Source organism: Lentzea sp. JNUCC 0626, assembly GCF_043632865.1.
Classification (GTDB): domain Bacteria; phylum Actinomycetota; class Actinomycetes; order Mycobacteriales; family Pseudonocardiaceae; genus Lentzea.
On sequence record NZ_CP171635.1, the window covers coordinates 3,944,175 to 4,059,517 of the forward strand.

The 115,343-nt window shown below is 69.6% G+C and carries 96 protein-coding genes and 3 tRNA genes (2 of these 99 cut by a window edge); 55 read left to right on the forward strand and 44 right to left on the reverse strand.

All coding sequences use genetic code 11. From position 1 onward, the window contains the following. On the reverse strand, positions 1-542 hold the beginning of the coding sequence (locus JNUCC0626_RS16735; RefSeq protein ID WP_394620689.1) for an ABC transporter ATP-binding protein. The gene continues 652 nt to the left of window position 1, outside the view; 542 of the gene's 1,194 nt are visible here — the first part of the coding sequence; it begins with the start codon at positions 540-542; its stop codon lies beyond the left edge, outside the window. A 134-nt stretch (positions 543-676) separates the two neighbouring features. Here JNUCC0626_RS16735 and JNUCC0626_RS16740 point away from each other — a divergent pair, with 134 nt between their 5' ends. Beyond that, positions 677-1,360, forward strand: a complete 684-nt coding sequence (locus tag JNUCC0626_RS16740; RefSeq protein ID WP_394620690.1) for a response regulator transcription factor — start codon at positions 677-679, stop codon at positions 1,358-1,360. Further along, the gene (locus JNUCC0626_RS16745) at positions 1,357-2,571 is read left to right on the forward strand and encodes a sensor histidine kinase (protein ID WP_394620691.1); all 1,215 of its coding nucleotides are present in this window, start codon (positions 1,357-1,359) and stop codon (positions 2,569-2,571) included. Before JNUCC0626_RS16740 ends, JNUCC0626_RS16745 begins: the two co-directional genes overlap by 4 nt. Here the strand turns inward: JNUCC0626_RS16745 and JNUCC0626_RS16750 are convergent. Beyond that, positions 2,568-2,864, reverse strand: coding sequence for a YiaA/YiaB family inner membrane protein (locus JNUCC0626_RS16750; RefSeq protein WP_394620692.1), 297 nt, complete (start codon positions 2,862-2,864; stop codon positions 2,568-2,570). The genes JNUCC0626_RS16745 and JNUCC0626_RS16750 overlap by 4 nt on opposite strands. A gap of 396 nt (positions 2,865-3,260) precedes the next feature. Between JNUCC0626_RS16750 and JNUCC0626_RS16755 the strand changes: the two genes are divergently transcribed. Together JNUCC0626_RS16755 and JNUCC0626_RS16760 are read left to right on the forward strand one after the other, a co-directional pair. Beyond that, positions 3,261-4,766: a sigma-70 family RNA polymerase sigma factor gene (locus tag JNUCC0626_RS16755; RefSeq protein ID WP_394620693.1), complete on the forward strand. Its 1,506-nt coding sequence runs from the start codon at positions 3,261-3,263 to the stop codon at positions 4,764-4,766. 49 nt (positions 4,767-4,815) lie between these two features. Then, entirely contained in the window at positions 4,816-5,289 is a 474-nt protein-coding gene (locus tag JNUCC0626_RS16760) for a hypothetical protein (RefSeq protein WP_394620694.1), read from the forward strand. Here JNUCC0626_RS16760 and JNUCC0626_RS16765 read toward each other — a convergent pair. Then, positions 5,275-7,947 carry an AfsR/SARP family transcriptional regulator gene (locus tag JNUCC0626_RS16765; RefSeq protein WP_394620695.1) on the reverse strand — a complete coding sequence of 891 codons (2,673 nt, stop codon included), beginning with the start codon at positions 7,945-7,947 and terminating at the stop codon, positions 5,275-5,277. The genes JNUCC0626_RS16760 and JNUCC0626_RS16765 overlap by 15 nt on opposite strands. A 201-nt stretch (positions 7,948-8,148) precedes the next feature. Here JNUCC0626_RS16765 and JNUCC0626_RS16770 point away from each other — a divergent pair, with 201 nt between their 5' ends. After that, a complete protein-coding gene (locus JNUCC0626_RS16770; protein ID WP_394620696.1) occupies positions 8,149-9,165 on the forward strand; it encodes a LacI family DNA-binding transcriptional regulator in 1,017 nt (338 codons plus the stop codon). Here the strand turns inward: JNUCC0626_RS16770 and JNUCC0626_RS16775 are convergent. Further along, positions 9,146-10,486, reverse strand: coding sequence for a pyridoxal phosphate-dependent decarboxylase family protein (locus tag JNUCC0626_RS16775; protein ID WP_394620697.1), 1,341 nt, complete (start codon positions 10,484-10,486; stop codon positions 9,146-9,148). The two genes, JNUCC0626_RS16770 and JNUCC0626_RS16775, sit on opposite strands and share 20 nt — an antisense overlap. A 330-nt stretch (positions 10,487-10,816) precedes the next feature. Between JNUCC0626_RS16775 and JNUCC0626_RS16780 the strand changes: the two genes are divergently transcribed. Both JNUCC0626_RS16780 and JNUCC0626_RS16785 read left to right on the forward strand, forming a co-directional pair. Then, positions 10,817-11,734 carry a hypothetical protein gene (locus JNUCC0626_RS16780; protein WP_394620698.1) on the forward strand — a complete coding sequence of 306 codons (918 nt, stop codon included), beginning with the start codon at positions 10,817-10,819 and terminating at the stop codon, positions 11,732-11,734. Then, entirely contained in the window at positions 11,731-12,429 is a 699-nt protein-coding gene (locus JNUCC0626_RS16785; RefSeq protein WP_394620699.1) for an aminoglycoside 3'-phosphotransferase, read from the forward strand. Before JNUCC0626_RS16780 ends, JNUCC0626_RS16785 begins: the two co-directional genes overlap by 4 nt. Positions 12,430-12,589: 160 nt before the next feature. Here JNUCC0626_RS16785 and JNUCC0626_RS16790 read toward each other — a convergent pair whose 3' ends face one another. Together JNUCC0626_RS16790 and JNUCC0626_RS16795 are read right to left on the reverse strand one after the other, a co-directional pair. After that, positions 12,590-13,333, reverse strand: coding sequence for a DUF1684 domain-containing protein (locus JNUCC0626_RS16790; RefSeq protein WP_394620700.1), 744 nt, complete (start codon positions 13,331-13,333; stop codon positions 12,590-12,592). 44 nt (positions 13,334-13,377) lie between these two features. Beyond that, positions 13,378-14,304 (reverse strand): ArsR/SmtB family transcription factor, encoded by a 927-nt coding sequence (locus JNUCC0626_RS16795; protein ID WP_394620701.1) that lies wholly within the window; start codon positions 14,302-14,304, stop codon positions 13,378-13,380. Positions 14,305-14,373: 69 nt separating this feature from the next. Here JNUCC0626_RS16795 and JNUCC0626_RS16800 point away from each other — a divergent pair, with 69 nt between their 5' ends. Next, a complete protein-coding gene (locus tag JNUCC0626_RS16800; RefSeq protein WP_394622045.1) occupies positions 14,374-15,099 on the forward strand; it encodes an inositol monophosphatase family protein in 726 nt (241 codons plus the stop codon). On the opposite strand, the gene JNUCC0626_RS16805 is transcribed toward JNUCC0626_RS16800, so the two are convergent. The 3 genes from JNUCC0626_RS16805 to JNUCC0626_RS16815 form a co-directional block, all read right to left on the reverse strand. Continuing rightward, positions 15,056-15,127: transfer RNA gene (locus JNUCC0626_RS16805), tRNA-Ile, on the reverse strand. The two genes, JNUCC0626_RS16800 and JNUCC0626_RS16805, sit on opposite strands and share 44 nt — an antisense overlap. Before the next feature lies 1 nt (position 15,128). Continuing rightward, positions 15,129-15,205: transfer RNA gene (locus JNUCC0626_RS16810), tRNA-His, on the reverse strand. Between the two features lie 2 nt (positions 15,206-15,207). Further along, positions 15,208-15,280: transfer RNA gene (locus JNUCC0626_RS16815), tRNA-Gln, on the reverse strand. 308 nt (positions 15,281-15,588) lie between these two features. Between JNUCC0626_RS16815 and JNUCC0626_RS16820 the strand changes: the two genes are divergently transcribed. The 8 genes from JNUCC0626_RS16820 to JNUCC0626_RS16855 all read left to right on the forward strand — a co-directional run bounded on the left by JNUCC0626_RS16820 (position 15,589) and on the right by JNUCC0626_RS16855 (position 34,293). After that, positions 15,589-17,130, forward strand: a complete 1,542-nt coding sequence (locus JNUCC0626_RS16820; protein ID WP_394622046.1) for a glycoside hydrolase family 13 protein — start codon at positions 15,589-15,591, stop codon at positions 17,128-17,130. Between the two features lie 90 nt (positions 17,131-17,220). Next, on the forward strand, positions 17,221-20,805 hold the full coding sequence (locus tag JNUCC0626_RS16825) for a DUF4132 domain-containing protein (protein ID WP_394620702.1): 3,585 nt from the start codon (positions 17,221-17,223) through the stop codon (positions 20,803-20,805). 86 nt (positions 20,806-20,891) lie between these two features. After that, the gene (locus JNUCC0626_RS16830) at positions 20,892-24,374 is read left to right on the forward strand and encodes a WGR and DUF4132 domain-containing protein (protein ID WP_394620703.1); all 3,483 of its coding nucleotides are present in this window, start codon (positions 20,892-20,894) and stop codon (positions 24,372-24,374) included. Between the two features lie 119 nt (positions 24,375-24,493). Further along, positions 24,494-28,120 (forward strand): DUF4132 domain-containing protein, encoded by a 3,627-nt coding sequence (locus tag JNUCC0626_RS16835; RefSeq protein ID WP_394620704.1) that lies wholly within the window; start codon positions 24,494-24,496, stop codon positions 28,118-28,120. Further along, entirely contained in the window at positions 28,117-29,187 is a 1,071-nt protein-coding gene (locus JNUCC0626_RS16840; RefSeq protein ID WP_394620705.1) for an ATP-binding protein, read from the forward strand. The genes JNUCC0626_RS16835 and JNUCC0626_RS16840 overlap by 4 nt, the downstream gene beginning before the upstream one ends. Continuing rightward, positions 29,145-31,388, forward strand: a complete 2,244-nt coding sequence (locus tag JNUCC0626_RS16845; RefSeq protein WP_394620706.1) for a DUF5682 family protein — start codon at positions 29,145-29,147, stop codon at positions 31,386-31,388. The genes JNUCC0626_RS16840 and JNUCC0626_RS16845 overlap by 43 nt, the downstream gene beginning before the upstream one ends. Further along, positions 31,385-32,491 (forward strand): VWA domain-containing protein, encoded by a 1,107-nt coding sequence (locus JNUCC0626_RS16850; protein ID WP_394620707.1) that lies wholly within the window; start codon positions 31,385-31,387, stop codon positions 32,489-32,491. Before JNUCC0626_RS16845 ends, JNUCC0626_RS16850 begins: the two co-directional genes overlap by 4 nt. After that, positions 32,488-34,293, forward strand: a complete 1,806-nt coding sequence (locus tag JNUCC0626_RS16855; RefSeq protein ID WP_394620708.1) for a hypothetical protein — start codon at positions 32,488-32,490, stop codon at positions 34,291-34,293. The genes JNUCC0626_RS16850 and JNUCC0626_RS16855 overlap by 4 nt, the downstream gene beginning before the upstream one ends. Here JNUCC0626_RS16855 and JNUCC0626_RS16860 read toward each other — a convergent pair. The 3 genes from JNUCC0626_RS16860 to JNUCC0626_RS16870 all read right to left on the reverse strand — a co-directional run bounded on the left by JNUCC0626_RS16860 (position 34,274) and on the right by JNUCC0626_RS16870 (position 37,121). Continuing rightward, entirely contained in the window at positions 34,274-35,536 is a 1,263-nt protein-coding gene (locus JNUCC0626_RS16860) for a hypothetical protein (protein ID WP_394620709.1), read from the reverse strand. The genes JNUCC0626_RS16855 and JNUCC0626_RS16860 overlap by 20 nt on opposite strands. A 12-nt stretch (positions 35,537-35,548) precedes the next feature. After that, complete coding sequence (locus JNUCC0626_RS16865) at positions 35,549-36,469, reverse strand: ArsR/SmtB family transcription factor (RefSeq protein ID WP_394620710.1); 921 nt, start codon at positions 36,467-36,469, stop codon at positions 35,549-35,551. A gap of 97 nt (positions 36,470-36,566) precedes the next feature. After that, complete coding sequence (locus JNUCC0626_RS16870; RefSeq protein WP_394620711.1) at positions 36,567-37,121, reverse strand: TetR/AcrR family transcriptional regulator; 555 nt, start codon at positions 37,119-37,121, stop codon at positions 36,567-36,569. 85 nt (positions 37,122-37,206) lie between these two features. Here JNUCC0626_RS16870 and JNUCC0626_RS16875 point away from each other — a divergent pair, with 85 nt between their 5' ends. Continuing rightward, on the forward strand, positions 37,207-38,574 hold the full coding sequence (locus JNUCC0626_RS16875) for an MFS transporter (protein WP_394620712.1): 1,368 nt from the start codon (positions 37,207-37,209) through the stop codon (positions 38,572-38,574). Here the strand turns inward: JNUCC0626_RS16875 and JNUCC0626_RS16880 are convergent. Beyond that, a complete protein-coding gene (locus tag JNUCC0626_RS16880; RefSeq protein ID WP_394620713.1) occupies positions 38,525-38,683 on the reverse strand; it encodes a hypothetical protein in 159 nt (52 codons plus the stop codon). The two genes, JNUCC0626_RS16875 and JNUCC0626_RS16880, sit on opposite strands and share 50 nt — an antisense overlap. Positions 38,684-38,702: 19 nt before the next feature. Between JNUCC0626_RS16880 and JNUCC0626_RS16885 the strand changes: the two genes are divergently transcribed. The 4 genes from JNUCC0626_RS16885 (at position 38,703) to JNUCC0626_RS16900 (ending at position 46,029) form a co-directional block, all read left to right on the forward strand. After that, positions 38,703-39,317 carry a hypothetical protein gene (locus JNUCC0626_RS16885; RefSeq protein WP_394620714.1) on the forward strand — a complete coding sequence of 205 codons (615 nt, stop codon included), beginning with the start codon at positions 38,703-38,705 and terminating at the stop codon, positions 39,315-39,317. Between the two features lie 99 nt (positions 39,318-39,416). Next, entirely contained in the window at positions 39,417-41,966 is a 2,550-nt protein-coding gene (locus tag JNUCC0626_RS16890) for a glycoside hydrolase family 97 catalytic domain-containing protein (RefSeq protein WP_394620715.1), read from the forward strand. Beyond that, positions 41,960-44,818, forward strand: a complete 2,859-nt coding sequence (locus JNUCC0626_RS16895) for a discoidin domain-containing protein (RefSeq protein ID WP_394620716.1) — start codon at positions 41,960-41,962, stop codon at positions 44,816-44,818. The genes JNUCC0626_RS16890 and JNUCC0626_RS16895 overlap by 7 nt, the downstream gene beginning before the upstream one ends. Positions 44,819-45,054: 236 nt before the next feature. Continuing rightward, positions 45,055-46,029, forward strand: coding sequence for a DUF2185 domain-containing protein (locus tag JNUCC0626_RS16900; RefSeq protein WP_394620717.1), 975 nt, complete (start codon positions 45,055-45,057; stop codon positions 46,027-46,029). Here JNUCC0626_RS16900 and JNUCC0626_RS16905 read toward each other — a convergent pair. Further along, the gene (locus JNUCC0626_RS16905) at positions 46,022-46,513 is read right to left on the reverse strand and encodes a metallophosphoesterase family protein (RefSeq protein WP_394620718.1); all 492 of its coding nucleotides are present in this window, start codon (positions 46,511-46,513) and stop codon (positions 46,022-46,024) included. The genes JNUCC0626_RS16900 and JNUCC0626_RS16905 overlap by 8 nt on opposite strands. A 119-nt stretch (positions 46,514-46,632) precedes the next feature. On the opposite strand from JNUCC0626_RS16905, the gene JNUCC0626_RS16910 reads away from it, so the two are divergent. The 8 genes from JNUCC0626_RS16910 (at position 46,633) to JNUCC0626_RS16945 (ending at position 53,761) form a co-directional block, all read left to right on the forward strand. Further along, positions 46,633-47,301, forward strand: coding sequence for a class II aldolase/adducin family protein (locus JNUCC0626_RS16910; RefSeq protein ID WP_394620719.1), 669 nt, complete (start codon positions 46,633-46,635; stop codon positions 47,299-47,301). Next, positions 47,298-48,179, forward strand: coding sequence for a VOC family protein (locus tag JNUCC0626_RS16915; protein WP_394620720.1), 882 nt, complete (start codon positions 47,298-47,300; stop codon positions 48,177-48,179). The genes JNUCC0626_RS16910 and JNUCC0626_RS16915 overlap by 4 nt, the downstream gene beginning before the upstream one ends. Before the next feature lie 10 nt (positions 48,180-48,189). Further along, on the forward strand, positions 48,190-49,431 hold the full coding sequence (locus JNUCC0626_RS16920) for an MFS transporter (protein WP_394620721.1): 1,242 nt from the start codon (positions 48,190-48,192) through the stop codon (positions 49,429-49,431). Next, positions 49,428-50,192: a 2-keto-4-pentenoate hydratase gene (locus JNUCC0626_RS16925; protein WP_394620722.1), complete on the forward strand. Its 765-nt coding sequence runs from the start codon at positions 49,428-49,430 to the stop codon at positions 50,190-50,192. The genes JNUCC0626_RS16920 and JNUCC0626_RS16925 overlap by 4 nt, the downstream gene beginning before the upstream one ends. Before the next feature lie 2 nt (positions 50,193-50,194). After that, positions 50,195-50,392 (forward strand): tautomerase family protein, encoded by a 198-nt coding sequence (locus tag JNUCC0626_RS16930; protein ID WP_394620723.1) that lies wholly within the window; start codon positions 50,195-50,197, stop codon positions 50,390-50,392. Next, the gene (locus JNUCC0626_RS16935; protein ID WP_394620724.1) at positions 50,389-51,822 is read left to right on the forward strand and encodes an aldehyde dehydrogenase; all 1,434 of its coding nucleotides are present in this window, start codon (positions 50,389-50,391) and stop codon (positions 51,820-51,822) included. Before JNUCC0626_RS16930 ends, JNUCC0626_RS16935 begins: the two co-directional genes overlap by 4 nt. A gap of 21 nt (positions 51,823-51,843) precedes the next feature. Continuing rightward, positions 51,844-52,416, forward strand: coding sequence for a PadR family transcriptional regulator (locus JNUCC0626_RS16940; RefSeq protein WP_394620725.1), 573 nt, complete (start codon positions 51,844-51,846; stop codon positions 52,414-52,416). A 547-nt stretch (positions 52,417-52,963) separates the two neighbouring features. After that, positions 52,964-53,761, forward strand: coding sequence for a Ku protein (locus JNUCC0626_RS16945; protein ID WP_394620726.1), 798 nt, complete (start codon positions 52,964-52,966; stop codon positions 53,759-53,761). Here the strand turns inward: JNUCC0626_RS16945 and JNUCC0626_RS16950 are convergent. Further along, on the reverse strand, positions 53,754-54,398 hold the full coding sequence (locus JNUCC0626_RS16950; RefSeq protein ID WP_394620727.1) for a PP2C family protein-serine/threonine phosphatase: 645 nt from the start codon (positions 54,396-54,398) through the stop codon (positions 53,754-53,756). The two genes, JNUCC0626_RS16945 and JNUCC0626_RS16950, sit on opposite strands and share 8 nt — an antisense overlap. A 70-nt stretch (positions 54,399-54,468) precedes the next feature. Next, entirely contained in the window at positions 54,469-55,407 is a 939-nt protein-coding gene (locus JNUCC0626_RS16955) for a helix-turn-helix transcriptional regulator (protein ID WP_394620728.1), read from the reverse strand. 43 nt (positions 55,408-55,450) lie between these two features. Here JNUCC0626_RS16955 and JNUCC0626_RS16960 point away from each other — a divergent pair, with 43 nt between their 5' ends. Both JNUCC0626_RS16960 and JNUCC0626_RS16965 read left to right on the forward strand, forming a co-directional pair. Continuing rightward, positions 55,451-56,527, forward strand: coding sequence for an epoxide hydrolase family protein (locus JNUCC0626_RS16960; protein ID WP_394620729.1), 1,077 nt, complete (start codon positions 55,451-55,453; stop codon positions 56,525-56,527). Positions 56,528-56,610: 83 nt separating this feature from the next. Beyond that, positions 56,611-59,217, forward strand: a complete 2,607-nt coding sequence (locus JNUCC0626_RS16965; RefSeq protein ID WP_394620730.1) for an AfsR/SARP family transcriptional regulator — start codon at positions 56,611-56,613, stop codon at positions 59,215-59,217. Here JNUCC0626_RS16965 and JNUCC0626_RS16970 read toward each other — a convergent pair. From JNUCC0626_RS16970 to JNUCC0626_RS16985, 4 genes are all read right to left on the reverse strand, one after another. Continuing rightward, positions 59,197-60,744 carry a PQQ-binding-like beta-propeller repeat protein gene (locus JNUCC0626_RS16970; RefSeq protein ID WP_394620731.1) on the reverse strand — a complete coding sequence of 516 codons (1,548 nt, stop codon included), beginning with the start codon at positions 60,742-60,744 and terminating at the stop codon, positions 59,197-59,199. The genes JNUCC0626_RS16965 and JNUCC0626_RS16970 overlap by 21 nt on opposite strands. Positions 60,745-60,819: 75 nt before the next feature. Further along, positions 60,820-61,860: a hypothetical protein gene (locus JNUCC0626_RS16975; RefSeq protein ID WP_394620732.1), complete on the reverse strand. Its 1,041-nt coding sequence runs from the start codon at positions 61,858-61,860 to the stop codon at positions 60,820-60,822. Positions 61,861-61,905: 45 nt separating this feature from the next. Continuing rightward, a complete protein-coding gene (locus JNUCC0626_RS16980) occupies positions 61,906-62,268 on the reverse strand; it encodes a hypothetical protein (RefSeq protein WP_394620733.1) in 363 nt (120 codons plus the stop codon). A gap of 46 nt (positions 62,269-62,314) precedes the next feature. Then, complete coding sequence (locus JNUCC0626_RS16985) at positions 62,315-63,088, reverse strand: TetR/AcrR family transcriptional regulator (RefSeq protein WP_394620734.1); 774 nt, start codon at positions 63,086-63,088, stop codon at positions 62,315-62,317. A gap of 77 nt (positions 63,089-63,165) precedes the next feature. On the opposite strand from JNUCC0626_RS16985, the gene JNUCC0626_RS16990 reads away from it, so the two are divergent. Together JNUCC0626_RS16990 and JNUCC0626_RS16995 are read left to right on the forward strand one after the other, a co-directional pair. Beyond that, positions 63,166-65,424: an ATP-binding cassette domain-containing protein gene (locus JNUCC0626_RS16990; RefSeq protein ID WP_394620735.1), complete on the forward strand. Its 2,259-nt coding sequence runs from the start codon at positions 63,166-63,168 to the stop codon at positions 65,422-65,424. Between the two features lie 2 nt (positions 65,425-65,426). After that, positions 65,427-66,203: a siderophore-interacting protein gene (locus tag JNUCC0626_RS16995; RefSeq protein ID WP_394622047.1), complete on the forward strand. Its 777-nt coding sequence runs from the start codon at positions 65,427-65,429 to the stop codon at positions 66,201-66,203. Here the strand turns inward: JNUCC0626_RS16995 and JNUCC0626_RS17000 are convergent. Then, entirely contained in the window at positions 66,193-67,182 is a 990-nt protein-coding gene (locus tag JNUCC0626_RS17000) for a methyltransferase (protein ID WP_394620736.1), read from the reverse strand. The two genes, JNUCC0626_RS16995 and JNUCC0626_RS17000, sit on opposite strands and share 11 nt — an antisense overlap. A gap of 159 nt (positions 67,183-67,341) precedes the next feature. On the opposite strand from JNUCC0626_RS17000, the gene JNUCC0626_RS17005 reads away from it, so the two are divergent. Genes JNUCC0626_RS17005 through JNUCC0626_RS17025 form a run of 5 tightly spaced genes read left to right on the forward strand, consistent with a single transcriptional unit; the run spans position 67,342 to position 73,646 of the window. After that, positions 67,342-68,256, forward strand: coding sequence for an ABC transporter permease (locus tag JNUCC0626_RS17005; protein ID WP_394620737.1), 915 nt, complete (start codon positions 67,342-67,344; stop codon positions 68,254-68,256). Beyond that, on the forward strand, positions 68,253-69,239 hold the full coding sequence (locus JNUCC0626_RS17010) for an ABC transporter permease (protein WP_394620738.1): 987 nt from the start codon (positions 68,253-68,255) through the stop codon (positions 69,237-69,239). Before JNUCC0626_RS17005 ends, JNUCC0626_RS17010 begins: the two co-directional genes overlap by 4 nt. Positions 69,240-69,253: 14 nt before the next feature. Beyond that, entirely contained in the window at positions 69,254-70,924 is a 1,671-nt protein-coding gene (locus tag JNUCC0626_RS17015) for an ABC transporter substrate-binding protein (RefSeq protein WP_394620739.1), read from the forward strand. Beyond that, a complete protein-coding gene (locus tag JNUCC0626_RS17020) occupies positions 70,921-72,453 on the forward strand; it encodes an ABC transporter ATP-binding protein (protein ID WP_394620740.1) in 1,533 nt (510 codons plus the stop codon). The genes JNUCC0626_RS17015 and JNUCC0626_RS17020 overlap by 4 nt, the downstream gene beginning before the upstream one ends. Continuing rightward, positions 72,450-73,646 (forward strand): FAD-binding protein, encoded by a 1,197-nt coding sequence (locus tag JNUCC0626_RS17025; protein ID WP_394620741.1) that lies wholly within the window; start codon positions 72,450-72,452, stop codon positions 73,644-73,646. The genes JNUCC0626_RS17020 and JNUCC0626_RS17025 overlap by 4 nt, the downstream gene beginning before the upstream one ends. On the opposite strand, the gene JNUCC0626_RS17030 is transcribed toward JNUCC0626_RS17025, so the two are convergent. Together JNUCC0626_RS17030 and JNUCC0626_RS17035 are read right to left on the reverse strand one after the other, a co-directional pair. Next, positions 73,625-74,191 (reverse strand): SRPBCC family protein, encoded by a 567-nt coding sequence (locus JNUCC0626_RS17030; RefSeq protein ID WP_394620742.1) that lies wholly within the window; start codon positions 74,189-74,191, stop codon positions 73,625-73,627. The two genes, JNUCC0626_RS17025 and JNUCC0626_RS17030, sit on opposite strands and share 22 nt — an antisense overlap. Then, positions 74,184-74,681, reverse strand: coding sequence for a helix-turn-helix domain-containing protein (locus tag JNUCC0626_RS17035; protein ID WP_394620743.1), 498 nt, complete (start codon positions 74,679-74,681; stop codon positions 74,184-74,186). Before JNUCC0626_RS17035 ends, JNUCC0626_RS17030 begins: the two co-directional genes overlap by 8 nt. 106 nt (positions 74,682-74,787) lie before the next feature. Here JNUCC0626_RS17035 and JNUCC0626_RS17040 point away from each other — a divergent pair, with 106 nt between their 5' ends. Next, positions 74,788-76,926, forward strand: a complete 2,139-nt coding sequence (locus tag JNUCC0626_RS17040) for an RICIN domain-containing protein (protein WP_394620744.1) — start codon at positions 74,788-74,790, stop codon at positions 76,924-76,926. 430 nt (positions 76,927-77,356) lie between these two features. Here the strand turns inward: JNUCC0626_RS17040 and JNUCC0626_RS17045 are convergent, their stop codons facing one another. After that, entirely contained in the window at positions 77,357-77,683 is a 327-nt protein-coding gene (locus JNUCC0626_RS17045) for a DUF6204 family protein (RefSeq protein ID WP_285642039.1), read from the reverse strand. A gap of 67 nt (positions 77,684-77,750) precedes the next feature. On the opposite strand from JNUCC0626_RS17045, the gene JNUCC0626_RS17050 reads away from it, so the two are divergent. Then, a complete protein-coding gene (locus JNUCC0626_RS17050; RefSeq protein WP_394620745.1) occupies positions 77,751-78,392 on the forward strand; it encodes a transcriptional regulator in 642 nt (213 codons plus the stop codon). 83 nt (positions 78,393-78,475) lie between these two features. Here the strand turns inward: JNUCC0626_RS17050 and JNUCC0626_RS17055 are convergent, their stop codons facing one another. Further along, on the reverse strand, positions 78,476-79,975 hold the full coding sequence (locus tag JNUCC0626_RS17055; RefSeq protein ID WP_394620746.1) for a chitinase: 1,500 nt from the start codon (positions 79,973-79,975) through the stop codon (positions 78,476-78,478). A 97-nt stretch (positions 79,976-80,072) separates the two neighbouring features. Between JNUCC0626_RS17055 and JNUCC0626_RS17060 the strand changes: the two genes are divergently transcribed. Continuing rightward, the gene (locus JNUCC0626_RS17060) at positions 80,073-80,837 is read left to right on the forward strand and encodes an alpha/beta fold hydrolase (protein ID WP_394620747.1); all 765 of its coding nucleotides are present in this window, start codon (positions 80,073-80,075) and stop codon (positions 80,835-80,837) included. On the opposite strand, the gene JNUCC0626_RS17065 is transcribed toward JNUCC0626_RS17060, so the two are convergent. From JNUCC0626_RS17065 to JNUCC0626_RS17080, 4 genes are all read right to left on the reverse strand, one after another. After that, complete coding sequence (locus JNUCC0626_RS17065) at positions 80,834-81,664, reverse strand: oxygenase MpaB family protein (RefSeq protein ID WP_394620748.1); 831 nt, start codon at positions 81,662-81,664, stop codon at positions 80,834-80,836. The two genes, JNUCC0626_RS17060 and JNUCC0626_RS17065, sit on opposite strands and share 4 nt — an antisense overlap. Before the next feature lie 7 nt (positions 81,665-81,671). Then, the gene (locus tag JNUCC0626_RS17070) at positions 81,672-82,601 is read right to left on the reverse strand and encodes an ankyrin repeat domain-containing protein (protein ID WP_394620749.1); all 930 of its coding nucleotides are present in this window, start codon (positions 82,599-82,601) and stop codon (positions 81,672-81,674) included. A gap of 19 nt (positions 82,602-82,620) precedes the next feature. Then, a complete protein-coding gene (locus JNUCC0626_RS17075; protein WP_394620750.1) occupies positions 82,621-85,485 on the reverse strand; it encodes an alpha-L-fucosidase in 2,865 nt (954 codons plus the stop codon). Between the two features lie 504 nt (positions 85,486-85,989). Then, entirely contained in the window at positions 85,990-86,376 is a 387-nt protein-coding gene (locus JNUCC0626_RS17080; RefSeq protein WP_394620751.1) for a hypothetical protein, read from the reverse strand. Positions 86,377-86,406: 30 nt separating this feature from the next. On the opposite strand from JNUCC0626_RS17080, the gene JNUCC0626_RS17085 reads away from it, so the two are divergent. The 11 genes from JNUCC0626_RS17085 to JNUCC0626_RS17135 are packed head-to-tail and all read left to right on the forward strand — an operon-like array spanning position 86,407 to position 96,569. Beyond that, on the forward strand, positions 86,407-86,952 hold the full coding sequence (locus JNUCC0626_RS17085; protein WP_394620752.1) for a helix-turn-helix domain-containing protein: 546 nt from the start codon (positions 86,407-86,409) through the stop codon (positions 86,950-86,952). A 28-nt stretch (positions 86,953-86,980) separates the two neighbouring features. Then, complete coding sequence (locus JNUCC0626_RS17090) at positions 86,981-88,060, forward strand: NAD(P)/FAD-dependent oxidoreductase (RefSeq protein WP_394620753.1); 1,080 nt, start codon at positions 86,981-86,983, stop codon at positions 88,058-88,060. Then, entirely contained in the window at positions 88,057-88,251 is a 195-nt protein-coding gene (locus JNUCC0626_RS17095) for a 2Fe-2S iron-sulfur cluster-binding protein (RefSeq protein WP_394620754.1), read from the forward strand. The genes JNUCC0626_RS17090 and JNUCC0626_RS17095 overlap by 4 nt, the downstream gene beginning before the upstream one ends. Then, a complete protein-coding gene (locus JNUCC0626_RS17100) occupies positions 88,248-89,438 on the forward strand; it encodes an FAD-dependent oxidoreductase (RefSeq protein WP_394620755.1) in 1,191 nt (396 codons plus the stop codon). The genes JNUCC0626_RS17095 and JNUCC0626_RS17100 overlap by 4 nt, the downstream gene beginning before the upstream one ends. Continuing rightward, positions 89,435-90,328 (forward strand): dihydrodipicolinate synthase family protein, encoded by an 894-nt coding sequence (locus tag JNUCC0626_RS17105; protein ID WP_394620756.1) that lies wholly within the window; start codon positions 89,435-89,437, stop codon positions 90,326-90,328. Before JNUCC0626_RS17100 ends, JNUCC0626_RS17105 begins: the two co-directional genes overlap by 4 nt. Continuing rightward, positions 90,325-91,317 (forward strand): proline racemase family protein, encoded by a 993-nt coding sequence (locus JNUCC0626_RS17110; protein ID WP_394620757.1) that lies wholly within the window; start codon positions 90,325-90,327, stop codon positions 91,315-91,317. Before JNUCC0626_RS17105 ends, JNUCC0626_RS17110 begins: the two co-directional genes overlap by 4 nt. A gap of 28 nt (positions 91,318-91,345) precedes the next feature. Further along, on the forward strand, positions 91,346-92,212 hold the full coding sequence (locus tag JNUCC0626_RS17115) for a hypothetical protein (protein ID WP_394620758.1): 867 nt from the start codon (positions 91,346-91,348) through the stop codon (positions 92,210-92,212). Beyond that, positions 92,213-92,893, forward strand: coding sequence for a hypothetical protein (locus tag JNUCC0626_RS17120; protein ID WP_394620759.1), 681 nt, complete (start codon positions 92,213-92,215; stop codon positions 92,891-92,893). It abuts the gene before it with no gap. Positions 92,894-92,914: 21 nt separating this feature from the next. Further along, entirely contained in the window at positions 92,915-95,359 is a 2,445-nt protein-coding gene (locus JNUCC0626_RS17125; RefSeq protein WP_394620760.1) for an ABC transporter permease, read from the forward strand. Then, on the forward strand, positions 95,356-95,955 hold the full coding sequence (locus tag JNUCC0626_RS17130; RefSeq protein ID WP_394620761.1) for an ABC transporter ATP-binding protein: 600 nt from the start codon (positions 95,356-95,358) through the stop codon (positions 95,953-95,955). The genes JNUCC0626_RS17125 and JNUCC0626_RS17130 overlap by 4 nt, the downstream gene beginning before the upstream one ends. Beyond that, on the forward strand, positions 95,952-96,569 hold the full coding sequence (locus JNUCC0626_RS17135) for an ATP-binding cassette domain-containing protein (protein ID WP_394620762.1): 618 nt from the start codon (positions 95,952-95,954) through the stop codon (positions 96,567-96,569). Before JNUCC0626_RS17130 ends, JNUCC0626_RS17135 begins: the two co-directional genes overlap by 4 nt. Here JNUCC0626_RS17135 and JNUCC0626_RS17140 read toward each other — a convergent pair. Then, positions 96,542-96,988, reverse strand: coding sequence for an Lrp/AsnC family transcriptional regulator (locus tag JNUCC0626_RS17140; RefSeq protein WP_089911942.1), 447 nt, complete (start codon positions 96,986-96,988; stop codon positions 96,542-96,544). The genes JNUCC0626_RS17135 and JNUCC0626_RS17140 overlap by 28 nt on opposite strands. Then, entirely contained in the window at positions 96,985-98,106 is a 1,122-nt protein-coding gene (locus JNUCC0626_RS17145; protein ID WP_394620763.1) for a M24 family metallopeptidase, read from the reverse strand. Before JNUCC0626_RS17145 ends, JNUCC0626_RS17140 begins: the two co-directional genes overlap by 4 nt. A gap of 126 nt (positions 98,107-98,232) precedes the next feature. Between JNUCC0626_RS17145 and JNUCC0626_RS17150 the strand changes: the two genes are divergently transcribed. Next, positions 98,233-99,177, forward strand: coding sequence for a 5'-3' exonuclease (locus JNUCC0626_RS17150; protein WP_394620764.1), 945 nt, complete (start codon positions 98,233-98,235; stop codon positions 99,175-99,177). Then, on the forward strand, positions 99,177-99,992 hold the full coding sequence (locus JNUCC0626_RS17155; protein ID WP_394620765.1) for a hypothetical protein: 816 nt from the start codon (positions 99,177-99,179) through the stop codon (positions 99,990-99,992). Before JNUCC0626_RS17150 ends, JNUCC0626_RS17155 begins: the two co-directional genes overlap by 1 nt. Here the strand turns inward: JNUCC0626_RS17155 and JNUCC0626_RS17160 are convergent. From JNUCC0626_RS17160 to JNUCC0626_RS17220, 13 genes are all read right to left on the reverse strand, one after another. Next, complete coding sequence (locus JNUCC0626_RS17160; protein ID WP_394620766.1) at positions 99,989-101,155, reverse strand: GNAT family N-acetyltransferase; 1,167 nt, start codon at positions 101,153-101,155, stop codon at positions 99,989-99,991. The genes JNUCC0626_RS17155 and JNUCC0626_RS17160 overlap by 4 nt on opposite strands. A 37-nt stretch (positions 101,156-101,192) precedes the next feature. Further along, positions 101,193-102,200: a hypothetical protein gene (locus JNUCC0626_RS17165; protein WP_394620767.1), complete on the reverse strand. Its 1,008-nt coding sequence runs from the start codon at positions 102,198-102,200 to the stop codon at positions 101,193-101,195. A gap of 48 nt (positions 102,201-102,248) precedes the next feature. After that, positions 102,249-102,971 (reverse strand): DUF4333 domain-containing protein, encoded by a 723-nt coding sequence (locus JNUCC0626_RS17170; RefSeq protein WP_394620768.1) that lies wholly within the window; start codon positions 102,969-102,971, stop codon positions 102,249-102,251. Positions 102,972-103,067: 96 nt separating this feature from the next. After that, positions 103,068-105,812: a DEAD/DEAH box helicase gene (locus JNUCC0626_RS17175; RefSeq protein WP_394620769.1), complete on the reverse strand. Its 2,745-nt coding sequence runs from the start codon at positions 105,810-105,812 to the stop codon at positions 103,068-103,070. Positions 105,813-105,927: 115 nt separating this feature from the next. Continuing rightward, positions 105,928-107,772: a molecular chaperone HtpG gene (gene htpG / locus JNUCC0626_RS17180; RefSeq protein ID WP_394620770.1), complete on the reverse strand. Its 1,845-nt coding sequence runs from the start codon at positions 107,770-107,772 to the stop codon at positions 105,928-105,930. 44 nt (positions 107,773-107,816) lie between these two features. Then, positions 107,817-108,677 carry a diacylglycerol/lipid kinase family protein gene (locus tag JNUCC0626_RS17185; protein WP_394620771.1) on the reverse strand — a complete coding sequence of 287 codons (861 nt, stop codon included), beginning with the start codon at positions 108,675-108,677 and terminating at the stop codon, positions 107,817-107,819. Next, positions 108,674-109,582, reverse strand: coding sequence for a twin-arginine translocase subunit TatC (gene tatC, locus JNUCC0626_RS17190; protein ID WP_394622048.1), 909 nt, complete (start codon positions 109,580-109,582; stop codon positions 108,674-108,676). Before tatC ends, JNUCC0626_RS17185 begins: the two co-directional genes overlap by 4 nt. 112 nt (positions 109,583-109,694) lie before the next feature. After that, positions 109,695-109,994, reverse strand: a complete 300-nt coding sequence (gene tatA, locus JNUCC0626_RS17195) for a Sec-independent protein translocase subunit TatA (RefSeq protein ID WP_394620772.1) — start codon at positions 109,992-109,994, stop codon at positions 109,695-109,697. Beyond that, positions 109,987-110,259 (reverse strand): bacteriophage holin, encoded by a 273-nt coding sequence (locus JNUCC0626_RS17200; RefSeq protein WP_394620773.1) that lies wholly within the window; start codon positions 110,257-110,259, stop codon positions 109,987-109,989. The genes tatA and JNUCC0626_RS17200 overlap by 8 nt, the downstream gene beginning before the upstream one ends. A gap of 18 nt (positions 110,260-110,277) precedes the next feature. Beyond that, entirely contained in the window at positions 110,278-111,249 is a 972-nt protein-coding gene (locus JNUCC0626_RS17205) for a helix-turn-helix transcriptional regulator (protein WP_394620774.1), read from the reverse strand. Beyond that, positions 111,246-112,211, reverse strand: a complete 966-nt coding sequence (locus JNUCC0626_RS17210) for a helix-turn-helix transcriptional regulator (protein ID WP_394620775.1) — start codon at positions 112,209-112,211, stop codon at positions 111,246-111,248. The genes JNUCC0626_RS17205 and JNUCC0626_RS17210 overlap by 4 nt, the downstream gene beginning before the upstream one ends. Positions 112,212-112,481: 270 nt before the next feature. After that, positions 112,482-112,994 carry an RICIN domain-containing protein gene (locus JNUCC0626_RS17215; protein ID WP_394620776.1) on the reverse strand — a complete coding sequence of 171 codons (513 nt, stop codon included), beginning with the start codon at positions 112,992-112,994 and terminating at the stop codon, positions 112,482-112,484. A gap of 160 nt (positions 112,995-113,154) precedes the next feature. Beyond that, positions 113,155-114,162 carry a WD40/YVTN/BNR-like repeat-containing protein gene (locus JNUCC0626_RS17220; protein WP_394620777.1) on the reverse strand — a complete coding sequence of 336 codons (1,008 nt, stop codon included), beginning with the start codon at positions 114,160-114,162 and terminating at the stop codon, positions 113,155-113,157. 121 nt (positions 114,163-114,283) lie between these two features. Here JNUCC0626_RS17220 and JNUCC0626_RS17225 point away from each other — a divergent pair, with 121 nt between their 5' ends. Continuing rightward, on the forward strand, positions 114,284-115,343 hold the start of the coding sequence (locus JNUCC0626_RS17225) for an HD domain-containing protein (RefSeq protein ID WP_394620778.1). The gene runs 3,071 nt beyond the window's last position; only the first 1,060 of its 4,131 coding nucleotides appear in the window; its start codon is at positions 114,284-114,286; the stop codon falls past the right edge of the window.

Consider the following 115,343-nt stretch of genomic DNA (forward strand, 5'->3'; position numbering starts at 1 on the left):
TGGATGCGGGCGATCTGGGCCCGCATCTGCACGCGCAGCTTGGCGTCCAGGTTGGACAGCGGTTCGTCCATCAGGAACACCTGAGGCGCGCGCACGATCGCCCGGCCCATCGCGACGCGCTGCCGTTGCCCGCCGGAGAGGTTGCGCGGCTTGCGGTCCAGGTGCTCGGTCAGTTCGAGCACGCCCGCGACCTCGCGCACGCGGTGGTCGATCTCGGCTTTCGGGAGCTTGCGCAGCGTGAGGCCGAACGCGATGTTGTCGTAGACGTCGAGGTGCGGGTAGAGCGCGTACGACTGGAACACCATCGCCACGTCGCGGTCACGTGACGGCACGTCGTTGACGACCTGATCGCCGATGTGGATCGTGCCCTCGGTGATCTGCTCCAGCCCGGCGATCATCCGCAGCGCCGTCGTCTTGCCGCAGCCGGACGGGCCCACGAGCACCAGGAACTCCCCGTCGCGGATCTCCAGGTCGAGGTCGCTGACGGCTCTGGTGCCGTCGCCGTAGGCCTTGCCCAGCCCCGTCAGAACGACTTCTGCCACGCCAACTCCCTGCTCCGGTGTGTCCGCAGACCTTAGGCCCGCCCGTCCCGAAGAAGATCCGAGGACGAAACACGATCGCGACAAGCTCGCGCCAAGCCTCCCAAACGACGCGTTCGCTGCTTACCCTGCGTGCTATGTCGAAGGTGCTCGTGGTCGAGGACGACCCGGTGGTCCAAGCAGCGCTCGTGCACGCGCTGACCGACCTCGGGCACGTCGTGCTGGCCGTCAGCACCGCTGTCGCCGCGTTGCGGGAGGCCGATACCTCCGACCTCGACCTGGTGATCCTCGACCTCGGGCTGCCCGATCTCGACGGCGTGGCGGCGCTGCGGATGCTGCGCGGGGTCAGCAACGTGCCGGTCATCGTGGCGACGGCGCGGGGTGCCGAGACGTCGGTCGTCAGCACGCTGAACGCGGGCGCGGACGACTACATCATCAAGCCGTTCTCGGCCGAGCACCTGGCCGCGCGGATGAACGCCCTGCTGCGCCGCACCAACGGCGCCGCGACGGTGTCGGAGGTCGTGGAGCTGGGTGACCTGCGCATCGACCTCGCCCAGCGGACGGCCACGCTCGGCGACGCCGTGCTCGCGCTGAGCAGGCGCGAGTTCGACCTGCTCGCCTACCTCGCGCAACGGCCGGCGCGCGTCATCTCCCGCCGTGAGCTGATCCAGGCGGTGTGGGGCAACGCGTTCGCGGGTGACGACAAGACGATCGACGTGCACGCGTCGTGGTTGCGGCGCAAGCTCGGCGAGACGGCGGCGCATCCCCGTTATCTGCACACGGTCCGCGGCGTCGGGTTCAAGCTGGCGGCGCCGGAATGAGGGCTGTCATCACCCGCGCGCTGCTGCTCGGCGCGGGGTTGGTAGCCGTCGTTTTCGTGCTCACCGCAGGGTTTCTGACCTACTCGCACAGCGTTCAGACCGCCGCCGAGGCCGATCGACGCGACGCGGCCGTGGTCGCCGGGGTGCTGGCGGTGTCGTCCGACGCCGACGCCGTGCGGGGCACGATCGCCCGCACCGCCGCCGGTGCCGAGGGCCGGTTGTCCGTGGTGCTGGCGGACGGCACCCGGCTCGGCGCGGGCGGCGGCGAGCCGGTGAGTTCCGTCGACGGAGCCGTGGTCTCGGTCGTGCCCGCCCCGGTCGCGTTCCCGTTCCTCACGATGTTCCTGGTGATCGTGCTCGCCGGGGTGTCGCTCGCGGGCGCGCTGTGGTTGGGGCACCGGACTTTCACGCCCGTGCTGCACGCGTTGCGAGACCTCAAGTCCTCGGTCGGGCGGCGGGTGCGACTGCGCGGCCCCCGCGAACTCGAGGAGCTCGCGGACTCGATCGACGAGGCGTCGTCGCGGACCTCGCTGCTGCTGGCCAAGGAACGCGAGATGATCGCGGACGTCTCACACCGGCTGCGCACCCCGCTGGCGGCCCTGCGGCTGGACGCCGACGCCGTCGGGTCGGGCGCGGTGGCCGACCGGATCCGCAGCGCGGTCGGCACCCTCGGCCACGACGTCGACCGGATCATCCAGTCGTTGCAGCCGACCGAGGTCGAGGTGGCCGGCAAGTGCGACGTGGCGGCGGTCGTCGAGACCAGGATGGTGTTCTGGTCCGCGCACGCCGCCGACCAGGGCAGGGTGTGCGAGATCGACGTCGGCGAGCCGTGCTGGGTGCCGCTGTCCCCCGACGCCCTGGGCGCGGTGGTCGACACGTTGCTGGAGAACGTCTTCCGGCACACCCCGCCCGCCGCACCGGTCGGCGTGTCGGTGGTGCGACACGCCGGCTGGGTGACGTTGGTGGTGGAGGACGGCGGCACGGGCTTGGCCGACCCGTCCTCGGCGTTGCACCGCGGCAGCAGCGGAGGCGGCTCGACGGGGCTGGGCCTCGACATCGCGCGCGCGGCCGCGGAGGCCACCGGCGGCACGATCCACCTCGAACGCGGACGGCTCGGCGGCGCGCGCGTGCGGCTGCGGTTCGGAGAGGCCAACAGCCACCACGAACCGGAGAGCCCGCGCGCGTGGCGGCTGTGGCAGGGGCACCACTAAGCAACGTCGAGCTTGTACGGATCGTGCTCGGTCAGCAGCTTGTCGAGTCTCGCGCGGTCCACACGGCTCGTGATGTACGTGTCCTCCTGCCGGTCCCGCAGCACCTTGGCCAGGGTGAACGCCGAGGTCACGGTGTAGAGCATGGCGATGCCGAGGAACGCGCGGACCCAGCCGTCCACGGGCAGGAACACGACTCCGATGCCGACGGCGGTCAGCGAGAGCCCGAACGAGAGGACCGCCTGCACGTAGAACGCGGCGGTCGTCGGCGTGTGCGAGGGCGCGGGAGCAGTCATGATCCGAGAGTCCTGGGTCACCACGCCGCTGTCATGAGTACGGCTACTCATGTCGTGGTCACGGGTTGGGCCGTTCACATTCCGGAACGACCACTCGTTCTTTTGACCTAACGCTACCTGCTCCTTTTGCGGCGTTATCAAAAAATGACCTGCGAGCCGATTAGTTTTGCGAACGAAGGTGACGTTCCGCATTGTTGGTGACCAGGCGAGTACACCGCTCCGACGCTGCTGCTTGTGCGTGCAACCACTAGGGCCATCCGGCCTGTGTTCGGCTGAATTTGCCGCTCAGATGAGGCTGCTCCATTGCATCGGGCCCGGATGCGTGGATTGTTCGGGTTGAGACATCTCGATAGGGTCCGCGTATCAGTACAGGGCATCACGTTAAGAGGACTTTCTTTGATCGGGCAGCGTGGACGACCGCCGTCGGATGCCGACCTGATCGACGCCGTGAGAGACGGCCAGGTCGAGGAGTACGGCAAGCTCTACGAACGGCACGTGCGCTCGGCGTCCATCCTGGCGATGCAGCTGTCCTCGTCGTCCTCGGACGCCGACGACCTCGTCGCGGAGGCGTTCGCGAAGGTTCTCGCCGCGTTGCGCGCGGGAGGCGGGCCAGGGGCGTCGTTCCGGCCGTACCTGCTGACGGCGGTGCGGCACGCGGCGTACGACCGCACCCGCAAGGAGAAGCGCGTCGAACTGGCCGGTGACGTCGAGGAGGTTCCCGGCGCCACCAAGGCGACCAGCGTGCCGTTCCGCGACGTGGCCGTCGACGATCTCGACCAGACGCTGGCGGCGACGGCGTTCGCGACGTTGCCGGAGCGGTGGCAGACGGTCCTGTGGCACACGGCGATCGAAGGGCAGTCGCCCGGCGAGATCGCGCCGTTGCTCGGCCTGACCGCCAACGGCGTTTCCGCGATGGCGTTCCGTGCGCGCGAGGGGCTGCGCAAGGCGTTCCTGCAGGCGCACGTCAACCAGGAGCCGGCGGAGAAGTGCCGGGCCACGGTGACGAAGCTCGGCGCGTGGACCCGCGGTGGCATCAAGGGCCGCGATGCCATCTCCATCGACGAGCACATGGACACCTGCTCGGAGTGCCGCAAACTCGCCAGCGAACTGTCCGACGTCAACGGCGCGTTGCGCGGCCTGGTCGCGCCGATCGTGCTCGGCACGGGCACCGCTGGGTATCTCGCCGCCGCAGCAGCTGCGGGCAAGGGTGCGGCCGTGGGCATCAGTCTCACGTCGTGGCTGGGCGTCGCCGCCTCGGCAGCGGCGGTCGTCGTGGTCGCGGCCTCGGGCGTGGTGAGCTCGGACAGCACCACGTCGGAAAGCACCACCACGATCCAGGGCGCGGCACCGGTGGTCGGCGGCACGAGCGCGTCGGACGGCGTTCAGCAGACCGGCCAGCAGGGCCAGCCCGGCACGTCGCAGAGCTCGGGTGCGCCGCCGACCGGCACCTCCGCCGGGTCCGCCGCACCGGGCGCGGGCACGAGCGGGGCCAACGCCCCCGCCACGACGACCACGCAGGGCGGCCCGCTGGTGCAGTCACCGGTGCTGTCGGGGTCCGGCCCCGGCACCATCGCGATGACGACCGACGGCCCGGCGAACGAGATGAACATCGTCATCACCAACAACGGACCGGGCACCGCGACCGTGCCGACGCTGACGCTGAACATGCCGGACAAGATCAAGACGGTCGGGCCGGGCAAGACGTCCGTCGGCGTGGTCGGCTGCCCGGCGGGCAAGGGCAGCGTCACCTGCGAGGGCGGTCAGACGCTCGCGCAGGGCCAGTCGATCACGTTCCGGGCGCGCCTGCAGGCGGGCAACAAGGCGGGCGACGGCTCCATCACGGCGGTGGCGGGCAGCGTGACGGTGAACGTCCAGATCACGATCGCCCAGGCCTCCGCCTGAGAGTCCACTTCGGACAGCGGGATCGGCGCGGCCGTCGCACCATGGACGGGTGGACGAGCTCGTTTCGGCGTTGACGGAGCTGGAAGCGCCGTTCCGCACGCTCGTGGACGACTCGGAGTGGGCGCACGCGAGCGTGGAGGGGCTGGTGCTCGACGCCGGTTCGTGGTGGACCGCCGACGACCGGACGCGCGTGCAGCCGCAGGTGACGTTCAGCGACGCCTTCAGCGAGGCGGGCCGCCACAACGGCGGGGTGTACGTCGAGGGGTTCATCTGGGCCGCCGGTCAGGCGGTCGCGGCGGCGTGGTGCGGCCTCGGCACGTCCGTCGTCTACGGGCCGCGCGCGGAGGCGTACCTCGGGGTGCCGTTGTCACCGCACTTCTGCCGCCGGATCCAGCAGCGCAACGGCACAGCCGCGGTGCTCATGAGCAAGCATCCGCGGCTGTTGCCGTTGCTGCGGGACGGGTTGCCGCGCGGGGCGGTGCTGCCCGGTGGACTCGCCGGGCCGCGCTCAGTCGGTGCCTAGTGCGGCGAACCTCTCGTCGGCTTCCCGTTGGTGTTCCTGGGCTTTCGCCGGATCGGCGACGGCCTGCGCGAGGTGTTTGTGCGCGTTCGCGGCCTCACGCCGGTCGTCGATCCGTTCGGCGAGTTCGAGCGCCTCGTGCAGCCGGGTCACGGCCTCCCCGGCGCGTCCGGCGGCGGTCAGCACCTCGCCGAGGTAGTTGAGCACCACCGTCTCCGTCGTGACGTCACCGATGGCGCGCACGGCGTGCAGTGCGGACTCCAGCGCGTCCAACGCCTCGGCGTGCCGTCCCATCGCGTGCAGGATCATGCCCAGCGCGCTCTGGGTGTCGGCCTCGTCGCGGCGGCTGCCCATCTCGCGCATGAGCGTGAGCGCCGACGTGCACGCCTGCAACGCTTCGTCGTAGCGACCGAGCGCGCTGTAGATGTTGCTGACGTTGCTCATGGCCTGCGACTCGAGGTGCCGGTCGCCGAGTTGCCGCGCCACCGTGATGGCCTGTTCGAGCAGTTCGGCGGCCTCGGTGTGGCGTTGCAGGGTGCGGTAGACCAGCGACAGGTTGTTCAACGTGCCCGCGACGCCCTGCAGGTCGCCGAGGTCGCGGAGCATCTCGATCGCGCGCTCGTTGTAGTGGATCGCCTTCGGGTACTGCGCGGTCTGCCAGAACACCATCGCGTAGTTCTTGGTGGTGATCGCGAGCGCGACCGGTTCGTCCTTCGCCGCTTCCAACGCGAGTTCGTTGATCGTGGCCCAGTCACGCGTGTGGCCGCGCACCATGCAGAAGAACGTCAACGCGCGCGCGAGTTGCCACGTGTGTGTGCGCCAGTCACCGTCGAGTGAGAGCGCTACGGCGGCGACGAGCGTCTGACGTTCGGTCTCCAGCCACTCGACGGCGTGGTCGTAGTCGCGCAGCACCAGCCGTCCCTCGGGCCGGTAGCTGATGTCGACCTCGTACTTGCGCGCGGCGGGCGACATCAGCCTCGTCGCCTGGTTCGCCGTGTCCAGGAAGTGGTCGAGCAGCCTGGTCAGCGGCTCTCTCGTGGCGTGCACCTTGGACTGCGCGTACTGCCGGAGCAGGTCGTGCATCCGGTAGCGGCCGACCGTGGTGGCTTCGAGCAGGTGCACGTCGACGAGGTCCTCGAGCATGCCGTCGCACTCCAGCACGCCGAGGTCGCCGAGCGCCGCGGCCTGGTGGACGTCGAGGTCCGTGCCGTGGTGCAGGCCCAGCAGGCAGAACAGCCGCTGGTGTGCGGCGGGGAGCTGGCCGAACGACAACGCGAAGACCGCGTCCAGTTCGGATAATCGTCCCTCGCGCAGCCGCGTCGCGAGGTGGGCGGTCGTCCACGTGGGACGGCTGCGCAGACGTCCGGCGGCCAGCCGGACGGCGAGCGGCAGGCGTCCGCAGAGCTCCACGACCTGGCGGGCCGCGTCGTCGGTGCCGCGTTCGTCGCCCACGATCGTGGCGAACAGCTGCAGCGCTTCTTCTTCGGACAGCACATCGAGCGTGAGCGTTGAGGTGCCTTCTAGTTCCGTGAGGCGCGCACGGGACGTGACAAGCACCAACGAGCCCGGCACGCCCGGCAGCAGCGGACGCACCTGGTCGGCGCTCACCGCGTTGTCGAGCACGACGAGCAACCGCCGGGTGGACAGCTCGCCCCGCCACATGGCGGCGCGTTCGTCGAGGCCGACCGGGATCTCTTCCAGGCCGAGCGCGCGCAACAGCACGTCGAGCGCGTCTGTCGGTTCCACGGGCGCACGTCCCGCCGTGTGCGCGTGCAGGTCCACGAACAGCTGACCGTCCGGGTACTCCAGCCGGTGTGCCAAGTGGACGGCCAGGGTCGTTTTTCCGACGCCGGGCATGCCGTCGATCGCGGAGATCACGACCGCCGCCTTGCCGGTGACGGCCCTGGTCAGCCGTTCGATCTCGGCGGTGCGGCCGGTGAAGTCGGCGACGTCGCGGGGCAGCGTGTTGAGCGCGGGCCTCGGTTCGTCGCCCCGGAGCAGCTTCGCGTGCAGTGCGCGCAGGTCGCTGCCGGGATCGGTGCCGAGCTGGTCGGCCAGCAGCACGCGGACGTCCTCGAACGTCCGCAACGCCTCGGCCGGCCGGTTCGCGCGGTGCAGCGCGTGCATGAGCTGCAACCACAGCTGTTCGCGCAGCGGGAACTGCTTGGTGAGCCGGCGCAGCTCGGCGATCAGCCGTTCGCCCTGGCCCAGTTCGATCGCGAGCCGCGCGTGCTGCTCGGCGACGGTGAGCCGGCGCTCCTGCAGGAGCGTGAGTTCGGCTTCGAGCCGCGGCCCGACCGTGAGGCCGTCGAGCGCCGGTCCGCGCCACAGTTCCAGCGCCTCGCCGTAGTGACTGACCGCCTGGGCGTGTTCTCCCTGTTTCAGCGCTTCGTCCCCCGCCGCGCACCTGCGTTGGAAGACCTCGACGTCCACCTCGGCGTCCGGCACCTTGAGCCGGTACCCGCCGGGAACGGTGACGAGGTCGTCCAGCACGAGCTTGCGCAGCGCCGCGACGTACGTCCGGATGTTCGATTCGGGAGCGGCCGGTGGGGACTCCCACACCGCCTCGCTCAGATGTTCAAAGCTGACCGTCTCGTTGGCGTGCAGTGCCAACGCTGCCAGCAGAGCCCTTTGCCGGGGCCCGCCCAGCCGCAGTTCCACGCCCCCACGCCAGATCTGCAGCGGCCCAAGAAGCCGATACCGCACTGACCCTCCTCGGGGACGCATGGTGCCAGAACCGGGACGCGCTGTGCGCGATTTGTGCACACGATCTTGCACACTCGGCGCGGCTCGCCGCGAGGAGGGAGAACGCAGATGGCCCTGAACAGATCATGGTCCGGCCAGGCAGCCTAAGATGACCGCATGACCGAGACGGCGAAGCGACGTCCCGGCCCCCGGATCGAAGAGGTCGCGCGGGTCGCCGGGGTGTCGAAGTCGACCGTCTCGCGCGTGATCAACGACGAGCAGTACGTGAGCGCGAAGGCCCGCGAGGCCGTGCACGCCGCCATCGCGGAGCTCGGTTACTCGCCGAACCAGGCCGCGCGCGCGTTGGCCGGCAACCGCGCCAACGCCATCGCCCTGGTCGTCTCCGAACCCACCGGCCGCGTCCTGTCCGACCCGTTCTTCGCGGGCGTCCTGCGCGGCGTCCACGCCGAACTGGCCGGGCGGCACATCCAGCTGTTGCTGATGATGTCGCAGCCCGCCGACGTGGGCGACCTGGTGGCGTACCTGAGCAGCGGGCACGTCGACGGCGCGTTGCTGGTCTCGTTGCACGGCGAGGACCCGCTGGTGCCGATGCTGGCCGGGATCGGGTTGCCCGTGGTGTCCGGCGGACGGCCGCTGGGCACGACCGTCCCGTTCGTGGACGCCGACAACTTCAGCGGCGCCCTGGAGGCCGCCCGGCACCTGGCGTCGTTGGGGCGCAAGCGGATCGCGACCGTCGCCGGGCCCGAGGACATGGCCGTCGGCGCGGACCGGCTGAGCGGCTTCAAGAGGGGCCTGAGCGAGGCGAAGCTCTCCACCGGCCTGGTCGCGCACGGCGACTTCACCCCGGAGAGCGGCGCGCGGGCCATGGAACTGTTGCTGCGCAAGGACCCCGACCTCGACGCCGTCTTCGTGGCCGCGGACATCATGGCGCTCGGGGCGTTGCAGGTGCTGCACGCGCGGGGCAAGCGGGTGCCGGAGGACGTCGCGGTGGTCGGGTTCGACGACTCGGTGTTCGCGACGACCGCGACGCCCCCGCTCACGACGATCCGGCAGGACGTCGAGGAGCTCGGGCGCACGATGACGTGGCGGCTGCTCGCGGAACTGGCGGGAGAGACCGGCCTCCCGCCGTCCCTGCTGCTGCCGACGTCGCTGATCAAGCGCGCCAGCGCCTGACCAGGTCGATCACCTCGTCCACGTGCTCGCGGTGGGTGCGGTGGCTCAGCACGCACATCCGCACGGTGAACTTCCCGTCGAGCCGGGTGCTGGACACGAAGAACCGGCCGGACCCGTTGATGTCCTTGAGCAACCGTTCGCTGTCGGTGCCGCGGAACACCACCACGGTGAGGCCGGACGGGAGCACCTCGATGCCGTCGATCGTCGTCAGTTCGGTGCGGAGGTGGCGGGCCAGATCCAGCTTCTCGTCCAGGGCCTCGCGGAACGCGGCGACGCCGTGCAGGTGCAGCGGGAGCCAGACGCGCAGGCCGCGGTACTCGCGGGTGAGTTCGGGGCCGAGGTCGGCGTAGTCGGGTAACCCGGTGCCGTGGTCGAGGTCCTGGAGATAGTCGCCGTCGGCTACGTGGGCGGCACGCAGCTTCGCCTCGTCGCGGACCAGCAGGACGCCCGTGCCGAAGGGGAGGAAGAGGCTCTTGTGCGGGTCCCAGGCGATCGAGTCGGCCCTGGTGATGCCGTCGAGAGTCGCGCGGCCGCGGTCGGTGAGCTGGAACGCGGCGCCGTACGCGCCGTCGGCGTGGAACCACAGGTCTTCTCGCGCGGCGAGGGTGGCGATGTCGTTCAGCGGGTCGACGATGCCCGTGCTGGTGGCGCCCGCCGTGCCGACGATCAGGAACGGCTTGAGGCCGTTCACGCGGTCCTCTGTGATCATCGCTTGGGCCTGGCCGACGTCCATGCGCAGGTGTGCGTCCATGGGCACGACCCGGATGCGTTCCGGGGCAAACCCGGTGATGTGCGCGGCCTTCGCGACGCAGTGGTGCGTCTGCGCGGTGACGTAGATGGTGCCGTTGGGGTCGTGGGCGCCTAGGCGATCCTGTCTGGCCGTGTGCAGTGCCGAGAGAGTGGCCAGGGATGCGCCCGTGGTGAAGATGCCACCGGAGCCGTCGGGGAGGTCGAACAGGTCGCACATCCAGCGGATCACGCTGTGTTCCAACGCGACCAACGCCGGAGCGGTCGAGGCGACACCGGTGTAGCGGTTGGTGGCCTGCGCGAGGAACTCGGCGAGCACCGAGCTGTACAGGCCGCCGGACGGGAAGTACGCGAGGTAGCGCGGGCCCGCCGTTTCGACCGCCTGGCTCGCCGCCGTGCCGAACGTCGCGAGCAGCTCAGCGAGTTCGCCGGGTGTTTCCGCCGGTGGTGGGGAGAGGAAGGCCGTGCCCGGCGACGAAGCGGGCGCGGCCTCCAGTCCTTCGATGAAATCCTCGACGAAGGCCGTTACGGTCTTCGTCCACTCGACCCTGGTCTCGCGGTCCGGCTGCAACATGAGCACACGGTACGAATTTCGGCCCTTCGTGCGCTCGCGGGTAGTCCTGCTCGCACTACGCCTGCCACGGCGTGTCCAGCGCCATCGGGTTCTCCTGTGGGTGAAGGTGTTGCGCCCTTTGGCCCAACGTAGCGTGGAAGCGCTCTCTCGCAAGTTCCGCGTCTCAGCCCGGGTGGCGTGGAAAGGATTTACATCGGTGATGATCGACCGAACGTGACGACTTCAGTCGATATTCACTCGTCCGGAGCAGCCTTGCGGCACGGTCGGTAACACCTGGAGTGGGCCTTCGATGGTCAGGCCGTACGAACCCACCCCGAGGGAGTTGCGACAGTGATCGAGAACTCGGCTGCCGGCCTGGTGATGGTCCCCGGCGAGGTGACGGTGACCGTCACCGGCGAGCAGCACCACCAGGACGTGCTGTCCCGCTACGCCGTCCCGGACGGCGTGACGCGACACGTCGCCGTGAACCTGACGTGGTGCATGATCGCGGCCGGCAAGTACCGGGGGCAGCGCGGCATCGAGGTGCGCCTCGACGGGTACCGGGTGGGCGAGCTGACTTTCCTGATGTCGCAACGGTATGCGCCCGTGCTGATGCACGTGGAGTCCGGTGGCGGGGCGACGGGCTGCACGGCGTTCGTGCACCGCAACCCCCACGGCCTGCTCCAGATCTCCCTGCGGATGCCGCGCGACGTGCCGCGAGGCGCCGTCGTGCCGGTGCCGGCGGGACGCAGGTCGTGGGTGGCGCCGGTGGCGATCGGCGCGGCCAGCCTGCTCGCGTTCTTCTTCGCGATCGGTGTCGTCGGCGTGATCGCCGAGGGTCCGCGTGACGTGAACAAGGCAGCTGGGCTCTCCACCACCACGGCCGCCCCCACCACCACAACGACAAGCACGACCACAACGCAGCCGACCACCACCACGACGACGACCACGACAACTACGACGACGACCACCACTCCCCCGGCAGCGCCCCAGCCTCAGCCTCAGCCGAACCCCCAGCCGAACCCTCAGCCCCAGCCGAAGCCCAATCCGCAGCCGAACCCCCAGCCGCAGCCCCAACCTCAGCCCCAGCCGCCGGCGCCCAAGCCGTCGTGCGACCCGAACTACAGTGGGTGCGTGCCGATCGCATCGGACGTGGACTGCGCGGGCGGCACCGGGAACGGCCCCGCCTACGTGAGCGGTCCCGTCCGGGTCATCGGCACCGACATCTACGGCCTGGACCACGACAAGGACGGCATCGGCTGCGAATGACCATCCCCGAGCACGTGCTGCACGCCGTCGGTCCCGACGCCGTCTGGTCCGCCGACCACGAGGGCCTCTCCGGCGACGTGTGGCACGTGGGTTCCAGCTACGTGAAGCGCGCGGGCACCGACGAGCACGACCGCCTGCGATGGCTGGGCGAGCACTTCGAGGTGCCGGAGATCAGGGCGTTCGCCGACGGCTGGCTCGTGTTGGCCGACGTGGGCGCCCCTTCGCTGGCGGCAGCGGACCCGCTCCACGCCGCGACCGTCCTGGGCCGCGTGCTGCGCGACCTGCACGCGTTGCCGGTGACCTCGTGCCCGTTCGACGCGACGATTCCCGTGATGCTGGACCAGGCTCGACGCAACGTCGCCGCGGGCTTGGTCGACGCGGACGACTTCGACGACGACAACCTCGGTGCCACGCCGGAAGAACTGTTCGAACGGCTCGTGGCGACCGCCCCGCAGCACGAGGACCTCGTGGTGGCACACGGCGACTTCTGCCCGCCGAACGTGCTGCTGCGCGACGACGGCTCGACGGTGCTGATCGACGTCGCCAGGCTGGGCGTGTCCGACCGGCACCGCGACCTGGCGCTGGCCCATCGGGAGCTGGGCGAAGAGGCCGTAGCCGCGTTCGACCGCGCCTACGGCCTCACCCCCCGCCCCGAGGTGCTGGCCTGGTACCGGTTGCTGGACGAGTTCTTCTAGGCGCTGTCCTGCAAGTTCGTCAGGTGGCAGGTGCGGGCGAGCGACCCGGAGACGGTGCCGCCGCAATGCCCTCATACCGGGCGTATTCGGGCTTTGCGGCGGTGCCGTCTCCGGGTCCCTCGGCCGCCACTGACGCCCGACGAGACTTACAGGACAGCGCCTAGGCCCGTTCGTACGGCGTCTTCTCCCCCGCCTCGACGCCGAACGCCAGGTGGTTGCCCTCGGGCGGCAGCGGGCAGGTGGCGAAGTCGGTGAACGCGCACGGCAGGTTGGTGGCGCGGTTGAAGTCGAGCACGACCTTGCCGTCGTTCGGGGTGGCCGCGAGCTGCCGGTTCGCCGCGTAGGTCGTGACGCCGCTGGTCTCGTCGGTGAACAGGATGCTCAGCCCGCCGTTGCGTCCGTTGAACGCCGTCAGCGTGTGTTCGGTGCCGTTGAACGTGAACCGCACACGGCCCGGTGCCTCGTACACGTGGCTAAGACCCTCAACGACCGCACCAACGGTCGTGGGCACGGGCTCGCCGAACGGCTCGTAAGCGCCCTCGACCACCCACTGCTCGTGTGGTTCGTACGCCGGAACACCCTTGAACTGCTTCAACACGTCAGCCTTGGGGTCGTGCACGCGGATCAGGTAGCCGCCGCGCCGGGCGATCTCGATCTCGACGTCCCCGGCCACCACCCGCGTACCGGCGCCGCTCTGGACGAGGTCGAACCGCTTGGTCTCCCCGCCGTCGCGCCAGTACGCCGCGTCGTCGTCTTGCCACCACTCGCCCGGTAGGCCGTCATAAGCGCGTGGGGCCGCGTCCAGCCAATCCAGCGAGACCAACGCCAACCACCCGTAGGGGTCGGCGAGGGTCCTCTCCCGCTCCGTCTTCCAGGTCTGCCAGTCCTCCGCGAAGGCGCTCATGTCCTTGCGAACGAAGGACTCGGCACCACACTTCCCTGTTCCACTCAGTGGGAAACGAGCGCGTCGCCGAGTTCCGTGCGGGCATACACAACGCTCCGTCCGTGCCGTTGCGAGGCCAACAGCCCGGCGTCGCGCAACGCCCGTAGGTGCTGATTCACCGCGGACACCGTCACGCCCGTGCGTCGTGCGATGTCCGTGGAGGAGGAGGGTTCCGCGAGTTCAGCCAGCAGATCCGCACGTACCTGCCCGAGAACGCCGGCAACTGCCCGTGAGCCACGCACGCGTCCCGTCTCCCACACGACGCCGGCACCCCGGGCCGCGTAGATCAGCAACGGCGGCGCACCGGGGTCGACGGGCACCGCCGTCCGCCGCGCGAACACGCTGGGCACCAAGGTGAGTCCGTGGCCGCCGCCGTCCACCCGCCGGGGCTCGGCGCCCACGATCCGCACGCCGACGACGGGCGGGGTGAACGTGATCCGGTCGGAGATGCCGGACAGCATCGTCGCCAGGCCGTGCTGGGCCATCTCGCGGCCTCGGTGCGCGATGTCGGCTTCGAGCACCGCGCGCATCCGGTCCCACCGCGGTGCCAGCGCGACGTGCCAGTAGGTCTCCAGCGCGGTGAGCATCCGGCGCCGGTCGGTCAGCACAGCGGGCACCTCGCCGAACAACGCGCGGAAGTCACGTCTCAGGGCGCGGGTGGGGAGTTCGCTCAACGCCGCGAACTCGTCCTCGAACCGGGTGAGCGGGGTGCTCGGGCGCGGGCTCAGGAAGTCGGGCGTCCAGCCGCGTTCGGTGCTCAGTGCGAGCAGGACCTCGGTGTCGACGTCCCCGATCCGGCGCAGCCAGGCCAGGTGCAGCGGGTACTTGGCCGGGTCCTTGAGCACGCGCAGGCTGAGCGTCAGTTCGCTGAGCGGCGAGACGGCGAACCGCACGTCGACCAGGTCGGACTCGCCGAGCACGAACTCGATCATGTAGCACAACGCTACATCAGTTCAGCCGCTCCAGTGCCCACGCCAGGCTTGCGCCCCATGTGGAACGACATGCGGCTGGCGTTGCGAATCGCCTACCAGGCGGCACAAGTGGCGGAACGGGCGTTCGGGCGCGAGCACGAGGTGCGGTTCAAGGACGACGGCAGCGTGGTGACGGCGGTCGACCTCGAAGTCGAGGACCTGGTGCGCGCGTTGCTGGCGAAGGCGGTGCCCGACGACGGTGTCGTGGGTGAGGAACGTCCTGAGCGGCCAGGCACTTCCGGACGGCGGTGGCTGGTGGACCCGATCAGCGGCACCGCCGACTTCGTGGCCGGGCGGCCGACGTACTCGGTGGACCTGGCGCTGGAGAACGCTTTGGCAGTCTCGGCGATGCCGTCGCTGGGGCTGACCATGGCGGCCGGACGGGACATGGGTTGCCGGGTCTTTCGCGATAAGACGGAAGAAGTCGCTCGTGTGTCCACACGGGACATGGTTCGTGGCGCGCGTGTGTGCTTGCACGGCAAGAGGAAACCAGTGCTGGAACAGTGCGTCGTAGTGGACAACTCCACGTCGGTGTTGCAGCTGATCACCGGTGAGGTCGACGCGGTGATCGCGGCCGGCGCCGGGCTGGACGAGTTCGACCTGGCGTGCCTGCCGGTGCTCGTCGAGGAGGCGGGCGGCCGGGTGACCGTCGTCGAGGAGGACGTCGTGCTGGCCACCAACGGCCTGGTGCACAACGCCTTCCTCGACCTCGTGGTCGCGCGTCCTGGTGTCGAACCAGGCACCCCAGGCTTATGAGGCCTGGGTGATCGCCGGATCCCGCGCGGTGGGGTGACCGACCGGACTCGCACCGGCTTCGACCAGGACCACAACCTGGCGCCTCGACTGCTTCGGCTTCGGTCACAGCTGCCCGTCGAGGACTCGAACCTCGATCTCCGCGTCCAGAGCGCGGCGTCCGTGCCAATTGGACCAACGGGCATCAAAAAAGCCGCCTCGTCGCTGCGGTGCGACGGGACGGCTCCCCGGGGTGTCATGAGGGTTCAGCTCATGCCGAGGAGCACCAGTCGTGCTGATGGCGCATGTGTTGCTGCATCACGGCTGGCTCCTTCCTCCGGTTCGTCGAGATCCACTCTGACGGATGACACCGGAGCCTCGCAACGCATTAAACGGGGCTGCAAAAGTTTGCAGGAATATTCGATCTGTTCAAGCAATCCTCAAGCCGACTTGCGGAAAACTTTTGCAACGTCTTTCCTGGACCGCTGACACACCCCATCGGAAGGCATGGACATGTCCCAGAACTGGTGGCGACACGCCGTCATCTACCAGGTCTACGTGCGCAGCTTCGCCGACTCCGACGGCGACGGCGTCGGTGACCTGCCCGGCATCCGCTCACGCCTGCCCTACCTGCGCGACCTGGGCGTCGACGCGGTCTGGATCACGCCGTTCTACGCGTCACCGATGGCCGACGGCGGGTACGACGTGGCGGACTATCGCGCCGTTGACCCGCAGTTCGGCGGACTGGACGACGTGCGCGCGTTGGTCGATGACGCACACACGCTCGGTATCAGGGTGATCGTCGACATCGTGCCGAACCACAGTTCCGATCAGCACAAGTGGTTCCAGGAGGCGTTGGCCGGACACGGCCGTGAGCGCTACATGTTCCGTGAGGGCGTCGGCGACCAGCCGCCGAACGACTGGGAGTCGGTGTTCGGCGGACCCGCGTGGACGCGCGTGGCCGACGGGTCCTGGTACCTGCACCTGTTCGCGCCCGAGCAGCCCGACCTGAACTGGGAGCTGCCGGAGGTGCGCGCGGAGTTCCGCGACGTGCTGCGGTTCTGGCTGGACCTGGGCGTCGACGGCTTCCGGGTCGACGTGGCGCACGGGATGATCAAGGCGCCGGGGCTGCCCGACATCGGCCACGCGGACCAGCTCAAGCTGCTGGGCACGGAACCGTTGCCGTTCTTCGACCAGGACGGTGTGCACGAGATCCACCGCGAATGGCGTGAGGTCATCGACTCGTACGAGGGCGACCGTGTGCTCGTGGCGGAGGCATGGACGCCGTCTGCCGAACGCACCGCCATGTACCTGCGTCCCGACGAGATGCACCAGGCGTTCAACTTCCACTATCTGACAGCGGAGTGGACGTCCGAGGCGTTGCGCTCGGTCATCGACTCGTCGCTCGCCGCGGTCGAACCCGTTGGCGCGCCGACGACCTGGGTCCTCTCGAACCACGACGTGCAACGGCACGTGACGCGCTACGGCGGCGGCGAGACGGGCGTGCGCCGAGCCCGCGCCGCACTGGCCCTGATGCTGGCGCTGCCGGGTTCGGTCTACCTGTACCAGGGCGAGGAACTGGGCCTGCCCGAAGTGCTCGACCTGCCGGACGAGGTGCTCCAGGACCCGATGTGGGAGCGCTCCGGCCACACTGAACGAGGCCGTGACGGCTGCCGGGTCCCGCTCCCGTGGTCGGCCACCGGCCCGTCACTGGGCTTCGGCACCGGCGGCTCGTGGCTGCCGCAGCCCGCCGACTGGGCCAAGCTCAGCGTGGAAGCCCAGGCAGGCGACCAGGACTCGATGTTGTCCTTCTACCGCACCGCCTTGCGCGTCCGCCGCGAGAACCCGGCCCTCGGCACGGACCTCCGCTGGGTCGACGGTCCCGCCGACGTCCTGTGGTTCGAACGCGAAGGTGTGGCCTGCGCGGTGAACCTGTCCGAGGCGGTCGTCGAACTCCCCGACCCGGGCTCGGTGCTGCTCGCCTCGTCCTACTACGGCGTCCGCGACGGCCTGCTCCTGCTGCCCCCGGACACCGCCCTGTGGTGGAAGCTCTGACCAGCAACTTCACTTGATCGACGAAAACTGTCAGACCCCCTGGGTACGGTCCTGGACATCGGTTCCAGATCGACCTCAGGGGGTCTTGCGGTGGGCAGGTGGGAGCTCGTCTCCGGTGGCACGGCGAAGTTCTGGGAAGTGACCCAGAGCGCCAACTCGGTGACTGTCCGCTTCGGACGGTTGGGCGCCGCCGGCCAGACCCAGACCAAGGAGCTCGCCTCCGAGTCGGCCGCCACCGCCCACGTGGCGAAACTGGTGGCCGAAAAGGAGAAGAAGGGCTACCAGTCCGTCACCGCCGCAGCCCCCGCACCCGCGGCCCCCACCACCGCACCGGCCGATCCCCCGTCCCTCCCCGACGAGGACACGTGGATCATGCCGGCCGAGTGGCTGGCGAAGGCCCGGCGCCGCCGCGACGTCCGCCCCGTGCCGACCTTCACCGTCGACCAGGCCCAGGCGCAACGGCTGCGCGACCACGTGGCGGCCAACGCCGCGAAGATCGAAGAAGCCCTGACGTCAGGCGATCACGAGTCGGAACTCCTGCGGGCGTTGGAGAAGCACCACGGCGGCACCCCCGACCCGCTGGGCGCCGCAGTACTGCTCAAGCTGATCGGCCAGGAGCACGACCTCTCCCCGGTCCACTGCTGGATCGAGGACCACGGCCTCCCGTTCGCCGCCGCGGCGGCCGTGCACCTCTCCACCGTGAGCAGCCCCCACCGGGGCATGATGATCTACCTCCCCCGCTCCGGCCGCGACGACTCGCTCGACGCCAAGACACTGACCGACGTCCGCACCGCCCTGGCCGCCGCCGACGAAGCGACGTTCACAGAAGCCGTGGCAGCGCTGGAAAGCCTGGACCCGAACTGGTTCGTCCAGGCCGCCCGCGCCTTCCTGGCACCGTCCCGCGCGGACTGGTTCGCCGAGGCCGTGAAGTCGAACGCCCCGGACTGGCTCATCCACGCGTCCGCGACCACCCTCGAGGACTTCAAGGAGTGCACGAACGGCAACCTGCTCTGGCGGGAGGCGAGCGTCTACACGGCGACGTACGTCCTGGGCACCGAGGTGGCGCAACTGCTCGACGCGGAACTACGGGCGAAGAGCGACTGGACGGGCGACAACCGCCAGCGGGCACTGGACGTCCTGGCGGCCCTGCCGACCGACGAAGCGTTCCTGATGCTGTTGAGCCGTCTGCACGAACGAAACGTGCGCCCGGCCCTGGTCTCGGCGATCGAACGCTTCCCGGCCCGAGCCCTGCGCCTGATGGCACCACGAGCAGCCAAAGACGCAGACGTCCGCAACCTCCTCCGCGCCCACGTGCTCACCCGCCCCGGCTTCGAACTCCCCGCAGCCAACCCCACCCTTGCCCAGCCGAGTCCCGAACTCCCCGCCAACACCATCCCCACCCACCCGGGTACCGAACTCCCCACCGACCCGGCCCCCGCCCACGCCGCCGTCGCACTCCCCGCCCACGCCGCCTCCACCCAGCGCGGCCTGGAACTCCTCGCCGAGGTCATCCCCGCGCGGGTCCTGGACGCACCGGCCGAAGCGCTGCCGCAGGTACTCGCCACACCCCCGTGGCTCCACCGCCGCCCGCAGCCGAAACCCTTGGTGCTGCGCGATCTCCCGGTCCCCGCCCCCACCCTGACCTGGCTGCCGGGCGAGCGCGACGAGTGGCTCGCGATGAAGGGCTGGTGGACCGCCCGCCACAGCGACTGGGAACCACTGACCGCGAAGATGCGCGAGGGCCGTTACCCCACCCGCAACGACCACAGTCTGTTCGAGAGCGCCCCGGAAGAGCTGGCGCGCCCGCTGCTGGCCGGCTGGACTCCAGCCGACACGTGGGGCAGCGAAGGCTGGGGCAGGCGCATCACCGCCCGCTTCGAACTCGACGCCCTGCCGCCCATGCTGCGCCTGGCCGCGGGCAACCCGCACGTCTCCGGCGTCGTGCTGCTCCCCTACGCCACGCCGGAGGTGGCGGCTCTGATGGCGGACTGGTTCGTGCGCCTCAAGACCGCCCGCGCGTTCGCCGTCTCGTGGCTCGCCCGGCACCGCGAGCAGGCCGCGCACCTCCTTCTGCCCGCCGCCCTGGGTCCGGCCGGTCCGGCCCGGCGCAACGCCGAGTTCGCCCTGCGCCACCTGCACCTGGAGATCGGCGTCGACGTCGTCGCCCTCGCGCACAGCCCCGAGGCGGGCGCAGCGCTCCAGACGCTGATCGAGGTCGATCCCCTCGACGTCCTCCCCGCGAAGCTGCCGGCGATCGGCGCCTGGGCCGACGTCGCACCGCTGCCGCAGGTGCTGCTGGCCGACGGCTCCGGCGCACTGTCTGCGGCCGCCACCAGGAACCTCCTCACGACGGCGGCGCTGTCCAAACAGGACGCTGTCTACCCCGGTCTGCCGCTCGCCGTCGAGGGATGCGACCGCACGTCGCTCGCGGAGTTCGGCTGGGCGTTGTTCGGCCGCTGGCTCGACGTGAGCGCGCCGGCGAAGGACAGCTGGGTGCTGGCCGCGCTCGGCTGGTTCGGGGACGACGAGACGGTGCGCCGTCTCGCCCCGCTGATCCGCCTCTGGCCGGGCGAGGCCCAGCACGCCCGCGCGGTGGCCGCCCTCGACGTGCTCGCCCAGATCGGCAGCGAGTCGGCGCTGACGGCCCTCAACAGCATCGCGGAACGCGTGAAGTTCAAGGGCCTCAAGACGAAGGCGCAGGAGAAGGTCACGGACATCGCCGCCGCCCTGGGCCTGTCCCGCGACCAGCTCTCCGACCGCCTGGTCCCCCGCTTCGGCCTCGACGACGCGGCGACCCTGGTGATCGACTACGGCCCCCGCCAGTTCACGGTGGGCTTCGACGAACAACTCAAGCCCTACGTCCAGGACCCGGACGGCAAGCGCCGCAAGGACCTCCCCAAACCAGGCGCCAAGGACGACCAGGACCTGGCGCCGCAGGAGCACAAACGGTTCGCGACGTTGAAGAAGGACGTCCGCTCCATCTCCGCGGACCAGATCCACCGCCTCGAACGCTCGATGGTCGACCAGCGCACCTGGACCGCCGAGGAGTTCCACACCGTCCTGGCCGGCCACCCGTTGCTCTCCCACCTGGCCCGCCGCCTGGTGTGGATCACGGACACCGGCAAGTCCTTCCGCCTGGCCGAGGACACCACGCTCGCCGACGAGCACGACGACGAGTACACCCTCCCGCAGACCGCCACCGTCCGCCTGGCCCACCCCGTCCACCTGGCCAGTTCCCTCGAAGCCTGGGGCCAGCTCTTCGCGGACTACGAACTCCTCCAGCCGTTCCCCCAACTGGGCCGCGCCACCCACTCGTTCGCACCGGGCGACGTCATCCCGCAGCTGGACAAGTACCTCAACCGGGACGTCCCCGTCGGCAAGGTCCTGGGCCTCACCAAACGAGGCTGGCAGCGCTGCCAGCCCCAGGACAACGGCACCGAACCGTGGATGACCCGCCCGCTGCCCTCCGGCGGCGCCCTGGTGGCCACGCTCGAACCCGGCATCACGGTCGGCATGATCGACATGGATCCGGAGCAGAAGTTCAGCGAACTCTGGTTCGACGCCACCGGCGAAGGTGCCTGGGGCGCCCCGCGAGAAGGCACTCCGAGCACGTTCGAGGTGAACGAGGTGACCGCCTCCGAACTCCTCGCGGAACTGGAATCACTCCACGCGTGATCGCGGGAACGGTTGATCGGCCTCCAACGTCAGACCGGCTCGGCGCCGCCGAAGCCACACCCCGGACCAGAAGCAAGGAGCAGTCAGTGCGCAGGTGGGAGCTCGTCTCGGGCAACGCGGCGAAGTTCTGGGAGATCGACCAGGCCGGCACGTCGGTCACCGTCCGCTTCGGACGGCTGGACACGAACGGCCAGACCCAGACCAAGGACCTGGCCACCCCCGAGGCAGCCGAGGCGCACGCCGCGAAACTGGTGGCAGAGAAGGAGAAGAAGGGCTACACCCCGGTGGCCTCCCCGACTCAGCCCGCCTCCGAGCCCACCACCGAGCAGCCCTCCCCCACCGAACACACCGCCGTCCCCACCCACGACGAAGACGCCTGGGTCATGCCCAAGGCGTGGCTCCGCGACGTCACCCGCCAACGCGGCTTCCACCCGGCCCCGGAGTTCTCCGTGGACCCGGCACTGGCCGAGGAAGCCCGCCGCCGACAGGTCAAGCAACAAGAGACGACCATCGAGCGGATCCTGACCGAACCGGAGTCCGCCACCGACATCGTCGAGGCCACCCGCGCCCACCTGGCCGGCCCGCCGAACCCCACGGGCGCGGCAGCGGTGGCGGCCATGATCGACTCGGGCGAGCAGTCCGTGCACGCCTGGATCGCCGACCACGGCCTGGTCTTCGCGACGGAAGCCACCGTCGAGTACATGCGGCTGCTGTCCGGCCCGACCTGGCTCTCGCAGCAGAGCGCGTACGGCCCCGAGCGCCTGGCCTGGCGCGGCGGCTACTTCCACATCATCCAGTCCGATGTGGAGGGCAAGATGCTCAGGGCCGTCCGGTACGCGCTCGCCCTCGCCTCCGACGACGAGCGCGACGCCGCCGAGGCCGTTCTGACGAAGCTCGGCGACCTCGACGAACCGAACGCGAAGCTGGTGCGCGGGTTCCTGTTGCCCGGCAGGCCCGACTGGTTCCAGGAGGGCTGCCGGACGCCACACACGGGCACGCGCTGGTGGATGCTCCCGCTGAGCGCGAGCACGTACGAGGAGTTCGAGACGTCCGACTCCTCGCTGACCAACAGCACCGCGATCCTCTACACGGCGCTGTACGTGCTGGGGCCGGCGATCGCGCCGTTGCTCGCCGCCGCTCTCGACGAGGAGTACCAGCGCGCGGACAACCGCAAGCAGGTGCTGAAGGTGCTCGCCGCGCTGCCGACCGACGAGGCGTTCAAGATCGTGCTCGACCGGCTCGACGGCAAGTACGTGCGGCCGGCGCTGCTCACCATGATGGCGGCCTTCCCGGCCCGTGCCGCAAGGCTTCTGGGCGACCGCGCGACCAACGCCGACCTGCGCCGGCTCCTCAGCGTGCACCTGAAGACGTTCCCGCATCTCGAAGCGCCCGAGGGCTTCGTCGCGGTCGAGATCGTCACCTTGCCGGACGCGCCGCGAGACGCACTGCCGCCAGTCCTGGCCTCACCGCCGTGGGTGGACCGCAAGCCGCAACCCAAGCCGGTGGTGGTGCCGGACGTTCCTGTGCCCGCCCCGTCGATCACGTGGCTGCCGGGCGAGCGCGAGGAGTGGCTGAAGGACGGCCACTGGGACACGCACCCCTACAAGACGTGGCAGCACTGGCTGGCGGAGTTCAAGGTCGGCCGGATCGGCTACCGCATGGCGGACCTGCTCATCGGCGCGCCCGAGGAGGAGGTGCGGCACCTGCTCGCGGACTGGACGCCCAACCTGGGCTGGAGCGCCGAGACCGTGGGCAGGCGCCTGTCGTCGAAGTTCGGCTTCGACGCGCTGCCGCCTCTGCTCAAGATCGTGGAACGCAACTCGGCCGTCGCCGCCGTGGTGGCGCCGTACGCGACGCCCGAGGTGGCCGCGCTGATGGCCGACTGGCTGGTGCGCCTCAAGCAGGTCCGCAAGGTCGCGATCGGCTGGCTCACCCGCCATCGCGAGCAGGCGGCGCGCTTCCTCATCCCCGCCGCGGTGGGGAAGCCGGGTGCCGCCCGCCGCAACGCCGAGACCGCGCTCCGCCACCTGCACGCCCTCGGCGTCGACGTGGTCGCGGCAGCCCCGAACGAGGCCGCCGCGGACGCCGTGCGCGCGTTCCTGGCCATCGACCCGGTGGACGTGCTGCCCGCCAAGATGCCGGTGCTCGGCGAGTGGACGGACCCCCGCCACCTGCCCCAGGTCCTGCTCCGCGACCGCAAGCAGGCGCTGCCCGCCGAGGCCGCCCACAGCCTCGTCATGACGGCCGCGCTGTCCAAGCCCGGCGACGTCTACGCAGGCCTGACCATCGCCCGCGAAGCCCTGGACCCCGACTCCCTCGCCGAGTTCGCGTGGGCGTTGTTCCAGCGCTGGCAGGAAGTCGGCGCCCCGTCGAAGGAAGGCTGGGCGCTCACCGCGCTCGGCTGGTTCGGTGACGACGAGACCGTGCGCAGGCTCTCCCCGCTGATCCGCGCCTGGCCGGGCGAGAGCCAGCACACCAGGGCGGTGACGGGCCTCGACGTCCTGGCCGACATCGGCACCGAGGTCGCGCTCGCGCACCTGAACAGCATCGCGGAGAAGGTGAAGTTCAAGGGCCTCAAGACGAAGGCCCAGGAGAAGGTCACCCAGATCGCCGACGAACTGGGCCTCTCCCGGGACCAGCTCGCCGACCGCCTGGTCCCCCGTCTCGGCCTCGACGACGCCGCCACCCTGGTGATCGACTACGGCTCCCGCCAGTTCACCGTCGGCTTCGACGAACAGCTCAAGCCCTACGTCCAGGACCCGGACGGCAAGCGCCGCAAGGACCTCCCCAAACCAGGCGCCAAGGACGACCAGGACCAGGCCCCGCTGGAGCACAAGCGCTTCACCGCGCTGAAGAAGGACGTCCGGGCCGTGGCGGCGGACCAGATCCACCGCCTGGAACGCGCCATGGTCGACCAGCGCACCTGGACCGCCGAGGAGTTCCACACCGTCCTGGCCGGACACCCGCTGCTCTGGCACATCGTCCGCCGCCTGGTCTGGATCACCGCCGAGGGCAACACCTTCCGCCTGGCCGAAGACCGCACCCTCGCCGACGCGAACGACGACGAGTACACCCTCCCCACCGACACCACGGTCCGCGTGGCCCACCCGGTCGACCTCCGGGCAGACCTCGAAGCCTGGGGCGAGGTGTTCGCCGACTACGAGATCCTCCAGCCGTTCCCGCAACTGGGCCGCCCGCTGCACCTGGTCCCCCAGGACGAGGACCTCCTGACGCACCTGAAGAAGTACTGCGACGTCGACCACCCGATCGGCAAGATCCTCAGCCTCACCAAGAAGGGCTGGATCCGCGGCGAACCGCAGGACGGCGGCGTCGAGTGCTGGATCACCCGTCCCCTGCCGACGGGAGGCGCCCTGGTCGCCTCCCTCGACCCCGGCATCGCGGTGGGCGCGATCGACGTCTTCCCGGAGGTCAAGTTCACCGAACTCTGGTTCTCCAGCACGGGCCACGGCTACTGGAACTCCCGCCAGGGCGACAAGCCCGACGCCGTCACCGCCGACGCCATCACGGCCTCGGAGATCCTGTCCGAACTGGAGTCACTCCAGCAGTAGCGAGGCGACTCAGGGGGTCTGAACAGCTCTTTAACCTGACCCTAAAGAATTGTCAGACCCCCTGAGTAACGTCCCGTGCACAACACCAACTCCCTTGTGTGGCCCCAGGAGGTACAGCAGTGCGCAGGTGGGAACTCGTCGCGGACGGCTCCGCGAAGTTCTGGGAGATCGAGCAGGACGGCACGACGGTGACAGTCCGGTTCGGACGGCTGGGCACCTCCGGCCAGACCCAGACGAAAGAGCTGACCTCGGCCGAGGCGGCCACCGCTCACGTGGCCAAACTGGTGGCAGAAAAGGAGAAGAAGGGCTACAGACCGCAAACAGGCGCACCCGCGACGCCCGCAGGCACCGCGCCCGCCACAGCCGCCGCCTCGACCGGCCCGGCCTCCGCCGTCACGCCCGCAAGCACCACGACCGCCGCCACCGCTGACCTCGCCTCAGCCGTCAAGCCCGCGGGCACCGCTGCCTCCCTCGGCACCGCCGTCTCCCCCACTCCCGAAGCCCCCGCCGCAGATCCGGTCCTCGACGAGGACTCCTGGTCCTTCCCGAAGGCCTGGCTGCGCGACGTCATCCGCCAGCGCGGCTTCACGCCGGCCCCCGAGTTCGAAGTCGACCCCGCCAAGGCCGCCCAGGCCCGCCAGCAGATCGTCGACCAGGCCGAGGCCGTCGAGCGCGCCCTCACCGTCAAGGGCTCCAAGCCGGAACTGGTCGCCGCCGCCCGCGAGCACCTCGCCGCCAAGCCCAACCCGCTGGGCGCCGCCGCCATCGCCGCCGTCATCAAGCCCGGCGCTCCGGCGGTGCACGCCTGGATCGCCGACCACGGCCTCGCGTTCGCGGCGACCGCGGCGGTGCAGCTCATGGGTGTCACGTTCTCCGAGCAGTGGAACCAGAAGCGCGGCAAGTGGACCAACATCTGCCTCCAGTACGAGAAGGACGGCTTCCGCACCTCGCTGTCCGATCCGGAGGGCCAGCTGCTGACGGCAGTCCGGTACGCGATCGCCACGGCGGACGAGACCGAGCGCAAGGCCGCCGAGGCCGCGCTGGAGAAGCTCGACGAGTCGAAGCAGGAGAAGGAACTGCGGGCGTACCTGATGCCCGAGCGGGCGGACTGGTTCAAGCAGTACCGCAAGCAGAACTACTCGCCCAGCCGGTGGTGGATGCTGCCGAGCAGCGCGCGCACGGTGAAGGACTTCGAGAAGGCCGACGAGTCCATCCTGATGTCGGCGGGCCTGCTCTACACAGCCGTCTACGTGCTGGGCCCGGCCGTCGCGCCGATGCTCGCCGCGGAGATCGACGGCGACGGCTACTACCAGCGCGCGGACGGCCGCAAGCAGGCGTTGAAGGTGCTGGCGGCGCTGCCGACCGACGAGGCCTTCACGATCCTGCTCGACCGGTTGGACGGGAAGTTCGTGCGGCCCGCGGTCATCCAGGCGATGGCGGCGTTCCCCCGGCGGGCCGCGCGCCTGATGGCGGCACGAGTGCAGGACAAGGAAGTCCGCACGTTGTTCCAGGCCCACCTCATGTCGAACCCGCACCTCGAGGTGCCCGAAGACGTGGCCGAGCTGATCGCCTCGTCCGGCCCTGCGGTCCTGCCGGAGGCATCCCACGAGCAGATCCCGGCCCTGCTCGTCGCGCCGCCGTGGCTGCACCGCAAGAAGCCGGTGAAGCCCGTGGTGCTGCCGGACGTCCCGATGCCGCAGGACGAGGTCTCGTGGCGCGAGGGTGAGCGCGAGGAGTGGCTCACGGCCGGCGCGGAGTGGCTGCAGGACCACCACGACTGGCGCAAGCTCCTCAAGGAGTACGAGGCCGGCACGATCGGCTACTACGACAACGACCTGTTCCTGCTCGCGCCGGACGACGCGGTGCGGCACCTGGTGCGGGACTGGACGCCCAACTACAGCTACGGCGTCGAGGACTGGGGCAAGAACATCGCCGCCCGGTTCGGGGTCGACGCCGCTCCGGCGCTCGTCAGGCACACCCAGAGCGCGCCCGCGGGGACCGGCGGCGTGCTGATGCCGTTCGCCACGGCCGAGGTCGCCACGCAGATGGCCGACTGGTTCGCCCGCACCAAGCAGGCACGCCGGTGGGGTGTCGAGTGGCTCGCCCGGCACCGCGAGCAGGCCACGCGGCTGCTGATCCCGGCGGCGTCGGGCAAGGCGGGCGTTCCGCGCCGCAACGCCGAGGCGGCGTTGCGGCACCTGCACAACAACGTCGGTGTCGACGTGGCGGCCGTCGCGAAGGAGTGCGGGGCCGAGGCGGCGATCGACGTGGTCCTGTCGGTCGACCCGATCGACCTGCTGCCCGCGAGGCTGCCGGTGATCGGCGAGTGGGCGGACACCCGGCTGCTGCCGCAGGTCCTGCTGGCGGACCGCAAGCACGCGCTGCCGGTGGAGGCGACGAGCCACCTGCTGATGACGGCCGCGTTGTCCAAGCCCGGCGAGCTGTACGCCGGACTGCCGATCGTCCGCGAGGCGCTCGATCCCGCGAGTCTCGCCGAGTTCGCGTGGGCCGTCTTCAAGGCGTGGGAACAGGGTGGCGCGCCGTCGAAGGAGAACTGGGCGCTCGCCGCGCTCGGCTGGTTCGGCGACGACGAGACCGTCCGCAGGCTCTCGCCGCTGATCCGCAACTGGCCCGGCGAGAGCCAGCACGCGCGGGCCGTCACGGGTCTCGACGTGCTCGCCGAGATCGGCACCGAGGTGGCGCTGTCCCACCTCAACAGCATCGCCGAGAAGGTGCCGTTCAAGGGCCTCAAGACCAAGGCGCAGGAGAAGGTCGCGCAGATCGCGGCCGAACTCGGCCTGTCGCGCGACCAGCTCTCCGACCGGCTCGTCCCGCGCCTCGGCCTCGACGACGCGGCGACGCTGGTGATCGACTACGGCCCCCGCCAGTTCACCGTCGGGTTCGACGAGCAACTCAAGCCGTTCGTGCTGGACCCGGACGGCAAGCGCCGCAAGGACCTCCCGAAGCCGGGCGTGAAGGACGACGAGGACCAGGCGCCGCTGGAGCACAAGCGCTTCGCCGCGCTGAAGAAGGACGTCCGCACGGTCGCGGCCGACCAGATCCAGCGCCTCGAACGGGCCATGGTCGACCAGCGCACGTGGTCGGCGGAGGAGTTCCAGACGGTCCTCGCCGCGCACCCGCTGCTGTGGCACCTGGTGCGCCGGCTGGTGTGGATCACCGAGGAGGGCGCCACCTTCCGCCTGGCCGAGGACCGCACCCTGGCCGACGCGAACGACGACGAGTTCACGCTCCCGGAGACCGCGACGGTCCGCGTCGCGCACGCGGTCGACCTGCACGGCGACGACACCGCCGCGGCGTGGGGTGAGGTGTTCGCGGACTACGAGATCCTGCAACCGTTCCCGCAGCTGGGCCGCCCGGTCCACCTGGTGCCCGAGGCTGAGGCGCTCCTGCCGCTGCTCAAGAAGTTCTGCACCACCCCGTACCCGATCGGCAAGCTCCTCGGTCTCACCAAGCGGGGCTGGGTGCGCGGCGCCCCGCAGGACGCGGGCGTCGAGTGCTGGATGACCCGGCCGTTCCCCGGCGGTAGCGCGCTCGTCGCGTCGCTGGAGCCCGGCATCGCGGTGGGCGCCATGGACGTGTTCCCCGAGGTCGGGTTCAGCGACATGTGGTTCTCCCCCAACGGTCACGGCACGTGGTCGGCGCCCAAGGACGCGCCGGACTCGCTCCCGGTCGACCCGATCACCCTCTCCGAACTCCTCTCCGAACTGGAGTCCTTGCAGTCATGACCAGCACGCAGACGATGCAGCGCCCTCCCGCCGAGGTCCGCTACGCCGACGAGCTCGCGCGGCTGCGCGACGGTGACACCGCGCCCAAGCCGCCCGGCTGGGCGTTGAGCCTCGAAGCCGCGCGCAAGTTCGTGGTGGGCGACGACAAGGCCAAGATCAGCAAGAAGTTCGTGGGCGATCCGTCCCTCGTGGACCGGGCGCTGGTGACGCTCGCGACCAGCCGCGGCCTGATGCTGGTCGGCGAGCCGGGCACGGCGAAGTCGTTGCTGTCCGAGCTGATCGCGGCGGCGGTGTGCGGTGAGTCGACGCTGACGATCCAGGGCGGCGCGGCCACGACCGAGGACCAGATCAAGTACTCGTGGAACTACGCGTTGCTGGTGGCCGAGGGGCCGTCGCCGCGCTCGCTCGTGCCGGCGCCGATGCTGCGCGGGATGGCCGAGGGCAAGATCGTGCGGTTCGAGGAGATCACCCGCTGCCCGCTCGAGGTCCAGGACTGCATGCTGTCGATGCTGTCGGACCGGGTGATGGCGATCGGTGAGCTCAACGGCCCGGACGGCATGGTGTTCGCGCAGGACGGGTTCAACGTGATCGCCACGGCGAACACGCGGGACCGGGGCGTGAACGAGATGAGCGCCGCGCTCAAGCGGCGGTTCAACTTCGAGACGGTGTTCCCGATCGCCGACTTCGACACCGAGCTGGCGCTGGTCGAGCAGGAGGCGGCGAAGCTGCTGGCGAAGTCCGGGGTGGAGCTCGCGCCGAAGCGGGACGTGCTGGAGGTGCTCGTGCGCACGTTCCGCGACCTGCGCGAGGGCGGCGACCGGCTGACCACGGTGATGAGCACGGCCGAGGCGGTGTCGGTGGCGCACGCGGTCGGGTTGCGCGGCTGGTTCCTGCGCGGTGAGGTCGGTTCGGCGGCGGACGTCGTCGAGTGCCTCGCGGGCACGGCGGCGAAGGACAACGCGGAGGACCTGGCGCGGTTGCGCCGTTATCTGGAGCAGCACGCGTCGCGGCGCAAGGGCAAGCAGTGGCAGGAGCTGCACCGCGCCCGGCACCTGCTGCCCGGCTGATGGGGGCCGTGTTCGTCGGCGTCCGGCACCACAGTCCCGCCTGTGCCCGGCTGGTCGCCGCCACGATCGACGAGCAGCAGCCGGCGTACGTGCTCATCGAAGGTCCCGCGGACTTCAACGAGCGCATCGACGAGCTGCTGCTCGGGCACGAGTTGCCCGTCGCGTTGTTCAGCTATTCCGACCAGCACGCGTCGTGGTCGCCGTTCTGCGACTACTCGCCGGAGTGGGTGGCGATCACCGAGGCACGCCGGGTCGGCGCCGAGGTGAGGTTCATCGACCTGCCCGCGTGGCACGAGGCGTTCCGCGGCGTGAGCAACAGGTACGCGGACGCCGAGCTGCGCTACACCGAGGTCGTCGACCGGCTGTGCAAGGAGTTCGCGGTCGACAACGTGGACGTGTTGTGGGACCACCTCTTCGAGTGCGAGACCGCCCCGTTGGGTATGGCCGAGTACTTCGACCTGCTGCGCGGCACGGCGCAGGCGGACGAGGGCGACTCGGCGCGCGAGGAGTACATGGCGCGCTGGGTGCGGGCGGCGGTCGCGGACGCGGGCGACTGGCCCGTCGTCGTGATCACCGGTGGCTTCCACACCGCCGCGCTCAAGGCCCAGCTCGACGGCGGCACCGAGTGGCCAGAGGTGCCGGAACGCGAACGGGGCGCGAGCTATCTCGTGCCGTACTCGCACGCGCGGCTGGACGCCTTCACCGGCTACCAGTCGGGCATGCCGTCTCCCGGCTACTACCAGCAGGTCTGGGAGAACGGGGCGCAGCGCGCGGCGGACTGGCTGGTCGAGTCGGTCGCGACGAGGCTGCGCCGGCTCCGGCAACCGGTGTCGACGGCGGACCTGATCGCCGCGCACACCCAGGCCGGTGCGCTGGCGCGGTTGCGCGGGCACGAGAACCTGGCACGCACGGACGTCCTCGACGGGCTGACCAGCGCGTTGATCTCCGAGGACCTGACGCAACCGCCGCCGTGGACGCGGCGCGGCACGCTCCAGCCGGGCGCGCATCCGGCGTTGCTCGAGATGATCGGGGCGCTGCGGGGCGACAAGGTCGGGCGGCTGCACGCGAGCACTCCCGCACCGCCGCTGGTCAACGCCGTGCAGGAGTTGCTGCGCACGCACGGCCTCGACCAGGAGGGCAAGGTCGCGCTCGACCTCACCGACGCCGGCCAGCTGGAGCGCAGCCGGATCCTGCACCGCCTGCGGGTGCTGGGGATTCCGGGTTTCGAACGCACGAGCGGGCCGTCCGAGGGCGCGAAGCCGCGGTTCGACGAGCAGTGGACGTTGCGCCCGGTGGAGGAACGACTCGCGGCGTTGATCGAGGCCGCCGAGAACGGTGCCACGCTGGAGGAAGCGGCCGGGGCGGTGCTGGAACGGCGGTCGCGCGACGCCCAGCTGGAACAGCTCGCCACGATCCTGTTCGACGCGGTGCTGTGCGGGATCTCGGCGTTGTCCGGCGAGGTCCAGCAGTCGCTCAACGAGGGCGTCCGCGAGACCGGTGACCTGGCGGCGCTGGGTCACGTGCTGAGCGGTGTGCTCGGGTTGTGGCGGCACGACAGGCTGTTCGGCACGAGGCGGGATCCGTTGCTGGGCTCGGTGATCGACGCGGGCACGGCACGCGTGCTGTGGCTGATCGAGGGCCTGCACGGCGGTCCGGCACCGGCCGATCCGCACCGGCTCAAGGCGATGGCCGCGACCAGGGACGCCGTGCTGCACGCGAAATCGGCGCTGTCGCTGGACGTCGTGGACGTCACGGGTGTCGCGACGAGGGTGAGCAACGACGCGCAGGCACCACCGGATCTGCGGGGCGCGGCGCTCGGGCTGGCCTGGGCGCTCGGCAGTCAGCCGGACGTGCGCAAGGTGCGGGCGATCGACGCGCTCGGCGACTGGCTCGCCGGGTTGTTCGCGGTGGCACGCGAGGAGGTGCTGGCGAGCCCCGAACTGGTCGGGGTGCTGGACGAACTCGTCAGCGCGATGAACGAGGACGAGTTCCTGGTGGCACTGCCCGCGTTGCGGCTCGCGTTCAGCTACTTCCCGCCCAGGGAAAGGGAAACGATCGCGTCGACCGTCCTCGCCCACCGCGGCGTGGAGGGCAGCGCGCGGGGCGTCACCCGGCTGAACGTCGACCCGATGGTCGTGGCGGAGGCGATGGCGATCGAGAAGCGCGTGGACGCGTTGCTGGTGAAGGGCGGCCTGGCATGACGGACCTGGAACGCTGGCGGCTGATCCTCGGCGAACCCGCGTCGCGCTGCACCGGCGGCCTGCAGGGCGAGGCCGCCCGGCGGGACACCGCGCTGGAGTGGCTCTACGGGCGTGATCCCGAACTGGCCGAACGCGGTGTGCGCCGGAGCGGCGGCAACGAGGACTCGGTGCTCCAGACCGTCGACTGGCTCGACGAGGTGCACCAGCTCTTCCCGCGCGAGACCATCGAACGCCTGGAGCGCGACGCCGTCGAACGCTACGAGATCACCGACGTCGTCACCGATCCCGAAGTGCTGCAACGGATCGAGCCGAACCCGGCGTTGCTGCGCGCAGTGCTGCGGACCAAGCACCTGATGAACCCGGCCGTGCTCGCACTGGCGCGCAAGATCGTCGAAGCGGTCGTGAAGCAGTTGATGGAGAAGCTGAAGACGGAGGTGCGCACGGCGTTCAGCGGCACGAAGTCGCGGCGCCCGAGCATCCACAAGAACTCCCGCAACTTCGACTTCCGCTCCACGATCAAGGCGAACCTCCAGCGCTACCAACCAGAAGAGCGCAAGCTCGCGATCGAGCACCCGAAGTTCGTCTCGCGCACCAAGCGGCACCTGGAGCAGTGGCAGGTGATCCTGCTGGTGGACCAGTCGGGCTCGATGACCAGCTCGGTGATCCACTCGGCGGTCACGGCGGCCTGTCTCTGGGGCCTGCCGGGCCTCAGGACGCACCTGGTCGCGTTCGACACCAACGTGGTCGACCTGACCTCGGACGTGACGGACCCGGTGGAGCTGCTGATGAAGGTGCAGCTGGGCGGCGGCACGGACATCGCGAAGGCCGTCGCGTACGGCGCGAATCTCGTGGACAGCCCGCGTCGTTCGATCGTCGTGCTCATCAGCGACTTCTACGAGGGCGGCAGCGAGGCGAACCTGGTGCGCACCGTGAAGAACCTGTGCGAACAGGGCACCCACGTGCTGTGCCTCGCGGCACTGGACGACGAGGCGAACCCGGACTACGACAGGGCTTTGGGCCAGCGGCTCGCGAACGTCGGCGCCCACGTGGGCGCGATGACCCCGGGCCAGCTGGCGGAATTCGTTGCGGAGAAGCTCAGGTGACCAGACCCGATCTGCTGGCACTCACCCCGGACGCACTGGCCGCGCTGGCCAACCGGGGTCTGGTGAAACGTGCCGTCAAGGAACTGGACGCGGGCGTCGTCCCGGCCCTCGACACCGACCCGTCCGGTGCCGTCCAGGGCAAGTTCCCCGACGGCACCACCACGACCCTGCCACCAGGCACGGCGCTGGACGCGGCCCCGTGCAGTTGCGGCGCGACAGGCGTCTGCCGCCACCGCATCGCCGTGGTCCTCGCCTACCAGCGCACCCAGGAGTCGAGCGCCCCCACCGAACTCTGGTCGCCAGGGGCGGTGACGGACGCGGAGCTCGCGGCGTTGATGGGCGAACGCACCCTGCGCCGCGCCCGCCGTGCCTTCCAGGCGGGCTACCGGGCCAAACTCCGCCGCCCGACCCAGGAAGACCAGACGGCACAGGCGGAACTGCCGACCTGCACCGTCACGTTCCTGGTACCCGGCGACCTCTCCTACGTCCACACCGACGCGGTCAACAAGGACGAGGCGACGGCGCTGGCCGTCTGGGCGTTCCAGGAGGCGGACGCGCAGGGCACCGATACGGTCGACGTCGGCGGTTCACCCACCACCGCGTCGGACCTGGCCGCGGTGACCGACCTGCTGGACCAGCTCCTGCTGGACGGCGCCACGAACGCGAGCGAGGTGCTCGACGTGGCGTGGCAACGCCTGCACCGCGACCTCACCGCGCAACGCCTGCACTGGCCGGCCGCGGTGATCACCGACCTGCTGGCCCAACTCGCCGCCTACCGCACCAGAAGCGCCGACTACGAGGCCGAGCAGTTCGCCGCGCTGCTGACCGAACTGCACGCCCGCACCACGGCGACGGGTCCCCGGGCCGAGATCCTGGGCCCGGACGAACCGGCGGAGACCCCGCTGAAACGAGTCCGCCTCACCGCGCTGGGCGCCCGCCTGCGCACCGAGAACACAGCCGACGTCTACTTCGCCTCAGGCGATGTCGTGCTGGTCCAACGCGACACTCCCCTGCGCACCGGCCAGAAACTGGCGGCGGCCAACGTCGTGTCCGAGTCCGCCACCCGCAACGCGAGCCGGGCGGTGACGCTGAAGACCAGCCGGGTCGCCAAGACGTCGATCACCCCGGTCGGCACGGCCTGGGACCACCTCCCGCAGGGCCTGGTGATCGACGACTACGACAAAGCCGCCGCCCACCTCGCGGAGCTGCCACCACGCCAGGTCCGTGCACGGGTGGAGGCGGAACTGGTCCGCGCGATCCGCGTGACCGAGGTGACCGACCTGGCCTACGACCCGGCCGCCCAGCGCCTGACCGCCACGCTGCACTCCCCCACAGGCACGACGTGCGCACTGGTGGCGACCCACCGGGCCATCGCCCCGAACGCACTGGACGCCCTGGCCACGGCCCTGCGCGCCGGCCCGGCCACGGTCACCGGCAGCGTCCGGCGTCATCGGGGCACGCTCGTCGTGGATCCGCTGGCCGTCCAGACCGAGACGGGCGTGGTCGTGCTGGACCTGGCGAAAGACACGGCACCCCAGCCGCTGGCGCCGGGCATCACCACGTCGGACCCGTTGAGCGCCGCGGTGGACAGCGCGCTGACGGTGCTGGCCGAGGCCGCGCACCGAGGTCTCGACCACCTGACGGACAGTCTGCTCACCCGCGTCCGGGAGGTGGCCGCTCACCTGCAGCGGGCGGGCCTCAAGACCTCGGCGGCGCACGTGACGGCGTTCGCCGACGGCCCGGCCGCAGCCACCTGGCTGCGGGCTCACCTTCGATTACTCGTCACGGCCGACGCGCGCTGACGAGACCGCGCCCGACCCCTTCCGGTGCGATCGGCCCCGCCACGACGGACGAGGTGGGGTCGATCCGCTGGGAGAGCACGTAGTCCTCGGCGGCCTCGGCCACGCGCCCGAGCCGTTCCAGCACGAACCCGCGCAGGTACGCGGCACGGGCGGCACCCCAGCCGCCGAGGGTGATGCCGCGGCCGTAGGCGTCCAGGGCGGCTTCGAGCTGTCCGCACGCGGCCAGGGCGTCCCCGCGCAGGGCCCACGTCCTGTCGTCGCCGGGGCTGAGCGCGAGGAGTTCGTCGGTGTAACCGAGGGCTCGCTGGCTCAGGCCGACGGTGAGGTGGGTGCGCGCGAGGAACGAGTGCAAGGCGTAGGCCTCATCGGCCCACGCCAGCCGGTCCAGCTCGGCGGAGTGTGCCGGGTCGGCGGCGGGCTTGATCGCGGTCAGCGACTCCACCGCCCGGCCCAGCAGGCGATGGGTCTCGGCGATGTCGCGGCGCACGAACGGCACCGCGGCCAGTGCGCGGTGCAGGCGGGCTCGGTGCAGCGCGGCGGCGAAGCCGTGCTGCGGGAGTTCGGAGGAGGCTTTGGTCGCCAGGGCGGCGGCCGCTTGCAACGACGTCGAGTCGGCGCCGCGGGCGACGTTGCGGAAGACGACGAACAGGGCGAGGTCGCGGCGGATCTCGGCCGGCAGGCCGGATCGTGCGCCGCGCAACGCCATCGCCTCGACGGCGGAGGAGGGGAGGTGACAACGCAGGACGGCCAGCTGTTCGAGGGCGAGGTCGGGTGAGAGGACCTGCTTGCGCGGGTCGATCACGGTCAGGCCGATCACCGCGGCCGCCGAGTGCGGATATCCCAGGCGCAGCAACAGATCGCACGCCACCCGCTGGTCGGCGGGGCGCAACGTGCCCTGGATCCGGGCGTGCACGCGCCACCAGAGTTCGGACGCCAGGTCGACCGGGAACGTGGTCATGTCCGGGCCGACGGCGTCCAGGCGACCCCAGCTCGCGGCCGTGAGCAGCCGCAACTGGGCCGAGGGCGGAGCTTCGAAGCGGGGCACCTCCGCCGCCCGGCCCGTCACGAACGCCTGCGCCACCGCGTGCGTGATGCGGGCGTGCAGGGCCGAGGTGGCGACGGGAGCGGAGAGTCCGGCGTGCACGCCGCACGCCACCGGGACGTTCGCCTTGCGCAGTGCGCGCAGGCGGGTCGCCAGCGCTTGGGGACTCGGGTCGGTGCGGTACCGCGGCATCGCGGTCATGCCGGTCTCCCTTCAGTTCAGCAGTTCCCAGCCTCGGCGGGTCAGGCGGTGGCGGACCGATCTGCCGTTGCGGTGGGTGGAGACGAAGCCCGCGGTGCGCAGGGCGGTCGCGTGCTGCGACGCGGTGGGCAGGCTGATGCCCACGTGCTTGGCGAGTTCGGTGGTGGTGCGTTCGGAGGTGAGGGCGCGCAGGACGAGCGTGCGGGTGCGGCCCAGCGCGAGTTCGAGGCTGGCGCCGCTCGGCTGCGGTGTGGTGACCGGGTAGAAGAGCAGCGGCTGCGGTTCGGCGAACATCGACACGGCCGGGCGGGTGAGCCCGTTGAGCACCGGCACGAGCAGCATTCCGGTGCCGCGCAACGAGATCTCGGTGTCCCAGCCGAGTTCGACGTGCAGCGCGGGCGAGGTCCAGGAGATCGACGGGTGCAGGTGCCCGAGCAGGTCGCCCAGCCCGCGCGACACGGCCTGCGAGGACCGCAACCGGACCTCGGCGTCGAACGCCTGACGGGTCTGCGACCAGTTCGGGCCGAGCAGGTCGCGGAAACCGACCGAGAACGCGGAACGCAGGTCCTGGCGCGAGGTCGGCGTGCCGGCCGCGAACGAGCGCAGCCACGGCGACGTCGTGCCGAGCATGCTCGCGATCTGGTCGCGCACCCGCGTCGACGGCACGTCCAGCACCTGGCGCACGGCCTCGTCGAAGTCGGGCTTCGCGGAGTTGAAGAAGTCCGGGATGAACCGGCCGGGCCTGACGAGTTCGGCGAGCGGGCGGATGTGCGGCAGCAGCAGGCGGTCCCAGTTGCCGCTGTGCACCGAGAACACCAGCTCGTACATCGGCAGTGGCGCGGACGCGAACCGCGTGCGCGCGAGGTCTTCGAGTTCGAACAGAATCGTCAGCCCGCGCCCCTTGGGCACGGCTTCGGACATCACGATTGGCATGTGCTTCCCCCCGGAGTGCCACCCACTTCCGAAGGTACGCAGAATTCGTTGTCCGGTGTCAGCGCTGTTCCACTTGACAACGTTCGGTGGACAAACTTCAGACGAGCGGACCGGTCTGCTCGGTGAGCTTGAGCAGCAGGTCACGGGTGTGGGCGCGCTCTTCGTCGGACTCCTGCCCACGCCACAGCAGATCGGCCAGCGTCACCCCATCGAGTGCACGGGAAATGAGGTCCGCTCGCTGTGGGTGCAGGCCGTCCGAATCGGTCTGCTGCCGCCACCGGGTCGCCGCGACGTCCATGCGCTGCTGGAGTTCCGGAACGCCGAGCAGCGCCGTTACGACGGACGGGTGAGACCACAGGTCTTCCGGTTCGAACGTCGCCCGGATGTGCGCGCGGGTCCACCGGCCCGGGGTGTCCTCGGGTTCGAGCAGGCGTTCGACGGTCGTGTCGTAGTGGTCGAACCACTCCTGGATCAGCCCGACGATCAACGCCTGCTTGGTGCGGAAGTGGTGCAGCAGGCCGCCTTTCGACACGCCCGCTTCCTTGGCCACGGCGTCGAGGCTGACGTTCGGGCCTTGCTCGATCAACGCGCGCGCGGCGGCGGCGAGCACCTCACTGCGGGTGCGGGGCGCGTTGCGCTGCTCTCCGGGCATGGTGATCAACCTATCGTTTGCTTAACCGACCGTCCAGACGGTACGTTAAAGTAACAGACCAGATGGTCGGCTAAGGGGGCTGAAAATGCGGAAGTGGGCAGCACTGGGCGTGCTCGCGCTCGCGTTGTTGTTGATCGCCGTCGACGGCACGGTGCTGGCGCTCGCCATCCCGGCGCTCCAGCAGGACCTGGCGCCGTCGACCGCCCAGATCCTGTGGATCGGCGACATCTACTCGTTCGTACTCGGCGGCCTGCTCGTCACGATGGGCACGCTGGGCGACCGGATCGGCCGCAAGAAGCTGCTGCTCACGGGCGCGTTCGGCTTCGGCCTGGCCTCACTGCTGGCCGCGTTCGCGCCGTCGGCGGGCTGGCTGATCGTGGCCCGCGCCCTGCTCGGCGTGGCGGGCGCGACGATCATGCCGTCGACGTTGTCGATCATCCGCAACCTGTTCACCGACCCCGCGGAACGCACGAAGGCGGTGGCCGTGTGGGCGGCGACGGCCACGGGAGGCGCGGCGCTCGGCCCGCTCATCGGCGGCGCGCTGCTGGAACACTTCTGGTGGGGCTCGGTGTTCATCATCAACCTGCCGGTGATGGCGGCGCTGCTGGTCTTCGGCGCGTGGTGGCTGCCGGAGTCGCGCGACCCGAACCCCGGCCCGTTCGACCTCGTCTCGGCCGGACTCTCCGCAGTGGGGGTGGTGCCGCTCGTCTACGCGATCAAGGAGATCGCGCTGGTCGGCCTCACCTGGACGGCGGTGCTCGCCGCGCTGGTCGGCGTCGCGGGCCTGTGGTTGTTCGTGCGGCGCCAGCAGGCGTCAGCGAACCCGATGATCGACGTGGCGTTGTTCCGCAAGCCGGCGTTCAGCGGCGCGGTGGGTGCCAGCATGATCGCGATCTTCGCGCTGACCGGGCTGGTGTTCTTCCTGTCGCAGTACTTCCAGAACGTCCTGGGCTACTCGCCGCTCGAAGCGGGGCTGCGCGAACTGCCGCTGGGCCTCGCGGGCGTGCTCGTCGTCGCCGCGATCGGACCGGTCGTGCGCCTCGTCGGCCGCGGCCGGGCCATCGCACTCGGGCTGCTGGTGAGCGCGGGCGGGCTGACGATCGTCAGCGTCTGGGCGCACTACGGCGCGATCGCGGTCGCGTTGGTGATCATCGGCGCGGGCGTGGGCCTCGCGCTCACGCTCACCACCGACGCGGTGGTGTCGGCGGTCCCGGCGGACAAGGCGGGCGCGGCGTCGGCGGTGTCGGAGACGGCCTACGAACTCGGGGCGGCGCTGGGCATCGCGGTGCTCGGCACCGTGCTCTCGGCGTGGGCGGCGACCGGCACGTTCACCGAAGCCATGCAGGGCACGGCGCTGGTGGCGGCGGCACTCGTGGCGCTGGCGGCCTTCGTGGCCTACCGGCTCATTCCGAACGAGAAGCCTCAGCCAGCCGTTCGTGCAGGCGCTCCCTGATCTGGTCCGGGGTGTAGGCGGCGCGGCGGCGCTGGTTGCGGGCCACGACCACGCCGCTCGCCGCGACACCCGCCAGTCCGGCGATGCCGAGCAGCTTCCAGAGCTTCATGTGCATAGGGTACGGGGCTATGCCGACAACCCTGGACAAAGCCGTCGAGATGACCCGCACCGGTGACGTGTGGGTGTTCCGCGGGCGCAGCCCGGCGGACCGGGCGATCCAGGCCATGACCAACAGCCCGGTCAACCACGTGGGCATGGCGATCGTGCTCGACGACCTGCCGCCGTTGATGTGGCACGCCGAGCTCGGCAAGTCGCTCAAGGACATGTGGTCCGGCACGCACCAGCGCGGCGCCCAGCTGCACGACCTGCGCGACGCCGTGGTGACGTGGCACGACAAGTACGGGCAACGGGCGTGGCTGCGGCAGCTCGACGTCGAGGTGACGCGCGAGATGGAGGACGCGGCGCTGCGCACGGTGGCACGGCTCGACGGCACGCCGTTCCCGTCGACGGCGAAGCTCGCGTCGCGGTGGCTGCGCGGCCGGGTTCCGCGGGGGCCCAAGGCGGACGCGACGATCGAGAGCGCGTTCTGCGCGGAGATCGTGGCCGTCACGTACGAGGAGATGGGGCTGCTGCCCAAGCGCCGCCCCAACTGGTACGACCCGGGCCGCTTCTGGAGCGGGGACGACCTGGACCTGCTCGGCGGCGCGAAGCTCGGCCGGGAGATCGAGATCGTCGTCATGTGAAAAGCCTGTCCGCAAGAGGACTGATAACTATCAGCCACTTGACCGGGAAGAGATCCGGTCCCAACGATGGGAGCGGTCTCACCCCGGGAGCTGACAACGATGTCACGACTGCTCGTACTCGTGCTCGCCCTGCTGTTGCCCGCCGCACCCGCCGTCGCCGCACCGTCCGGCTGGACCGTCACCGGTCCGGGCCGGGTCACCGCGCAGGTCGCTCTGACCAGCGGAAACCTGACGTTCTCGATCCGCAACCTGGGCAGAACCGTGGTGCAGCCGGCGTCCGTCGGGCTCACCACGACGACCGCGGATCTCACGAAGGACCTGACGTTCACCGGACGGTCTGACCGCGTTGTCACCGAGCGGTACTCGATGCCGACCGGCAAGCGCGTGCAGCGCACCGCCCGCATGACCGAGACCCGGCTGGGTTTCCGCAACGGCGCAGGCAGCTTCTCCCTGGTCGTCCGCGTGTCGGCGGACGGCGTCGCCTACCGGTACGTGCTGCCCGGCGCCGCGACGATCACGTCCGAGGCGTCGAGCTTCGCCCTGCCCGCCGACGCGAAGGCGTGGCTGCTGCCCTACAACGCCTGGTACGAGGCCAATCGCGTGCGCACGACCGCGGGCGAGGCCACCGGCGACTTCGGCTACCCGTCGCTCTTCCAGACCGGCCAGGACTTCGCTCTGCTCACCGAGTCCGATGTGGACGGCCGGTACGCGGGCAGCAGGCTTCGCAAGGCGGGCAACGCCTTCCAGGTCGTGCTGGCCGACCCGCAGGTGGCCTCGACCGGCACGACCCCGTGGCGCACCGCGATCGTCGGCGACCTGGCCACCGTCAGCACCTCCACCCTCGTGGACGACCTGGCGAGCCCCGCGAAGTACACCGACACCAGCTGGATCAAGCCGGGCAAGGTCGCGTGGTCGTGGCTGAGCGAGCACTCCAGCCCCAGCGACTTCGCGCGGCAGAAGCAGTACGTGGACTTCGCCGCCCGCAACGGCTGGGAGTACGCGCTGGTCGACGAGGGCTGGAGCGCTGCGTGGGTGCCGGAGCTCATCCGGTACGCCCGCGCGCGGGGCGTCGAGATCCTGCTGTGGCTGCGCTGGAGCGACCTCGACACCGAGCAGGAACGCGACACCGTGCTGCCGCGGATCAGGCAGTGGGGCGCGAAGGGCGTGAAGCTCGACTTCATGGAGTCCGACTCGCAGGACCGCTACCGCTGGTACGACGCGGTGCTGCAGAAGACGGCCGACCTGAAGCTGATGGTCAACTTCCACGGCTCCACCATCCCGCACGGCCTCGCCCGCACCTGGCCGCACGTGCTCACGATGGAGGCCGTGCGCGGCGCCGAGAACTACCCGCCCGCCGCCAACAACCCCGTGCAGTTCTTCACCCGCAACGTCGCCGGGTCGATGGACTACACGCCGGTGTCGCTGGAGGTCGGCACGAAGGAGGCGTCGATCGGGCACGAGGTGGCGCTGCCGGTGGTCTACGAGTCGGGCTGGACGCACTTCGCCGACAAACCCGAGGCGTACGAACGGCATCCGCAGGCGTTGCGCTACCTCAACCAGCTCCCGACGACGTGGACCGAGACCCGGCTGCTCGACGGCGACCCCGACTCGCACGCCGTGGTCGCGCGCCGCAACGGCGACCGGTGGTTCGTCGGCGGCATCGCCACCCAGGACCGGGTTCTCCAGGCACCGCTGGGATTCCTCGGCGGCGGCCAGTGGCTGGTCGAGACCGTCCGCGACCCGGAGATCCGGGCCGACGTCGTGCGCGACAGCCGAATCATGCGCGGCACCGACGTCCTGACCATGCCCACCAAGCGCAACGGCGGATTCGCCGCTGTCATCTGCCGTTACCGCCCCGGTCTCCAGACGTGCGACCAGCCGATCCGGCAGGTCCCGAAGACCACGCTCACCGTCACGCCGACCGGCCAGACCGACGTCCCGGCGGGCTCGTCGATCGAGGTCACCGGCACGTTCACCAACGGCGACGAGGAGATCCGCGACGTCAGGCTCACCGCGACCGCACCGACAGGCTGGACGGTCACCGGTCCCGTGATCGAACGGCGCAGGCTAGCGCCGGGCGAGTCGATCACCGGCCGCTGGCAGCTCAGGGCGGGCGGCCAGACCGGGATGATCGACGTGCCGGTCGTCGCCACCTTCGGCGACGTCCACGTCGAGCAGGCGGTCAAGGCGTTCGTGCCACCACCGGTGCCGGGCAACGGTTCCCAGGTCAGCGACCTGCAATTCATGAGCGAGACCAACGGCTGGGGCCCGGTCGAGCGCGACAGGTCGAACGGCGAGAACACCGGTGGTGACGGCACCGCGCTGTCCATCGGCGGCGTCACCTACGCCAAGGGACTCGGCACGCACGCCCCGTCCGAGGTCTCGGTCTACCTCGGCCGCGGCTGCACCCGCCTCACCGCCCTGATCGGCCTCGACGACGAGACCACCGAGACGGGTTCGGTCGCGTTCCAGGTGTTCGGCGACGACAAGCCCCTGTACGACAGCGGAATCATCCGGACCAAGGGCACGGCGACCCCGATCGACGTCGACGTCACCGACGTCCGGATGCTCAGCCTCCGCGTCACCGACGGCGGCGACGGCCGCAACTTCGACCACGCCGACTGGGCGGAGGCAGCCCTGACATGCTGATCAACCGCAGAACGTTCCTCTACGGCACCGGCGTGCTCGCGATGGCGCCCAAAGTCTCGCTCCCCCAACTGAAAGACACCTACTACGAGGTGCTGCTGAGGCACACGAGGTGGGCCGAGACGCAGTACGACGCGACGGCCGGACGCTACCGGCGCACCGACTTCGGGTTCGCGGTCGTGCTCGGCAACGCCGTCCTGCTCACCAGGGGCACCTACGACGCCACTCTCGCCGGCGTGGAGAAGGACGTCCTGCGCGAGCACACCCTGGCCACGATCAAGCACTTCGCGGCGAGCAACGTGCTGGCGGGCGGCACCGAGTGGGGCAAGACCCTGTTCTGGGACACCACGTTCCAGTCGTACTTCGTGCTGGCCGCCCGCCTGCTCTGGCCCGACCTCGACGCGCAGACCCGCACGAACGTCGAGACCATCGCGCGCGGCCAGGCCGACTACACGACGTCGCTCGGCACCGCGAACGACCCGCGCTCCGGCAGCTGGACGCCGAACGGCCTGACCGGCGGCCACCGGGGCGACACCAAGCTGGAGGAGATGGGCGTCTACGCCCAAGCGCTTGCGCCCGGTCTGGCCTGGCACGGCGACGGACCGGGCTGGCGCGAGGCGTTCGGCCGCTGGAGCCGCAACGAGGCGGGGCTGCCCGCCGCCGACCTCGCCAATCCGTCCGTTGTGGACGGAACGCCGATCAGCGCCAACACCGCGACGAACCTGCACGACACGTTCATCGTCGAGAACCACGGCTCGTTCGGCCCGCACTACCAGGAAGAGCTCTGGCGCACGTCCGGGCGCAACGCCGTGCACTTCCTGCTCGCCGGACGCCCGCTGCCCGAGGTGCTGACCAGGCAACCGAACGGCGAGTTGTTGTGGCGCACCATCCTCGCCACGATGAGCGACGCGGGCGAACCGTTGATGCCGATGGTCAACGACCGCGAGCACCTCTACGGCCGTGACGTCATCCCGCTCGCCTTCCGCTCCACCGTGCTGCGCGACCCGATGGCGGCCCGCGCCGAAGCCGCGCTCGCGTCCAAGCTCCTCGCCTACCAGGCACATCCGCCGGTGTACCGGCTGGCGAAGTTCTCCGGCGAGGCCAAGTACGAGCCAGAGGCCCGCGCGGAACTCGCGATCAGCTACCTGCTGCACGAACTCCGCCCGCCCGCGACACCAGTGCCGGAGCACGAGTTCTTCTCGCGCGCGGCGATCACCATCGACCACGGCGCCGACCCCGGCCTGCTCACCCACCAGTCGGCGGCGGCGTGGGCGGGCACGGTGACGAAGCCGGGCTTCACGAAGCTCGCCTGGCAGCCGTCGCACGACGACTGGCTGTTCAAGATCAGCGGCGCGACCCCGATGCTGCTGCCGCCCCGGGCCGTGACCCGGCGCAACACCGTGGCGTACCGGCAGGTGCGGGACGGGTTCGACGCGACCGCGAGTCTGCTGCGATTCGCGGACGGGTTCGCCGGTACCGCCACCCTGCCGACCGGCACGATCGTGTGCGCGCTCCCCCGCCCCGGCCGCGTCGACGTGCACAACCTCGCGCTGGCCGGAATCCTCACCGGCTCCCGCACCTACACCGGTTCGGCGGGCCGCGTCACGGTGGCCGCGCGCGAGGGCTTCCGGGTCGACGAGCTGACGTTCGCCCCGACCACGGCCCGGCACGTCCGGATGGTCGGCGTGACGCCCTACCCGACCTACGGCTACTCGCTCTTCGACTTCGAGGCGGGGCAAGCGATTGCGACCACCGCGTCGTCGTTCGACCCCGGCTACGAACCGGGCAAGGCGACCGACGGCAACCCGGCCACGCGGTGGGCGGTCGCCCGGGCCGAACGCACCCGCGCCGACAGCTGGCTCGCGGTCGACCTCGGCGCTCCCACGACCGTGCAGAAGGTCCGGCTCCGCTGGGAAACGGCCGCCGCCGTCGCATACCGGATCGAGACCTCCCTGAACGGCAGCGACTGGACGACGGTCGCGGAGTACCCGCGCCCCGACCTCAGCACGCCGGGCTGGCTCGACGTCGACGGCAGGGCGGGGTTCGTCGCGCGGTCCGCAGAACCGTTCGTCGTGAACGGCGACAGCATCACCGTTCCTGCCGGACTGGTCGAGGGGTACGTCCGCGGCGACCTGCGCAAGATCGCCGCGGAACCGGCACCGGTCTGCCCCGCCGGGATCGTGGCGAGCACCGCCGACGGGTTCCTGAGCCTGTTCAACCTGACGGACGCAGACGTCACCGGAACCGTGCGGCTGCGCGGCACCCGCCTCTACCGCGGCACGCAGGTCACCACCCGCGACGGCACCGAGTACGCGCTCACCCTGCCCGCCGCGACCGCACGGGTCGAGGCGCCGTGGTTCACCGCCCGCAAGCTCCCCGCCGGCATCACCGCGACCGTGCACGACGGCCGGCGCGTGACGTTCCGGGGCGGCCCGGCCATGTTCGTGCTGACCCACCGCGACGGCCGGTCGCTCCCGGTCGTGCTGGGCCGGTCCGAACGCACGGTGATCATGCCTGGCGCGCAAGCGTTTCCGTTCAACGACCGGGCGCTCGGCCGCGTGACGTTCCCGAACTCGGTGCTACCGAACGGGATGAGCGATCCGGCGGCCGCGGTCGACGGCAACGACAGGACCGCCTGGACGCCGGGACGCGACGGCCGCATGGTGGTCGATCTCGGGGCGGTGCACGACGTCACCGTCAGTCTGGAGTGGACACCCGGACGACCGCCGCCGCACATCGTCACTTACAGCGTGGACGGCAAGACCTACGGCACCACTCCATCCGCTCGGTACGTGGCCGTGTCGACGAGCTGGCGGCCGGGCCACGCGTCGTTGCGGAGCATCGTGGTGAAATGACGGCATGCCGGAACTGCTGGGGACCGCGTCCTTCCCGTCGGGCGACCTGCTGCTGATCGACTTCGGCCTGCTCAGGATCTGGTCGGGCGACCGGCCGCCGTTGCTGCAGGAGGGGGACGCGCCCGAGCACGTCCTCGACCGCGCGAACGCCTCCGGGGACTTCGAGATCGTGGGCCCGCAGGCGGCAGAGGCCGTGCAGGCGCTGAACTTCGGTTCGCTCAAGGGCCGCTACGCGCGTGCGGACGTTGCTCGCCGACCAGCCGGACGGCGTCGAGGTGCAGTTCCACGGCATCTGGGCGGTGGCGGTGCGCGGCCTGCCGGCGGGATCGTTGCGCGTGCTGGGCGAACGCCTGGAAGGCGAGTACGACGGCAACTGGCGTTCGGTGTGGGTGGAGTGCGCCGAGGGTGAGGTGGCGTCGTCCGTCGAGTGCGGGCACGTGCTGGTGGACAAGGCGCGCCTGCTGTTCGCCGACGCCACCGCGCTCAGCGCCTGGAACAACGACGAGCCGTCCGACGGCCTGTTCGATCTCGCGTTCTGGGGCCGCAACGCCGCTGAGGTGGCCACCCGCGTCTCGGTGCCCCCGGTCGTCGTGGGCGACGAACACGGCTGGCAGGACCTCACCCTGGAGCAGCTGCGAACCCTGCACGACGAACTCGAGGCGCTGCGGTCCGGCGGCCTGAGGTTCGTGTTCGACCTCCGCCCGCACGACGACCACTTCCGGATCCTGCGCGGGATGCGCTCCACCGCCACCGAGTCCGGCACGATCGAGGTCGGCGGCGCCCCGATGACCGGCTGGTTCACGTCGTGGGGCGACGGCGCGTTCCCGGTGTACCGCGACCTCGCCGCCGACGGCACGCTGCTGCGGGTGCGCGTCGAACTCGGCGCACCGGAGATCGTGGAACGGCAGCGGAGGTTCGACCGGCTGTGGTCCGGCGACCTCGCGAAGGCGGCGGTCGTCTCGGCCAGGATCGTGCACGACGGCATGCCGGTCGGGTGGCTCTACCGCGAAGAGCCGGCGAACGACGGCGACAGCGGCTGGCGGGTGTTCGCGAGCGACGAGACCCCGGAGTACGCCGACGACACGAGCAAGGCCGCGCTGATTCCGGTGCGGGAGCTGATCTTCGCGGACGGCGTGCTGGAGCCGTTGTTCGACGAGCAGGTGGGCGCCGCGTTCGAACGGGTGGAGGACGGCTTCGCCCGCGTCAGGTGACCGGCACGATCCTGGCGTCGAGCAGCTCGCCGTCCTCGATCTCCAGCAGGCCGAGCGTGCCGTGCGGCTGCCGCCGTTTCTCCGTGGGTGAGCCGGGGTTGAACACGCGCACGCCCGCTTCCTGTTCGTCCCACGGGATGTGCGAGTGCCCGAACACGATCAGCCGGGCCTCGGGGAACATCCGGCGCATCCGCGTCATCCGGCCGGTCTTCTGACCGCTGTCGTGGATCATCGCGAACGGCAGCCCGGCGATCTCGCCCTCGACCACGTCCGGCGCGCCCCACGCCGCCACGTCCTCGCCGTCGTTGTTGCCGCGCACCACTGTGACGGGCGCGTACTGCGCGAGTTCGTCCAGCACGGGCGCCACGCAGACGTCGCCGCCGTGCAGGATCAGGTCGGCGGACCTCAGGTGGTCCGCGACGGCCGCCGGGCAGCGCTTCCAGAACCGCGGCCCGTGGGTGTCGGACAGCACGACGACTCGCACGCCCGCGACCGTAGCAAGGTCGGGCGTCCACCGTCGCACATCCCGAACCATATCTGTATCGATAGAAATATCGGAAGCGTCTAGCGATAGGTATCTCTATACCTATATGGTCCGGCACCATGAAGTCACGAGAGGTCGAGGACGACCTGCTGGACGGGGCGCTGACCACCGCTCACGCCGGGCTCGTCACGGCGTTCGGGCACGTGTCGGCGCTCGTCGGCGAGCGGGTCCTCATCACGCCGCCGCGTCCGCTGGGCACGCTCACCCTCGCCGACCGCGCCGTCACGCTCGACCGCAACGCCGACGAGTTGCCGGAGGGCACGCCCAGGGAGGCGTGGATCCACCTCGCGATCTACCGCGCCCGGCCGGACGTGCGGGCCATCTGCCGCGCCCAGCCCGAGACGGCCACCGCGCTCGCCTCGGCGGACGTGCCGATCCGGCCGTTGCACGGGCAGGGCGCGTTCCTCGGGCCCGAGGTGCCGGTGTTCGACGACCCGAGACTCGTGCGCGACGAACACCGCGCCCGCGACCTCGCCGACGCGCTCGGCACCGCGCCCGCTCTGGTGATGCGGGGCAACGGCGCGGTGACCGTCGGCGCCGACGTCGGGCAGGCCGTGGCGCGGATGTGGCTTCTCGAGACCTCGGCGCGGATCAACGCCCAGGCCGTCGCCGCCGGGCGGCCCAGGGCGTTGTCCGCGGACGAACAGGCGGCCTGGCGCGCCGCCGAGACCGAGCTGCTCGCCCGGCTCTGGGCACACCTGCGCACTGACCTGAAAGGACAGTCATGATCACGTTGCACGACATCGCGTACGTGCGGTCCGGCACGGCGGACGCGGCCGCGGCGACGGACTTCGCCGTCGACGTCGTCGGCATGGAGCTGGTCGCCGAGGAGGACGGCGTCAGCTACCTGCGCGCCGACCACCGGCACCACTGCCTCGCGTTCGAGCAGGGCGAGGCCGGGGTGCTCGCGTCCGGGTTCAGCCTCACCGGCCCGGATGCCTTGGAGGCGGCCGAAAAGGAGCTCGAAGCAGCCGGCGTGAAGGTCGCCCGGGGCACGCCGAAGCAGGCCCGGTCGCGGCGCGTCGAGGAGTTCATCGCGTTCGACGACCCGTTCGGCAACCGGATCGAGCTCGTGCACGGCCAGGTGCAGCTCGCCCGGCCGGTCCACTTCGGACGGACGGCGGGCATCACCGAGTTCGGGCACATCTGCTTCGACGCGCCGGACGTCAAGCAGGCCTACGAGTTCTGGTCGGGCCTGTTCAACGTCAAGGTGTCGGACTGGATCGGCGACTGGGCGTGCCTGATGCGGTTCGACCCGGTGCACCACAAGCTCGCGGTGTTCCGCGGCAGCGAACCCGGCCTGTGCCACATCAACTTCCAGGTCGACTCGCTCGACGACGTCATGCGCAACTGGCGGTTCCTGCAGTCGCGCGGCGTCGAGATCGAGATGGGGCCGGGCAGGCACCCGCAGTCGACCGCGATCTTCGTCTATTTCAAGGGGCCGGAGGGCCTCACCTACGAGTACTCCTACGGCGTCCGGAACCTCGACGACGACTGGGTTCCGCGGGTCTTCGACCCCACCGAGCCGGACGCGATCGACATGTGGCACGGCCCGACCCAGCGCGTGCAGACCCAGCCCCAGATCCGCCGCCCCCTCGACGCCTAAGGAAGCCGTCATGCGTTTGCTGATCATCGTCTTGTGCGGTCTGGCTCTAGCTTTCGACGGCTACGACCTCGTGGTCTACGGCACGACCATCAAGGCCCTGCGCGAGGAGTGGGGCATCAGCGCGGCGCAGGCCGGCACGATCGGCAGTGCCGCCCTGGTCGGGATGCTGGTCGGCGCGTTGCTCGTCGGCACGCTCACCGACCGGTGGGGCCGGCGCCGGACGTTCCTGTTCAGCGTCGCCTGGTTCTCGGTGCTGATGGCGGCCTGCGCGCTGGCCCAGGACCCCGACACGTTCCTGGTGCTGCGGTTCCTCGCGGGCATCGGCCTCGGTGGTCTCATGCCGACGGCGGCCACGCTGACGATCGAGTACGCGGCGGAGAAGCACCGCGCTTTCACTTACGCCGCAATGCAGTCCGGGTACGCGATCGGCGGCATCATGGCCGCGGCGCTCGCGATCCCGTTGCTGCCGACGGCCGGGTGGCGGGTGATGTACCTGATCGGTGCGGCGCCGTTGATCATCGTGCTGCCTTTGGCGTGGCAGTACCTGCCGGAGTCGTTGGAGTACCTGGTTTCGCGCGGCCGTCAGGACGAGGCCCGTGCGCTGGCCGCCCGCATCGGCGTCCCGGTGCCCGCGCCGTCCGACCACGCGCACAGCGGTGTGCGCACGTTGGTCCAGCGCCCGTACCTGCGCCGCACGATCCTGTTCTGGGTGGCGTCGTTCTGCGGTCTGCTGCTGGTCTACGGCCTGAACACGTGGCTGCCCGAGATCATGCGCGCCTCCGGTTACCCGCTGGGTTCCGCGCTGAGCTTCCTGCTGGTGTTCAACCTCGGCTCGGTCGTCGGCGCCCTGCTCGGCGGTCGCCTGTCCGACCGGCACGGCGCGAAGCCGATCATCCTGGGCTCGTTCGCGCTCGCCGCGATCTGCGCGGCGGCCCTGAGCACGAACCCCGGCCAGGTCGCGATCTACGTCCTGATCGCCGTCGCGGGCTACGGCACGATCGGCACGATGCATCTGATCAACGCGCACGTGACCAGGTCGTACCCGGCCGGTGTGCGCGCGACGGGCATCGGCTGGGCGCTGGGCGTCGGCCGGCTCGGCGCGATCCTCGGCCCGACGGTGGGCGGCCTGATCATCGACTCCAGCCTCGGCGCCGGCTGGAACTTCTACTTCTTCGCCGTGGTCGCCGTGCTCGGCGCGGCCGCCGTGGCCGCCTTCCCCCGCACCCGTGCACTGGCTGGAGCCCCCGCGTGAACCTGAGCGTCGAAACCGCCGCCGCCGAACTGCTGCGCCGCGAGGACGACCGCGTCGACGGCGACCCGTTGACCGACACCTGGCCCGACCTCGACCTGGACACCGCCTACGCCATCCAGGACGAGACCCTGCGGCTGCGGCTCTCGCGGGGCGAGACGCTGATCGGCGTGAAGCTGGGCCTGACCTCCCGCGCGAAGCAGCAACGCATGAACGTCGACTCGCCTTTGGTGGCGTGGCTGACCGACGCGATGGTGCTGCCGCAGGGAGTTCCGGCACCGCCCCTGATCCACCCTCGCGTCGAGCCGGAGATCGCGTTCGTCATGGGCCGCAAGCTCTCCGGCCCCGGCATCACGGCCGCGACGGCGCTCGGCGCGGTGGAGGGGGTGTTCGCGGGCCTGGAGATCATCGACAGCCGTTACCGCGACTTCCGCTTCACCCTCCCGGACGTGGTGGCGGACAACGCGTCCTCCGGCGCGTTCGTGACCGGCAGCGTCTGCCTCTCCCCCGGCGACCTCAACCTGGCTCTGGAGGGCTGCGTTCTCTCTTCCGGTTCGTCCATTGTGCACACCGCGACCGGAGCGGCCGTCCAGGGCCACCCCGCCGAAGCACTGGCGTTGGCCGCGAACACGTTGGCACGCCGGGGAAAGCGCATCGAGGCGGGCTGGCTCGTGCTGACCGGCGGCGTGACCGACGCCGTTCCGCTCGAGACCTCCGTGTCCGTCGAATTCACCAACCTGGGCCGTCTCACGGTGGGGAGCTGACCATGCCGATCGTACGCATCGAAGTGGCCTCGGGCCGCGACCCGGAAACCCTGCGCAAGACGTTGCAGGCCGTCCACGAGGCGGCCCGCGACAGCCTGGGCGTCCGCGACGAGCAGGTCCGGGTGCTGCTGACCGAAGTCCCGCCCCAGCACTGGAGCACGGGCGGAAAGACGTTGCTGGAACGGGAGTTGAACCGATGAAGAGCATCAAGCACGTGATCGGCGGCGCCGAGACCGACTCGGCCGACGGCGCCACGTTCGACGACGTGGACCCCTACACCCAAAAACCCTACGCAACCGTCGCCCTGGGCGGCTCTGCCGAGGCCGACCGGGCCGTGCTCGCCGCCCGCAAGGCGTTCGACGAGGGCCCGTGGCCGCGCATGTCGTTCGACGAACGCGGCACACTCCTGCACCGCCTGGCGGACCTGATGGACGCCCACACCGACGACCTGGCCCTGGCCGACACCCAGGACATGGGCAAGCCGATCAGCGCGGCCAAGTCGAAGGACGTCCCGCGCTCGGCCCTGAACTTCCGCTTCTTCGCCGATCACGCCCGACTCTCCGAGTCGCAACACCTCCCCTCCGCCACCGGCCACCACACGTTCGTCCAGCACGCGCCGGCGGGCGTGGTCGCCGCGATCGCGCCGTGGAACTTCCCGCTGATGCTGGAAACCTGGAAGATCGCGCCCGCCCTGGCCTGGGGCAACACCGTCGTCCTCAAACCGGCCGAGGACACCCCGCACTCCGCCTACCTCCTGGCCCGCCTGGCACTCGAAGCAGGCATCCCGGACGGCGTCTTCAACGTGGTCCACGGCTACGGCCCCGGCTCCGCGGGCGAAGCCCTCACCACCAACCCGGCCGTGGACCGCATCACGTTCACCGGCGAATCCGGTACAGGCAAGGCAATCGCGCGGGCGGCAGCCGCTCATCTCACCCCGGTCAGCTTCGAACTGGGCGGCAAGGGCTGCAACATCGTCTTCGACGACGCCGACCTCGACAACGCCATCACGTGGTCCCTGGAAGCCGCCTTCGGCAACGCGGGCCAGGTCTGCCTGGCGGGTTCACGCCTCTACGTCCACCAGAACATCTTCGACGAGTTCGCCGAACGCTTCTCCACGGCCGCGGCCGCCCTGCCCCTGGGCGACCCGAAGGACCCCGCGACCCGCCTGGGCCCGTTGGCGAGCGAGGAGCACTACCGCAAGGTCACCGGCTACCTCGACCCCGAGGCCCACGGCCACGCGAAGGTCCTGGGCGGGGGCGCCGCACCGGGTTGGTTCGTCCGCCCCACCATCGTCCTCGACCCACCGTCGAGCTCCCCCGTCCTGCGCGAGGAGATCTTCGGCCCGATCGTCACCCTCACCCCGTTCACCACCGAGGACGAGGCCGTCAAACTCGCCAACGACACCCCGTACGGCCTCTCCGCGATGCTGTTCACCGAGAACCTCCACCGAGCCCACCGCGTCGCTTCGAGTTTGAACAGCGGCAACGTGTGGGTGAACTGCTTCTTCGTGCGCGACCTCCGAGCCCCGTTCGGCGGCTTCGGCGACTCGGGCGTAGGCCGAGAGGGCGGCGCCTACAGCAAGGAGTTCTTCACCGAGGCGAGGACCATCACCATGCGCATCTCTCCTTGATCCGAACGTTAACATCGATACATGTCTCTTCCTCACGTCCTGCTGGGCGTCCTCGAAGCGAGGCCGATGAGCGGCTACGAGCTCACGCAACTCTTCGGGGCCTCGACGAGGTGGGTGTGGTCGGCCCCGCAAAGCCAGATCTACCCGGCCCTCAAGAAGATGGAGGAGAACGGCCTCATCGAGGGCGAGGAACAACAACGCGGCACGCGCATGACCCGCACCGTCTACACCCTCACCGCCGCGGGCCTGTCCGAACTGAAGGAGTGGATCGGTACCCCGCTGCCGATCCCTCCGTCCCGCGACGCCCTCGAAGTCCAGGCCCTCTACTTCGACCTGGTACCGGCCGAATCGGCGAAGCGCGTGCTCAAGGAGTTCATCAGCGAACAGGAAGAAGCCCTCGACCACGCCGAGGCCCACCAGGCCCGCCTGCTGGCCAAGGACACGGAACTCCTGCGCGAACGCATGACCAAGCGCCCACCGGACCAGCACGACCGGATGGCCCGCCTGAAGGCGCACGTGTTCGCGGGGCATGCGGCGGTGGCGAGGACGCGGATCGCTTGGGCGCAGGAGGGGCTGCGGCTGCTGGACGAGTAGTCGGCGCGCGAGGCGGTGGAGCGCAGGGGTGCGGAACGCAGGGCCGTGGAGCGCGCGGTAGCCCAGCGCCAGGTAGCCAAGCGGTATGCGACCAATGGCTTGAGGGGAACGAAGCCGAAGGCCAGGCCGACCGAGCGCAAGCATCGCGACGGCGCAGCCGAGCCACCCAAGACACAAGCGCAATGCCGAAGGCGAGGCGTCCTTGAGTTTCTTGGCTCAACGCGCACCCGAGCTACGCAATGCCGAAGGCGAGCCGTCCCTCTCAGGCCACACGTGAAGCGGGTGAGGCGACGTGCCCGCCCAACTCAGCCACGCTGCAACGGGATTGGGGCTTGACTTTGGGTGCGAGGTGCTACCACTAGTGGCTCGGCCGGGCGCTTTTCAGCCCGGCCTTTCCGGTCCGACCAGCGCCTCGCAAGGGCCCCGAAGTCAAGCCCCAATCCCTATCGACGCGAAGCGGCGATGAAATGACCCGGCTCGTCAAGGTCTGCACGACCACCGCATTGGTGACGTTAAACGAAGCCCAAGCCGGGGTACCCGCCCAAACATGGCGAGGGCGATCTGGAGCGGATCCATCAGCTTCGGCCTGGTGAGCATCCCGGTGGAGCTGTACAGCGCCACCGAAGACCACACCGTGCACTTCAACCAGTTCCAACGCGGCACCTCAGACCGCATCCGCTACAAACGGGTCAACGAGCGAACCGGCAAAGAAGTCCCCTACGACAAAATCGTCAAGGGCCACGAAACCAAGTCCGGCGACTACGTGATCATCGAACCCGAAGAACTGGACGAGATCGCCCCGGGCCGCAGCCGAACCCTCGACATCGAGGCCTTCGTCGACATCGACGAGATCGACCCCGTCCACTTCCAGAAGACCTACTGGCTGGGCCCGGCAAAGCAGGACTTCGCCCGCCCGTACAAACTCCTGGCCCAGGCCATGAAGAAGACCAACCGAGCCGGCATCGCCATGTTCGTCATGCGCGGCAAGCAGTACCTGACCGCCCTCAAGGAGGACAAGGGCATCCTGGCCGTCCACACCCTGTTCTTCGCCGACGAGATCCGCGACCCGAAATCAGTCCTGGACGTGACCCCGCCCAAACAGGCCCCACGCGGCAAAGAGCTCGACATGGCGGTCAGCCTCGTGGAGTCCATGGCCGACGACTGGCGCCCGAAGGACTACCGCGACACCTACACCGAGAAGGTCAACAAGCTGATCAAGGCGAAGCAGAAGGGCCGCAAGGTCAAGCCCGCGCCCGAACCGACGGAGTCCACCGACGTCGTCGACCTCATGGACGCCCTGCAACGCAGCGTGGAAGCGAGCAAGAAGCGCCGGAAGGTCAGCTGACGACCAACGCCGTGGCGTTGTCCGTGCCACGCGCGTACAACGCCGCACGCACCAACCGCTCAGCAGACGCGTGCCCCGACATGATCGCCCCAATCCCGTTGTGCCCCAACGGCCCGTAAACCCCGTCAGAAACCAATGCAAGCCGAGGCGCGCGAGTGAACGCACGCCCGATGTTCTCCGAAGTAGCGTGCCGCACCGTGTTGGTCACGACATGCTCCATCCGAGCCTCGGCAACGATCCCGCGCGCACGGAAGTACTCGGCGACGGTGTGGTCGGAGGTCAGCTGCACGAGCTCAGCCCCGTCCGACCCGTAGGCCCGCGCATCGCCGGCCCACGCAACGTCGAACCCACCCTCAACCCGAGCCACCGCAACGACGATCACCGCGTCGCCGGTATGAACCTGCAACGCATCGCGGGCAGCCAGCACCGCCGCGACGGGATCAACCAGAAGTGCCGCGGCACGAGCAGCCGCCCACGCCGCCTCGGCAGCGGCGGCGGAATCCCCCACCCCGTCGGCCACGACGAACGTGCGGCGACCCACGGCGAAGGCGTCGGCGTTGAACGCGCGCGGCCCCCGCTCCGACGCATGGGTCACGGTGAGCGCGGAGCCCAGTGGCATGGTGCGATCGATCAGCATGGCGGACCTCCCTGACCTCCACTAAGCCTCGTGCGCCTAGGAGTCTGCTGTCAGGACCCTGAGAAAATCTCTAGAACTTCGCCGCCCGGCGAAACCGGGCCGCGGCCTGCACCAGCGCCTCGGACAGCTCCGGCGGCGACACGACCGAGAACTCGACCGTGATGCTCGCAAGCATGAACACCACGTCGTCCATCGTCTCGCCTCCGACACGAACGTGGCACGACGTTTCGTCCACAGCCAAAACCTCGCCGTAGCTGCGCCACTCGGAAGCCTCGGCAGCGGGCACGCTCAGTCGCACCACGCCTTGCACGGGCCACCGATCGGCCACGCGCGCCGCCACGAACGCCCCCGCGTCGCCGCCCGGAATCTCACGCGGCGTGAAACGGGCCCCGAACGGAGTGCGCACGCTCATCCGATCGAGCCGAAATGTCCGCCAGTCCGCCCGAGAACCGTCCCAGGCGACCAGATACCACCGCCGGCCCCACGTCACGAGCCGGTGCGGTTCGACCTCCCGGTCGGACTCCTCCCCGGAGTGCCCGACATAGGAGAACCGCAACAGCTGCCGGTCGCGGCAGGCCGTCCCCACCGCCATCAACGAAGACGCGTCCACCACAGGCGCAGAACCCACAAACGGCACGGTCGAGATCTCCAACGCCGCAACACGGTGTCGCAGTGCGGAAGGCAGCACCTGCTCGACCTTCAGCAACGCGCGCACGGCGGTCTCACCGATGTTCTCGATGCCACTGGCCGTGCGCAGCCCAACGGCCACAGCGACGGCCTCGTCGTCGTCGAGCAGCAACGGCGGCAACTGCGCACCGGACCCAAGCCGGTACCCACCACCAGACGTGCCCATCGACGCGTGCACCGGATAGTCGAGAGAGCGCAACCGATCCACGTCACGGCGCACGGTGCGCGTGGTGACGCCCAGCCGGTCCGCGAGCTCCGCACCGGACCACTCACGACGGGCCTGCAACAGGCCGAGCAACTTCAACAACCGAGCAGACGACACTGTAGGACCATAACTGTCCTACAGGCCCAATAGCGTCAAAGGCATGAAGCCGTTCGAGATCAACATCCCGCAGGAAGACGTCGACGACCTGCACCGCCGCCTCGACCAGACCCGCTGGCCGGTCGACCCGGAAGGCGCGGGCTGGGCCCAGGGCACCCCGCAACCCAGGTTGAAGGCCCTCGTCGAGCAGTGGCGGAACTTCGACTGGCGCGCCAAGGAGCGCGAGCTCAACGAGATCCCGCAGTTCGTCACGACCATCGACGGCACGCCGCTGCACTTCCTGCACGTCAAGAGCCCCAACCCGAACGCACGCCCGTTGGTGCTCACGCACGGCTGGCCCACGACGTGCTTCGCGTTCCAGGACATGATCAAGCCGCTGACGAACGACTTCCACCTCGTGATCCCGTCGGTCCCCGGCTTCGGCTTCCCCGGCCCCACCACGAGCCTCGGCTGGACCATCCCGAGGGTCGCGAAGATGGTCGCCGAGCTCATGCAACGCCTGAACTACGACAAGTACCTCGCCCACGGCTACGACTTCGGCGCCATGCTCACGAGGCACCTCGGCATGAATGAGAACGTCGAGGCCATCCACGTCAACCAGATCTTCTCCGCCGGCGTCACCCAGGAGACGGCGGACATGACCGTCGAGGCCGAGCGACTGTCCGTGGAGAAGGCTTTCCGTTACGAGTACGAGCAGTTCGGGTACGTGTCGATGCAGAGCACGCGGCCGCAGTCGGTGGCCCACGCGCTCACCGACTCGCCGGTCGCCCAACTGGAGTGGATCGAGTGGGCGTTCCACACGTGGAGCGACCCGGAGATCGGAGTGCCGGTCGACCAGCTGCTGACGACCGCCTCGATCTACTGGTTCACCCGGACGGCGGGGTCGTCGGCGCGCTACTACCAGGAGGGTGACGAGACGTGGGGCGAGCTGGAGCCGATGTCGGACACGCCGACGTCGGTCGCGGTGTTCCCGCACGACGTCGGGGTGGCGATCCGGCGGATGGCCGAGCGCAACCACAAGATCGTGCGGTGGACCGAGATGCCGCGGGGTGGCCACTTCGCCGCGTTGGAGGTGCCGGAGCTGATGGCCGAGGAACTGCGAGAGGCTTTTCTGTTGTGAGGATAGTGTGATCACGTGAGGTTCACGGCGGGCGAAGGCGGACACCCCGAACACGGCGTTCCGGAGCGGCTACGGTGATCACCGTGCGGTTCACGGTGCTCGGCGGTGTCACGGCTCGGGTGGACGGTCACGTCACCGAGTTCGGCCCGACGCGCCCCGGCGCCCTGCTCGGCGTGCTGCTCGCCGGGGCGGGCCAGGTGGTGAGCGCCGAAGACCTGGTGGAACGGGTGCTGGGCGCCGCTCCCCCGCCGCGGGCCCGCGCGTTGATGCAGACGTGGCTGACGCGGCTGCGGCAGATGTTGCCCGGCCTGATCGAACGCGAGGGGGCCGGGTACGTCGTGCGGGTCGATCCGCTGGAGATCGACCTGCACCTGTTCCGGCACTTGGTGCGCGCGGGCCGGACGGCGGACGCGCTGGCGCTGGCCCAGGCCGAGCCGCTGTCCACTCTGGACACTCCGTGGGCGGTGCAGCTGCGGGCGGACTTCGCGGCCGAGCTGCTCGCCGCCCGGCTCGCCCACGTCGACGCACGGCTGGAGGAAGGCCGGCACGCGTCGCTCGTGCCCGAACTCCAGGCTCTCGCCGCCGAACGCCCGTTGGACGAACGGATCGCCGCGCAGCTGATCGAGGCGTTGCACGGCAGCGGCCGCGCCCCGGAGGCGTTGCGGCACTTCGAGGTCGTGCGCGAGAACCTGAGAACCGAACTGGGCGCCGAGCCGTCTCGGCACCTCACGACGCTGCACCGGCGGCTCCAAACCGCCTCGGCACCGCGGCAACTGCCGGCCGCGCCCAAGCCGTTCACCGGCAGGGCGACGGAACTCGCGGAACTCGACAACGTGCCGACGGGCGTCGTGGTGATCACCGGCACCGGCGGGGTCGGGAAGACTTCCCTGGCCGTGCACTGGGCGCACCGGGCGGCGGAACGGTTCCCCGACGGCCAGCTGTACGTGAACCTGCACGGCTTCGGCCCGAGCGGCGCCGCGGTGAGTCCTGGCGACGCGGTGCTGCGGTTCCTCTCCGCGCTCGACGTGCCGCGCGCGCAGGTGCCGCACGACCTCGCCGGGCAGTCGGCGTTGCTGCGGGACGCCCTCGCGGACAAGCGGGTGCTCATGCTGCTGGACAACGCGACGGACGCCGACCAGGTCGAACCGCTGCTGCCGCGCACCCCGCACGCGCACGTGGTGATCACCAGCCGCACGGCACTGAAACCCAAGCACGCCAAGGAGTTGCCGCTCGGCCTGCTGTCACCGGACGACGCCCGCGCGTTGCTGACGGCCCGGATCGGGCTCGACCGCGCGCGGGCCGAACCGGACGCCGTCGACACCGTGGTCCGCCGCTGCGCCCGCCTGCCGCTGGCGCTCGCCGTCGCCGGGGCGCGGGCGGCGACGCAGCCGGAGTTCCCGCTGGCCGCGCTCGCCGACGAGCTCGCGGACCTCGACGCGTTCGCCGACGACGATGACGTCACGGCGGACCTGCGGTCGGTGTTCTCCCACTCCTGCAAGGCGTTGAGCCCGCCCGCGCTGCGGCTGTTCGGGTTGTTCGGCCTGATGCCGGGCTCCGACATCAGCCACGCCGGTGCCGCGTCGCTCGCGGGCACCGCGCCGGCCGAGACCGGCGACCTGCTCGCGGAACTGGCGCGCGCCAACCTGATCGACGAACCGGAGCCCGGCCGGTTCACCTGCCACGACCTGCTGCGCGACTACGCCGCCGAACTCGCCCCCGACAGCGAACGGGACGCCGCGCTGCACCGGCTGCTCGACCACCTCGCGCTCACCGCCGTGGAGGCGGGTGTGGCGTACACGCCGAGCAGGCACCGCCCGGCCACACCCGACTCTGCGCCGGGGGTGATCGTGCAACGGTTCGGCACGCACGAGGACGCGCTGGCCTGGCTCATGGCCGAGCACCCGACGTTGATGGCCGCGATGCCGCACGGCACGACGGAGCAGACGTGGCTGATGGGCTGGTCTCTCGCCGACGCGCTCGACCGGCAGGCCCGCTACCGCGATCTCCTGACGTCACAACAACTCGCGGTCGCCGCCGTGGAGAAGCTCGGCGACACCGACGGCCTGGGCCGGTCGCTGATCAACCTCGGCCGCAGCCTGAGCCGCGTCGACCGGCCGCAGGAGGCCGTCGCCGCGTTGCACCGGGCGCTCGACGTCTACGAGGGCAACCCGGCGGGCCAGGCGGGGGTGCTGCTCAACATCGCCATGCTGTGCCCGGATGACCGGATCGAGGAGGCGCTGGAGCACACCCGGCGCGGGCTCGCGTTGTTCGAGGAGGTCGGCGACGCCTACGGGCAGGCGAACGCGCTGACCGGGCTCGCGTGGGGCCACGGCAAGCTCGGCGAGTACGCGCTGACGGTCGAGTACGCCGAGCGCGCGATGCGGATGTGGCAGGAGATGGACCACCTGATCGGCCAGGCCGAGGCGTGGGACAACCTGGGCACCGGCTACCTGGGGCTGGGCGAGCACGCGCAGGCGGTCCGGGCGTACACGCGGTCCTCGGAGCTGTTCCGGCTCGGCGGGGACATCCCGCTGGAAGCCGGGTCGTACGAACAGCTCGGCGACACCCACGCGGCCGCGGGTGACGCCGAGCTGGCCAGGCAGGCCTGGCAGCGGTCGGCCGAACTCCGCACCAGAGCGGGACTTTCGGCCGACCAGGTGCGCGCGAAGCTACAGGCCGAAGGCCAGTAGCACGTGCCCGTTCGGGTTCGTGTAGCCCGAGCCGTAGCCCGACTGCACGTAGACCATGCCGTCCGAGATCACCGCACCCGCCCCGGGTCCGGCGAGAGTGCCGCCGCGCCCGATCAGCCCGTTGACACCGCGAACGTCCTGGATGGTGTCGTAGGACCAGATGATCCTGCCGGTCCTGCTGTCGTACGCGCGGAACTTGCCGTCGAGCGCACCCAGCCACACCACGCCGGGTGAGCTGGACACGGGCACGCCGTGTGCTTGGGCGCACCCAGGCTGTCCGGCCGCGCCGCCCGTGGTGCAGCCGTCGGCGGGTGCCGGCGTCTCCCACAGGACGTTGCCGGTGGCCGGGTCCACCGCGAACAGCTTGCCGGGATCGGCGTAGTAGGTCGCGATGTAGAGCCGCTTGCCGTCGTAGCTCGATCCCCACTGGATGCCCGAGATGCCACCGCTGGGCAGCGGTACGCCGAGCTGACGGCGCCACACGACCTGCCCCGTCGTGGCGTCGAACACGTGGTACACGCCCGACTTCTGGCCGACACCGACGAGCTGACGGCCGTTGACGGTGAAGAGGTTGGGCGTGGCTCCGATGTCGTAGTCGAGGTTCGTGCCGTCCTTCAGGCCAGGGCAGTAGCCTTCGGCGTCGGGCTGGTTGCACGCGTCACGCCACGTGTCGGCGTCGGTGACCTGGTTGGTCCACCTCACCGCGCCGGTGCGGGCGTTCAGGGCGAGCAGCGAGTCGAACTCGCCGCCCTTGCCCGTGTAGTTCTGGCCGGTGCCGACGTAGAGCGTGCCTGTCCTGCGGTCGATCACCGGCGAGCTCCACACCCCGACGCCGGACGGTTCGAACCGCTTGGCGCCGTTGGGCCACGTGCCGACCTGCACCGGCTCCGGCACCGTGTGGTGACGCCAGACCAACGCGCCCGTGTCGATGTCGAACGCATCGATGTGGCCGCGGAACGTGCAGCAGTCGTGCGTGTTCGGCAGGGTGTTCTCGCCGCTGGACGTGCCGACGTACACCAGTCCGTTGTGGACGATCGGCGAGCTGGTGGTGATCGAGGCGATGCCGGTGTCCAGCTGCACCTGCCACTTCAACCGGCCGGTGCGCTGGTCGAGCGCGAAGAGCCGGCTGGCGCTGTCGCCGAAGAACACCTTGCCGTCGGCCACGGTCGGGCCGTCGGAGTTGAACGCGTACCGATTGCCCTGCGGGAGCGTGAACTCCCACCGGGCACGGCCGTTGCGCGCGTCCCGTGCGTAGAACTTCCCGTCGGGGCTGCCGAAGTAGATGGTGTCCCCCACGACGGCGGGCTGGCTGCGGACGACCCTGGCGCCCTCTGTGCTGTAGGCGAACGCCCACTTCAGCTTGAGCTTCGAGGCGTTGCCCGCGTTGATGCGCCATTCCGCGGCGGCGTGGCGCGATCCGTTGAGGTCCTTCTGCCAACCGGACCAGTCGCCGTTGCCGTGGGCGGTGGCGGGTGACGCGGTCAGCACCACCAGCGCTGCCGTCAGCAGCGCAGTTGTTCTGAGCATGGAATTTTCCCCCTTCCGCCCTCCACACTGGCAGTGGCGGAAGGGGGAAACGTCCCCCGAAGGTCTCGACGAGGCTTAACCGATCGGTTGATGCGTCACGGCGTCGACGCCCGGGAAGCCGTTGCCGACGATCGGGTTCTTCCGGCCGTTGAGGTACTGCTGGAAGAACGCCGGGATGTAGGTCGTGGCGATCCTGCGCTGCTGCTCAGGGGTCAACGCCCGGTCGGCGCACGTGCTGTCGTTGTCGTAGGACCATTCGGTGTTGAAGTAGTTGTGGTTGGCGTTCTTCGGCGTGACGGCGTGGATCGGCACGACGTTGCGGCCCTTGGCGTTCTCGATGAACGTCGTGCCGCTGACCGCGCCGTCGCAGCTGCCGGTCATGGCCGCGAACGGGATCTTGGTGATCCGGTAGTCGAGGTTCTCCGGCGCCTCCGGGTCCGGCGCGTAGTAGTCGGCGGGCGCGAGCGGCAGCACGGCCTTGATCCGCACGCCCCGCGGCAGTTCGCCGATGTGCTTGTCCGACGCCTGGTAGACCGCGCCCCTACCACCGCGCGAATGGCCGAGCGTGCCGACGTTCGTCAGATCGACGTGTCCCTGGAAGCCCTGCAGCTTCCCGGCGAGCGCGCCCTTGCCGTCGTTGAGATCGCGCCACAGCTCCAGGTGCTTGCTCATCACGGCCGCCCGCGCGACGTCGGCGATCTCACCCATCTCGCCGGCGTTGACGCCGTTGACGCTCACCGACACGACCACGAAACCCTGCCGCGCCAGCTCTTCTGCGAGGTAGTCGTAGCCCCGGTAGCTCGGGAACGCGTCGCCCGAGGGGCACGGCCAGACCCACTGGTCGTCGCGGCACGGCTGCCAGTACCCGTGCGCGAGCAGCACCAGCGGGCGCTTGCCGACGAGCGTGCGCGGCGCGTGCACGACCGCGGTGAGTTCGAGGTCCGCGACCGGACCTCCTGGGGTGCTGTGAAAGCCGGGCACCTGAAATGCCCGGTCACCGAGCGAGTACTCGACCTTTCTGATGCCGGAGCCGTACTGGTCAGAAGCAGCAGCGGTCGTCGGGGCGGCCAGCACCATCGCCATCGCGACGGCGGCCGCGGCTTTTCCGATTGCCATGTGCCGATCCCATCGGGAACTTGTGGTCGTCCTGTGAGGACGTTGTCACGGTTCTGCCACAACGACGTGGCGCGCGAAGCCGGCGAACCGTTCCGCCAGCGGTCCGGTGCCGGAACCCAGTTCACGCCACAGCTCGCGATGCCGTGGCAGCGCGGAACGATCGTGCACGAACACGACGACGGCGCCCTGCCGCACGAGCCGCTGCGCCGAGATGTCGCTGGTGAGAATCAAAGGCCGCGCACCGACGAGAGTGCGTGGCGCGTGCACCACCGCCGCGAGGTCCCCGACCTCGTACGTCATGGTCATCGTCGCGGGGCGGTGTTCTTCCTGCACAGGGGCGGCCGCCGTGTTCGGTGCCGTCAGCACCAAGGCGCACGCGACCGCAACTACAACTCTTCCGATCGCCATGGGCACGATCTCATCGAGCCCATGTGCCGGGGACGTCCGGGGTTTGTCACGGTTTTGCCACAGCGCCCTCGACGCCGTCGAGAAGCACTTTCAATCCGCCGCGAAAGTTCTCCAGAGCGTCGTTCTCCAGATAGGGCAACGATGGATCGATCGGATCGCGATCGCTCTCCAGGACGTGCAGCATCGGGAACTTCTTGTCCAGGTCGGGCTCGATCTCCATCAGCACCGCCGACCGCGCGTACCACCACTCCTCGTCGCCCTCCCCCGTCTCGCCGCCCGCCGCACGGGCCTCGGCGACGGTCTGGGCCGCCCCGCGCACGAAGTAGTTGAGGGCACCGGTGATGCCGCGCAGCTGACGGCCGGGCAGCCCGGTGGTCACCAGGATCGCGGCCAGCGCCTCGATCGACGCGAACTCGTGCGGGCCGAGCACCGGACGGGCCTGCGACACCTGCAACACCCACGGGTGGCGGGCGTAGCACTCCCACAGGTCCTGCGCCCACTCCGTGACGGCCGCGCGCCAGCCGTCGTCAAGGCGGTACGAGGTGGGCAGCTCGGCCATCGCGCGGTCGTACATCAGGTCGACCAGCTCGTTCTTGCCCGGCACGTAGGTGTAGAGGGCCATCGCGGTGCGGCCGAGCCGTTCGCCGACGGCCCGCATCGAGAACGCCATGCCCTGCTCGTCGGCGACCTCGATGGCCGCGTCGACGATCAGGTCCACGCTCAGGCCGGGCTTGCGGCCGGGTCGTCGCTCCGCCGCACTCGCGCGCCAGAGCAGCTCGATGGACCGGCGCGGGTCACCCTGACCTGCGTAGACGACCACGGTTGCGACTCCTTACAACGTAAAGTAACCTCGACGGCCGCATACTTTACGGCATAAAGAATCAAACCGGGGGAACTGTGAACGCTGTCGCGGACAGCCATGACCTGATCCAGGTGCGCGGGGCGAGGGAGAACAACCTCGCGGACGTGTCGCTCGACGTCCCCAAGCGCCGCCTGACCGTCTTCACCGGCGTGTCCGGTTCCGGCAAGTCCTCGCTGGTCCTCGGCACGATCGCGGCCGAGTCGCAGCGGATGATCAACGAGACCTACACCGCGTTCCTCCAGTCGTTCATGCCGTCGATCGGACGGCCGGACGTGGACGCGCTGCACAACCTGAGCGCGGCGATCATCGTCGACCAGGAACGCATGGGCGCGAACTCGCGCTCCACCGTGGGCACCGCGACCGACGCGCACACGATGCTGCGGATCGTCTTCAGCCGCCTCGGCGAACCGCACGTCGGCACGTCCGGCGCGTTCAGCTTCAACCTGCCCGAGGGCATGTGCCCCGAGTGCGAGGGCCTCGGCAAGGTCACCACCATCGACGTGGACGCGATCGTCGACCGGTCGAAGTCGTTGAACGACGGCGCGATCGACGCCCCGAACTACGGCGTCGGCACCTGGTACTGGCAGGTGCTGGCCAACTCCGGCCTCTACCCCGCCGACCAGCCGATCTCGACGTTCACCGAGCAGCAGCTGCACGACTTCCTCCACAAGCCCACGACGAAGCTGAACATCAACGGCACCAACGTCACCTACGACGGCCTGATCGCCAAGCTCCAGCGCACGGTCCTGTCGAAGGACCGCGAGTCGATGCAGCCGCACATCCGCGCGTTCGTCGACAAGGCCGTCACGTTCGCCACCTGCGGCGTCTGCCGGGGCGCACGACTGAACGAGGCCGCGCTCAACTCGAAGATCCGCGGCGCGAACATCGCCGACTGCTGCGCGATGCAGATCAGCGACCTCGCGCAGTTCGTGCACGCCATCGACGACCCGTCCGTCGCACCGCTGCTGGCGACGTTGCGCAACACCCTCGACTCACTGGTCGAGATCGGCCTCGGCTACCTCTCGCTCGACCGCGAGTCGGCGACGCTGTCCGGCGGCGAGTCGCAGCGCGTGAAGATGGTGCGGCACCTGGGTTCCTCGCTCACCGACATCACCTACGTCTTCGACGAACCGACCGTCGGCCTGCACCCGCACGACATTCAGCGGATGAACAACCTGCTGCTGCGGTTGCGGGACAAGGGCAACACCGTCCTGGTCGTCGAGCACAAGCCCGAGACCATCGAGATCGCCGACCACGTCGTCGACCTCGGCCCCGGCGCGGGCGTCAACGGCGGCCACGTCTGCTACACCGGCGACGTCCCTGGCCTGCGCACGTCCGGCACGCTCACCGGCCGCCACCTCGACCACCGCGCCAAGCTGCGGTCGGAGTTCCGCTCCCCCAAGGGTTTCCTGCCGATCAGCGGCGCCCGCACCAACAACCTCAAGGACGTCTCGGTCGACCTGCCGCTCGGCGTGCTGACCGTCGTCACCGGCGTCGCGGGCTCCGGCAAGTCGTCGCTCATCCACGGCTCGTTGCGCGGACGCCCGGACGTCGTGACGGTCGACCAGTCCCCCATCCGCGGCTCGCGCCGGTCGAACCCCGCCACCTACACCGGCCTGCTCGACTCGGTGCGCACGGCGTTCGCCAAGGCCAACGGCGTGAAGGCCGCGTTGTTCAGCGCCAACTCCGATGGCGCCTGCGAGAACTGCAAGGGCATCGGCCTCGTCTACACCGACCTCGCGATGATGGCGGGCGTCGCCACCGTCTGCGAGAAGTGCGAGGGCAAGCGCTTCACCCCCGAGGTGCTGCGCTACACGTTGCGGGGCAAGAACATCAGCGAGGTGCTCGGCATGTCCGTCGCCGACGCCCGCGACTTCTTCCCGTCCGGCCAGGCGAACGCCGTGCTGAGCCGCCTGCACGACGTCGGCCTCTCGTACCTCTCGCTCGGCCAGCCGCTCACCACGCTGTCCGGCGGCGAACGGCAACGACTCAAGCTCGCCATCCACATGGCCGAGAAGGCCTCCACCTACGTGCTCGACGAACCCACGTCCGGCCTGCACCTCGCCGACGTCGACCAGCTCCTCGGCCTGCTGGACCGGCTGATCGACGCCGGCAACACCGTCATCGTGATCGAGCACCACCTCGCCGTCATGGCGCACGCCGACTGGATCGTCGACCTGGGCCCCGGCGCCGGGCACGACGGCGGCCAGGTCGTCTTCTCCGGCACACCGGGAGACCTCGTGTCCACTTCGGACACCCTCACCGCCCAGCACCTGAAGGAGTACTTGTCGTGAGCATGCTGACCGTGGCCTCGGTCGTCCCGCTCACCCCGCGGATGACCCGCCTGACGTTCACCGGCCCCGGCCTGGGCGAGGTCGGCACGTGGCCGGACCAGCAGCTCAAGCTGCTCTTCCCCAAGCCGGGGCGGTCGGCGCACGTCTCGGACGCGCCGGACGTCGGCACCTGGTACCAGGCGTACATGGCCATGCCCGAGGACGAACGGCCGTGGATGCGCAGCTTCACCGTCCGCTCGTTGGCCGACGGCGTGCTGACGATCGACTTCGTGCTGCACGGCGACAACGGCCCGGCCTCGCGGTGGGCGTCGCAGGCGAAGATCGGGGACGTGATCGGCCGCTTCGGCCCGTCCCCCGACTACGCCCGGCCGTTGGGAGAGGCCGACCTGCTGGTGTTCGCGGGCGACGAGACGGCGTTGCCCGCCATCGCCTCGCTGCTCGAACTCTTGCCCGACACCCAACAACGGCAGGTGTTCGTCGAGGTCGCCGATCCCTCGGAGCAACAGCACGTCCCCGGCGTGCGGTGGATTCACCGCAGCGCCGGGGAGGACCTGGTCTCGGTGGTCAAGTCCGCAGACGTACCTGCCGACTCCTGGGTGTGGCTCGGCGGCGAGGCGTCCGCGGTTCGGGCGCTGCGCAGGCACTTCGTCGGCCGCGGAGTGTCCAAGAAGGACATCGAGTTCGCCGGCTACTGGCGTCGCGCGCTGACCCAGGACGACGCGCCGACCGCCGACGACCTCGCCGAGGCGCAGGAACGGATCGCCGCGCTCAGCGAGTGAACTCCAGCAGGCTGCGCCCGTTCACCGCGGTCACGGACTCCAACGCGAGTCCGTGACGCGCGGCCATCCGCTCGAGGTCGTGGAGCCCTCGGTCCCGCCCGCCGAAGTGCACGAGCATGACGAGGTCGAACTCCGTGCTCTCGCCGAGGGACTCCACGACGAGAACCCTGCTGCCCAGGGCACAACGCGCCAGGATCTCGTGCGCCTTCTCGTCGTCCCAGTTGTGCAGGATGTCGACCAGCAGGTAGGTGTCCCCGGCAGGCAGCGGGTCGAAGAAGCTGCCCCCGGTCACCTCGGCGTCGAGCCCCCGTTCGCGGAACATCTCCGCCGCGCCCTCGACCGTCTCCGCGAGATCGACCAGGTGGCCGCGCATCCCGGGGTTCGCCTGCAGGATCGCGGCGAGCGTCCGGCCGTTCCCGCCGCCGACGTCGACGAGCGTGCCGAACCGCGACCAGTCGACCGCCGCCACCAACCGCGGGATCCACGTGGTCATGCGGTGGTTCATCTGCCGGTCGAACGCGCCGCGCAGGTCCGGCCGTTCGGCCAGGTCGGCCCAGAAGCCCTGGCCGTACCTGGTTTCGTAGGCCGAGCTACCGGTGCGGACGCTGTGCAGCAGGTCCACGAACGCCAGGTCGGCGCGGCCTGCCGGGGAGTCCTGGTGCAGGAAGCCGTGCAGGCCGTTGCCCGCGTCGGCGCACAGCAAGGCGCCGAAGTCGGTGGTGCGGTACCCGGCGGCTGTTCTCTCGGTCACGCCGAGAGCGGTGAGATGGGCCAGGAGGAGGTCCAGAGCCTGCGCGTCGACGCCCAGTTCGGCGGCGAGCGCGGCCACCGTGGCGGCACCCCCGGCCGCGTCCTCCCCGGCAGCCCCGTCGTCCCTCAGCCAGTCCGGCAAACCCAAGGTCACGGCCACTCTGAGCACCATCGGCGTGACCAACCCGGACATCCATCGAAGCGCCTGTACGTCGTTCTCGGTCCCCATGCGAGTCAACCCTGCCACCACCGGCAATCTGTTTTCGGTCAACACTGAAGCAATAGTGTTAACACGATCTCAGCCAGTGGACGTGGACGACTCCGCCACCTGATCGGCCTACTGTCTCGCCGCGTCAGATCAACACGGCAGAAGAAGCAGGTCACGCAGTTGTCCACTCCCGTCGCGCGGTCGGTGCCCGCCGCGATCGCCTCGGTGCTCGCCCGCGATCGGTGGGCGCTCGCCGGCACGGTCACCGTCGTGGTGATCGGCCTGGTCGCGATCTTCGCGGACGTCCTCACCGCCATCGAGGGCCACGACCCGTACACCTACGACGCGACCGCGCTCGACCCCGCGACCGGCCTGCCCGCGGGCTCGTTCGGCGGTGTCAGCGCCGAGCACTGGTTCGGCGTCGAACCGCTGACCGGCCGCGACCTGTTCGCGATCGTCGTGCACGGCGCGCGGACGTCGTTCCTGATCGGTCTCGCGGCGACGGTGGTGTCGATCGCGCTCGGGCTGCTGATCGGCGCGGCGGCGGGGTACCTCGGCGGCTGGGCGGACCGGGTGATCACCTGGACCGCCGACGTGTTCCTGGGCTTCCCGTACCTGGTGTTCATGATCGCCCTGGGCGCCGTGGTGCCGGCCGAGTTCCCGCGGGCGCTGCTGCTGATCGTGGTGATCGGGTTCTTCGGCTGGCCGTCGACCGCGCGGATCGTGCGGGCGCAGGTGCTCACGTTGAAGGACCGCAACTTCGTGAAGGCCGCGCGGGTGCTCGGCGCGTCCCCGTGGCAGATCTTCCGCACCGAGCTGCTGCCGAACCTCTGGGGTCCCGTGCTGGTCATGGCAACGTTGTCAGTGCCCGGCAAGATCGGGCTGGAGGCCGCGCTGTCGTTCCTCGGCGTCGGGGTGCTGCCGCCGACGCCGAGCTGGGGCCGGTCGATCAGCGCCGCCATCGACTGGGTGCGGGTCGACCCGACGTACCTGCTGATCCCCGGGCTCGCGTTGTTCGCGGTCACGTGGGGGTTCAACGCGCTGGGCGACGGGCTGCGCGACGCGCTCGACCCGAAGTCGGTGACGAAGCGATGAAGTACGCGCTCACCCGGCTCGGCGGCATGGTGCTCGTGCTGCTGATCGTCGCCTTCTGCACGTTCGTCGTGTTCTACCTCGTGCCCTCGGATCCGGCTCTGCTGGCGTGCGGCAAGCCGTGCACGCCGGAGAACCTCGCGCTGGCGCGGGAGTTCATGGGCTTCGACGAACCGTGGTGGCAGCAGTTCCTGACGTTCCTCGGCGGCATCTTCACCGGGCGAACGTTCGGCACCGGCGTGACCGCGATCCACTGCGCCGCACCGTGCTTCGGGTACTCGTTCCGGCAGAACACCGACGTGCTGGAGCTGATCGGCGACCGGCTGCCGGTGACGTTCTCGCTCGCGATCGGGGCCGCGGTCCTGTGGGTCGTGGCGGGGGTCGCGATCGGGGTGTTCGCCGCGCTGCGCAAGGACACCTGGTTCGACCGGGTCGCGCTGGCCGGGTCGGTGATCGGTGTGTCCGCGCCGGTGTACCTGGTGGGGCTGCTCGGGATCCTCGTGCTCGGATTCCAGCTCAACGTCGTGCCGGTGGGCAACTACACCGCGTTCGCCGACGACCCGGTGCGGTGGGCGTGGGGGCTGGTGCTGCCGTGGTGCGTGCTGGCGTTCGCGCACGGCGCCCACTACGTGAAGCTCACCCGCTCGCAGATGCTCGAAACGATGTCCGAGGACTTCATCCGCACCGCGCGAGCCAAAGGCGTGCCGGAGCGGACCGTCGTCGGGAAACACGCGCTGCGCAACGTGTTGCTGCCCGTCGTGACGCTGACCGGCATCGAGTTCGGCTCGTTGCTGGGTGGCGCGGTGATCACCGAACGGGTGTTCAGCCTGCCGGGCCTGGGCGGCCTGCTGATCGAGGCCGTGCACAACCGCGACCTGCCGACGTTGCTCGGCTGCACCCTGTTCGCCGGTTTTCTCGTAGTCGTCGCCAACGCCGTCGTCGACCTGTCCTACGGCGTGCTCGATCCGCGAGCACGACTCACCTGAGGGAGGAAAGTCCGTTGTCCAGCAAGAAACTCCTTGCGGTCGTACTCGTCGGTGCCCTGGGGGCCACCGCCTGTGACGCGAACGACCCGCAGCCCTCCGGTGACGCGGCGGCCAAGCCCGAGAAGGGCGGCACGCTGCGCGTGCTGTCCGAGTCGCGCACGCTCAACTTCGACCCGGCCAAGTCGCAGAGCCTCGCGATCACGACCCTGGGCCTCGTGCACCGCAGACTGACCGGCTGGCAGAACGCCGTCGGGCAGCCCGCGAAGGTCGTGCCCGACCTCGGCGACACCGGCAAGACCACCGACGGCGGCAGGACCTGGACGTTCGTGCTCCAGGACGGCCTGAAGTTCAGCGACGGCACGCCGATCACGTCCGCGGACGTGAAGTGGGGCGTCGAGCGATCGTTCGCGCCGGCGTTCGGTGGCGGCCTCGGCTACCACAAGGACCTGCTCGGCGGCGCGGACTACAAGGGTCCCTTCGAGGGCAAGGAACTCGACTCGATCGAGACGCCCGACCCGAAGACGATCACGTTCAAGCTGACCCGCCCGTACGGCGACTGGCCGTGGATCGCCTCGACGCCCGCGTTCGCGCCGGTGCCGAAGGGCAAGGGCGCCGAGCCCGACTACCAGGAACACGCGATCGCGTCGGGCCCGTACCAGATCCAGACCTACACCAAGGGCGTCGAGGTCAAGCTCTCGCGCAACCCGAACTGGGACGGCGCCAAGGACCAGGTCCGCGCGGGCCTGCCCGACGAGGTCGTGTTCCAGCTCGGCCAGGACGCCTCGGTCGTCTCGCAGCGCCTCGCGGCGGACTCGGGTGACGACAAGTTCGCGTTCGGCGCGTCGTTCGCCTCGCCGGCCCAGCTCGCGCAGCTGCAGGCCAACGCCTCGGCCAAGTCCCGGGTCGTGACGTCGAAGTCGGGTGCGGTCGCCTACCTCGCGCTGAACACGCAGAAGGCGCCGCTGAACAACGTCAAGGTGCGCCAGGCGTTCCAGTACGCGGTGAACAAGTCCGCCTACCAGATCGCCTCCGCCGGCACGGCCGCGCTGGCCGGTGACGCCGCCACGACGTTGATCACGCAGGGCATCGAGGGCCGCGAGCAGTTCGACCTCTACCCGTCCAAGCCCGACGGCGACCCGGACAAGGCCAAGGCGCTGCTCGCCGAGGCGGGCTTCCCGAACGGCCTGGAGAACCTCTCGCTGGTGCTGAACAAGTCCAACAACCAGGCCGAGAAGGCCGAGGCGATCCAGGCGGCGCTGGCGCGGGCGAACATCAAGGTCACGCTGCGCACGCTGGAGGCCGACGCGTTCGAGACCGAGACGAACCTCTCGGAGAACCCGGCCTACGACCTGACGCTCTCGTCGTGGCAGCCGGACTTCCCCAGCGCCAACGCGAACATCCAGCCGTTGTTCGCCACCTCGGAGATCGGCAAGGGCGGCTACAACATCTCGCGGTACACCAACCCCGAGGTGGACAAGCTGATCGAGGAGGCGCAGTCCACTGTGGACCCTGCTGAGGCCGGGAAGAAGTGGGCGGCCATCGACAAGCGGATCCTGCAGGACTCGCCGGTCGTGCCGTTGATCTACACCCGCAACTCGTTCATCCACGGCTCGAAGGTCGGCAACTTCTTCATCGCCGACTTCCCCGCCTACCCGAACTACCTCCAGGTGGGTATCTCGAAGTGAGTGCGCTGCTGTCCGTCGAGAACGTCTCGGTGGACTTCGGCACGGGCTCCCCGGCGGTCAGCGACGTCTCGTTCGCGCTGACCGCCGGGGAGGTCCTCGCCGTGGTCGGCGAGTCGGGCTCGGGCAAGACCGTCACCGCGATGTCGTTGCTGGGGCTGCTGCCCGCGACGGCCTCGGTGACGGGGCGGGCCGTGCTGAACGGCCGCGACCTGTACTCGTTGAGCGCCGAGGAACTGCGTTCCGTGCGCGGCAACGAGGCGGGCATGGTGTTCCAGGAACCCATGAGCGCGCTGAACCCCGTGTTCACCGTCGGCAGCCAGATCGTCGAGGCCGTGCGGGTGCACCGCGCGGTCTCGCGGTCCGCCGCCCGTGCGCGAGCGGTGGAGTTGCTGGAACTGGTCGGGCTGCCTGCTGAACGGTTCGGGGCCTACCCGCACGAGATGTCCGGCGGGCAGCTGCAACGCGTGGTGATCGCGATGGCGGTGGCGAACGAGCCGTCGTTGCTGATCGCCGACGAACCGACGACCGCGCTGGACGTGACGGTGCAGGCCGAGATTCTCGGGCTGCTGCGGGACCTGCGCGACCGGCTCGGGGTGGCGATCCTGCTGATCACGCACGACATGGGTGTGGTCGCGGACCTGGCGGACCGGGTCGTGGTGATGAACGCCGGGCGGGTCGTGGAGACCGGGCCGGTGCGGGAGGTGTTCCGCGCGCCGCGCGAGGAGTACACCCGGACGTTGCTCGACTCGGTCCTGCGTCTCGACGCACGCTCGGTGCCTGTTCGTGAGGTCGAAGCACCCGTTCTCGAACTCTCCGGCGTCTCCGTCACGTACGGCAAGTTCCGCGCGGTGTCCGACGTGTCGTTGGTGATCGGGCGCGGCGAGACCCTCGGCCTGGTCGGCGAGTCCGGCTCGGGCAAGTCCTCCCTGGCGGGCGCCGTCACCGGCCTCACCCGCTACACCGGCCGGATCACCGTCGCCGGCACCGAGGTCGCCACCCTGCGCAAGGCCGACCGCGGCCGCATCGGGCTCGTCTTCCAGGACCCGCTGTCATCGCTGAACCCCCGCGCCACCATCGCCCGTTCGATCGCGCAGCCGCTCGTGCTGCACACCCGCACGCGTGGCCGGGAGCTGGCCGCGAAGGTCGACGAGCTGCTCGACGCCGTGCAGTTGTCGAGGGAGTTGCGCGACCGCTACCCGCACGAGCTGTCCGGCGGGCAACGCCAGCGCGTCGGCATCGCCAGGGCCATCGCGCTCGGCCCCGACCTGCTGATCGCCGACGAACCGACGTCCGCGCTGGACGTGACCGTGCAGGCCAGGGTCTTGGAGCTGTTCCAATCGTTGCAGCGCGAACTGCGGTTCGCGTGCCTGTTCATCAGCCACGACCTGGCCGTCGTGCAGCACCTCGCCAACCGGGTCGCGGTGTTGCACCGGGGCGTTGTCGTCGAGGAGGGCACGGAGGTGTTCGCCGCGCCGCAGGACCCGTACACGCAACGATTGCTGGCGTCGGCGCTTACCGTGTCTGTATGAGCACCAACTGGGCTGGCAACGTCACGTTCTCCTCGGCCCAGGTCGTCAGTCCGGCGACGGCCGACGACCTGCGTGCGATCGTGCGTGGTTCATCGGCCGTGCACGTGGTCGGGTCGGGGCACTCGTTCAGCCCCGTTGCCGACACGACCGGTGTGCTGGTGTCGCTCGCGGCGATGCCGGAGGTCTTCGAGGTGTCCGGCCGCACGGTCCGGGTGAGCGCCGGAATGACGCTCGCGTCGCTGGCGGTGAAGCTGGAGGCGGAAGGGCTCGCCCTGCACACCATGCCGTCGTTGCCGCACATCACGGTGGCCGGTGCGATCGCCACGGCCACGCACGGTTCGGGGTCGCGGTCGCTCGCGGGTGCGGTGCGGTCGGTCGAGGTGCTGCGCGGGGACGGGTCGGTCGTCGAGCTCACGTCCGCGGGTGCGCCGGTGTCGATGGGCGGGCTGGGTGTCGTCCTGACCGTGACGCTCGACGTGGAGCCGTCGTTCCAGGTCGCGCAGACGGTGTACGAGGACGTCGCGTGGACGACGTTGCTGGTGCAGATGGAGCAGATCTTCGGCGGCGCGTACAGCGTGAGCGCGTTCGTCGACTGGCAGGGCGGCGCGACGATCTTCGCGAAGCACCGGGTGGGCGAGCCGGAGTTCCTCTTCCCCGGCCGTCCCGCGACCGAACCGGTGCACCCGGTGCCCGGCCAGCCTGGTTCGCGCTGCACGGTGCAGGGCGGCGTGCCCGGCCCGTGGCACGAGCGGCTGCCGCACTTCCGGGCCGAGTTCACGCCGTCGGTCGGCGAGGAGCTCCAGACCGAGTACTTCGTGCCCCGCACACGCGCGGTGACGGCGTTGCGGGCGTTGGCGGAGATGTCCACGGTGATCTCACCGCTGGTGCAGGCGTGCGAGATCCGCACGGTCGACGAGGAACCGCAGTGGCTCTCCCCCGCCTACGACCGGGACAGCATCGCGATCCACTTCACCTGGGTGCCGAACACCCGTGAGGTGCTGCGGCTGCTGCCCCGCCTCGAGGAGGCCATCGCGCCGCGGCCGCACTGGGGCAAGCTCTTCACCGTGCCGTCGGCGCTGCTGGCCGCGCGCTACCCGCAGTGGGACGCCTTCCGGTCGTTGCTGCGCGAGCACGATCCGAAAGGCGTCTTCCGCAACGAGTTCCTGACCCGCTACTTCGGTTCCACTGCCTGAGCGCGCACCGCCTCCAGCTGCTCGTCGGAGAACCCGTAGGTGGTCACGACGGTCAGCTGCGGGCTGGTGATCACGAGCCCCGGCCCGAACTCCTCGACCACGACGCCGTGCTGGTGCGTGGACTCGAAGAACGGCTTGCCGCTCACGCCGAGGTCGACCGGGTGCGGCCAGAACAGCGTTCGGCGCGTCCGGCCGGGCTGGTACTCGTGCGCGAACTTCAGCTGGTGCAGGAACGTGATCCAGCCTTCGGTGATCTCGCCGTAGTAGTCGTCCCACTCGGGTGAGGTGCCCTTGGGCGCGCGGGTCAGCACGATCCGCGTGCCCTCGGGAACGGGCGTCAGCTCGAACGTGTCGTGGCCGTGGACGACCAGCGTGGTGCCGTCCTCCTCGGCGTTCTGGAAGAAGATGTGGTCGATCTCGGCTTCGAGCTCCGGCGCGTCCCAGCCGTGCCAGTGGCGCACCTTCTCCTTGTCCCGGAACGACTCCCACACCAGTTCGACCGGCGCGGCCACGGTGATCTCGATCCGGACGCCTTCGTCACTCATCTGCAACTCCGGGATGGCCCATCGCGACCACCCGGTACGGGCGGCCTGTCTCGGTGTCGTACTTCAACGCGATCTGCCGCACCGCTTCGGCCAGGTCGCTGGTGAACTCGTGGACGTCGCCGGGCGCGCCGAAGCGGACCGTCGTCTCCACCGTGAACGTGAGCAAGCGCTTTCCCACGTCGGCCGCGGCCCCCGACATCCGCTCGACCTCACGAGCGGTGTCCTCCGCGACCGACACCAGATGCGTTGCGGCGAACTGGTCCTGGACGTCCGCGGCGATCTCCCGGCCGGGCCGCGCGCGCAACACGCGCTCGACGCACCCCCGCCGTTGCCGCTCCTCCACGAGCTCCACGAGCCCGGCCTGTTCCAGGGCTCTGACGTGGTAGTTCACCCGTTGCCGGGGCAGCTGCAACGCCACCGCGAGCTGCGTCGCCGAGGCGGGCGACTTCAGCAACTCCAGCAACGATCGACGCAACGGCGACAGCTCCACGCCTAGCACAGTCTCATTTGACAAAATTATTTGTCAATACCGGAACGGGACCGGAAACAGTTAGGTTCGTTGACGGTTGCAACAAATCACCCCCACCCTGTGACCCGTGAGAACCCCCCTGCTGGTGGCAGCGTTGGCAGCAGCGGCGATCGTTCCTGTGTGGACGGTCGCGGCGCAGGCCGACGTGGTGCCCGGAACCGCTTATCAAGTGACGAACGTCGGCAGCGGAAAGTGCGTGGAGTCGCTGGGAACGGCCAACGGCGCACAGCTCCGCCAACAAGGATGCACGGGACAGACCTGGACCTTCACGGCCACGAGCGACGGTTACTACACCGTCGGTCAGGGCCAGGTCTGGGACGTCTCGAACGTCTCGACCGCGGACAACGCGGCTGTCCACATGTGGCAGTCCTTCAACGCGAACAACCAGCAATGGCGTCCTGAACAGGTCGGCACGGACACCTACCGGTTCGTGAACCGCAACAGCGCCAAGTGCCTCGACGTGCCCGGCGCGTCGACCCAGGACGTCCAGTTGGTCCAGTACACCTGCAACGGGACCAACGCCCAGCTCTTCCGCCTGTCCGGCGGCGGCCCGCAGCAGCCGGGCAACCCGGACTTCGGCCCGAACGTGCTGATCTTCGACCCGTCGATGCCGGCGGCGACGATCCAGGCACGCCTGAACGACGTGTTCCGGCAGCAGGAAGAGGGCCAGTACGACGCCCGCCGGTACGCGATCATGTTCAAGCCGGGCAACTACAACGTCGACGTCAACATCGGCTTCTTCACCCAGGTCCTCGGCCTGGGCATGCTGCCCGACGGTGTGACGATCAACGGCCAGGTCCACGTCGAGGCCGACTGGTTCGAGGGCAACGCGACGCACAACTTCTGGCGCGGCGCCGAGAACCTGGCGATCCGCCCGCCGTCGGGCACCAACACCTGGGCCGTCTCGCAGGCGTCGGCCATGCGCCGCACCAAGACCTACGGCAACATGCAGCTCGACGACAACGGCTGGTCCAGCGGCGGTTTCCTCGCCGACTCGGTCGTCACCGGCCAGGTCCGCTCGGGCTCGCAGCAGCAGTGGCTGTCCCGCAACACCGAGTGGGGCTCCTGGACGGGCGAGAACTGGAACATGGTCTTCGTAGGTGCCCGCAACGCACCGCAGACCTCGTTCCCGGAACCCCCGTACACCACCGTCGCGCAGACCCCTGTCGTGCGTGAGAAGCCGTTCCTGAACGTGGACGGCAGCGGCGCCTACAACGTGTTCGTCCCGGCACTCCGCTCGAACTCGAGCGGCACCACCTGGGCGTCCGGCACCCAGCAGGGCACGAACATCCCTCTGTCGAACTTCTTCATCGCGAAGCCGGGCACCTCGGCCGCCACGATGAACGCCCAGCTCGCCGCCGGCAAGCACCTGCTCCTCACCCCGGGCATCCACCAGGTGTCCGAGCCGATCCGAGTGACCCGCCCCGACACCGTCGTGATGGGCCTCGGCCTCGCCACCGTCATGCCCACCAACGGCAACATGGCACTCGACGTGGCCGATGTGGACGGTGTGAAGATCGCGGGCCTGCTCATCGACGCAGCCCCGACCAACTCACCTCTCCTCGCCCAGATCGGTGCACCGGGCAGCAACGCCAACCACTCCGCCAACCCGACGTCGCTGCACGACTTCTACGTCCGCATCGGCGGCTCGGCGGTGGGCCGCGCCACGAACTCACTGATCATCAACAGCCACAACGTGATCGGCGACCACCTCTGGCTGTGGCGAGGCGACCACTCGATCGGCGTCGGCTGGGACCTCAACACGGCCGACACGGGCCTGATCGTCAACGGCAACAACGTGACGATGTACGGCCTCTTCGTGGAGCACTACCAGAAGTACCAGACCATCTGGAACGGCCAAGGCGGCCGAACGTACTTCTACCAGAACGAAATGCCCTACGAAGCCCCCAACCAGCAAGCCTGGATGAACGGCTCGACCCGCGGCTACGCGGCCTACAAGGTGGCGAACAACGTCACCTCCCACGAGGCGTGGGGTCTGGGCAGCTACATCTTCATGCGCTTCAACGCCTCCGTAACGGCCGACCGCGCGTTCGAAATCCCGAACACGCCCGGCGTGAAGCTGCACAGCATGGTGACCGTCTCCCTCGGAGGCAACGGCACCATCCAGCGGATCGTGAACAACGCGGGCGGCACAGCCACGGCAGGCTCGACCGAGGCCTACCTGGCGCACTACCCGAACCCGTAAGTCCTTCCGCCTGACAGCACCACCCGTCCCCTGCCCCGGCCCAAGCAGCCGGGGCAGGGGATTCTCTTTGCCACCAGCCGCCACGCACGAGCACCAACGCAACCGCAGTCGCCAAGGCAAGGTGACCACCGTCTTGGCCCGGCGCGCGCACGCAACCGGCAGCCACCAACGCACGCCAACCACCTACGAATCCTGGCGTGGCGAAGCGAAGCGAGGCCGAACGGGCTGCTACCTGGTTGGGAACCGGTTACGCCGCTCATGGCGATTGGGGCTTGACCTTGAGGGGCTGGATGACAACCTGTCTCGGTCCGGCCGGGGCGACCCGCGCGACCACCCTCGCAACCGCAGCCCAACCAACAGAACGCAACCAACCCCGCTGGAACAGGAACCGGCCAACGCAAGCCGACCCGCGTCAGCCCGTCAGCCAGGATCAGCCCAACCGCCGAGGCCGGTTGATCTTCATCTCGTCCATGTCCGTCACCTTGGCCTTCAACCCCTTGAAGTCCACCCCGAGCGCATCCAACGCCCCCGCAGCCCGCCTCAACCCAGCCTCATCCGGCTTCTCCTCAGCCACCAAAATCACCCGGTAACTGAAAAAGTCGAGCTTCTCGTCATAGGTCAACGCACCCTCCTCGCTGAACCCCGCATCCCGAAGGAAGTCGAACCCGCCCAGCCGCTCCTTCAACGCGACGCGCTGCGAATCGGTCAACTCAGCGAAGCGCCCGCGCACGAGCACCCGATAGGTGTGTTCAGCCACGACCGGGATGCTCCCCGATGACCAGCCACTCTGGCGAACGATTTCCAACCTGCGGAAGAATCACGGCATGAACGCAAAAGAGCTGGTCACGCGCATCCGGACCGAGCTGCACCCCGGTGAGCACGACAACCTGGTGGTGAAGCTGATCGAAACGGGCAAAGCGCCGCGTTCGGTCATCGCGACCTTCGCCGCCGAGGAAAGCCACATCGTGTCGTCGGACTGGCGAACATTCCTCTCCCTGGCCGCGAAGGCCGAGGAGCCGAACGCACGGGCGTTCTTCACCCTCCTCGCCGGCGGCGAGGAGCTGGTCCTCCCCATGCTCCAGCCGCTCGCCGAAGCAGCAGGCATGAAGGCGAAGGACTTCCAGTCCTACGAACCGTTCCCCGGCTGCCAGGCCTACCCGGCCTACCAGGCGTGGATGGCGCTGAACGGCGAACCGACCGACGTGATCCTGGCGATCCTCGCGAACTTCACCGCGTGGGGCGGCTACTGCGCCCGCATGGCCAAGGGCCTGAAAGAACACTACGGCTTCTCCGAAGAGGCGACCGCGTTCGTCGACTTCTTCGCCACCCCCGCGCCCCAACTCGAGGACCGGGCGATCGCCGCCGTCCAGGCCGCCCTGGACGCGGGCTGGCAACCGAAGCACGCCTGGCGCTACGGCCGCCTCCTGCAGGCCTACGAACTCCAGTTCTGGTCGACTCTCGCCTAGAAGTCCGCGGCAACACGAACTCCTGCAACACAGAACTGGGGGCGACCGAACCCGGCCGCCCCCAGCACACCATCCCCGCGCACCTACCGGGGCAGATAAGCCCTGTGCGCCTTGGAGAACTCGTAGTTGTTGTACTTGTCCCAGTTGATCGACCAGGTCATCAGCCCACGCAGGTTCGGGTACACCCCGCGAGGCTTGTAGCTGCCGCACCGCGTCCCCTTGGTGAGGCAGTCGAGCGCGGTCTGCACGTCCGCGACCGACGTGAACCCGTTGCCCGCGTACTGGGCCGCCGGCAGCCCGATCGCCACCTGCTCCTGCCGCAACGGCGCGAAGAACTTCGACGCGTCGCCACGGACGTTGAACCCGGCCAGCACCATGTCGGTCATCGCGACGTGGAAGTCCGCGCCGCCCATGTTGTGGTACTGGTTGTCCAGGCCCATCACGGGTCCGGAGTTGTAGTCCTGCACGTGCAGCAGCGTCAGGTCGTTGCGCATCGCCTCGATCACCGGCAGGTACGCGCCCGTGCGCGCGTCGCCGGTGCCCGTGCCGCCGTAGAACTGGTAACCGACCTGCACGAAGAACGTCTCGGGCGCCATCGTCAGCACGAAGTTGGTGCCGTAGCGGGCCTTCAGCGAGCGCAACGCCGAGATCAGGTTCACGACCACGGGCGTGGTCGGGTTCTTGAAGTCGAGGTCGCCGGGGTTCAGCGACAGCGAGTGGCCCTCGAAGTCGACGTCGAGACCGTTCAGGCCGTACTTGTCGATGATCGCCGACGCCGAGCGCACGAACGCGTCGCGCGCGGCCGTCGTCTCCAGCCGGACCTGGCCGTTCTGGCCGCCGATGGAGATGTTGACCTTCTTGCCCTTCTGCTGCTGGGCGCGGATGCCCGCGATGAACTCGGCCTCGGACTCGACGTTCGGGCACTCCGCGACCGGGCACTGCGCGAACCGGAGCTCGCCGGAGGTCGCGCTGGTGGGCTCGGCGAACGAGAGGTTGATGACGTCCCACTCGTCCGGAACGTCCTTCATCCGGATGTACCCGGAGCCGTTGGCGAAGCTGGCGTGCAGGTACCCGACGAGCACCTTCTTCGGCAACTGCCCCGTAGGCGGCTGACCGGTCGTGGTCGTCGTCGTAGTGGTCGTGGTGGTGGTCGTAGTAGTCGTCGTGGAAGTGGTCGACGACGTCGTGGGTCCGGTCCCACCGGTACAGGCGGCACCGTTCACCGTGCAGTTCGCGGGATCGGCGGTACCGGCCGCGTTGAACCCGAACGTCACGCTCGCGCCGGGTGCGACGTTCCCGTTGTACTCGCGGTTGACGAACGTGTTGCGGTTGCCGCTCTTGGTGAGCAGCGAGTCCCAGTAGGCCCCGACGGAGGTCGAGGCCGGGTAGTCGAACTCGACCTTCCAGGACGTGATGGCCGCGCTGGTCTCGTTCTTGATCGTCACCGTGGCGGTGTACCCGGTGCTCCAGCCGTTCTTCGAGAACGTCGCCGTGACTCCGGCGGCGCTGGCAGGGGCGAGGCTGACGATCACGGTGCCGAGCACCAGGGCGGCCACCGCGGATATTCGAGCGAACAGCAGCATGGGTAGCTCCATCCCTCACACGTGGCGGCCGGCAGGGGGTCCACCCCGAATTGGACTAGACCATCTACCGCGAAGTCAAGGTTCTAGACTTCTCTCCGTGCCCCACGCTCGTGCCGCAGACGGAACCAGGCTCTTCTACGACGTCGAGGGCTCGGGACCCCCACTGCTGCTCATCGCGGGCCAGGCGAACTCGTCCCGCTGGTGGTCACAGGTCCGCGCGGGCTTCTCCGAGCACTTCACGACGCTCGTCACCGACCACCGCGGCACCGGTTCCAGCGACAAGCCGGACGTCCCGTACAGCACCCGGATGTTCGCGCAGGACTGCGTGGCGATCCTGGCCGACGCGGGCATCGACAGGGCACACGTCTACGGCACGTCGATGGGCGGCCGCATCGCGCAGTGGATCGCCGCCGACCACGGCACCCACGTCGACAGGCTCGTGCTCGGCTGCACCTCCCCCGGCGGCGCTCACGGCATCGAGCGCAGCGCCGAGGTGCGCAAGTCGCTGGCGCAGATCGAGCCCATGAAGGCGCGCCGGGCGTTGGAGGAGCTCATGTACACCCCGGCGTACAAGGGTCCGTACAACACGCTGGGCGACCCGAACATGCCTCCCCACGCGCGCAAGCGGCACCTCTTCGCGAGCGCCGAGCACGACGCGTGGGACGTCCTGCCGTCCATCAGCGCGCAAACGCTCGTAGTGCACGGCACCGACGACATCTTCAACCCGACGGCCAACGCCCCGCTGATCACCGCGCGCATCCCCGGCGCCCGCATGCACCTCGTCGAAGGCGCCCGGCACGGCTACTTCGAGGAGTTCGCGAGCGTGGCCACCCCGCTCGTGGTCGACTTCCTGAAGCCCTAACCGGTCACCCACCGCAGGCCGCGCATCAACGCGTGTCCCGCGAACCGCACCCCGGTGGCCTCGGCGATCGGCAGGTACGGCAGCCGCAGCGGCATCCGCGCCCACACCGGCAACGACGCCACCGCCGTCGCCGCCAGGATCGCGTACGGGGCACGTGCCAGCAGCGGCACCGGCGCCTTGAACAGCAGGAACCGCGCCGCCTCCCGCGCCTCGGCGGTGCCCTTCAGCTCGGCCCGGTACGAGTCGATCCGCGCCTCCAGTTCGGCGACCGTGCGCGGCGGATCGGGAATCCCCATCTCGCCGGCGAGCACGGCCATGTCGGCGACGTACCCGTCGTAGTCGTCCAGCGGCTTCTCCCCGTACCGCTGATGGCACCGCAGGAAGCTGTCGACCTCGGCGACGTGCACCCACGCCAGCAGGTGCGGGTCGTCGGCCCGGTACGACCGCCCGTCGGACGCGACGCCGTGGATGTGCGTGTGGATGCGCGCCAGCCGTGCCACCGCAGCGCGCGCGTCCACGACCGTGCCGTAGGTCGTCATGCCGACGAATAGGCTCGTGCGCTGCAACCGTCCCCACGGGTCCGTCTTGTAGTCGGAGTGCTGCGCCACCGCCGCCATCGCCAAGGGGTGCAACGACTGCAACAGCAACGCCCGCAGCCCGCCGACGAACATGGCGTTGTCGGCGTGCACGTGCCGGATGGGCCGGTCGTCGGCGAACAGCCGCGGCCCGGGCGAACCGTGGATGCGTTGCGCGTGCTTCGCCCCCTCGGGACCCACGACCATCCCGAAGAGCCCCCGGCTCAGCTGCCTGCGCACCGCCTCCAGCATCACCCCATCATGCGCTCCAGTAGTCCCGATCGGGAAGGACGATCCACTGGTCCGGCTCGGTGAACGCCTTCGCGTTCGTCGGCCGCACCCCGGCGTACGCGCAGCAGAACGCCACCGCGCGCCCCTTGTAGAGATGCTTCATCAGCACCTCCGCGGTGTCACCGTCCTCGTCAGGCCCACCGCCGGGATGCAGGTCCCACCCGATGATCTCGCCGTCGCGGTGGCTGTTGCCCTGGTTGCCGCTCTTGGGGTTCGCGTACATGCCGTACCCGACCGTGCCCGCCGTCAACGTCTTCATCACCACGGGAGTCGAGGCAAGGAAGTACTCGGGCTGCATCAGGATGCTCCCACCGGGCACGTCGGTGACGGCCGCGACGAACTCCGACCGGTCCTCGACCATCTGCTCCGCCTCGTCCGCCGACACGATCTCGGCGTCCAGCAGCCGAATCACGTCAGCGGCACCGACCCCCGCCACGCACGCGAGGCTGTAGCCGTCGAAGAACGGGATGTCCTTCAGTGCGGCGACCAGCCTGCCGCACTCCGCCGCCGCCTCCCACTCGGCCTGCGTCAGCACCTCGTCCGACGGGATCACGTGCGCGGTGGTGAGGCTGAGCCGCGCCGGCGACCACCCGGACATCATGGGCCGCAACGGATCCGCCCCCGCCGCGAGCAACACCCGCGCACTCTCGCGATCCCCGGCGTGCACCGCCGCCCACAACGCCGTGTGCCCCCGCACGACCTGGTCCACGTCACGGACCCGGCCGGCGAGCTCGGCGACCACCTCGACGGTGCCGAACTCGACGGCCGTGTGCAACGGCGCACCCCAGCGCAGCCCGCCGTCCGGGTCCGCACCCGCCTCGAGCCGCGCCCGCACGGCCGCGAGGTCCTTCCAGTGGTAGTAGGAAAAACCCTGCCATCCTTGGTCTTCTGCCCCCATGGGGCGGCACCCTACTAGGTCACGCCAACGCGATCTGGTCCAGATCAGGCGCACCGGCGGAGTCGTTGCCGAACCTGATCGTGTTGGCCCCGGCGTTCAACGTCACCGGAATCTCGGCCACGTAAGGCGTGTTGTTGCCGATCCCGTTCAACTTCACCTCGACCGGCGCACCCCCGTTGACCGCGACGAAGTACGACCGCGGCCCGTTCACCGTGAACTGGACGAACAACCGATACGACCGTGTCTGAGGCACCACGACGTTCGGGAACGTCACCGCAGCGTCCGCCCCGCCACCGATGTTGCGCACCTTCTCCGCCCCGGAACACGCCCCGCACCCGGTGAGCCCGGTGCTGCCGAACTGGTTGGCCGAGTCCTCGGCCTCCCGCACGAACACCCGATCCGCAGGCCTGCCCCGCACCGGCACGACCCCGGAAACCTTGCGTTCACTGGACAGAACCCGAAACGCCGCACCAACCGGAACACTCACCGACCCGACGTCCTGACCCGCCGGCGAGGTAACGGTCCACGCCCCTTCCAGCACCCCGCCCAACCGCATCGACGCCCGAGCGGCCGACGGCCCGGTCACCGCCCACCCGGCAGGCACCACCGGCGCCAGCACCACGTCGTCGATCTGGTCGTCGGCGTCGAGCCGCAGCCGGGCCGTGATCTTCACCGCCTGCTGCCCACCACCAACCCATTGCACGCCATGGGGTTCCACCGTCAACGTGGTCTTCGGCGCGTACCCGGACGGCGGCAGCCCACCCACCGAAACCCGATCCAGCCCAAGTCCGTCACCCCCGAACACCTTCACCGTGTTGCGACCGGCGTTCAACGGCACCGCGACCGCAGTGGGCGCGGGCACGTCCGACCGCCCCTTGAGCACCACCACCGACACCGGCGCACCCCCGTTGACCGCAACCGACACCGCACTGTCCCGCCCAGCAGTCAAGTCGAGCTGAAGCCGATAACTCCCAGACGCAGCAACAGAAACGTCGCGGAACACAACAGCACCGAGCCCGGTGACCTGCCGCGAACCACTACAAGCCGCACAGAACTCTCCGCGCGCTCCCCCAGCCCGTTCGGCGTCCTCAGCCTCCAACGCACCCCCGCCACCCCTACGCGGATAGCTGTGCCCAACCCGAATCTCGTCGATCTTCACCTGCTTGAAGTACACCGGCGCCTGCGCCCCACCCCAGGTGCTCACCACGGTCAACTTGAGATACCGAGCCTGCTGCGCTCCAACGTCGATGAACTGCACACCCCGAGCAGACGGCAACACCCCGGACCGAACGTGCCACCACCGTCGCCCGTCATCCGAGGCCGTGACCTGATAGTCCTTGACCCGACTGGAATCCTCGGGCCGCCCGAACGACACCCGCGCGTGTGTGGGCGACACCTCCCGCTGATTGACCGCCAAGAACGCCACGTCCTTGCGCCGCCCGAGATCCAACGAGACCGACACGGGCTGCGCACCCCCAGCATCCCAGTAGGTCTCATAGCTGCCGTCAGTCAGATTCGACGCGGGAAACCCTGGGGCAGACGACGTGGCCGAAGCCTTCACCCCGCTGTAAAACCCTTGCTGCCCAACCGTCTCCACCGCGAAGACCGTGTCGTACTCATCCCACTTCGTGATGCCCTGAATCGTGAGATACCCACCCGACTGCGCGAACCGCATCCGTTCCCCAGTGCGCAAGTCCCGCACCTTGGACACCCGATACCCGTTGTCCCGCAACCGAACGAAGTCGGCCCGAGGCCGGGTCACCACGTGCACGTACTGCCGACCGCTCTTGGGCTCGATGGTGATCACCCCGTGCGCCCCGTCGTTCCAGAACCCGGGCTGCATCCCGCCGTACATGTACCCGGCCCCCTCAACCCCCTGGACCGACTCGCGAATGGGCGCCACCCACGAGGCCATGAAGTTGTTGTAAGCCTCCTGCTGCACCGGCATCTTCCCGTTGACCATGGGTGTCTCCGCCATCAACGACTTGATGGAAGACCCGGCGTTGGTCACGTACCGCCCGGTGTTCAACCGCGTGTCAACAGCATGATCCCCGCCGTCGTACCACCAGTCCCCGGTGTTGGGCAGCTTGTAACAGGCCTCCGACAACCGGGGCATGGGCGTGAAAGTCGCCGCCGGATAGTCGTACGACGGCACCATGCCGGTCTTCTGCTCGTTCGACACGGTGTCCATGATCGGCGTGTCCTCGTTGTTGTTGCTCAACAACCAGGACGGCCGCAACCCCCGAATCTGCTCGTAGAGCCGATTCCGCTCCCAGTACTCGTTGTCGTTGTCGATCCAGAACCCGGCCAGATCGTCATACCGCCGCATGACCTCGAAGAACAGGTCGTAGCTGTACTTCCCGAACCCCTCACGAGTGGTGAGATCAACCTGCTCACCCTTGTAAGCCGAGTAGGCCGCCGAGTCGAGCATCTGCACACCCTGCTCGCTGTGCCACTGCGGGTCGTCCGTCATGTACAGAACAACCCGAACCCCCTTGGCCTTGCCCGCCCGAACAAGCTCCCCGAGCAGATCCCGCCGCGTGGCACAACTCCCGGGCACCGCCGAAGGCCAAGGCCGCGCATACCCGAGCCGACTGTGAAACGTAGCCAGCACCACGTACGAGGCCCCGAGCTTCCGGGCCTCGTCAATCCAGTAGTCAGGCGTCCACCCACCCCCGGTGACGTCCCGCTCCCACTCGGCACAATCGAGATGCCTAGGCGCCGTGAACATCCCCCAGTGCAGGAACAACCCGGCCGTCGACTGCCGCAACCACTCCTGCCGCGGATGCCGAACCTCAGCCTGAGCCACCCCTTGCCCGACCGGCACGAGCAGCCCGGCCAACAAGGCAACCACCACCATCAGCCACACACGACGCAGTCCCATGCCATCGCCTTCTCGTCCGGGGCGGCGGCGAGAAGATCCGATGATTGCAACCCGACGAGGCCCGGTCAAGCCCGCCGATCGCGCAGAACGCGACCACTCATCGGAGCACTGGAGCAGTGGATGGCGGTAGAGCGCCGGGCTGCGGAGCACCAGGTCGCCGAGCGCGAGCATCGCGATGGCGCAACCGAGCCCCAACTGCAATGCCGAAGGCGAGGCGTCCTTCCAAGGCCACACGTGAAGCGGGTGAGGTGACGTGCCCACCCAACTCAGCCACGCTGCAACGAGATTGGGGCTTGACTTTGGGTGCGAGGTGCTACCACTCGTGGCTCGGCCGGGCGCTTTTCAGCCCGGCCTTTCCGGTCCGACCAGCGCCTCGCAAGGGCCCCGAAGTCAAGCCCCAATCCCTATCGACGCGAAGCGGCGATGAAATGACCCGTCCGTCGAAAGTCTTTGCACCCCACCGAAACCACCGCACTGGTGACGTGACAGGCGACCCCAGGAGCGTCAGCGAAGTGCCTCAACCACCTTCGCCACCATCTCCCGCTCAGCCAAAGCCACATCCCCATCAGCCCCAGCCACAGACCGGCACATCTCCGCAACCGCAGCCCGGAAAATCGCCACATCCCGAGCCTCACGCCCAGAAATGATCACCACGGACTCCCGCAAAGCCGCCAACACCCCAGCCTCGACATCCGAAGCCGACCCGGACGGCAACGAAGGCGGCGCAGCAGACACGATCGCCCGCAGGTCGTCCGACAGCAGCGTGATCGCCCGAACCCCGGCCTGGCTCTCGACGTCCACCTCCCCGGGGTCCGCAGTGGACACCAGCACCATGGCACCGAAAACGGCCGTGCGAAGGATCTGCCCCTCCGCCTCCGTGTACGCAGTCATACCCGCAAGCCTATGCAACGATCAGCAACCATGAGTGCGGGTCAGGTGCTAGGCGCCAACATCAGGGCGTTCCGCGAGCAACGCGGACTGTCCCTGTCCGAACTGGCCAGGCGGTCCTCCATCGCCAAGGGCACCCTCTCCCAGCTGGAGAGCGGCACAGGCAACCCGACCATCGAGACAGTGTTCAGTTTGTCGAACGCTCTGGACGTTCCCGTCTCGGAACTGGTCACCGAACGAACGCCCCCGGACGTGGTCCTCGTCAGGGCAAGAGACGTCGAAACGCTCAGCAGCAACGCCGTGGACCTCCGCCTGATGCGCCGGATGGACATCGGCGACACCGTCCTGGAGATCTACGACCAGCGAGTGAGGCCAGGTCAGACCCAGACCACCGAGGGCCACCCCGGCAAGGAACACGTGCTGGTCACGAGCGGGAAGCTCAAGGTGGGGCCGGTCGAGAAGCCCTACGAGCTGGGCCCTGGCGACTACGTCTGCTTCCCCGGCTCGACCCCGCACCTCTACGAGACCGTCGACGGCGAAGTCAGTTCGGTACTGGTGCTGGAGTACCCGAAGCACTAACGTTCATTCTATTGAACGGAGGTGGGCGATGCACCCGGACGTCGTGGTCATGGGCGCGGGCATCATCGGGGCCGCGTGCGCCCAGGCGTTGCACAGCCGCGGCCTGACCGTTCTCGTCGTCGACCGGCACGGACCGGCGTCCGGCACCAGCGCGGCCGGCGAGGGGAACGTCCTCGTCAGCGACAAGGAACCCGGCCCGGAACTCACGCTCGCCCGGGCGAGTCGCGCGCTGTGGCCACAGCTGGCAGAAGACGCCGAATGGGAGGAAAAGGGCGGACTGGTCGTAGCGACCACCGGCGACGCCGTCACGCCCCTCCAGAAGTTCGCCGCCGCTCAAAGAGCCGCAGGCATCGACGCGTGCGAGATCAGCGCCGAAGACGCCCTGCAGCACGAACCCCACCTCAACCCGGAGATCACCGCCGCCGTCCACTACCTGGAGGACGCGCAGCTGAACCCGGTGAAGGCCACCCGAACTCTCCTGCGCGGCATAGCCTTCCAACGGCAAGAAGTGTCCGCAACGGACGGCCGCAGCGTCACCACGAAGCAGGGCGTGATCAGCTGCGGCGCCGTCGTCAACGCCACCGGGCCGTGGGCGAGGAGCTTCGGCGTCAACGTCCTCCCCAGAAGAGGCGTAGTGCTCGTCACGACCCCGATCCCGGGCCGGATCCGGCACAAGGTCTACGACGCCGACTACGTGGGTGCGGTGGCGAGCGGTGACGCCGACCTCCAGACGTCCGGCGTGGTCGAGTCCACGCAGGCCGGCACGGTGCTGATCGGGTCGAGCCGCCAGCGCAAGGGCTTCGACGACACGATCGAGAGCAAAGTCCTGAAAGCGTTGGCGCAAAAGGCCATCGCGATGTTCCCGATGCTCAGACAAGTCCCGGTCATGCGCGCGTACGGCGGCTTCCGCCCCTACGCCCCGGACCACCTGCCGATCATCGGCGAAGACCCGCGAACCCCAGGACTGTGGCACGCCACCGGACACGAGGGCGCGGGCGTCGGACTGGCCCCGGCGACCGGCCACCTGCTCGCGGACCTGCTCACCGGCGCCACCCCGCTCACGGACCCCGCGCCGTTCCGCGTCGACCGGCCGGAGGTGATGGTGTGAAGGTGACGTTCAACGGCCTGCAAAAAGACGTCGCGCACGTCGCGGAGTTGTTGCCCGGCAGGTTCTTCTGCGGCATCGGCGTGTGCTTCGGCTGCGTCGCGGAGATCAACGGCGTGCCCGAGGTGCGCGCGTGCCGCCACCCGCTGCGCGATGGCGACGTGATCACCACCGACGACAGGCACCGGCCATGAGAGTCGTAGTAGTAGGCGCCGGCCCGGCAGGAATGGCCGCGGCAAGAACAGCCGCCGACGCGGGCGCAGAAGTCACCATGGTCGACTCCGAACCCGAGGCCGGTGGCCAGTACCTGCGCGGCAGAGCCAAGTTCAGCCACGACAAGGTCACCCACCTCAAGAACACCGAGGCCTGGCTGGTCGAGAACCAGACGCTGCACCTGCGCGGCCACTCACCGCTCACCTTCGACGCGCTCGTACTAGCGACCGGCGCCTACGACCGCCCCCTGCCGTTCCCAGGCTGGGACGGCCCCGGCGTCATCACCGCGGGCGCCGCCCAGGCCCTCGCCAAGCAGGGCGTCACCTTGGCCGAACGCGTCATCGTCAGCGGCTCGGGCCCGTTCCTGCTGCCGGTCGCCACGGCCCTGCAGGACCTCGGCGCCACGATCGTCGGCGTCTACGAGGCCTCCTCCCCCATGAGATGGCTGCGCGAAACAAGAGCGATCGCCGCCAACCGCCACAAGATCGGTGAGCTCGCGAGTTACCGGAAAGTCCTGCGCCACCTGGAGACCCGCACGGCCGTGATCGCCAAGCACGGCAGCAAGGTCACCGTCGCGAAGCTCGACGGCCAGTGGCGCCCGACCAGTCACCGCACCGAGCACGCCGATCTCGTCTGCGTCGGCTACGGCTTCCTCCCGCGCACCGACCTCGTCCCCGAGGCCGCCCGCACCAACGACTTCCTGGACGTCGACGAACGCCAGCGAACGTCCGTCCCGAACGTCTACGCGGCCGGCGAGGTCACCGGCATCGGCGGCGCCGACTTGTCGGAGGCAGAAGGCATCGTCGCCGGCGCAGCAGCGGCAGGCCACCAGCCACCACCACAAGCCCTCAAGGCGGTCAGGAACGGCCGCCTCTTCGCCGAAGCCCTCACCAGGGCACACGCGATCCACCCCGGCTGGCAGACGTGGCCCAACGAAGACACCACCGTCTGCCGCTGCGAAAAAGTCCAGCTCAAAGACCTCGCACCCGCAGTCACCATGCGCGAACTCAAGCTCACCAGCCGCGTCGCCTTGGGCAGGTGCCAGGGCCGCATCTGCGCCCGCAACGCCGCCGACCTCACCGGCGTCCCGTTCGACGGACAACGCCGCGTCATCGCGATCCCCATCCCCCTCGGCGAACTAGCAGAACTCCCGGAGGAACAGTCATGACCGAACGCCTCGACGGCGTCATCGTCGCCACGGCACTCCCCTACGCCGAGGACTCGAAAGCTCCAGCCGGGCTACGCCCCGATCTGGACAAGTTCGCCGAGCACTGCCGCTGGGTCGTCAAGAACGGCTGCCGCGGCGTCGGCCCGAACGGGTCGCTGGGCGAGTACTCCTCCCTCACCGACCAGGAACGGCGGGAAGTCGCGCAGACGGCGATCGCGGCCGTCAAGGACAACGGCATCGCGGTCATCGGCGTGCACGGCGTGGGCGCCCACCAGGCACGGCACTGGGCGGAGCTCGCGGCCGAGGACGGCGCGGACGGCGTGCTGTGCCTGCCGCCCACGATGTACCGAGCGAACCGCGGCGAGGTCGTGCACCACTTCCGCGAGGTCGCGAAGGCCGGGCTGCCGATCATGGTCTACAACAACCCGATCGACACCAAGGTCGACCTCACACCGGACCTGCTCGCCGAACTGGGGCAGATCGAGAACGTCGTAGCGGTCAAGGAGTTCTCCGGCGACGTGCGCCGGGTGCTGGAGATCAAGGCCGCCGCGCCGCACCTCACGATCGTGGCGGGCGCGGACGACGTCGTGCTGGAGAGCCTGCTGATGGGCGCCACGGGCTGGTTCGCGGGCTACCCCAACGTGTTCCCGGCCGAGAGCGTCGAACTCTTCACCCTCGCCCGGGAAGGCAAGCTCGACGAAGCCCGCCGGCTGTACGAGAAGCTCGTGCCGGCGTTCCGCTGGGACTCGCGCACCGAGTTCGTGCAGGCCATCAAGCGGTCGATGGACTACGTCGGCCGGTTCGGCGGCCCGTGCCGTCCCCCGCGCGGCCCGCTGAGCGCCGAGCAGCTCGCCCAGGTCGACGCCGACATGAAGCTGGCGACGTCATGAGGTTCAAGAAGTACTTCAGCGCCGTCGACTCGCACACCGAGGGCATGCCGACGCGCGTCATCACGGGCGGCGTCGGCGTGATCCCCGGCGAGACGATGGCCGAGAAGCGGCTGAACTTCATCAAGAACCACGACCACATCCGCAAGTTGCTGGTCAACGAACCGCGTGGGCACGCCGCGATGAGCGGCGCGATCCTGCAACCGCCGACCCGCCAGGACGCGGACTGGGGCGTGCTGTTCATCGAGGTCTCCGGCCTGCTGCCGATGTGCGGGCACGGCACGATCGGCGTCGCCACGGTGCTGGTCGAGACCGGCATGGTCGAGGTGACCGAGCCCGTCACGACCGTCCGCCTCGACACGCCGGCCGGGCTGGTGCTGGCCGACTACGACACGCGCACCAAGCTCGTGACTATCCGCAACGTCCCGGCGTACGCGCACGAGCTGGACGCGAAGGTCACCGTCCCCGGACTCGGCGAGATCACCTACGACATGGCGTACGGCGGCAACTTCTACGCCATCCTGCCGCTCGAGCGGCTCGGCATCCCGTTCGACAGGGCCGAGAAGGACAGGATCCTCGTGGCAGGTCTGTCCATCATGGATGAAATCAACGCCACCAACCGCCCGGTGCACCCGGCCGATCCGGCGATCAGCGGGTGCAAGCACGTGCAGTTCACCGCGCCGGGAGAACAAGGGGCCGACTCGCGCAACGCGATGGCGATCCACCCCGGCTGGTTCGACCGCTCCCCTTGCGGCACAGGAACTTGCGCCCGAATGGCCCAGCAGCATGCCCGCGGCCTGCTCCACATAGGTCAGGACTACGTCAACGAGTCGTTCATCGGCACCAGGTTCATCGGCCGTCTGGTCGAGGAAGTCTCACTTGGTGACCGCACGGCCGTTGTGCCCACAGTGGCCGGTCGTGCCTGGATAACGGGCATGGGTCAGTATTTCCTGGACGAGACGGATCCGTTTCCGGAGGGATTTGCGCTCTAGTCACCGGGCAGTCACTACAGTCAAGTCCGTGACAACGACGCCCAGTCTGGAAGCGCTGCTGCGCATCGGACCGTTCCACTCGGCACTGCGCGCGGCCATCCGCCGCCGCGGGCTCACGCTGGAACGGCTCCGGCTACGCCTCGCGCAGCAGGACGTGGCGGTCGCGCTGTCGACGCTCAGCGACTGGCAGCAGGGCAGGGTGCGGCCGGTGTCCCCGAAGTCGCTCAAGGCCGTGGCGGTGCTGGAGGAACTCCTCGAGCTGCCGCCGCGGTCGTTGCTCGCGCTGCTGGAGAACACCGGCCCGAGCGGCTGGCCCGCCGTCGTGCCCGGCATGATGCCCGGCTTCAACGCCAACGACCTGGAGATCCTCTCCCGGCACGACAGGGTGTTCGTCGACGCCGACCGGCACGCGTCCCGCGTCGAGGCGAAGGTGGTGGTCCGCGCGCGCACCGACGGCGTCGACCGCTTCCACGCGCACTACTTCTGCGACGACTCGGTGGAGACCGCCGAGCTGCACCAGGAACCCGTGCGCAACTGCCGTCCCGGCCGGTCCACCCGCGACGAGTCCGAACGCCTCGTCGTGGACGAGTTGCTGTTCGACCGGGCGTTGCGGGAGGGCGAGACCTGGGTCTTCGAGTACACCGCGCACGACCCGACGAAGCTCGACAGCATCGAGTACGCGCACGGCGTGCGGTGCTTCCTCGCCCAGAGCCTGATCGAGGTGCACTTCGACCCGGCCGCCATGCCCGTCGACCCGCACGTGTACCTGCAGGACTGGGAGGAGCAGGAACCGCACCGCACGATCGACCTGAGCCCCGACCACACCCACTCCGTGCACCACTTCGAGACTGACGTGTCGGTGAACTGGGTAGGTATCCGCTGGAGGTGGGCATAGTTGATCACTACTGAGTTCGTCCCCGGCGCCCCCGCGTGGCTCGAGCTGGGCTCGTCCGACGAGGCGGCCGCGGCGGAGTTCTACGGCGCGGTGCTGGGCTGGGGCTACCACCCGGTCGACTCGCCGGGCGGTGGTGTGTTCACGTGCGGCGGGCTGGCGGTGGCGGGGCACGTGAGCGCGCAGGCGGCCTCGTGGACCGTCCACTTCGCCGCGTCCGGGCCGGGTGCGGCCCCACGGCTGACGGACCCGCACGGCGCGGATGTCGGCGTGTGGATGGCGGAGGCGGGCACGCCGAGCGGTGCCGGACTCGGCGCGGTGTCCAGCCCCGGCTCGCTCACCTGGCTGGAACTCCACTCCCCCGCGCCCAGCGCGTCGGCGGCGTTCTACCGCGCGCTCTTCGGCTGGGAGATCGAACTGATCCCCGGCGCGCCCGGCCAGTTCCTGCGGCCCGCCGGCACCGGTCCCGGCCGCATGTTCGGGGCGATCGTCGCGGACACCCAGGCGTTCTGGCTGCCGTACTTCGAGGTGGCCGACGTGGATCAGGCGGCGGCCTCGGCGCCGGTCCTGCTCGCACCCCACGACCTGGACGACGTCGGCCGGATCGCGGTGCTCGTGGACCCGTTCGGAGCCAGGTTCGGGGTCATGCGTTCTGTTACCACCGAAAGCCTCCCCAAATCCTGAGTCGCCGGTTAGCGTGCGCAGGTGCAGTTGCCGTGGAGAGCCGCGCCCAGGGCAGCGCTGTCGAGCCCGCTCACGTTGCTGGTGAGCATCGCGACGACGTTGCTGCTGGGCTTCGTGGTGGCCGCGGCCGCCCTGCACACCTCCGCCGCCGGCAGTGCCGCGCTCGCCTACCAGCAGAGCCGCATGTGCCCGCATTCCGTGCATCCGGCGCTCGACGGGGACGGCCTGCCGCTGTCCACGGCCGTGTCGATGGCGGCGCGCAGCGATCTCGGCGGTGCCTACTCGCGCATCGGCAGGCCTGACTTCAACGGTCTCGCGACCTACGGCAGGTTCGGCTACCGGCCGGACGCGCGGGCGCACCTGGCGGTCGTGCAGGGCGGCGGCAGCGGGTTGTGGGTGCCGCAGTCGATCGCCACGGCCGCTCGGGTGAAGGTCGGCGACCGGCTGACCGGATCACCGCTGGTCGTGAGCGCGATCTACGCCGACCTCGCGCAGCCCGTGGACGGCTGGTGGTGCTCCGAGGCGCAGACCGTCGTGCCGAACCCGCTGGGCGGTGACGGCGCCAGCACGTCGGTGATCTGGGTGTCCTCGGTGGACGACCTGGCGAAGCTGCCGGAGGAGTTCGCCGGGAACGCGACGGTGACGCTGCGCTTCGCCGCCGACCCGCCCGCGACGATCGCCGAGGCGGAAGCGTTGCGGGACAGCGGGAACGCGCTGCTGTCCGCGTTGGGACTGCCGTTGACGCGCACGGACCTGCTGTCCGGGGCGATCACGGCCGCGCGGACCTCCGAACGCAACGTGTCGTCGGCCCTGCTGCCGTTGGTGATCATCAGCGTGCTGGTCGGGCTCGCCGGTGTCGGGACCGTGACGGTGCAGTGGGCGCAGCGCAGGCATTCCGAGCTGCGGCTGCTGTGGGTGCGCGGGGCGAGCCCGCTGGCCTTGGGCCTGCGCGGGGTGCTGGAGCTCGGGCTGCCGCTGGTCGTCGGCGGCGTGCTGGGGCTGCTGGCCGCACGGCTGTTGCTGCCGCTGTATGCGCCAGGTGTGGTGCTGGCGCCGGGAACCTTGTGGCTGGCCTTGGGGTTCGTGCTGGCCGTGGTGGTGCTGAGCCTCGCGGTGACAGTGCTGGTGGCCTCCTGGCGGGCGCACCGGACGTTCCAGCGGCAGGCGCGGTCGCGGCGGCTCGGGCTGGTGCCGTGGGAGCTGGTCGTCGCCGGACTCGCGGTGCTCGCGTGGTTCCGCCTGTCCGCCAACGGGTTGGGCACCTCGCCGAAGCTGGGGACGTTGCCGCGCATCGACGTGGCGGCGCTCGCGTTCCCGTTGCTCGTGGTGCTGGCGGCGGCGTTGCTCGCGACGCGGCTGCTGCGCTGGTCGCTCGGGTGGTCGCACCGCGTGCAGTGGTGGCGGGTGCCGGCCGCGCAACTCGCCCTGCGTCGGCTGGCCGCTGCCGTCGGTCCGGTGACCGGGGTGCTGCTGGTCGGTGTGCTCGCGGTCGGCACTATCGCCGTCGGCAGTGCGGTCGCCGGGGCACAGCAGTCGGCACTGGACTCGAAGTCGGGCGTGTTCGTCGGCGCCAACAGCACGGTGCAGGTGTCACAGGACGTCGCACTGGGCCGGGTGGCGCTGCCGTCGGAGTTGCAGGGCACCACAACCCTCGTCGGCGTGAGCACGGGCGCGTTGGTGGTCGACCCCGGGACGTTCACGGACGCGGCCGTGCTGGACGACGCTCCGGCGGTCCGCTCGCTTCTCTCGGGGTTGAAGCGCGAGGGTGAGGTCGCGCCGGCGTTGCGGATCGGGCGGTCGGCGAACCAGGAGATCCAGATCGCCGGGCTGCCGTTGCTCAAGCCGGTGGCGCAGCTGCCGTCGTTCCCGAAGCTCGGCACGCGCGGGTACGTGGTCGTGAAGGACTCGGTGCCCGCCGTCGAGCAGGTCGGCTCGTGGCACCTGTGGTCGTCGCTTCCGTTGCCCGCCTTGACTTCCACGTTGCAGGAAGCGGGCATCCACTACACCAACGTCGCCGACCGCGCGCGGGTGCTCGACGGGCTGCCGTTCCTGACCGTCGAGTGGACGTTCGGGTTCGTGGCGGCGATCGGGGTCGTGCTGGCCGTCGTCGCGGCTGTGGCGTTGCTGCTGGCCGTGGAGGTGCGGCGACGCCAGAACGCGGTGTCCGGCGCGTTGTCGACCCGCATGGGCATGCGCCCGGCCGTGCTGTGGTCGAGTCATCTGCTCGAGGTGGGCGCGTTGGCGTTGCTGGCGATGGGGATCGGCGTGGTCGCGTCGTTCGCGAGCGCCGGGGCGGCCGTGCCCCGGCTGGATCCCGCGCCGTGGATGAACCCGGCGCCGATGCTGCCGGATCTGGTGCCGTTGCTGGGATCCATGCTGGCGGGTGGCGCGCTGGTGGTCGTCGTGGCGGCCTGGCTCGCGTTGCGCGGGGTGCGCAACGCTCGGATGGGAGAGTTGCTCAGGTGATCCGCGCTTGTGGCATCGGGGTGTCCTACGGTCCGGTGCGGGCCGTGTCGGACGTGTCGCTGTCGATCGCACCCGGCCTGACCGTCCTCTCCGGACCGTCGGGGTCCGGGAAGTCGACGCTGCTGCGGGTGCTGTCCCTGGTCGAACGTCCGTCGCTGGGCGAGGTGTTCGTGCGGGACGTGCCGACGTCGGCGATGTCGTGGGCGGACCTGAGGGCGTTGCGGCGCAAGGAGATCGCCGTGGTGTTCCAGAACCCCGCCGACAACCTGATCGCACATCTGACCGTCGGGGAGAACCTGCGCGCCGCCGGGGCGGACGACCACTCGTTGCTCGACCGGCTGGGGCTGGGCGGGTCCGCGACGTGGCGGATCGGCGCGCTTTCCGGTGGGCAGCAACAACGTCTGGCGTTCGGGTGTGCGCTGGCCCGGGGCGCTTCCGTGGTGGTGGCGGACGAACCGACGTCACAGCTCGACGTCCGGTCGGCCGATCTGGTGCTGGAGATCCTGGAGTCGTTGCCGGTGCCCGCCGTCGTGGCGTCGCACGACCCGCGGCTGGTGTCGCTGGCGGACCTGTGCATCCCGCTGGCCGCGTCATGATCCGCGCGGACGGCGTGCACCGCGCGTTCGGCGGGGTGTCCGTGCTGCGCGGGGTGGACCTGGCCGTGGCGGCCGGTGAGCTGGTGACGCTGAGCGGGCCGTCGGGTTCGGGCAAGACCGCGTTGCTGTCGTTGTTGTGCGGCTTCGACTTCCCGGACACCGGGTCGGTGCTGCCGGGGCTCGCGTCGTGGTCGGCGTGCGCCGTGCTGCCGCAGTCGCTGGGGCTCGCGTCCGAGCTGACGCTGGAGGAGAACGTCGCGCTGCCGTTGCGCCTCGCCGGACGTGAGGTCGCCGGAGTGGCGGAACTGTTGGCGGAGCTGGGAATCTCCGGGCTGGGCGCCCGGTATCCGGGGCAGGTGTCGTTCGGTCAGCAGCAACGGGCCGCGCTGGCACGTGCCGTGGTGGCGCGGCCTTCGGCGTTGCTCGCGGACGAACCCACCGCGCACCTCGACGCCGTCAGCGCTGTCGCCGCCGTCGGGTTGCTGCGACGCGTGGCCGACGAGGGCGCCGCGGTGCTGATCGCCACGCACCACGACGCCGTGCACGCCATCGCCGACCGGGTTCTCGTCCTGGCCGACGGACGGGTTCAGACCGCCGGAGGCCTGTCCTCGTAAGGCGTCGACAGGACCACCGTCGTCCGCGTCGACACGTTGGCCGACTCGCGGATCTTCTGCAGCAGTTCCTCCAGCGCCACCGGCGAGGACACCCGCACGCGCAGCACGTACGAGGCGTCGCCCGCCACCGAGTAGCAGGCCTCGATCTCCGGCAGGTGCTCGAGGCGCTTCGGGTAGTCGTCGGGCTCGGAGGGGTTGATCGGGAAGAGCGAGATGAACGCGGACATCGGCAGGCCGATCTCCGCGCCGTCCAGGCGGGCCGCGTAGCCCTTGACGATGCCGCGCTGTTCGAGGCGCTTCACGCGCTGGTGCACGGCCGACACGGACAGACCCACGCGCTCGGCGAGGTCGGTGAAGCTGCACCGGCCGTCCGAGGCGAGTTCCTTCAGGATCGCTCTGTCGATCTGTTCGAGGGTCAAAGCACCACCAGTTCGTGAGGTCGGTTGTTGAAGGACTCGACGCCGTCCTGCGTGGCGACCACGATGTCCTCGATGCGCGCGCCCCAGCGGCCGGGCAGGTAGATGCCGGGCTCCACGCTGAAGGCCATGCCCGCTTCGAGCGGCAGGGAGTTGCCGCTGACGATGTAGGGCTCCTCGTGCACGTCCAGGCCGATGCCGTGGCCGGTGCGGTGCACGAAGTACTCGCCGAAACCCGCGTCGGTGATGACCTTGCGCGCGACGGCGTCGATCTCCTCGCACGTCACACCGGGCCGGACGGCCTCCACGGCGGCCTTCTGCGCTGCTTCGAGGACGGCGTAGGTCTCCCAGACGTCGTCGTAGGCCGGCTCGCCCATCACGTACGTGCGGGTCGAGTCGGAGTTGTACCCCTCGGCGACGGGGCCGCCGATGTCGATGACCACGACCTCGCCCGCCTGCACGACGCGGTCGGAGTCGCGGTGGTGCGGCGAGGCCCCGTTGGGCCCGGACCCGACGATCACGAAGTCCGCCACGGTGTGGCCTTCCTCGACGATCGCGGCCGCGATGTCCTTGGCGACGTCCCGCTCCGTGCGTCCCACCCGCAGGAACTCGCCCATGCGCGCGTGCACCCGGTCGATCGCCTGCCCGGCCTTGCGCAGGGCGTCGATCTCGGCGGAGTCCTTGCGCATCCGCAGCTCGCGGATGATCGGCCCGGCCAACGCCTGCGTGCCGCCGATCGCGTTGTTCAACTTGATCGTGTGCAGCGCGGGCATCATGTCGGCCACAGCGGTGTTCTTGCCCTTGAGCGCGGCCTTGACCAGCGCGTACGGGTCCTCGCCGTCCACCCACGTGACGACCTCGACGCCGAGTTCGTCGGTCGGGATGGCGGCGTAGCCCGGCTGCTCCAGCTTCGGCACGACGAGGCGCGGGGTGCCCCCGACCGGCAGCGCGAGGCAGGTGAGGCGTTCGAAGGAGTCGCCACCGGCACCGATCAGGTACCGCAGGTCCGAGCCGGGCGAGATGAGGAGGGCGTCGACGCCCGCCTGCTCGGCGGCCGCGGTCGCACGGTCAAGCCGCGCACGCAGCGCGGACACGTCGATGGGTCCGGTGATCGTTGCCATGGCCGAAATCCTAGTGCGTGGACCCTTCCGCCCGCCGCGCGCGTTCACGTGGGTGACCGCGACACCACGACTCGTCCACGCGTCCGAGCGGCGCCGACGGCCCGGGCACTAGTAACTTGTCCCTTCGTGGCCCCTCCCCTCGTGCTCCTCGACTCCGCGAGCCTCTACTTCCGGTCGTACTACGCGCTGCCGGACTCGATGACCGCGCCCGACGGCACGCCGGTGAACGCCGTCCGCGGGTTCGTCGACACGATCGCCCGCGTCATCACCGAACGCGGCGCCGCCCGCCTGGTCGCCTGCCTCGACGCCGACTGGCGGCCGGAGTTCCGCGTGAAGGCGCTGCCGTCCTACAAGGCGCACCGGGTGGCCTCGGACGCCACCGACGGCTCCGAAGAGGTCCCGGACACGCTGACGCCGCAGATCCCGATCATCCTCGACGTGCTCGACGCGGCCGGCATCTGCACCGGCGAGGCGGCAGGCCACGAGGCGGACGACGTGATCGGAGCCCTCGCCCACCGCGAGACCACCTCCCCCGTCGAGGTCGTGACGGGCGACCGGGACATGTTCCAGGTCGTGCGCTTCGAGCCCACGCCCGTGCACGTCGTCTACGTCGGCCGGGGCTGGAACAAGGCCGAGGTGCTCGGCCCGGAGGAGCTCGCGGCCAAGTACTCGCTGCCCGTCGAGAACGCGGGTTCCGCCTACGCCGACATGTCCGTGCTGCGCGGCGACCCGTCCGACGGCCTGCCGGGCGTGGCGGGCATCGGCGAGAAGACGGCGGCGAAGCTCATCACCGAGTTCGGCTCGCTCGACGCCGTGCTGAAGGCCGTGACCGACCCGATGGACCGCAAGCTCACCACCAAGGCCCGCAACGCGCTCATCGCCGCCGAGGACTACCTGGCCGTCGCGCCCGTGGTCGTCCGCACGGCGCTGGACGCCCCCGTGGTGCTCGACCGGGGCGACGAGGTGCCGCGGGTGCCCGCCGACCCCGAGCGGTTGCGCGAGCTCACGCAGCGCTGGGGTCTCGGCAGTTCGGTGCCGCGCCTGGTGAACGCGATGGAGCGACGCGCCTAGTGGCCGTCCTGAACGCACGTCCCGCCGACATCAGCGCACCCGAGCCCGGTCCCTCCGTCGAGGTCACCCCGGCCGAGGTGGTGTTCCGCGAGAGCGACGGCGCCGTCCGGTGGCGGCACGCGTTCGCCCCTCCCACGACGACGTCGATCGCCCGCGGCAGCGCCGTGGTCCGCGGCGACCACGTCTGGGTGTTCCGCCCCGACGAGATGCTCGGCCGCGGCGAGGGTGACGCCTGGCTCGTGCTCGGCGCGGCCGACGGACAGGTCGTCGCGGAGGCGCCGTTGCCGACCGTCGGCCAGGGCGCGGGCCACGTGCTTCACCCGGACGGCGTGCACGTGCTGCTCGACGTCGGCGAGGGACAGGACGGCACCTGCGTGTTCCTCGGCCACCTCGACGGCACGGAGTTGAAGGTCCACCCCTACCCGTGGCCGGACCGCGTCCTGATCGGACTCTCACCGGACGGCAGCGCGTTCATGACGGTGGACCACGAGCAGAACGACGCGGCGTTCCACGTCTTCCCGTCCGGCGAGCGCACGCACACCGTCGAGCTGGACGACCTGCCCCGGCCCGACGACGAGGAGATCGGCGTCGTGGTCGGCTGGGGCGGCGGCTACCTCGACGCGACGAGGGCGGTCGTCATCGCCGAGCACCACACCGACGAGGACGAGACACGTGCCTTCCACGTCCTCGACCTCACGACCGGCGCCGTCCTCGGAGAGCTCGGCGTCCCCGAGGACGTGTACGACGTCGAACTCCCCGGCGACGGCACGTGGATCGTGCGGGACGACACTCCGTCCCGCTGGACCCTCGCCTAGAAGAACGTCGAGCAGAGCGGCGAGACGGGGCTCGCGAACACCACGTCCGCCTCGTCGAACCGCGACCCCTCGATCCTCCGCGCGGCGGCGAGATCCGAGAACTTCGTGTCGCCCAGGTACACCGCGCCCAGCAGGTCGACGGGAATGGTGATGTCGGCCTGGGTTTCCACGCGTTCGACGCCGTCGGCCGACACCCGGAAGCGGCCGTCGTTGGCGGGCAACACCTTGTCGTGCACCTCGAGCACCACCGAGCCCGCGCCGTACGTGCGGGCGGCGAGCATGCGCGGCACGTCCACCAGGCGCAGCCAGATCTGGTCGAAGACGTCCTTCGTCACCACGACGCGCGGATCCTCGAAGAGCCAGGTGATCGGGTCGTCGAGCGCCACGTCGACGGTGATGTCGTCCACCAGGTCGAGGCGGGTCAGGTAGATCCAGAGGTCGCGCCACGCGTCGGCGTTGGCCCACGCGAAGTCCTCGACCTCCATGTGGTGCTTGAAGTCCTTGTCCTCACTCACCTTGTACGACACGTAGCCGTCGTCACCGTCCGGTCCACTGTGGACAACGGTAACGAGGTTGCCGGAGTCGCCCTTGCGGTCGAACGCGCGCGCCCACCAGCCGTGCCAGCGCGAGATCTGGCCGGGGCGGCCGAGACCGACGGCGGTGTGCAGGTCCGGCAGGAGCTTCTCGGCCGTGTCGAGGTCCACCATGCGCACGCTGCCGACCGGGGAGCCGGGGATGACGGCCTGGCGGGCGTCGATCCGCAAGAACCGCACGCGCCCGGCGAGGCCGTAGCCGAAACGCCCGTAGATGCGTCCCTCCGACGCACGCAACGTCGCCACCGGATCAGGCAACGTGGAGAGTTGCTCGCGCATCAGGCCACTGAGCACCCCTCGGCGCGTGTAGTCCGCACGCACGCCCACGCGTGACACAGCTGCGTGCGGCACCACGGCACCGCCGGGAACGACCATCGTGCTCGCGAACGTCTGGGTCGTGCCGACCATGGTGTCGCCGTCGAACGCGGCCAGCACGCGGCCTGGCTCGTAGGACGGCTGGGTGACCGCCCACTGCTCGTCGGTGGGCGGGCCCCAGTGCATCGCACGGCGGAAGAGCGTGTTGTGGGCGCGGTACTGCGCGTCGTCGGCGAGAACTCGGATGTCCGTCACGCCCGCGATCGTCGCTCAGGGCGCGGCCGAACGCACCTTAGTTTCCGAGCCGTCTGTAGACCCGTGCCGACAGCGCGTCCCACTCGGTGTGCAACCGGACGTACTCGTCGGCCTCGGCCTTCGTGATCGGCAGCTCCGCGTCGTACCACTCTCGCGCGTCCATCCTGTGACGCACCCAGAAGTTGCCGCGCCATCCCCGGGACAGCGTCCACTCCTGCGGGGTTTCCGGATCCCCGTCCGGGAGTCGCACCAGGTTCCTGGCGAGCATCAGGTCACCCACCTGCTCGAAGTCCTCGAACAGCACGGAGTAGTCGTAGCCGTCCTCACGCGGCGGGACCGGCCGTGTCCGTTCCAGGATCCTCAGGTGCAGGATCATCGCATCTCTTGCGCTGCCGACGTCCTCCCGTTTCCCGTGCCACTCGAACGGCTCCCAGCAGAGGTCCTCGGTCAGGACCTCCATCCGGCCGTCGGCGTACTCCCGCGCGCTGCGCCAAGTGTTCGTGTCGTCGGCCGGCACGACGAAGGGAGTCGGAGTCCAGGCGATGCCACGCGACGCCAGCCGGTCCGCCTCCTCGGCACTGATCGCCACTCGCACCGTGGATCGCGGATTCCTCCACTGCCGCACCATGTAGTAGTAGCTTTCGGGGACACCGACTGGCCCCCAGACAGTCGACCAGACCCCTGGCGGGAGAAACCGCTCCCGCTTGCCGTTGCCGTGATCGCGATACATGGCGCAGGCCTTGTCCAGGTCGAGGACGTCTGACGGTCGTGCGAACCACACGTAGATGTTCGTTCCTTCGCCGTACGGCACCTCGTACCGTTCGGCGCGCACGCCCACGATGATGTCCACGACCAACTGCTCGACGTCGTCGGCCGCGATCTCGATGACCGTCGGTTCACCGTTCAGCTGCGCCAGCAAGTTCGACGGACCCCACTCCAGGGCGTGGGTGAACGCCTCCTCGGTGCCGTCCGGCGACACCCGCACCACCGCGATTGGGTAGCGCTGCGATTCCTCTGCCCGGACGACGAAATACCGCAAAGACACGAAACCTCCCCCAAGGTCACTTGAGGGAGGTTATCGCGAAGACGTAGATCAGCCGGTCGGCTGGCCGACCTCGTACTCGCCGTCCTCGGTCTTGACGACGATCTTGACCTTCTTGTCCTTGCCGCCGACCTGCACCTTGCACTCGAACGAGGTGTTGGGCTTGACCTCGTTCTCACCGGAGCAGGACGCCGCGCCGACGTCGGAGATCTTGTACTCGTCCTTCAGGATCTGGACGATGCCGGTCTGCACGGCCGTGTTGTCGAAGATCTTCTTCTTGAAGAACGCCGGCGCCACGAACCCGGTGAACAGCACCGCGCCCACGAGCAGGACGACGACCACCGCGGCCACCCAGATGCCCGCGCTGGACTTCTTCTTCGGCGGCATCGGCGGGCCGTAGCCCGGCTGCTGGCCGTACGGGTTGGGCTGCTGCTGGCCGTACGGGTCCTGCTGCTGGCCCGGCACGCCGTACTGCTGCGTCTGCTGGCCGTACGGGTCCTGCGCGGGCGTGCCGTACGGGTTCGACTGCGGCTGACCGTACTGCTGGGTCTGCTGCTGCTGCGACGGGTCGAAGCCCGGGTACGGCTGCTGCTGGCCCGGCTGCTGGGGTTGCGGCGGTCCGTAGGGGTTCTGGCCCGGCTGCTGGGCCGGGAACCCGCCGGACGGGGTGCCGGGAGGGAAACCGCCTCCATAGGGCTGCTGCGGCGGTTGCGGCTGCTGGCCCCAGGGCTGCTGCGGATCGTTCCCTCCGGACGGTCCGTACGGGCTGCTCATCTGTCGACCTCCGTGTGTACGACGTTGCGGCGAAATCCAATCACACCGTGCAGGTCAGTCTTTACTCCGACTCGCAAAACCTTCGTCAGGCTCATGTCACATCATCGCCACAACTCCGCGCCGCAGCGCGTCGACGGCCTTGGCCGCGGCCGCGCCGACCGGGTCCTGGCGGCCGACCACCTCACGGATCTGGTCCAAAAGGTCGATCACCTGACGGCACCAGCGCACGAAGTCGCCCGCGCCGAGCTCGTTGCCGCCCGCCTCGGCCGCGCTCAGCACCTTCTCCAGCGACTCGCCGCGCGCCCAGCGGTAGACGGGCCACGCGAAGCCGGGGTCGGGCTGGCGGGTGATGCGCTCGAGCTTGTGGCGGCGCTCGTCGTCCTCGATCTCCGCCCACAGCCGCACGGTCTTCAGCATCGCGTCCGCGACCGGGCCCTGCGGCAGCCGCGCCTCGACGGGACCGTCCCGGCGTGCCTCGTAGACCAGCGACGACACGACCGCCGCCAGCTCCTCGGGCTTGAGGCCCTTCCACACGCCGTTGCGGATGCACTCGGCCGCGAGCAGGTCCGACTCGCTGTAGAGCCTGGTCAGGCGCTTGCCGTCGGCGGTGACCTCCTCGGCCTCGCTCAGGTAGCCGCGTTCGCGCAGCAACGCGCGGATGCGGTCGAACTGACGCGCGAGCGAGTGCGTCGTCGCCGCGACCTTGCGCTCCAGCTGTTCGGTCTCGGCCAGCAGCCGGTGGTAGCGCTCTCCCCAGCGGGCGTGGTCCTCGCGCTGGTCGCAGCCGTGGCACGGGTGCGCGCGCAACGCCCGGCGCAGCGTCGCGAGTTCGGGGTCGTCGTCCGCCGTGGTCTGCCGGCGCCCGCGCGACGGCACGGTGATGCCGGTGTTGCGGATCGTGGACGCGAGGTCGCGCCGCGACTTGGGCGAGCGGACGTCGACCTGCCGGGGCAGCCGGACGTGCCCGAGCACCTCGACCGGTGCAGGGAAGTCCGCCGACGTGAGACGGCCCGACCAGCGGTCCTCGGTGACGACCAGCGGCCGCGCCTCGCCCAGCGGCTCGAGGCCGGGGTCGATGACGACGGCGAGACCGCTGCGCCGCCCGGACGGCACCGCGATCACGTCGCCCTTGCGCAGCCGTTCGAGCGACTTGGCCGTCTCGATGCGGCGCGCGTTGGTGTTCTGCTTCGCGAGCTGCTTCTCCCGGTCGCCGATGCGGCGGCGCAGCGACGCGTACTCCCTGAAGTCGCCCAGGTGGCACGTCATCGACTCGGAGTAGCCCTCCAGGGCCTCCTTGTTGCGGTCGATGCGGCGCGAGAGCCCGACGACCGAACGGTCAGCCTGGAACTGCGCGAACGACTGCTCCAGGATCACGCGCGCGGACTCGGCGCCGAGCTGGTGCACGAGGTTGACGGCCATGTTGTAGCCCGGCCGGAACGACGAGCGCAGCGGGTACGTGCGGGTGGACGCGAGGCCGCCGACCGACTTGGGGTCGATGCCCGGCTGCCACACGACGACCGCGTGCCCCTCGACGTCGATGCCACGCCGGCCCGCACGGCCCGTGAGCTGCGTGTACTCACCGGGCGTGAGGTCGACGTGCGCCTCGCCGTTGTACTTCACGAGCTTCTCGAGCACGACCGTGCGCGCGGGCATGTTGATGCCGAGCGCGAGCGTCTCGGTCGCGAACACGACCTTCACCAGACCGCGGACGAACAGCTCCTCGACGGTCTCCTTGAACGCGGGCAGCAGCCCGGCGTGGTGCGACGCGATGCCCCGCTCCAGCGCCTCCCGCCACTCCCAGTACCCGAGCACCATCAGGTCGGCCTCGGGCAGTTCGTGGGTCTTCTCGTCGATGATCCGGCGGACCTCTTCGGACTCCTCCGGCGTGTTGAGCCGCAGCCCCGCGCGCGCCGTCTGCGCGACCGCGGCGTCACACCCCGCGCGGCTGAACACGAACACGATCGCCGGCAGCAGCGACGCGTTGTCGAGCCGCTGGATCATGTCCGTGCGCGACGGCGGCTTGTAGCCGGTGTTGCGCGGCGGGCGGCCACCGCTGCCACCGCTCCGGTTGCGCCCGCGGCTGAACGGCACGTGGTACCGCGTGAGCTCCTCGGTCTTGCGCAGCACCTGGGAGTTGATCCGCGCGTGCGTCTGGTCGCCCTCGAACAGGTCGAGCATCTGGTTGCCGACCATCATGTGCTGCCACAGCGGCACGGGCCGGTGCTCGTCGACGACGACCGTCGTGTCACCCCGGACCTCGACCAGCCACTCGCCGAACTCCTCGGCGTTGCTGACCGTCGCGGACAGACCGACGACCTGCACGTGCTCGGGCAGGTGCAGGATGACCTCTTCCCACACGGGCCCGCGGAACCGGTCGGCGAGGTAGTGCACCTCGTCCATCACGACGTACGCGAGACCGTCCAGAGTGGACGAACCCGAGTACAGCATGTTCCGCAGCACCTCGGTCGTCATGACCACGACCGGCGCGCCGCCGTTCACGCTCGTGTCACCGGTGAGCAGGCCGATGTTCTCCGTGCCGTAGCGCGCGGTGAGGTCGGCGAACTTCTGGTTGCTCAACGCCTTGATCGGCGTCGTGTAGAAGCACTTGCGGCCCTCGGTCAGCGCGAGGTGCACGGCGAACTCGCCCACCACCGTCTTGCCGGCACCGGTGGGGGCGCAGACGAGCACTCCATGACCGTCCTCCAGGGCCTCGCAGGCCTGGCGCTGGAACGGGTCCAGCTCGAACGAGATCACGGACAGGAAGTCGGTCAGCTTGGGCCGTTCGGCACGACGCCGGGATTCGGCGTAGGCCTCGGCCGGGGACCGCGAAGCACTTGACACCCCATCAGGCTTTCACATCACCCCGACAATTGCCGTCGAGATAGCTTAACTTCAACCAACACTGAAACGACAGAGGGCGATGTCCCCAGGACATCGCCCTCCACCTGCGGTTATGTCAGAACGTGCGCTGCACCCGGTCCGCCACCAGCGACACGAAGCGGGACGGATCGGCCAGTTCGCCGCCCTCCGCGAGCAGCGCCAGCCCGTGGATCAGCTCCGCGGTGCCGGTCAGCGAGTCGCGTTCGCCCGCCGCGAACGCCTTGTGCAGGCCCTCGACCAGCGGGTGCGCCGGGTTGAGCTCGAGGATGCGCTTGATCTTCGGCAGCTCCTGCCCCATCGCCTTGTACATCTTCTCCAGCGTGGGAGTGATGTCGTGCGCGTCGCCGACGACACACGCGGGCGAAGTCGTCAGACGCGACGAGAGGCGGACCTCCTTGACGTCCTCCGACAGCTGCTCGCCGAGCCACGTGAGCAGCTCACCGAACTCCGCGGCCTTCGCCTCGTTGGCGGTCTTCTCCTCCTCCGTCTCCAGGTCCACCTGGCCCTTGGCCACGGACTGGAACGACTTTCCGTCGAACGACGGCACCGAGTCGACCCACATCTCGTCGATCGTGTCGGTGAGGACGAGGACCTCGTACCCCTTGGCGCGCAACGCTTCCATGTGCGGCGACTTCTCGACGGCGACCCTCGAGTCACCGGTCATGAAGTAGATGTGCTCCTGGCCGTCCTTCATCCGCGACACGTACTCGGCGAGGGTCGTGAGCGACTCCTCCGAGTTCGTCGAGGCGAACGAGCAGATCTCCAGGATCGCGTCGCGGTTGTCGGTGTCGGAGAGCAGGCCCTCCTTGATCGCCGCGCCGACCTCGCCCCACAGCTTCGCGTAGTCGTCGGGACGCGACGACTGGAGCGACTTGACGGAGGACAGCACCTTCTTCACCAGACGGCGGCGCATCAGCTGGATCTGACGGTCCTGCTGGAGGATCTCCCGCGACACGTTCAGCGAGAGGTCCGCCGCGTCGACGACACCCTTCACGAACCGCAGGTACTCCGGCATGAGCTCGGCGCAGTCGTCCATGATGAAGACGCGCTTCACGTAGAGCTGCACACCGCGCTTGCCGTCGCGCATGAACAGGTCCATCGGCGCCTGCGCGGGCAGGAACAGCAGCGCCTGGTACTCGAACGTGCCCTCCGCCTGCATGCGGATGGTCTCGAGCGGCGCGTTCCAGTCGTGGCTGATGTGCCGGTAGAACTCGGCGTACTCCTCCTCCGTCACCTCGGAGGCCGGGCGCGCCCACAGCGCCTTGCGGGAGTTGATCTCCTCGCCGCCCAGCCGCACCGGCCAGGTGATGAAGTCCGAGTAGCGCTTGACGATCTCGCGGATCTTCGCCGGCTCGGTGTAGTCGGGCAGGCGGTCCTCGTCGTCGGACGGCTTGAGGTGCAACGTGACCGAGGTGCCCTGCGGCGCGTCGTCGACGTCCTCGATCGTGTACGTGGCCTCGCCGGACGACTCCCAGCGCACGCCCTTCTCGGCGTGCGGGTACTTCGTCACGAGGGTGACCTTGTCCGCCACCATGAACGACGAGTAGAAGCCGATGCCGAACTGGCCGATCAGGTCGGACGTGTTGCCCGACTGCTGTTCCTTGAGCTGCTTGAGGAACTCGGCAGTGCCCGACTTCGCGATCGTGCCGATGAGCCGCACGACGTCCTCGCGCGTCATGCCGATGCCGTTGTCCCGCACGGTGAGCGTGCGCTCGGCGGGGTCGGACTCGATCACGACGTGCAGGTCGTCGACGTCGACGCTCATGTCCTTGTCGCGGAACGACTCCAGCCGCAGCTTGTCCAGCGCGTCGGAGGCGTTCGAGACCAGCTCGCGCAGGAACGTGTCCTTGTTCGAGTAGATCGAGTGGATCATCAGCTGCAGCAGCTGACGCGCCTCGGACTGAAACTCCAGCGTCTCCATGAATCCCTACCGAAAGAACGAAACGGACCGAACAGCCGTCTAACTTAGCGACCCACGACTGTAAGAGCGTCTGGAACCGTGCGAACGGTGACCGGCAGGGCCTCTTGGCGTTCGCCGTCGGCGTAAGCGATCCAGCCGTTGTCACCGGCCAACGACACCTCGCGCGCGCGGAACGTCCGCACGGCCGGGTGTTCGGTGTGCTTGCCCGTGCGCAACGTCGGCAACATCCGCACCAGCGTCGACCGGCTGCCGCCCTCGACGACCGTCACGTCGAACAACCCGTCGTTGGCGTCCGCCGCGGGACACACGGGGATGCCGCCGCCGTAGTTGGGCGTGTTGCCGATGGCGACCAACGTGGCGTCGAGCTCGAACTCGTCGTCCTCGGTCGTCACCCGCAGCGGCGCCGACTTCAGCGACGCGAGTTCGGCCAGGATCGCGAGGTCGTACCGGCGCGGACCGGCGGGCCAGCGCATCGCGTTCGCGCGTTCGTTCACCGCCGAGTCGAACCCGGCGCACAGCACCGTCGCGAACCACTGCCCCGTCGACAGCCGGCCGAGGTCGAGGGTCTTGCGGGTGCCCTGCACGACGTCCTCGACCGACCGCGACCCGACGGCCGCCGCCAGGTCGTTGCCGGTGCCCGCGGGGACGATGCCCAGCGCCGTCTGCGTGCCCGCGACCGCCTGGATGCCCAGGTGAGCGGCTCCGTCACCGCCGAGGACCACGAGCAGGTCCACGCCGTCCGCGACGGCCTGGTGCGCCATGTCGAGCGTGCCCTCGGCGTCGTGCGCGACGAGCTGCGTCAGCTCCGCGACGTGCGGCCTCAGCGCCGCGGCGGTCGACCCGGCCATCCGGGCCGCCCGCCCCTTGCCCGACGCGGGGCAGACCAGTAAGGCTGCCCGCGTCACGTGGCGTCGTCGTAGTTCACGCGCTTCGGGGGCTCCGCAGCGACGGCCTTCTCACCGGGGTCGTTGCCCTCGGCGTCGGACGCGACGTAGTTGAACGGCGCCGCCTCGTCGTCGTCCAGCTGGTCCCAGCCCTCGTCCTTGCGCAGCTTGGCCTTGCGCCTGTCGTGGATGCGCGCGACCTGGATCGCCATCTCGAACAGCAGCACCAGCGCGATCGCCAGCACGACCATCGAGATCGGGTCGGTGCCCGGCGTCGCGATCGCGGCGAAGACGAACAGGCCCATCATCAGGCCGCGCCGCCACTTGGCGAGCCGTTCGTAGGACAACACACCCGCGCGGTTCAGCATGACCACGACCAGCGGGATCATGAAGCTCACGCCGAAGATGAACAACATCGTGATGACGAAGTTGATGTACTTGCTACCGGTGAGCGCCGTGACCCAGTTGTCGCCACCGAAGCTCAGCAACACCTTCAGGCCCTCGGGCACGACCAGGTACGCGAGCACCGCGCCGGCCACGAACAGCAGCGCGCCGACCGTGACGAACACGCGCGCGAACTTGCGTTCCTTCAGGTACAGGCCGGGCGTGATGAACGCCCAGATCTGGTACAGCCAGCCGGGGCTGAGCAGGACCGCGCCCGCCGCCGTGCCGACCTGCAGCCGCACCATGAAGATCTCGAACGGCTCGGTCTGCAACAGCGCGCACTTGCCGCTGTTGCTGATCTCGGCCCGGTACTGCGCGAGGTCCGGCTGGCAGTACGGGCCCGTCAGGATGTCGCCCAGCGACGGGATCGGGCCGAGCCGCACCGTGAACCAGATGAAGCCGAAGATGGCACCGACGGCGATGATCAGCATCGCCATGCCGAGCCGGTACCTCAGCTCGTAAAGGTGCTCTTTGAGCGACATCGTGCCGTCGGCACTACCCCGACGGCGCTTGCCGCGTTCCCGGCGCTCAGCGAACCACCGGAACGGACTTGCCACCGCGTTGACCGTCCTTACAAGTCAGGAGACCGGAAGGTCAGTTGTTGGCGGCCTTGTTCTGCGTCGTCTGCTCGATGGGAGGAGCGACCTGGGGCGCCTGCTGGACCGGCGGCTGCGGCTGGGCCGGCGGGAGCTGCTGCACCGGCTGCTGCACGGGCTGCTGCTGGACCGGGGCGTCGTCCGACGAGTCCTGGTCGCGCAGGCCCTTGGTCTCCGCCTTGAAGATCTTCGCCGACTTGCCGAGCGAACGAGCCATGTCGGGAAGCTTCTTCGCACCGAACAGCAGAATGATCACCACAGCGATGATGATCAGCTCGGTGGGTCCGAGGTTACCCATTGGTGATCCTCCTGTCTGCCCCGCCACGACGATCGTACGCGGGGTTTGCCCTGGTGCGGGCCTGTTCCTTGGTGCGCCGTTGTGCGAAGGCCACCTTCAGCGCCGCGGATCGCGCCTTGAGCAGACCGACGCGGTCTCCGACCCTGTCCCTCACCAGAGTGCGGGTGCGGGCGAATCGACGCAAGGATCGGATGACTCGGATCGCGGCGATGAGGAGCACGATCAGAGCGACGACGATCAGCGCGAGGGTCGGCGTGGACGGCACAAGCACACGTTATACGTCTTAGGTGGACAGCAGGTGATCTGCCCGCCGCAATGCTTCGCCCGCCTGCCGGACCACCTCGGCCGCCAGTTCCGCCGGCTGCTCTACGTGCACGTCACCGCCCAACCCGAGGAGCAGGCGAACCATCCAGGAAGGGTCGTCGTAGCGCATGAGGACACGCGTGCGGCCGTCCGAGAGTTCAGCTGAGTGATCAACCGGGTAGTACTCGGCGACCCAGTGGGCATCCGGTTCGAGCAGCAGCACGGCGATCTTCTGATCGTCCCTCGGCTGGAACAACCCCTCCGATGTATCGGTCAGCTGGGCGTGTGGCGGCGGCGCAGACGGCTCATCCAGCACGTCCACCTCGTCGATGCGGTCGAGCCGGAACAACCGCACGCCGTGCGCCGACCGGCACCATCCTTCGAGGTAGCCGCGCCCCTCCACGAGCAGCAGACGCATCGGATCGACCACACGGTCGCTCATCGCGTCGTGCGACTGCGAGTAGTAACGGATGCGCACGGCCCGTTCGCGCTTCACGGCGTCCTGCACGGCGGACCGGACCTCGGTGGTCTCGCCCCGTTCGAACGCGCCGAGCCCGACGACCATGCCCGCGGGCTGCGCCTTGCCGACGGCCGCCTCGATCTTCGCGAGCGCCCGCTGCACCGCGTCGGCGTCGACCACACCGGGGGTGTCGGCCAACGCCCTGAGCGCGACCAGCAGCGACGCCGCCTCGGCCGCGGTGAGCCGCAACGGCCGGTCCAGGCCCGCGTCGAACGACACGGTGATCGTCTCGCCCTCGAACGACAGGTCGATGAGGTCGCCGGGGCCGTAGCCGGGCAGGCCGCACATCCACAGCAGTTCGAGGTCCTTGCGCAGCTGCTTCGGCGTGATGCCGAAGTCGGCGGCGGCCTCCTTGACGGTGATGGCGGGCCGGTTGAGCAGGTACGGCACGAGTGCGAGCAGACGCGGCAGCCGTTCGTTCGACGCGGTCACCGCGCTCCTTCCAGTGCGCCCTGCAGGCGGTCCCGCACGGACTTGGCCAGCACCTCGGGCTCGAGCACCACGACGTCGGGCCCGAATCCGGCGAGCCACTTGGCCGCCGAGTCGGGGAACTTCAGGTCGATCTCGACGACGTCGCCGCCGTCGCGTTCCTCGACGACCTTCGCGTGCCGCCGCACACCCTGTGCACGATCCTTGGCGACCCAGATCCGCGCGGGCGCCGTGTGATGCGGATCGACCTCCGTGCGCGCAATGAGACTCATCAGGTCCGTGCCCTCAGGCACCGTGAACGCACCAGGCTTGCCCACGGGCCGTACGGCGCCCACGACCCGTGAGAGCCGGAAGCACCGCGTGTCCTCACGTTCACGATCCCAGCCGACGAGGTACCACTTGCCGCGCCACGCGACGACACCCCACGGCTCGACCGTGCGTTCCTTCTGACCACCGGGCGGCGGCTTGCGGTAGCCGAACGACACGGCCTGCCCCGCCTGCACGGCCTGCAACAGCGGCGGAAAGGCGGGTTCGCTGGCCCGCACCTTGGGTTCGACGGTCGCGGGAGTGTCCTGGTCGACGTCCACCCCAGCCGCGCGCAGCTTGATCAACGCGCCGTGCACGGCACCCGTGAGCTGCGGCGAGTCCCAGAGCCGCGCGGCCAAGGCCACCGCGGCGGCCTCGTCGGGTTCGAGGTCGATGTCCCCGAGCTCGTAGTCCCGCCGCGCGATCCGGTACCCGTCCTCGGCACCCTCGGCGTTCGACTGACGTCCGGTCTCCAAGGGGACGCCGAGATCCCTGAGTTCGGACTTGTCGCGTTCGAACATGCGGAAGAACGCCTCGTCCGTCGGCGCTTCGTGATAGCCGGGGACGATGGCGCGGATGCGCTCCGCTGTCAGGTACTGACGGGTCGACAGCAGGCACAGCACCAGGTTGACAAGGCGTTCGGCGCGTGCGATGGCCACGGACAAACCCTAACGCGTGCGCGCGCCGAAACCTCATCACCACCTGCCGTCAACGGTCCGTTCAGAACGCACGGCGGTCGTGGGGTCTCTGGCGCACTGGGGAAACTGCGGATACGAGAAGGACCGGTGGCCCTGCACCACCGGTCCTCACGCTCGGCAAAACCTCTTCGGCGTCCCTGCAACGCCTCCGAGAGTCATCGTTCACCTACTGGGGGTTACCCCCGCGAAGTGCGGCCGACACGTCCTCTTTCGCTGCGGCCCTCGCGAGCGTTACGGGCTCTCGGGATACAGGTCGAAAATCGTCCAACGCTGGTTCGGAGCGCCGTTGTACGGCCAGCACAACGCCCTCAGGTCGGTGCCTGACGCGTCGAGGACGTTGTTGTTCAGGTAGGACACCCAGCTGCCGGTGCCGCCGCCGTTGGCGATCCACCGCTGGTTGGCCCCCAAGTGGCAGGGGTGGCGGAACAGGTCAGGCCCGACGTTGTTGTAGACGTCCACGCACTGGTTGCTGAACAGGTACGGTTTGATCTCCCAGGAGTTCGCACTGGGGTCCTTCGTGAAGATGAAGATCTGGTTGTCCCCGTAGTGACAGGGGATGTGCAGGATGCGACCGGTGCCGGCTTCGAGGTCGAGGCACCTGCCGTTGTCGTTGATCAGGTAACCGATCCGGTCGATCCCCTGAGCTCGCACTGTCTCTCGCGGCGCCACCGCTTGCGCCTGCATCGGCAGCATCGCGCTCATCGCGACCACCAATGAAATCAACGCGACAATTTTACGTCTCACCGAATTCCTCCCCCAAGGACGATTCGGACAGAAAGCGTTCACCGAGGGCGGATCCGCCCACCCACCTGCGCTTTCGTGCCCGAAAAAACCGTAATGGAGGTTTCCCGGACGAGGCAAGGGCCCGGTTGAACACTCAACCGGGCCCTTGCCTCGTCCGGAATCAGCGGTGCACGCCGACCCGCCCCTTCTCCCCCGCCGCCCAGCAGGTGAACCCGACGCAGTCGACGGTGTCGAAGCTCCCGCCGTCCGCCACCTTCCACGTCTTGCCGTCCCGCGACACGTCCGTGCCCGACGGCCCCACGGCCACCAGCCCGTCCCCGCGGAACGCGATCCCGGACCGGTACCCGACCGGCGCCTGCTTCCCGGCCTTCCACCCACGCCCGTCGCTGGTCGCGAACGCCGGCGTCGGATCCGTCGGCTTCAGGTAGTCACCACCGATGGCCACCCCGCGCCACGGCGTCTTGAACGCCACCGCGAACACCCCGGCCGCCTCGCCGGACGGCAACGGCACCTCACTGGCCTTCCACGACCGCCCACCGTCCCGCGACTCCAACACCCGTGCCTTCGCCCCGCCGCCGGTAGCGATCCACGCGTGGTTCCCGCTGGTGGTCACGCACTGGCCACTCGCCGCGAACGCGAACTCCCCGGTCTGCGCCTCAGGCATACCCTTCGTGTCGTTGACGTGCCACGACCGCCCACCGTCCCAAGTCCTCAACACCCGGAACTTGCCGTCGACGGGGTCGCTCAACGCAAGCCCGCGGAACCGGTCGAAGAACGCCACGCAGTCGTAGAACGCCTTCGGGTCGTTGTTGCGGAACTCCTCCTGCCACGACTTACCGCCATCGGCCGTGCGATAGATCCGCGACGACTCCCCCTCACCGATCGACAGGGCCACGGCGTTGCGCGCGTCAAAAGCCTCGATGTCGCGGAACTCCAACGCCTCCGTGCCGGGCGGCCCGACGGACTCCCACGTCCGCCCGCCGTTCGTGGTGCGCAGGACGGTGCCCTTGGACCCGCTGGCCCACGCGACCTGACCGTTGACGGCGGACAGGCCTCTCAGACGCGCGTCGGTGCCGGTGGGCTTGAGCTCCCAGTAGGCGTCGGAGTCGGCCTGCGCGACCCCCGGCAGCATCAGGAAGGCGGCGAGCGCCGCCGCGATGATCCTCATGTGGCCACTCTCGTCCAGCCGGTGTCCACTTCCTACCCGCTGATCGGCCGGACACGGCTGAACGGGTGACGTCTCGCGTCGCTCCCGTACTTGTCCCGAGCCGCAGCAGAAGATCTCCAGCATGCCGGAGAACGACTCACGTCTGGTGATCGGAGCGACTGCGCCGGAGCGGTCGCTCGCCGAAGTCGCCACCCCGCATCCTTGGACCACAACGGCGCTCAGCCACCTCGCCTCCTCGAATGCGATGCTCACGGCTTGCTCCGCCGTCGTCTCCACCCTGGCGCACGAACACACCGCCGCACGTGCCAGCCTGACGTACGACCCCTGGTCCGACGAAGGGTTCGCGGACCGGTTCACCCGGCGGCTGCGCTGGTTGACCAGGCAGGTCCTGCCGCCGGGCGTGCTGCGGCTGTCCGACGCCGAGGACGCCTTGCTGGTCGTGTTCCCTTACCTGCACCAGACGTTCTGGGCACATCGGGCGGTAACAGTGCTGCAGGGTGCCGACCCGGTGGAGGCGGCCTTCACGTCGGGAACCGGCCCACCAGGGTTCGGCGCGTTCGCGGCCGGGCACGGCGCCCTGTACCGCCGGGGCGTCCGTGCGACGCAGACGGGAGACGCAGCCGCCACCAGCATCGGCTGGTGGCTGTTCCACCGCTGGCTCGTCCGGCAGCCCGAATGCTACGACCCCAGCACGATCACGTCGTTGCTGCCCGAATCAATCGCCACGCCGCTGGACGCTGTGCTCACGCGGCACCGGCTCATGGAGCTGATGCGCGCTGTCCAACTCGACCCCGCCTATTTGCGCCGGGTCGACCGGCCGGGCACGTTGAAACCGTCCGTACGCATCGCTGGCGGCACCGAGATCGAACAGGATCTGCACGAACAACTGCTCGGCTACCTGGTCGTCGTCGCGCACCGCACCGCCGTGGACCCCACCATGTTGCCCCGCGTGGTCGCCGACCACCTCGGCATCGACGACGGAATCACTCCAGACGAGGTACTCACGTCGATCCGGGCGGCGACGTGGGACGGCAACCGCACCCGCGTTCTGACGACCGACTGCCGGCATCCCGCTACGGCACTGGCCCTGCACGACCGCGCGGCCGCCGTTGACGCGGTGCTGACAGAGATCGTCCACGCTGCGGAGGAGTCTGCCGCCCTCGCACCGCTCAAGCACCTGC

Excerpts from the sequence above, each read along its gene's own strand:
- JNUCC0626_RS16750 (WP_394620692.1), bottom strand. The coding sequence starts at position 2,864 with ATGACTGCTCCCGCGCCCTCGCACACGCCGACGACCGCCGCGTTCTAC.
- JNUCC0626_RS17030 (WP_394620742.1), bottom strand. The coding sequence starts at position 74,191 with ATGAGTGACGAAGGCGTCCGGATCGAGATCACCGTGGCCGCGCCGGTC.
- JNUCC0626_RS17110 (WP_394620757.1), top strand. The coding sequence starts at position 90,325 with ATGAGGTTCAAGAAGTACTTCAGCGCCGTCGACTCGCACACCGAGGGC.
- tatC (WP_394622048.1), bottom strand. The coding sequence starts at position 109,582 with ATGTCGCTCAAAGAGCACCTTTACGAGCTGAGGTACCGGCTCGGCATG.
- JNUCC0626_RS16940 (WP_394620725.1), top strand. The coding sequence starts at position 51,844 with ATGTCTCTTCCTCACGTCCTGCTGGGCGTCCTCGAAGCGAGGCCGATG.
- JNUCC0626_RS17085 (WP_394620752.1), top strand. The coding sequence starts at position 86,407 with ATGAGTGCGGGTCAGGTGCTAGGCGCCAACATCAGGGCGTTCCGCGAG.
- JNUCC0626_RS16935 (WP_394620724.1), top strand. The coding sequence starts at position 50,389 with ATGAAGAGCATCAAGCACGTGATCGGCGGCGCCGAGACCGACTCGGCC.
- JNUCC0626_RS16770 (WP_394620696.1), top strand. The coding sequence starts at position 8,149 with ATGACCGAGACGGCGAAGCGACGTCCCGGCCCCCGGATCGAAGAGGTC.
- JNUCC0626_RS16840 (WP_394620705.1), top strand. The coding sequence starts at position 28,117 with ATGACCAGCACGCAGACGATGCAGCGCCCTCCCGCCGAGGTCCGCTAC.
- JNUCC0626_RS16980 (WP_394620733.1), bottom strand. The coding sequence starts at position 62,268 with ATGGCGATCGGAAGAGTTGTAGTTGCGGTCGCGTGCGCCTTGGTGCTG.
- JNUCC0626_RS17025 (WP_394620741.1), top strand. The coding sequence starts at position 72,450 with ATGAGCACCAACTGGGCTGGCAACGTCACGTTCTCCTCGGCCCAGGTC.
- JNUCC0626_RS17050 (WP_394620745.1), top strand. The coding sequence starts at position 77,751 with ATGAACGCAAAAGAGCTGGTCACGCGCATCCGGACCGAGCTGCACCCC.
- JNUCC0626_RS17080 (WP_394620751.1), bottom strand. The coding sequence starts at position 86,376 with ATGACTGCGTACACGGAGGCGGAGGGGCAGATCCTTCGCACGGCCGTT.
- JNUCC0626_RS16860 (WP_394620709.1), bottom strand. The coding sequence starts at position 35,536 with ATGACCGCGATGCCGCGGTACCGCACCGACCCGAGTCCCCAAGCGCTG.
- JNUCC0626_RS17090 (WP_394620753.1), top strand. The coding sequence starts at position 86,981 with ATGCACCCGGACGTCGTGGTCATGGGCGCGGGCATCATCGGGGCCGCG.
- JNUCC0626_RS16865 (WP_394620710.1), bottom strand. The coding sequence starts at position 36,469 with ATGCCAATCGTGATGTCCGAAGCCGTGCCCAAGGGGCGCGGGCTGACG.
- JNUCC0626_RS17170 (WP_394620768.1), bottom strand. The coding sequence starts at position 102,971 with ATGAGCAGCCCGTACGGACCGTCCGGAGGGAACGATCCGCAGCAGCCC.
- JNUCC0626_RS16945 (WP_394620726.1), top strand. The coding sequence starts at position 52,964 with ATGGCGAGGGCGATCTGGAGCGGATCCATCAGCTTCGGCCTGGTGAGC.
- JNUCC0626_RS16745 (WP_394620691.1), top strand. The coding sequence starts at position 1,357 with ATGAGGGCTGTCATCACCCGCGCGCTGCTGCTCGGCGCGGGGTTGGTA.
- JNUCC0626_RS17075 (WP_394620750.1), bottom strand. The coding sequence starts at position 85,485 with ATGGGACTGCGTCGTGTGTGGCTGATGGTGGTGGTTGCCTTGTTGGCC.
- JNUCC0626_RS16915 (WP_394620720.1), top strand. The coding sequence starts at position 47,298 with ATGATCACGTTGCACGACATCGCGTACGTGCGGTCCGGCACGGCGGAC.
- JNUCC0626_RS17000 (WP_394620736.1), bottom strand. The coding sequence starts at position 67,182 with ATGGGGACCGAGAACGACGTACAGGCGCTTCGATGGATGTCCGGGTTG.
- JNUCC0626_RS17100 (WP_394620755.1), top strand. The coding sequence starts at position 88,248 with ATGAGAGTCGTAGTAGTAGGCGCCGGCCCGGCAGGAATGGCCGCGGCA.
- JNUCC0626_RS17145 (WP_394620763.1), bottom strand. The coding sequence starts at position 98,106 with ATGGCAACGATCACCGGACCCATCGACGTGTCCGCGCTGCGTGCGCGG.
- JNUCC0626_RS17220 (WP_394620777.1), bottom strand. The coding sequence starts at position 114,162 with ATGAGGATCATCGCGGCGGCGCTCGCCGCCTTCCTGATGCTGCCGGGG.
- JNUCC0626_RS16800 (WP_394622045.1), top strand. The coding sequence starts at position 14,374 with ATGCGGCTGGCGTTGCGAATCGCCTACCAGGCGGCACAAGTGGCGGAA.
- JNUCC0626_RS16895 (WP_394620716.1), top strand. The coding sequence starts at position 41,960 with ATGCTGATCAACCGCAGAACGTTCCTCTACGGCACCGGCGTGCTCGCG.
- JNUCC0626_RS16960 (WP_394620729.1), top strand. The coding sequence starts at position 55,451 with ATGAAGCCGTTCGAGATCAACATCCCGCAGGAAGACGTCGACGACCTG.
- JNUCC0626_RS16875 (WP_394620712.1), top strand. The coding sequence starts at position 37,207 with ATGCGGAAGTGGGCAGCACTGGGCGTGCTCGCGCTCGCGTTGTTGTTG.
- JNUCC0626_RS16920 (WP_394620721.1), top strand. The coding sequence starts at position 48,190 with ATGCGTTTGCTGATCATCGTCTTGTGCGGTCTGGCTCTAGCTTTCGAC.
- JNUCC0626_RS16910 (WP_394620719.1), top strand. The coding sequence starts at position 46,633 with ATGAAGTCACGAGAGGTCGAGGACGACCTGCTGGACGGGGCGCTGACC.
- JNUCC0626_RS16820 (WP_394622046.1), top strand. The coding sequence starts at position 15,589 with ATGTCCCAGAACTGGTGGCGACACGCCGTCATCTACCAGGTCTACGTG.
- JNUCC0626_RS17070 (WP_394620749.1), bottom strand. The coding sequence starts at position 82,601 with ATGGGGGCAGAAGACCAAGGATGGCAGGGTTTTTCCTACTACCACTGG.
- JNUCC0626_RS16870 (WP_394620711.1), bottom strand. The coding sequence starts at position 37,121 with ATGCCCGGAGAGCAGCGCAACGCGCCCCGCACCCGCAGTGAGGTGCTC.
- JNUCC0626_RS17105 (WP_394620756.1), top strand. The coding sequence starts at position 89,435 with ATGACCGAACGCCTCGACGGCGTCATCGTCGCCACGGCACTCCCCTAC.
- JNUCC0626_RS17055 (WP_394620746.1), bottom strand. The coding sequence starts at position 79,975 with ATGCTGCTGTTCGCTCGAATATCCGCGGTGGCCGCCCTGGTGCTCGGC.
- JNUCC0626_RS16880 (WP_394620713.1), bottom strand. The coding sequence starts at position 38,683 with ATGAAGCTCTGGAAGCTGCTCGGCATCGCCGGACTGGCGGGTGTCGCG.
- JNUCC0626_RS17135 (WP_394620762.1), top strand. The coding sequence starts at position 95,952 with ATGATCCGCGCGGACGGCGTGCACCGCGCGTTCGGCGGGGTGTCCGTG.
- JNUCC0626_RS16785 (WP_394620699.1), top strand. The coding sequence starts at position 11,731 with ATGACCATCCCCGAGCACGTGCTGCACGCCGTCGGTCCCGACGCCGTC.
- JNUCC0626_RS16950 (WP_394620727.1), bottom strand. The coding sequence starts at position 54,398 with ATGCTGATCGATCGCACCATGCCACTGGGCTCCGCGCTCACCGTGACC.
- JNUCC0626_RS16795 (WP_394620701.1), bottom strand. The coding sequence starts at position 14,304 with ATGATCGAGTTCGTGCTCGGCGAGTCCGACCTGGTCGACGTGCGGTTC.
- JNUCC0626_RS17065 (WP_394620748.1), bottom strand. The coding sequence starts at position 81,664 with ATGCTGGAGGCGGTGCGCAGGCAGCTGAGCCGGGGGCTCTTCGGGATG.
- JNUCC0626_RS16975 (WP_394620732.1), bottom strand. The coding sequence starts at position 61,860 with ATGGCAATCGGAAAAGCCGCGGCCGCCGTCGCGATGGCGATGGTGCTG.
- JNUCC0626_RS16740 (WP_394620690.1), top strand. The coding sequence starts at position 677 with ATGTCGAAGGTGCTCGTGGTCGAGGACGACCCGGTGGTCCAAGCAGCG.
- JNUCC0626_RS16885 (WP_394620714.1), top strand. The coding sequence starts at position 38,703 with ATGCCGACAACCCTGGACAAAGCCGTCGAGATGACCCGCACCGGTGAC.
- JNUCC0626_RS17010 (WP_394620738.1), top strand. The coding sequence starts at position 68,253 with ATGAAGTACGCGCTCACCCGGCTCGGCGGCATGGTGCTCGTGCTGCTG.
- JNUCC0626_RS16890 (WP_394620715.1), top strand. The coding sequence starts at position 39,417 with ATGTCACGACTGCTCGTACTCGTGCTCGCCCTGCTGTTGCCCGCCGCA.
- JNUCC0626_RS16970 (WP_394620731.1), bottom strand. The coding sequence starts at position 60,744 with ATGCTCAGAACAACTGCGCTGCTGACGGCAGCGCTGGTGGTGCTGACC.
- JNUCC0626_RS16790 (WP_394620700.1), bottom strand. The coding sequence starts at position 13,333 with ATGAGCGCCTTCGCGGAGGACTGGCAGACCTGGAAGACGGAGCGGGAG.
- JNUCC0626_RS16775 (WP_394620697.1), bottom strand. The coding sequence starts at position 10,486 with ATGTTGCAGCCGGACCGCGAGACCAGGGTCGAGTGGACGAAGACCGTA.
- JNUCC0626_RS16930 (WP_394620723.1), top strand. The coding sequence starts at position 50,195 with ATGCCGATCGTACGCATCGAAGTGGCCTCGGGCCGCGACCCGGAAACC.
- JNUCC0626_RS16850 (WP_394620707.1), top strand. The coding sequence starts at position 31,385 with ATGACGGACCTGGAACGCTGGCGGCTGATCCTCGGCGAACCCGCGTCG.
- tatA (WP_394620772.1), bottom strand. The coding sequence starts at position 109,994 with ATGGGTAACCTCGGACCCACCGAGCTGATCATCATCGCTGTGGTGATC.
- JNUCC0626_RS16995 (WP_394622047.1), top strand. The coding sequence starts at position 65,427 with ATGCTGACCGTGGCCTCGGTCGTCCCGCTCACCCCGCGGATGACCCGC.
- htpG (WP_394620770.1), bottom strand. The coding sequence starts at position 107,772 with ATGGAGACGCTGGAGTTTCAGTCCGAGGCGCGTCAGCTGCTGCAGCTG.